The sequence below is a fragment of the Clostridiales bacterium genome (genome assembly GCA_017569285.1).
Taxonomy (GTDB): Bacteria; Bacillota; Clostridia; order Christensenellales; family Aristaeellaceae; genus Aristaeella.
The window spans coordinates 2593026-2704654 of sequence record CP069419.1; the positions used below are offsets into that span (position 1 = coordinate 2593026).

The 111629-nt window shown below is 59.6% G+C and carries 125 protein-coding genes, 2 tRNA genes, 2 riboswitches and 1 other annotated feature (2 of these 130 cut by a window edge); of the genes, 99 read left to right on the top strand and 28 right to left on the bottom strand.

Going from position 1 to position 111629, the window contains the following annotated elements:
* From JNO48_11285 to JNO48_11300, 4 genes are all read left to right on the top strand, one after another.
* A protein-coding gene (locus tag JNO48_11285) for a hypothetical protein (protein QTE67769.1) crosses the window boundary here: on the top strand, positions 1-230 show its final stretch. Its footprint begins 337 nt before the window's first position; only the last 230 of its 567 coding nucleotides appear in the window; the start codon falls outside the window, past its left edge; its stop codon occupies positions 228-230.
* Positions 231-403: 173 nt separating this feature from the next.
* Positions 404-874 carry a low molecular weight phosphotyrosine protein phosphatase gene (locus tag JNO48_11290; protein QTE67770.1) on the top strand — a complete coding sequence of 157 codons (471 nt, stop codon included), beginning with the start codon at positions 404-406 and terminating at the stop codon, positions 872-874.
* Positions 871-1695 (top strand): tetratricopeptide repeat protein, encoded by an 825-nt coding sequence (locus tag JNO48_11295; protein ID QTE67771.1) that lies wholly within the window; start codon positions 871-873, stop codon positions 1693-1695. Before JNO48_11290 ends, JNO48_11295 begins: the two co-directional genes overlap by 4 nt.
* Entirely contained in the window at positions 1682-2620 is a 939-nt protein-coding gene (locus JNO48_11300; GenBank protein QTE67772.1) for a DUF4037 domain-containing protein, read from the top strand. Before JNO48_11295 ends, JNO48_11300 begins: the two co-directional genes overlap by 14 nt.
* Here JNO48_11300 and JNO48_11305 read toward each other — a convergent pair.
* Positions 2617-3252 carry an HAD family hydrolase gene (locus JNO48_11305; GenBank protein ID QTE69757.1) on the bottom strand — a complete coding sequence of 212 codons (636 nt, stop codon included), beginning with the start codon at positions 3250-3252 and terminating at the stop codon, positions 2617-2619. The genes JNO48_11300 and JNO48_11305 overlap by 4 nt on opposite strands.
* Before the next feature lie 192 nt (positions 3253-3444).
* Between JNO48_11305 and JNO48_11310 the strand changes: the two genes are divergently transcribed.
* From JNO48_11310 to gdhA, 5 genes are all read left to right on the top strand, one after another.
* A complete protein-coding gene (locus tag JNO48_11310) occupies positions 3445-4302 on the top strand; it encodes an NAD(P)/FAD-dependent oxidoreductase (protein QTE67773.1) in 858 nt (285 codons plus the stop codon).
* Positions 4303-4318: 16 nt separating this feature from the next.
* The gene (trxA, locus tag JNO48_11315; protein ID QTE67774.1) at positions 4319-4633 is read left to right on the top strand and encodes a thioredoxin; all 315 of its coding nucleotides are present in this window, start codon (positions 4319-4321) and stop codon (positions 4631-4633) included.
* A gap of 25 nt (positions 4634-4658) precedes the next feature.
* A complete protein-coding gene (locus tag JNO48_11320; protein QTE67775.1) occupies positions 4659-5117 on the top strand; it encodes a MarR family transcriptional regulator in 459 nt (152 codons plus the stop codon).
* Positions 5118-5139: 22 nt separating this feature from the next.
* Positions 5140-6831, top strand: coding sequence for a CotH kinase family protein (locus tag JNO48_11325; protein QTE67776.1), 1692 nt, complete (start codon positions 5140-5142; stop codon positions 6829-6831).
* A 139-nt stretch (positions 6832-6970) separates the two neighbouring features.
* Complete coding sequence (gene gdhA, locus JNO48_11330) at positions 6971-8305, top strand: NADP-specific glutamate dehydrogenase (GenBank protein QTE67777.1); 1335 nt, start codon at positions 6971-6973, stop codon at positions 8303-8305.
* A gap of 109 nt (positions 8306-8414) precedes the next feature.
* Here gdhA and JNO48_11335 read toward each other — a convergent pair whose 3' ends face one another.
* Positions 8415-8642, bottom strand: coding sequence for a hypothetical protein (locus JNO48_11335; GenBank protein QTE67778.1), 228 nt, complete (start codon positions 8640-8642; stop codon positions 8415-8417).
* A 199-nt stretch (positions 8643-8841) separates the two neighbouring features.
* Here JNO48_11335 and JNO48_11340 point away from each other — a divergent pair, with 199 nt between their 5' ends.
* Positions 8842-9060, top strand: a complete 219-nt coding sequence (locus JNO48_11340) for a hypothetical protein (GenBank protein ID QTE67779.1) — start codon at positions 8842-8844, stop codon at positions 9058-9060.
* A 10-nt stretch (positions 9061-9070) separates the two neighbouring features.
* On the opposite strand, the gene JNO48_11345 is transcribed toward JNO48_11340, so the two are convergent.
* Entirely contained in the window at positions 9071-9496 is a 426-nt protein-coding gene (locus tag JNO48_11345) for a hypothetical protein (protein QTE67780.1), read from the bottom strand.
* Between the two features lie 40 nt (positions 9497-9536).
* Positions 9537-10844 (bottom strand): phenylacetate--CoA ligase, encoded by a 1308-nt coding sequence (locus JNO48_11350; protein ID QTE67781.1) that lies wholly within the window; start codon positions 10842-10844, stop codon positions 9537-9539.
* 365 nt (positions 10845-11209) lie between these two features.
* On the opposite strand from JNO48_11350, the gene JNO48_11355 reads away from it, so the two are divergent.
* Entirely contained in the window at positions 11210-12328 is a 1119-nt protein-coding gene (locus JNO48_11355; GenBank protein QTE67782.1) for an aldo/keto reductase, read from the top strand.
* A 167-nt stretch (positions 12329-12495) separates the two neighbouring features.
* Positions 12496-12568 (top strand) — tRNA-Ala (locus JNO48_11360).
* A 447-nt stretch (positions 12569-13015) separates the two neighbouring features.
* Here JNO48_11360 and JNO48_11365 read toward each other — a convergent pair.
* The 6 genes from JNO48_11365 to JNO48_11390 all read right to left on the bottom strand — a co-directional run bounded on the left by JNO48_11365 (position 13016) and on the right by JNO48_11390 (position 18844).
* Complete coding sequence (locus JNO48_11365; protein ID QTE67783.1) at positions 13016-15091, bottom strand: CotH kinase family protein; 2076 nt, start codon at positions 15089-15091, stop codon at positions 13016-13018.
* 137 nt (positions 15092-15228) lie between these two features.
* Entirely contained in the window at positions 15229-16119 is an 891-nt protein-coding gene (locus JNO48_11370; protein ID QTE67784.1) for an alpha/beta hydrolase, read from the bottom strand.
* The gene (locus JNO48_11375; GenBank protein QTE67785.1) at positions 16116-16709 is read right to left on the bottom strand and encodes a TetR/AcrR family transcriptional regulator; all 594 of its coding nucleotides are present in this window, start codon (positions 16707-16709) and stop codon (positions 16116-16118) included. The genes JNO48_11370 and JNO48_11375 overlap by 4 nt, the downstream gene beginning before the upstream one ends.
* Before the next feature lie 191 nt (positions 16710-16900).
* Positions 16901-17452, bottom strand: coding sequence for a biotin transporter BioY (locus JNO48_11380; GenBank protein QTE67786.1), 552 nt, complete (start codon positions 17450-17452; stop codon positions 16901-16903).
* Positions 17436-17837 (bottom strand): DUF1284 domain-containing protein, encoded by a 402-nt coding sequence (locus JNO48_11385; GenBank protein ID QTE67787.1) that lies wholly within the window; start codon positions 17835-17837, stop codon positions 17436-17438. Before JNO48_11385 ends, JNO48_11380 begins: the two co-directional genes overlap by 17 nt.
* Complete coding sequence (locus JNO48_11390) at positions 17834-18844, bottom strand: biotin--[acetyl-CoA-carboxylase] ligase (GenBank protein ID QTE67788.1); 1011 nt, start codon at positions 18842-18844, stop codon at positions 17834-17836. The genes JNO48_11385 and JNO48_11390 overlap by 4 nt, the downstream gene beginning before the upstream one ends.
* Before the next feature lie 214 nt (positions 18845-19058).
* Here JNO48_11390 and JNO48_11395 point away from each other — a divergent pair, with 214 nt between their 5' ends.
* The 4 genes from JNO48_11395 to JNO48_11410 all read left to right on the top strand — a co-directional run bounded on the left by JNO48_11395 (position 19059) and on the right by JNO48_11410 (position 21069).
* Entirely contained in the window at positions 19059-19301 is a 243-nt protein-coding gene (locus JNO48_11395; GenBank protein QTE67789.1) for an AbrB/MazE/SpoVT family DNA-binding domain-containing protein, read from the top strand.
* The gene (locus tag JNO48_11400) at positions 19302-19616 is read left to right on the top strand and encodes a type II toxin-antitoxin system PemK/MazF family toxin (protein ID QTE67790.1); all 315 of its coding nucleotides are present in this window, start codon (positions 19302-19304) and stop codon (positions 19614-19616) included.
* A gap of 53 nt (positions 19617-19669) precedes the next feature.
* Positions 19670-20155, top strand: coding sequence for a GNAT family N-acetyltransferase (locus JNO48_11405; protein QTE67791.1), 486 nt, complete (start codon positions 19670-19672; stop codon positions 20153-20155).
* A gap of 125 nt (positions 20156-20280) precedes the next feature.
* Positions 20281-21069 carry a mechanosensitive ion channel gene (locus JNO48_11410; protein QTE67792.1) on the top strand — a complete coding sequence of 263 codons (789 nt, stop codon included), beginning with the start codon at positions 20281-20283 and terminating at the stop codon, positions 21067-21069.
* Positions 21070-21123: 54 nt separating this feature from the next.
* On the opposite strand, the gene JNO48_11415 is transcribed toward JNO48_11410, so the two are convergent.
* The 3 genes from JNO48_11415 to JNO48_11425 all read right to left on the bottom strand — a co-directional run bounded on the left by JNO48_11415 (position 21124) and on the right by JNO48_11425 (position 25932).
* The gene (locus JNO48_11415) at positions 21124-21579 is read right to left on the bottom strand and encodes a GNAT family N-acetyltransferase (GenBank protein QTE69758.1); all 456 of its coding nucleotides are present in this window, start codon (positions 21577-21579) and stop codon (positions 21124-21126) included.
* A 922-nt stretch (positions 21580-22501) separates the two neighbouring features.
* Complete coding sequence (gene buk, locus JNO48_11420; protein QTE67793.1) at positions 22502-23608, bottom strand: butyrate kinase; 1107 nt, start codon at positions 23606-23608, stop codon at positions 22502-22504.
* Between the two features lie 104 nt (positions 23609-23712).
* Positions 23713-25932, bottom strand: a complete 2220-nt coding sequence (locus JNO48_11425; GenBank protein ID QTE67794.1) for a response regulator — start codon at positions 25930-25932, stop codon at positions 23713-23715.
* Between the two features lie 334 nt (positions 25933-26266).
* Between JNO48_11425 and JNO48_11430 the strand changes: the two genes are divergently transcribed.
* Positions 26267-30037 (top strand): response regulator, encoded by a 3771-nt coding sequence (locus tag JNO48_11430; protein ID QTE67795.1) that lies wholly within the window; start codon positions 26267-26269, stop codon positions 30035-30037.
* A gap of 63 nt (positions 30038-30100) precedes the next feature.
* Here JNO48_11430 and JNO48_11435 read toward each other — a convergent pair whose 3' ends face one another.
* The 6 genes from JNO48_11435 to JNO48_11460 form a co-directional block, all read right to left on the bottom strand.
* A complete protein-coding gene (locus JNO48_11435) occupies positions 30101-30886 on the bottom strand; it encodes a hypothetical protein (GenBank protein ID QTE67796.1) in 786 nt (261 codons plus the stop codon).
* 70 nt (positions 30887-30956) lie between these two features.
* Positions 30957-31367, bottom strand: coding sequence for a response regulator (locus JNO48_11440; protein QTE67797.1), 411 nt, complete (start codon positions 31365-31367; stop codon positions 30957-30959).
* 74 nt (positions 31368-31441) lie between these two features.
* Positions 31442-32038 carry a hypothetical protein gene (locus JNO48_11445; protein QTE67798.1) on the bottom strand — a complete coding sequence of 199 codons (597 nt, stop codon included), beginning with the start codon at positions 32036-32038 and terminating at the stop codon, positions 31442-31444.
* A 12-nt stretch (positions 32039-32050) separates the two neighbouring features.
* Positions 32051-32344 (bottom strand): STAS domain-containing protein, encoded by a 294-nt coding sequence (locus tag JNO48_11450; protein ID QTE67799.1) that lies wholly within the window; start codon positions 32342-32344, stop codon positions 32051-32053.
* 40 nt (positions 32345-32384) lie between these two features.
* Complete coding sequence (locus tag JNO48_11455; protein QTE67800.1) at positions 32385-32969, bottom strand: hypothetical protein; 585 nt, start codon at positions 32967-32969, stop codon at positions 32385-32387.
* A 241-nt stretch (positions 32970-33210) separates the two neighbouring features.
* Entirely contained in the window at positions 33211-33585 is a 375-nt protein-coding gene (locus tag JNO48_11460; GenBank protein QTE67801.1) for a hypothetical protein, read from the bottom strand.
* 250 nt (positions 33586-33835) lie between these two features.
* Here JNO48_11460 and JNO48_11465 point away from each other — a divergent pair, with 250 nt between their 5' ends.
* The 3 genes from JNO48_11465 (at position 33836) to JNO48_11475 (ending at position 35489) form a co-directional block, all read left to right on the top strand.
* Positions 33836-34507: a helix-turn-helix domain-containing protein gene (locus JNO48_11465; GenBank protein ID QTE67802.1), complete on the top strand. Its 672-nt coding sequence runs from the start codon at positions 33836-33838 to the stop codon at positions 34505-34507.
* 108 nt (positions 34508-34615) lie between these two features.
* A complete protein-coding gene (locus JNO48_11470) occupies positions 34616-34987 on the top strand; it encodes an ACT domain-containing protein (protein ID QTE67803.1) in 372 nt (123 codons plus the stop codon).
* 16 nt (positions 34988-35003) lie between these two features.
* Complete coding sequence (locus JNO48_11475; protein QTE67804.1) at positions 35004-35489, top strand: NUDIX domain-containing protein; 486 nt, start codon at positions 35004-35006, stop codon at positions 35487-35489.
* 76 nt (positions 35490-35565) lie between these two features.
* Here the strand turns inward: JNO48_11475 and JNO48_11480 are convergent, their stop codons facing one another.
* Positions 35566-36447, bottom strand: coding sequence for a nucleoside hydrolase (locus tag JNO48_11480; protein ID QTE67805.1), 882 nt, complete (start codon positions 36445-36447; stop codon positions 35566-35568).
* A 164-nt stretch (positions 36448-36611) separates the two neighbouring features.
* On the opposite strand from JNO48_11480, the gene JNO48_11485 reads away from it, so the two are divergent.
* On the top strand, positions 36612-37391 hold the full coding sequence (locus tag JNO48_11485; protein QTE67806.1) for a GNAT family N-acetyltransferase: 780 nt from the start codon (positions 36612-36614) through the stop codon (positions 37389-37391).
* Positions 37392-37471: 80 nt separating this feature from the next.
* On the opposite strand, the gene JNO48_11490 is transcribed toward JNO48_11485, so the two are convergent.
* Complete coding sequence (locus JNO48_11490; GenBank protein ID QTE67807.1) at positions 37472-37666, bottom strand: hypothetical protein; 195 nt, start codon at positions 37664-37666, stop codon at positions 37472-37474.
* A gap of 104 nt (positions 37667-37770) precedes the next feature.
* Entirely contained in the window at positions 37771-38607 is an 837-nt protein-coding gene (locus tag JNO48_11495; GenBank protein QTE67808.1) for a helix-turn-helix transcriptional regulator, read from the bottom strand.
* A 158-nt stretch (positions 38608-38765) separates the two neighbouring features.
* On the opposite strand from JNO48_11495, the gene JNO48_11500 reads away from it, so the two are divergent.
* The 10 genes from JNO48_11500 (at position 38766) to JNO48_11545 (ending at position 50904) form a co-directional block, all read left to right on the top strand.
* Complete coding sequence (locus tag JNO48_11500; protein QTE67809.1) at positions 38766-40556, top strand: ABC transporter ATP-binding protein; 1791 nt, start codon at positions 38766-38768, stop codon at positions 40554-40556.
* Positions 40543-42354: an ABC transporter ATP-binding protein gene (locus tag JNO48_11505; GenBank protein QTE67810.1), complete on the top strand. Its 1812-nt coding sequence runs from the start codon at positions 40543-40545 to the stop codon at positions 42352-42354. The genes JNO48_11500 and JNO48_11505 overlap by 14 nt, the downstream gene beginning before the upstream one ends.
* A gap of 109 nt (positions 42355-42463) precedes the next feature.
* Positions 42464-42982, top strand: coding sequence for a helix-turn-helix domain-containing protein (locus JNO48_11510; GenBank protein QTE67811.1), 519 nt, complete (start codon positions 42464-42466; stop codon positions 42980-42982).
* Positions 42983-43187: 205 nt separating this feature from the next.
* Positions 43188-44153, top strand: coding sequence for an ATP-binding cassette domain-containing protein (locus JNO48_11515; protein QTE67812.1), 966 nt, complete (start codon positions 43188-43190; stop codon positions 44151-44153).
* The gene (locus JNO48_11520; protein QTE67813.1) at positions 44150-44941 is read left to right on the top strand and encodes an ABC-2 family transporter protein; all 792 of its coding nucleotides are present in this window, start codon (positions 44150-44152) and stop codon (positions 44939-44941) included. The genes JNO48_11515 and JNO48_11520 overlap by 4 nt, the downstream gene beginning before the upstream one ends.
* Positions 44942-44946: 5 nt before the next feature.
* The gene (locus JNO48_11525; protein ID QTE67814.1) at positions 44947-45747 is read left to right on the top strand and encodes an ABC-2 family transporter protein; all 801 of its coding nucleotides are present in this window, start codon (positions 44947-44949) and stop codon (positions 45745-45747) included.
* Positions 45748-45887: 140 nt separating this feature from the next.
* A complete protein-coding gene (locus tag JNO48_11530; GenBank protein ID QTE67815.1) occupies positions 45888-46877 on the top strand; it encodes a hypothetical protein in 990 nt (329 codons plus the stop codon).
* Positions 46878-47022: 145 nt separating this feature from the next.
* Positions 47023-48036, top strand: a complete 1014-nt coding sequence (locus JNO48_11535; GenBank protein ID QTE67816.1) for an SDR family oxidoreductase — start codon at positions 47023-47025, stop codon at positions 48034-48036.
* Between the two features lie 159 nt (positions 48037-48195).
* On the top strand, positions 48196-49485 hold the full coding sequence (locus JNO48_11540) for an adenylosuccinate synthase (GenBank protein ID QTE67817.1): 1290 nt from the start codon (positions 48196-48198) through the stop codon (positions 49483-49485).
* A 3-nt stretch (positions 49486-49488) separates the two neighbouring features.
* The gene (locus tag JNO48_11545) at positions 49489-50904 is read left to right on the top strand and encodes an adenylosuccinate lyase (GenBank protein ID QTE67818.1); all 1416 of its coding nucleotides are present in this window, start codon (positions 49489-49491) and stop codon (positions 50902-50904) included.
* Positions 50905-50921: 17 nt separating this feature from the next.
* Here the strand turns inward: JNO48_11545 and JNO48_11550 are convergent, their stop codons facing one another.
* Positions 50922-52109 carry a glycosyltransferase gene (locus JNO48_11550; protein QTE67819.1) on the bottom strand — a complete coding sequence of 396 codons (1188 nt, stop codon included), beginning with the start codon at positions 52107-52109 and terminating at the stop codon, positions 50922-50924.
* 132 nt (positions 52110-52241) lie between these two features.
* On the opposite strand from JNO48_11550, the gene pulA reads away from it, so the two are divergent.
* Positions 52242-54830: a type I pullulanase gene (gene pulA, locus JNO48_11555; GenBank protein ID QTE67820.1), complete on the top strand. Its 2589-nt coding sequence runs from the start codon at positions 52242-52244 to the stop codon at positions 54828-54830.
* Here the strand turns inward: pulA and JNO48_11560 are convergent, their stop codons facing one another.
* Both JNO48_11560 and JNO48_11565 read right to left on the bottom strand, forming a co-directional pair.
* A complete protein-coding gene (locus JNO48_11560; protein ID QTE67821.1) occupies positions 54831-55922 on the bottom strand; it encodes a VanZ family protein in 1092 nt (363 codons plus the stop codon).
* Entirely contained in the window at positions 55919-56878 is a 960-nt protein-coding gene (locus tag JNO48_11565; protein QTE67822.1) for a zinc dependent phospholipase C family protein, read from the bottom strand. The genes JNO48_11560 and JNO48_11565 overlap by 4 nt, the downstream gene beginning before the upstream one ends.
* Positions 56879-57017: 139 nt before the next feature.
* Here JNO48_11565 and JNO48_11570 point away from each other — a divergent pair, with 139 nt between their 5' ends.
* From JNO48_11570 to JNO48_11580, 3 genes are read left to right on the top strand one after another with little or no spacing between them, the layout of a single operon-like run.
* Complete coding sequence (locus JNO48_11570; protein QTE67823.1) at positions 57018-58058, top strand: D-alanyl-D-alanine carboxypeptidase family protein; 1041 nt, start codon at positions 57018-57020, stop codon at positions 58056-58058.
* Entirely contained in the window at positions 58055-58504 is a 450-nt protein-coding gene (locus tag JNO48_11575; protein QTE67824.1) for a NusG domain II-containing protein, read from the top strand. The genes JNO48_11570 and JNO48_11575 overlap by 4 nt, the downstream gene beginning before the upstream one ends.
* 26 nt (positions 58505-58530) lie before the next feature.
* The gene (locus JNO48_11580; protein ID QTE67825.1) at positions 58531-59397 is read left to right on the top strand and encodes a YitT family protein; all 867 of its coding nucleotides are present in this window, start codon (positions 58531-58533) and stop codon (positions 59395-59397) included.
* Here the strand turns inward: JNO48_11580 and JNO48_11585 are convergent, their stop codons facing one another.
* The gene (locus JNO48_11585; GenBank protein QTE67826.1) at positions 59398-60468 is read right to left on the bottom strand and encodes a PLP-dependent aminotransferase family protein; all 1071 of its coding nucleotides are present in this window, start codon (positions 60466-60468) and stop codon (positions 59398-59400) included.
* Positions 60469-60561: 93 nt separating this feature from the next.
* Between JNO48_11585 and JNO48_11590 the strand changes: the two genes are divergently transcribed.
* The 12 genes from JNO48_11590 (at position 60562) to JNO48_11645 (ending at position 71437) form a co-directional block, all read left to right on the top strand.
* The gene (locus JNO48_11590; GenBank protein QTE67827.1) at positions 60562-61119 is read left to right on the top strand and encodes an ECF transporter S component; all 558 of its coding nucleotides are present in this window, start codon (positions 60562-60564) and stop codon (positions 61117-61119) included.
* A 52-nt stretch (positions 61120-61171) separates the two neighbouring features.
* Positions 61172-61272, top strand: a riboswitch (TPP riboswitch).
* Positions 61273-61368: 96 nt separating this feature from the next.
* Positions 61369-61665: a thiamine-binding protein gene (locus JNO48_11595; protein QTE67828.1), complete on the top strand. Its 297-nt coding sequence runs from the start codon at positions 61369-61371 to the stop codon at positions 61663-61665.
* Positions 61634-62419, top strand: a complete 786-nt coding sequence (locus JNO48_11600; protein ID QTE67829.1) for an ABC transporter permease — start codon at positions 61634-61636, stop codon at positions 62417-62419. Before JNO48_11595 ends, JNO48_11600 begins: the two co-directional genes overlap by 32 nt.
* A 29-nt stretch (positions 62420-62448) precedes the next feature.
* Entirely contained in the window at positions 62449-63441 is a 993-nt protein-coding gene (locus JNO48_11605) for an ABC transporter substrate-binding protein (GenBank protein QTE67830.1), read from the top strand.
* A 4-nt stretch (positions 63442-63445) separates the two neighbouring features.
* The gene (locus JNO48_11610; GenBank protein QTE67831.1) at positions 63446-64186 is read left to right on the top strand and encodes an ABC transporter ATP-binding protein; all 741 of its coding nucleotides are present in this window, start codon (positions 63446-63448) and stop codon (positions 64184-64186) included.
* 21 nt (positions 64187-64207) lie between these two features.
* Positions 64208-64846 carry a thiamine diphosphokinase gene (locus JNO48_11615; GenBank protein QTE67832.1) on the top strand — a complete coding sequence of 213 codons (639 nt, stop codon included), beginning with the start codon at positions 64208-64210 and terminating at the stop codon, positions 64844-64846.
* An 81-nt stretch (positions 64847-64927) separates the two neighbouring features.
* A tRNA-Ala gene (locus JNO48_11620) sits at positions 64928-65000 on the top strand.
* Positions 65001-65681: 681 nt separating this feature from the next.
* Positions 65682-67085, top strand: coding sequence for a L,D-transpeptidase (locus JNO48_11625; protein QTE67833.1), 1404 nt, complete (start codon positions 65682-65684; stop codon positions 67083-67085).
* A 25-nt stretch (positions 67086-67110) separates the two neighbouring features.
* Entirely contained in the window at positions 67111-67986 is an 876-nt protein-coding gene (gene metF / locus JNO48_11630) for a methylenetetrahydrofolate reductase [NAD(P)H] (GenBank protein QTE67834.1), read from the top strand.
* Positions 67983-68639: a methionine synthase gene (locus tag JNO48_11635; GenBank protein ID QTE67835.1), complete on the top strand. Its 657-nt coding sequence runs from the start codon at positions 67983-67985 to the stop codon at positions 68637-68639. The genes metF and JNO48_11635 overlap by 4 nt, the downstream gene beginning before the upstream one ends.
* Before the next feature lie 25 nt (positions 68640-68664).
* On the top strand, positions 68665-70995 hold the full coding sequence (locus JNO48_11640) for a homocysteine S-methyltransferase family protein (GenBank protein ID QTE69759.1): 2331 nt from the start codon (positions 68665-68667) through the stop codon (positions 70993-70995).
* 49 nt (positions 70996-71044) lie between these two features.
* Positions 71045-71437 carry a pyridoxamine 5'-phosphate oxidase family protein gene (locus JNO48_11645; GenBank protein QTE67836.1) on the top strand — a complete coding sequence of 131 codons (393 nt, stop codon included), beginning with the start codon at positions 71045-71047 and terminating at the stop codon, positions 71435-71437.
* A 60-nt stretch (positions 71438-71497) separates the two neighbouring features.
* On the opposite strand, the gene JNO48_11650 is transcribed toward JNO48_11645, so the two are convergent.
* Positions 71498-73132 carry a sodium:solute symporter gene (locus JNO48_11650; protein QTE69760.1) on the bottom strand — a complete coding sequence of 545 codons (1635 nt, stop codon included), beginning with the start codon at positions 73130-73132 and terminating at the stop codon, positions 71498-71500.
* A gap of 4 nt (positions 73133-73136) precedes the next feature.
* Positions 73137-73375 (bottom strand) — a binding site (T-box leader).
* A 130-nt stretch (positions 73376-73505) separates the two neighbouring features.
* A riboswitch (TPP riboswitch) is annotated at positions 73506-73608 on the top strand.
* 70 nt (positions 73609-73678) lie between these two features.
* On the opposite strand from JNO48_11650, the gene JNO48_11655 reads away from it, so the two are divergent.
* From JNO48_11655 to JNO48_11685, 7 genes are all read left to right on the top strand, one after another.
* Positions 73679-74266, top strand: a complete 588-nt coding sequence (locus JNO48_11655; GenBank protein ID QTE67837.1) for an energy-coupled thiamine transporter ThiT — start codon at positions 73679-73681, stop codon at positions 74264-74266.
* A gap of 149 nt (positions 74267-74415) precedes the next feature.
* Positions 74416-75678, top strand: a complete 1263-nt coding sequence (locus JNO48_11660; protein ID QTE67838.1) for a DUF3048 C-terminal domain-containing protein — start codon at positions 74416-74418, stop codon at positions 75676-75678.
* 182 nt (positions 75679-75860) lie between these two features.
* On the top strand, positions 75861-76553 hold the full coding sequence (locus tag JNO48_11665) for a response regulator transcription factor (GenBank protein ID QTE67839.1): 693 nt from the start codon (positions 75861-75863) through the stop codon (positions 76551-76553).
* Positions 76554-76629: 76 nt separating this feature from the next.
* Positions 76630-78006: a HAMP domain-containing protein gene (locus tag JNO48_11670; protein QTE67840.1), complete on the top strand. Its 1377-nt coding sequence runs from the start codon at positions 76630-76632 to the stop codon at positions 78004-78006.
* The gene (locus JNO48_11675; protein ID QTE67841.1) at positions 78003-79526 is read left to right on the top strand and encodes a GerMN domain-containing protein; all 1524 of its coding nucleotides are present in this window, start codon (positions 78003-78005) and stop codon (positions 79524-79526) included. The genes JNO48_11670 and JNO48_11675 overlap by 4 nt, the downstream gene beginning before the upstream one ends.
* 101 nt (positions 79527-79627) lie before the next feature.
* The gene (locus JNO48_11680; protein ID QTE67842.1) at positions 79628-80938 is read left to right on the top strand and encodes a trypsin-like peptidase domain-containing protein; all 1311 of its coding nucleotides are present in this window, start codon (positions 79628-79630) and stop codon (positions 80936-80938) included.
* A 207-nt stretch (positions 80939-81145) separates the two neighbouring features.
* Entirely contained in the window at positions 81146-82363 is a 1218-nt protein-coding gene (locus tag JNO48_11685) for a ribose-phosphate pyrophosphokinase (GenBank protein QTE67843.1), read from the top strand.
* A gap of 61 nt (positions 82364-82424) precedes the next feature.
* Here JNO48_11685 and rpiB read toward each other — a convergent pair whose 3' ends face one another.
* Positions 82425-82889, bottom strand: coding sequence for a ribose 5-phosphate isomerase B (gene rpiB / locus JNO48_11690; protein ID QTE67844.1), 465 nt, complete (start codon positions 82887-82889; stop codon positions 82425-82427).
* A gap of 99 nt (positions 82890-82988) precedes the next feature.
* On the opposite strand from rpiB, the gene JNO48_11695 reads away from it, so the two are divergent.
* From JNO48_11695 to JNO48_11915, 45 genes are all read left to right on the top strand, one after another.
* Positions 82989-83708, top strand: coding sequence for an AzlC family ABC transporter permease (locus JNO48_11695; protein QTE67845.1), 720 nt, complete (start codon positions 82989-82991; stop codon positions 83706-83708).
* The gene (locus JNO48_11700) at positions 83701-84018 is read left to right on the top strand and encodes an AzlD domain-containing protein (protein ID QTE67846.1); all 318 of its coding nucleotides are present in this window, start codon (positions 83701-83703) and stop codon (positions 84016-84018) included. The genes JNO48_11695 and JNO48_11700 overlap by 8 nt, the downstream gene beginning before the upstream one ends.
* A 122-nt stretch (positions 84019-84140) precedes the next feature.
* A complete protein-coding gene (locus tag JNO48_11705) occupies positions 84141-84911 on the top strand; it encodes a ParA family protein (protein QTE67847.1) in 771 nt (256 codons plus the stop codon).
* A 20-nt stretch (positions 84912-84931) separates the two neighbouring features.
* Positions 84932-85786: a ParB/RepB/Spo0J family partition protein gene (locus JNO48_11710; protein QTE67848.1), complete on the top strand. Its 855-nt coding sequence runs from the start codon at positions 84932-84934 to the stop codon at positions 85784-85786.
* A 6-nt stretch (positions 85787-85792) separates the two neighbouring features.
* On the top strand, positions 85793-86461 hold the full coding sequence (locus tag JNO48_11715; GenBank protein ID QTE67849.1) for a sugar transferase: 669 nt from the start codon (positions 85793-85795) through the stop codon (positions 86459-86461).
* Entirely contained in the window at positions 86454-87329 is an 876-nt protein-coding gene (locus JNO48_11720; protein ID QTE67850.1) for a transketolase, read from the top strand. Before JNO48_11715 ends, JNO48_11720 begins: the two co-directional genes overlap by 8 nt.
* Positions 87326-88252 carry a transketolase gene (locus JNO48_11725; GenBank protein ID QTE67851.1) on the top strand — a complete coding sequence of 309 codons (927 nt, stop codon included), beginning with the start codon at positions 87326-87328 and terminating at the stop codon, positions 88250-88252. The genes JNO48_11720 and JNO48_11725 overlap by 4 nt, the downstream gene beginning before the upstream one ends.
* Positions 88242-88985: a LicD family protein gene (locus tag JNO48_11730; GenBank protein ID QTE67852.1), complete on the top strand. Its 744-nt coding sequence runs from the start codon at positions 88242-88244 to the stop codon at positions 88983-88985. Before JNO48_11725 ends, JNO48_11730 begins: the two co-directional genes overlap by 11 nt.
* 37 nt (positions 88986-89022) lie before the next feature.
* Complete coding sequence (locus tag JNO48_11735; GenBank protein QTE69761.1) at positions 89023-89832, top strand: MBL fold metallo-hydrolase; 810 nt, start codon at positions 89023-89025, stop codon at positions 89830-89832.
* Positions 89829-91724, top strand: a complete 1896-nt coding sequence (locus JNO48_11740) for an ABC-F family ATP-binding cassette domain-containing protein (protein QTE67853.1) — start codon at positions 89829-89831, stop codon at positions 91722-91724. Before JNO48_11735 ends, JNO48_11740 begins: the two co-directional genes overlap by 4 nt.
* A gap of 17 nt (positions 91725-91741) precedes the next feature.
* Positions 91742-92530, top strand: coding sequence for a hypothetical protein (locus JNO48_11745; protein QTE67854.1), 789 nt, complete (start codon positions 91742-91744; stop codon positions 92528-92530).
* Positions 92527-92994 carry a DUF4358 domain-containing protein gene (locus JNO48_11750; protein QTE67855.1) on the top strand — a complete coding sequence of 156 codons (468 nt, stop codon included), beginning with the start codon at positions 92527-92529 and terminating at the stop codon, positions 92992-92994. Before JNO48_11745 ends, JNO48_11750 begins: the two co-directional genes overlap by 4 nt.
* A gap of 3 nt (positions 92995-92997) precedes the next feature.
* Positions 92998-94344, top strand: coding sequence for an MBOAT family protein (locus tag JNO48_11755; protein QTE67856.1), 1347 nt, complete (start codon positions 92998-93000; stop codon positions 94342-94344).
* A gap of 16 nt (positions 94345-94360) precedes the next feature.
* Positions 94361-95473, top strand: coding sequence for a hypothetical protein (locus JNO48_11760; protein ID QTE67857.1), 1113 nt, complete (start codon positions 94361-94363; stop codon positions 95471-95473).
* Between the two features lie 440 nt (positions 95474-95913).
* Complete coding sequence (rpsJ, locus tag JNO48_11765; protein QTE67858.1) at positions 95914-96222, top strand: 30S ribosomal protein S10; 309 nt, start codon at positions 95914-95916, stop codon at positions 96220-96222.
* Between the two features lie 19 nt (positions 96223-96241).
* Positions 96242-96883: a 50S ribosomal protein L3 gene (gene rplC, locus JNO48_11770; protein QTE67859.1), complete on the top strand. Its 642-nt coding sequence runs from the start codon at positions 96242-96244 to the stop codon at positions 96881-96883.
* A 25-nt stretch (positions 96884-96908) separates the two neighbouring features.
* Complete coding sequence (rplD, locus tag JNO48_11775) at positions 96909-97532, top strand: 50S ribosomal protein L4 (protein ID QTE67860.1); 624 nt, start codon at positions 96909-96911, stop codon at positions 97530-97532.
* Positions 97532-97837, top strand: a complete 306-nt coding sequence (gene rplW, locus JNO48_11780; protein QTE67861.1) for a 50S ribosomal protein L23 — start codon at positions 97532-97534, stop codon at positions 97835-97837. Before rplD ends, rplW begins: the two co-directional genes overlap by 1 nt.
* A 21-nt stretch (positions 97838-97858) precedes the next feature.
* The gene (rplB, locus tag JNO48_11785) at positions 97859-98692 is read left to right on the top strand and encodes a 50S ribosomal protein L2 (GenBank protein ID QTE67862.1); all 834 of its coding nucleotides are present in this window, start codon (positions 97859-97861) and stop codon (positions 98690-98692) included.
* Positions 98693-98742: 50 nt separating this feature from the next.
* Complete coding sequence (gene rpsS / locus JNO48_11790) at positions 98743-99021, top strand: 30S ribosomal protein S19 (protein QTE67863.1); 279 nt, start codon at positions 98743-98745, stop codon at positions 99019-99021.
* 18 nt (positions 99022-99039) lie between these two features.
* Positions 99040-99423 (top strand): 50S ribosomal protein L22, encoded by a 384-nt coding sequence (gene rplV / locus JNO48_11795; GenBank protein ID QTE67864.1) that lies wholly within the window; start codon positions 99040-99042, stop codon positions 99421-99423.
* An 18-nt stretch (positions 99424-99441) separates the two neighbouring features.
* Complete coding sequence (gene rpsC / locus JNO48_11800) at positions 99442-100110, top strand: 30S ribosomal protein S3 (GenBank protein ID QTE67865.1); 669 nt, start codon at positions 99442-99444, stop codon at positions 100108-100110.
* A gap of 3 nt (positions 100111-100113) precedes the next feature.
* Complete coding sequence (gene rplP / locus JNO48_11805) at positions 100114-100557, top strand: 50S ribosomal protein L16 (GenBank protein ID QTE67866.1); 444 nt, start codon at positions 100114-100116, stop codon at positions 100555-100557.
* On the top strand, positions 100554-100745 hold the full coding sequence (gene rpmC, locus JNO48_11810) for a 50S ribosomal protein L29 (GenBank protein ID QTE67867.1): 192 nt from the start codon (positions 100554-100556) through the stop codon (positions 100743-100745). Before rplP ends, rpmC begins: the two co-directional genes overlap by 4 nt.
* Positions 100746-100770: 25 nt before the next feature.
* Positions 100771-101028 (top strand): 30S ribosomal protein S17, encoded by a 258-nt coding sequence (rpsQ, locus tag JNO48_11815; GenBank protein ID QTE67868.1) that lies wholly within the window; start codon positions 100771-100773, stop codon positions 101026-101028.
* 15 nt (positions 101029-101043) lie between these two features.
* A complete protein-coding gene (gene rplN, locus JNO48_11820) occupies positions 101044-101412 on the top strand; it encodes a 50S ribosomal protein L14 (protein QTE67869.1) in 369 nt (122 codons plus the stop codon).
* A gap of 16 nt (positions 101413-101428) precedes the next feature.
* Entirely contained in the window at positions 101429-101764 is a 336-nt protein-coding gene (rplX, locus tag JNO48_11825; GenBank protein QTE67870.1) for a 50S ribosomal protein L24, read from the top strand.
* An 18-nt stretch (positions 101765-101782) separates the two neighbouring features.
* Entirely contained in the window at positions 101783-102328 is a 546-nt protein-coding gene (gene rplE / locus JNO48_11830; GenBank protein QTE67871.1) for a 50S ribosomal protein L5, read from the top strand.
* Between the two features lie 15 nt (positions 102329-102343).
* Positions 102344-102529: a type Z 30S ribosomal protein S14 gene (locus JNO48_11835; protein QTE67872.1), complete on the top strand. Its 186-nt coding sequence runs from the start codon at positions 102344-102346 to the stop codon at positions 102527-102529.
* A 31-nt stretch (positions 102530-102560) separates the two neighbouring features.
* Entirely contained in the window at positions 102561-102962 is a 402-nt protein-coding gene (gene rpsH, locus JNO48_11840) for a 30S ribosomal protein S8 (GenBank protein QTE67873.1), read from the top strand.
* A gap of 30 nt (positions 102963-102992) precedes the next feature.
* Positions 102993-103532 (top strand): 50S ribosomal protein L6, encoded by a 540-nt coding sequence (rplF, locus tag JNO48_11845; protein QTE67874.1) that lies wholly within the window; start codon positions 102993-102995, stop codon positions 103530-103532.
* Positions 103533-103551: 19 nt separating this feature from the next.
* The gene (gene rplR, locus JNO48_11850) at positions 103552-103920 is read left to right on the top strand and encodes a 50S ribosomal protein L18 (GenBank protein ID QTE67875.1); all 369 of its coding nucleotides are present in this window, start codon (positions 103552-103554) and stop codon (positions 103918-103920) included.
* A 19-nt stretch (positions 103921-103939) separates the two neighbouring features.
* The gene (gene rpsE / locus JNO48_11855) at positions 103940-104437 is read left to right on the top strand and encodes a 30S ribosomal protein S5 (GenBank protein QTE67876.1); all 498 of its coding nucleotides are present in this window, start codon (positions 103940-103942) and stop codon (positions 104435-104437) included.
* Positions 104438-104451: 14 nt separating this feature from the next.
* Complete coding sequence (rpmD, locus tag JNO48_11860) at positions 104452-104634, top strand: 50S ribosomal protein L30 (GenBank protein ID QTE67877.1); 183 nt, start codon at positions 104452-104454, stop codon at positions 104632-104634.
* Between the two features lie 15 nt (positions 104635-104649).
* Positions 104650-105090, top strand: a complete 441-nt coding sequence (rplO, locus tag JNO48_11865; GenBank protein QTE67878.1) for a 50S ribosomal protein L15 — start codon at positions 104650-104652, stop codon at positions 105088-105090.
* Between the two features lies 1 nt (position 105091).
* The gene (gene secY, locus JNO48_11870) at positions 105092-106378 is read left to right on the top strand and encodes a preprotein translocase subunit SecY (GenBank protein ID QTE67879.1); all 1287 of its coding nucleotides are present in this window, start codon (positions 105092-105094) and stop codon (positions 106376-106378) included.
* 158 nt (positions 106379-106536) lie between these two features.
* A complete protein-coding gene (locus JNO48_11875; GenBank protein QTE67880.1) occupies positions 106537-107160 on the top strand; it encodes an adenylate kinase in 624 nt (207 codons plus the stop codon).
* A gap of 2 nt (positions 107161-107162) precedes the next feature.
* Positions 107163-107939: a type I methionyl aminopeptidase gene (gene map, locus JNO48_11880; protein QTE67881.1), complete on the top strand. Its 777-nt coding sequence runs from the start codon at positions 107163-107165 to the stop codon at positions 107937-107939.
* Positions 107936-108238, top strand: a complete 303-nt coding sequence (locus JNO48_11885) for a KOW domain-containing RNA-binding protein (GenBank protein QTE67882.1) — start codon at positions 107936-107938, stop codon at positions 108236-108238. Before map ends, JNO48_11885 begins: the two co-directional genes overlap by 4 nt.
* Before the next feature lie 4 nt (positions 108239-108242).
* The gene (gene infA, locus JNO48_11890) at positions 108243-108464 is read left to right on the top strand and encodes a translation initiation factor IF-1 (protein ID QTE67883.1); all 222 of its coding nucleotides are present in this window, start codon (positions 108243-108245) and stop codon (positions 108462-108464) included.
* A 23-nt stretch (positions 108465-108487) separates the two neighbouring features.
* Positions 108488-108601, top strand: a complete 114-nt coding sequence (gene rpmJ / locus JNO48_11895) for a 50S ribosomal protein L36 (protein QTE67884.1) — start codon at positions 108488-108490, stop codon at positions 108599-108601.
* A 99-nt stretch (positions 108602-108700) separates the two neighbouring features.
* Positions 108701-109180 (top strand): hypothetical protein, encoded by a 480-nt coding sequence (locus tag JNO48_11900; GenBank protein ID QTE67885.1) that lies wholly within the window; start codon positions 108701-108703, stop codon positions 109178-109180.
* 2 nt (positions 109181-109182) lie between these two features.
* Positions 109183-111030, top strand: a complete 1848-nt coding sequence (uvrC, locus tag JNO48_11905) for an excinuclease ABC subunit UvrC (GenBank protein QTE67886.1) — start codon at positions 109183-109185, stop codon at positions 111028-111030.
* Positions 111031-111126: 96 nt separating this feature from the next.
* Positions 111127-111420: a hypothetical protein gene (locus JNO48_11910; protein ID QTE67887.1), complete on the top strand. Its 294-nt coding sequence runs from the start codon at positions 111127-111129 to the stop codon at positions 111418-111420.
* A gap of 11 nt (positions 111421-111431) precedes the next feature.
* Positions 111432-111629 carry the 5' end (the start) of a M20 family metallopeptidase gene (locus tag JNO48_11915; protein QTE67888.1) on the top strand. 1167 nt of this gene lie beyond the right edge of the window, so 198 of the gene's 1365 nt are visible here — the first part of the coding sequence; it begins with the start codon at positions 111432-111434; the stop codon falls past the right edge of the window.

The following is a 111629-nucleotide window of genomic DNA, read 5'->3' on the forward strand; positions in this document are numbered from 1 at the left end:
TGCAGAACCTGGGGCTGGAATTGAAGGGCAAGAATCCCCGGGAACGGGTTGAGAATGCCATTCTGATTTATGATCAGATAGAGATATGGTATAAAGACTATCTGTCCACGGAAGAGGCGCGGAAGAATATCGAGGAATTTGACAGATGGCTGCCATCATACAGTTGGATTCCGGAAATAAAGAAGATTGATTATCTACTTTGGAGCCGACGGGAAGAAGAATCCGAGTAGTAGAAAAATCCCGTTTTACTACTTTTCTACTACTTTTGGCGGCCTCGATTTGCCGCATTTTGCCGCGTTTTGCCGAGTGATGAATTTCATTTTGGAAAGTGCGGGACAGATTTGACCCGCAGGAAACTGCGCAAAACGCGGCATCCTGCGGCATAAGGGGGCATCTTGTTCAGGTGATCAGAATCTTATTTATCTGCCACGGCAATATCTGCCGGAGCGCCGCCGCGGAGATGGTGCTGCGGCAGATGATTGAGGAACGGCACCTTTCCGGGATCGCGGTATCATCCGCCGCGGCAACGCGGGAGGAGATCGGAAACGACGTGTATCCCCCGATGAAGAAGGCGCTGGCGGCGGCCGGATATGTGTGCCATCCGCACGCGGCGCGGCAGACCACGCGGGACGATTACCGGAAATACGACTACATCATCGGTATGGACGATGAGAACATGTGGGATATGAAATACCTGTACGGCGGGGACCCGGACGGAAAGCTGTCCATGCTGCTGGACTGGGCCGGGATGCCGGGAAGGGAGATTGACGACCCGTGGTATACCCGGGATTTCACCGGGGTGTTGCGGCAGATTGAGGACGGATGCAGGGGGCTGCTGGACCGGATTGCGGAAACGGGGGAAAACAGGAAATGAAGCTGGAACGGGAAGACTACATGGATCCCCAGTGCGTGCTGTGCGGAAAGCCCGGAGAGACCGAACCGGTGCAGCCTGTGCCGATCGGCCGGATTATGGACCGGCTGCGGGAATATGAGGACCGGAGCGACTGGCCTGCGGCGGAACGCCACCTGAAATACTGGCTGGCGGAGGCGGAAGCCGCCAACGACGGGCGGGGACAGCTGACACTGAATAACGAGCTGATGGGCTTCTACCGGAAACAGGGGAAGAAGGAAGAAGCCGTCCGGCACGCGGAAAAGGCCTGTGAACTGGTGGAAGCCCTGGACATGGCGGATACCACGGTGGCCGGGACCACCTGGGTGAACAGCGGCACCGTGATGGAAGCCTTCCGCGATCCGGTGGGCGGGCTGGTGTACTTTGAGAAAGCCCGGGAGAATTATGAAAAGAACCTTCCGGCAAACGATGCGCGGCTGGGCGGCCTGTACAACAACATGGCGCTGGCGCTGACCTCCTGCGGGCGATATAAGGAATGCCGGGAGATGTTCCGCAAGGCGCTGGACGTGATGGAAAAGCAACCGGGCGGGGAACTGGAGCAGGCGATTACCTGGCTGAACATGGCAGACGCGCTGGAAGCGGAGCTGGGGCCGGAAGGCGCGGCGGAATATACCGACGGATACCTGGACCGGGCAGCGGAACTGCTGGACACGGAAAACGTGCCGCGGGATGGGTATTACGCGTTTGTATGCGAGAAATGCGCGCCGGTATTCGGCCACTACGGATACTTCGCCCTGGAGGCGGAGCTGAACAGGAGGGCGGCGGAAATCCATGAAAGGACTTGAACTGGCCCGGAAATACTATGAAGCATACGGCGCCCCGATGATCCGGGAGGAGTTTCCGGAATATGAGGAAATGATCGCCGTGGGGCTGACCGGCAGCGGATCCGAATGCTACGGGTACGACGACGATATCTCCGGGGACCACGATTTTGAACCGGGATTCTGCATTTTTATTCCCGGGGAGGAAATCGTGGACCGGCGGACCGCCTTCCTGCTGGAGCGGGCGTACGCGAAGCTGCCGGCGGAGTTTGAGGGATACAAACGGCAGAAAATGGGCCCGGCGGGCGGGCAGCGGCACGGCGTTTTCCGGATTGATGAGTTCTTCGAACGGCGGATCGGCTGCCTGCCGGAGGATATGACGACGGAAAAATGGCTGAGCGTGCCGGAGTATGCCCTGGCCGAGGCGGTGAACGGGGAGATATTCCGCGACGACCTGGGACTGGTCGAGGACCAGCGAGCCATCCTGGGGAACATGCCGGAGGACGTGCGCAAAAAAAGACTGGCCGGGCATCTGCTGATGATGGCGCAGAGCGGCCAGTACAACTATACCCGGTGCCTGAAGCACGGGGAACCCGGCGCCGCCATTCTGGCGGCCGGTGAGTTTGTGAAGCACGCGATGGCGGCGGTATTCCTGCTGAACCGCCGGTATATGCCGTATTACAAGTGGAGCTTCCGGGCGCTGCGGGAGCTGCCGGACGGCGACGTATTCGCGGACACGCTGGAGTGGATCCTGTGCGCCGGCGGACCGGAAACGGCGGAGGAAAAGTATTACCGCATCGAGGATATCGCCGCACGGGTGATCGACATGCTGCAGGGGCAGGACCTGACCCGGGCGGTATGCGGGGACCTGGAAAAGCACGCGTATTCCGTGAACGACGGAATTACGGACGGGGATATCCGGAATATGAATATCCTGGCCTGCGTTTAAAGGGAAGCGGCCATTGCGTCGATGACGTCCGGCAGTTCCGCGAGGGACCGGATGACGGCATCGGGCGCCTGGACCTTGCCGAAACCGTAGGCAGCGTGGATGAACGGGATGCCGGCCAGACGGGCGGCATCCTGGTCTTTTTGGGTGTCGCCGACGTAGACGGCCTTCGATTCGTGGTTCCGCTCCATGACCAGGCGGATGTTCTCGCCCTTGACCAGGCCGGTACGCTCCCATTCCTCGTAATCAACGAAAAGGTCCGCGACCCCGATGGAAGACAGGAAGGCATCAATGTAGCCGCACTGGCAGTTGCTGACGATGGCGAGCTTATAGCCGCGGGAGATGAGCTCCTCCATGGTTTCGCGCAGCTGCGGATAGGGATCGCCGCCGTGCTCGCGGAGGTATTCCACCTCATACCGGCAGCATTCGTCAAAAAGCCTGCTGCGGCATTCCTCCGGCATGGAGGGATGGAGCTTTCCTTCGATTTCCTTCATGGTCAGGCCCATGACGGAATGGATATCTTCCTTTGTCAGATCCGGCAGGGAGGGATACTCCCGGCGGAAGACGATATTCCACGATACCGCCACATTGGCGGCGGAATCCCAAAGGGTACCGTCCAGGTCAAAAATCAGCATCGGTTTTCCACTCATGTTGCACACTCCTCATTCCGGAACAACCGGATGGGGGTATTATACATGGCCCGGGCAGGAATCACAAGTACGGAATAAAAAGTACAAATTGTCAATATCAGGCGATCAAAAAACTATTGACAAAACAATATTATTTGATAAAATATTATCGAAAGCCGAGATAATGGAGGTGACGGAATGGAACGGGCAGACATCGCGATTATCGGAACGGGGCCGGCGGGAATCTCCGCGGCGATTACAGCCACGATCCGGAACAAGAAGGTACTGCTGCTGGGCAGCCGGGACCTGAGCGAGAAGATGGCCAAGGCGCACGAGATCCGGAACTATCCCGGGTTTCCGGCGGTGAGCGGCGCGGAGCTCGTATCCGCATTCCGCCGCCACCTGGACGAGATGGGAATCGAGATCACGGAGAAGCGCGTGGCAGCCGTGTACGCGATGGGCGGTTATTTCGCCCTGCAGGCCGGGGAGGACATGATCGAGGCAAAGACCGTGATCCTGGCCGGTGGCGTGGTAGCTGGCAAGCCGCTTCCCGGCGAAGAGGAAATGCTCGGACGGGGCGTGAGCTACTGCGCGACATGCGACGCGCCGCTGTACCGGGGCAAAACGGTGGCCGTGGTCGGCTACAGCCCGCGGGAGGAAGCGGAAGCCGCGTTCCTCAGCGAGGTGTGCGCGAAGGTTTACTACTTCCCGGTATACAATGGAGAGACGGACCTGCCGGAAAGCGTGGAAGTGATCCGGGAAAAGGTGGCCGTCCTGACCCAGGAAGACGGGAAGCGCGTGGTGAACACGGAGCAGGGCAAGTATCCCGTGGACGGGATCTTCGTGCTGCGGGAAGCGGTGGCGCCGGGACAGCTGGTGCCCGGGCTGCAGACCGAGGGAGCCCATGTGGTGGTGAACCGGAAGATGGAAGCAAGTATCCACGGGGTGTTCGCCTGCGGCGACATCACCGGAACGCCGTATCAGTATGTGAAGGCGGCGGGAGAGGGGAATGTGGCGGCGCTGAGCGCGGTCGCATTCCTGGACAAAAACAAATAAGAAAGGGGACAAAGAAATGGTTAAGAAGGTTAACGGAGCAGAGTTTGAAAGTGAAGTACGGAAGAGCGCGGCCGCGCTGGTGGATTTTTCCGCGGTGTGGTGCGGCCCCTGCCGGATGATGGCGCCGGTGCTGGAAGGCATTTCGGATGAGATGGCCGGAAAGCTGGATTTCTACAATGTGGACGTGGATGAGGTGCCGGAACTGGCGCAGGAATTCCGTATCAGCTCGATTCCCTGCCTGGTGCTGCTGAAGGACGGCACTGCGGTGGACCAGCTGGTCGGCTTCCGTCCGGGAGACCAGATCAAGGCGTGGATTGAAGAAAACCTGTAATATCCGATGATAAGGGGGAAAAACCATGAGTGCACGGGCAGAAAAGGGACGCGCAGATGACTATCCGCAGCTGAAACTGGAAGGGCAGCTTTGCTTTCCGCTGTACGCAGCGGCCCGGAAGGTTGTGAATGTGTACAATCCGCTGCTGAAACCGCTGAAACTGACCTACACGCAGTACATTGTGCTGCTGGCCCTGTGGGAGTATGGAAAGACCACGGTGGGCGAGCTGTGCAGGGCGCTGTACCTGGACTGCGGAACGCTGACACCCCTGCTGAAGAAGATGGAAGAATACGGGTGGATTACCCGCACCCGCAGCAAGGGCGACGAGCGCGTAGTGAACGTGACCGTGACCGATGATGGCTGGAAACTGCGGGAGAAGGTGAAGGAACTCCCGGAACAGGTGGGCAGCTGCATCGCCATGCCGCGGGAAGACCTGTACACCCTGTATACTCTGCTGCGCCAGATGCTGGAAACCATGGAATGACCCCGGCGGAGGAAAAAAACGTATGAACAGGATCCTCAGGACGGTGATTGGAATCTCCGTACTGGGGATTCTGTCTGCTTTTTGGGCGGTGCCGGCCCGGGCAGAGAATACGGAAGTGTTCCGGGCCGGGTGCCCGTCCGTTTATTCGGGTACCGTGGAAACGCGGAAGGGACGCCTGGGGTATATCCTGAGCCTGCCCGGATGCTGGGATCCGGAGAAGATTACGCTGGAGCTGGACGGCGCGGAATGCCTGTACCTGGGCGCGGAGAAAACGGAAATCCGGCCGGGACAGGAAATCGACGTGCGGGAGTTCCTGGGCGCGAAGACGCCGGTGTACAACGCGAACGGGCGGCAGCTGGGCAGCCTGGCGATTTACCGGGGGTCCGCGGTTCCGGCGCTTTTTCTGGAGGTGGACAAGCTTCATCTCGGAAAGGCCAACGGGAACAAGGACTATGAGATTCCGGAAGGGCATGCGGTGTACTTCGAGGCAGACGGAACCGTATCCTATGACGGGAATATCACCCAGATGAAGGGACGCGGGAACAACACCTTCCGGTATGCCAAGAAGCCGTACCAGATCAAGCTTTCGGAAAAGGCATCCCTTTCCGGGATGAACAAGGCGAAGACCTGGGTGCTGCTGGCCAACTGGAGCGACGCCAGCCTGCTGCGCAACCAGATCGCGCTGGACATGAGCCGGGCGGCGGGACTGCGGAACGCAGTTTCCTGCGTGCCGGCGGACGTGTGGATCAACGGGCAGTACAACGGCCTGTACCTGATGACGGAAAAGATCCAGATCAAAAAGGGACGGCTGGAACTGCGGGACCTGGAGGAAGAGACGGAGAAGGTGAACAGCCAGCCGGTTTCCTCATTCTCCATGTATAAGGATAGCAGCCGGATGGTGCCGCTGTCCCGGGGATACCGGATTCCGGAAAACCCGGAGGATATCACCGGGGGATACATCCTGACGATTGAGAAATTTGCGCGGCTGCGGGACTATAAGGTGGCAGGCTTCCGCACACGGAAGGACCTTTCTTTCCAGATCAAGGAGCCAACCTATCCCTCCCGGGAACAGGTGGAATACCTGGCCGGCCGGATGAACGAAATGCACGACGCGGTGATCGCCGCGGACGGCGTGAATCCCGCGACCGGAAGGCATTATACGGACTATATTGATGCGGATTCCTTCGCGGTGAAGTTCCTGATTGAGGACTGGACCAAAGACTATGATTTTATCGGCGGGAGCCAGTTCCTGTACAAGGATTCGGACACGCGGGATCCCCTGATCTACGCCGGACCGGCCTGGGACTATGACCTGGCCTTCGGCGACATGGCGGACCGGGGAACGGGACCGCGCGGGAATTACATCACTGCGATCAGCCATAAGACCGGGAACATCTGGTGGCTGCTGTCCCTGCATGAAGACTTCATGAACCGGGTACGGGAAACCTGGGCGGAGGCATTCCGGCCGGCCGCGGCCGTCCTGCTCGGGGAAACGGAAGCCGGGGAAGGATGCCCGGTGAAGCCGCTGGAATCATATGTGGAAGCGATCCGGGATTCCGCACAGATGAATTTCGCCCGGTGGAGCGTGCCGAAGGAAATCCACAGGGATTCGGCACTGAGCTTTGAGAACGCGGTATCCTACCTGGAGAAATGGATCCGGGAGCGGACCGCGTATATGGACGGGGTATACGGAATAACAGAAAAACATGAATAGTGCAGTGAACGCATTGACAATGAAGGGATTGCGGCGGTAGAATACCGCGCGTAAAGGCAAGGGCGTCTTTAACAAACTTTGGTGTGTTAAAGGCGTTTTGTTCTATCAAGGAGAATAAAACGCAAGGAGGTTTCCCGGTATGTCTTACGTAGATGAGGTTATTGAACGGGTTATCAAAGAGAACGGAAGCGAACCTGAATTCATCCAGGCTGTAAAGGAAGTTCTGAACTCCCTCCGCCCTGTGGTGGATGCCAATGAAGAGAAATTCCGCCGCGACGCGGTGCTGGACCGGATCGTGAACCCGGAACGGCAGATCAAGTTCCGCGTGCCGTGGGTGGACGATAAGGGCCAGGTCCAGGTGAACACCGGCTACCGCGTACAGTTCAACAGCGCGATCGGACCGTACAAGGGAGGCATCCGGCTGCATCCCTCCGTTAACCTGGGCATCATCAAGTTCCTGGGTTTTGAGCAGATCTTCAAGAACAGCCTGACCGGCCTGCCCATCGGCGGCGGCAAGGGCGGTTCCGACTTCGACCCCAAGGGCAAGAGCGACCGTGAAGTGATGGCCTTCTGCCAGAGCTTCATGACCGAGCTGTGCAAGTACATCGGCGCGGATACCGACGTTCCCGCCGGCGACATCGGCACCGGCGCCCGTGAGATCGGTTATATGTTCGGCCAGTACAAGCGGATCCGCGGCGTATACGAAGGCGTCCTGACCGGCAAGGGCCTGTCCTATGGCGGCTCCCTGGCCCGGAAGGAAGCGACCGGTTACGGCCTGCTGTACATCGTGGCTGAAATGCTGAAGGACCACAACGACTCCCTGCAGGGCAAGACCGTGATCGTGTCCGGCGCCGGCAACGTCGCCACCTACGCGATTGAAAAGGCCTACCAGCTGGGTGGCAAGCCTGTGACCTGCTCCGACTCCACCGGCTGGGTGTACGATCCGGAAGGCATCGACCTGGCGGCCCTGAAGGAGATCAAGGAAGTCAAGCGCGCCCGCCTGAGCGAGTACAAGAACTACCGTCCCAACGCCGAATACCATGAAGGCCGCGGCGTGTGGTCCGTGAAGGCAGACATCGCGCTGCCCTGCGCCACCCAGAACGAACTGAACCTGGATGACGCCAAGGCCCTGGTTGCCAACGGCATCAAGGTGGTTGCGGAAGGCGCGAACATGCCCACCACCCAGGAAGCGACCGATTACCTGCAGGAGAACGGCATCATCTTCCTGCCCGGCAAGGCTGCCAATGCCGGCGGCGTGGCCACCTCCGCCCTGGAAATGAGCCAGAACAGCGAACGCCTGAGCTGGAGCTTCGAAGAAGTGGACCAGAAGCTGCAGGGCATCATGGCGAACATCTACCACAATATCGCGAATGCCGCCAAGAAGTACGGCTTCGAGGGCAACTACGTGGTCGGCGCCAACATCGCCGGTTTCGAAAAGGTTGTCGACGCGATGAACGCGCAGGGGATTGTGTAATCATCCCACCGGATATCACGGCGGCGCGGCTGGAAAGCCGTGCCGCTTTTCTGCGTTTTGGGCACAAAAAAAGCCCGCTCAGCTGAGCGGGAAAGGAACGGGGCTGGGATTACGCGTTCTGCCAGGCCTTGACCTTGTCAGCAGCCAGACGCTTGATGGTTTCCACCGTGTAGGGGGATTCGGGACCGCCGAAGCCATACAGGAAGAACTTTCCATCCGGAGTCTTGAACAGGCACTCTTCGTAGCCCTTGGGATCGCCGAATACGCCAAAGACCTTCTTCTGGATCAGTTCGGAAGCTTCGGTATCGTACTCGATCTTGCAGATAACCTTCTTCATACTCTTCTCCCTTTCGCGCATTGGTGCGCCCGGTAATTGTTCCGTGTGTTTCCCACACAGTTATATTTTATCATAAATATGCATAGACATCAATGTACAACTATGGTGCAAAACTTACCATTCCAGGCATGTTTTCGCCGGCAGACCGCAAAAACGGCAAACAACGCGCTTAAACCGGTACTTTACAAAAGCGGAAACAATGGAAAAAGACCACGATGCAGGCATCCGCGGTATTGATCACCTGCTGCCGGAGGACCGGAAGGGAACCGTCCCGCTTTTGCTGTCTGTCCAGCCGGAGCTCAGCATTACAAAAAGAAACGCAGGAAGCCCGACTGGCTTCCTGCATGGAATGACCATCTGTATTCTGCCTGATATCCTGCCAGACCTGACTGCCCGGCGGGTGAAGGAGTTCGTGTAATCCGGACGGATCAGAGCTTCAGGTTCTCATCCGACAGGGTGGGGATACCGGACGCGTTGAGCACTGCCTCGGCGGTCTGCACATCGTTGACGCGCAGGACCACATAGGCCTCATCCACGCCGGTGCCCGTAAAGGCATACATGTATTCAATGTTGATGTTGGCCTCGTTCAGCACCTTCAGGATCGGATACAGGGAGCCGGACTTGTCGCCCATACGGGCGGCGATGACCTCGGTTTTGGAAATCAGGTATTTTTCCTTCAGCAGGCTGACGGCAAGGTCGGTATCGGAAACGATGGCGCGGAGGATGCCGAAATCATTGGATTCGGCAATGCTCATGGCGCGGATATTGGCACCGCCTTCGGAGAGGATGCCCACGGCATCCACCAACTGGCCGGGCTGGTTCATCAGGAACAGGGAGAGCTGAGTAATTGCCATACTGTATCGCCTCCTATTAAGTTCTTTCTATATGTGTATTTTAATCGTGGAGCTTCCGCTTGTCAATGACGCGGACCGCCTTGCCCTCACTGCGCGTGATGGTCTTGGGCGCCACCAGGTGAACCTTGGGTCCGATACCGAGCATGGTGCGCAGGGCGGACTCGAGGTTCTTTTCCATGCGCTGGATCTGGCTCATCAGGTCGGAGAACTGGTCGGAGCTGACCTCGACATATACGTCGAAGGTATCGTTGTTCCGTTCGCGGTCGAGCACGATCTGGTAGTTCGGGGTATAACCCTCATTGAGCAGCACGGTTTCGATCTGGCTCGGGAAGACGTTGACGCCGCGGATGATCAGCATGTCATCGCTGCGGCCCATGGGCTTGCTCATGCGCACATGGGTGCGGCCGCAGGAGCAGGGACGGCGGGACAGGACGCAGATATCCCGGGTGCGGTAGCGCAGGAGCGGGAAGGCTTCCTTATCCAGGGAAGTGAAGACCAGCTCGCCCTTGGAGCCTTCCGGAAGGACTTCGCCCGTATCCGGATCGATGATCTCAGCGTAGAAATGGTCCTCGTTGATGTGCATGCCCGCCTGCTCTTCGCATTCGAAAGCCACCCCGGGACCGCTGGTTTCCGTGAGGCCGTAGATATCATAGGCCTTGATGCCCAGACTCGCTTCGATCTGGCGGCGCATTTCCTCCGTCCAGGGCTCGGCGCCGAAGATGCCGGCTTTGAGCTTGTTGTCTTCCGGCTTGTAGCCCTGCTCGGCGAGGGTTTCACCGATATAAGCGGCATAGGAAGGCGTGCAGCACAGGATGGTGGAACCCAGGTCCATCATGAACTGGATCTGCCGGTCCGTATTGCCGGAGGACATCGGCAGGGTGAGGCAGCCCACCTTGTGGGAACCGCCGTGGAGGCCGCTGCCGCCGGTGAACAGGCCGTAACCGTAGCAGACCTGCACCACGTCATCCTCGGTGCCGCCGGCTGCCACGATGGCGCGGGCGGTGCAGTCCTCCCACAGGTCCACGTCGTGCTGCGTGTAGAACGCGACGACACGCTTGCCGGTGGTGCCGGAGGTGGAATGGATGCGGACGCAGTTCTTCAGGTCTGTGCCGAGCAGACCGTAGGGATAGGCGTCCCGCAGGTCGGCCTTGCTGAGGAAGGGCAGCTTTTTGATGTCATCAATGGTTTTGATGTCATCCGGTGTGACGCCCTTTTCCTCCATCAGGTGGCGGTAGTAGGGGACATTGTCCCATACGTGGCGGACCTGCCTGACGATCTTCTCGTTCTGGATTTCAATGATTTTCTCACGGGGTGCGGTTTCGATTTCCGGCTGGTAATACCGTTTCATCGTATCCCTCCTTCTTTACTGGTCAACGCGGCATGACGGTGAAAAAAAACCACCGCCTTTTTTCATCACAAAAGGCGGTGGACTGAACGCTCGGGAGCGCTTATTCATCCATCGCTAAGCTTCTAAAGGCGAAGGCCGCGGTGTACAACATCGAAATTTCCTCCAAAGGTGTTTTGGGTTGCATGCATCATAACGCGAAGACAGGACGGTGTCAACCGTTTCGGGAAAAGGAACCTGTTTTTTTCGTGTTCTGCGGGGACCGCGAAAAAACAGGAGGGAAAAACCATTGGTAAAAAACAGGCAATTCATGTATAATCAAAGACAAGGAAGAACCGAACAGACAGGCCAGGAAAAGGAGCGTTTTTATGGCGGATGTTTTCAACAACCAGCTGAAGCTGGGATTCGGACTGATGCGCCTTCCGAAGAATCCGGACGGCAGCATAGATATTCCGCAGGTGTGCGAGATGACGGACCATTTCATCGCTGCCGGCGGCACCTATTTCGATACCGCCTATGTGTACGACAACGGCGGCAGCGAAGCCGCGTTCAAGGCCGCGGTGGCGGACCGGTATCCCCGGGAAGCGTATACTGTGGCGACCAAGCTGAACGCTTCCATGCAGTGCCATGACGAGGAAAGCGCGAAGCAGCAGTTCTACACCAGCTTGGAGCGCACCGGCGCCGGGTATTTCGACTATTACCTGCTGCACGCGCTGCAGGTGAACACATACCAGAAATACGATGAGTACCACATCTGGGACTTTGTAAAGGAACAGAAGGAAAAGGGCCTGATCAAACACTGGGGCTTCTCCTTCCACGCCTATCCCGAGCTGCTGGACCAGCTGCTGACGGATCATCCGGATGCGGAGTTCGTCCAGCTGCAGATCAACTACGCCGACTGGGAGAACCCGGGCGTGGCCTCCCGGCGGAACTGGGAAATCTGCCGGAAGCATGGAAAGCCCGTGATCGTAATGGAGCCCGTGAAGGGCGGCATCCTGGCGGATCCGATTCCCGAGGTGCGGAAGATCCTGGAAGGAATCCATCCGGATGCGTCCTGCGCAAGCTGGGCAATCCGCTTTGTCGCGGAAAAGGAAAACATCGGCGTTGTGCTCAGCGGTATGAGCAGCCTGGCGCAGATGGATGACAACCTGAGCTTCATGAAGGACTTCAAGCCCCTGGATGAACAGGAAGAGGAAGCCATCCGGAAGGTCCAGGAGGCGCTGAACTCCGACAAGTCCATTCCGTGCACCGGCTGCCGCTACTGCACGAAGGGCTGCCCGATGAACATCCCGATTCCGGATATCTTCACCGTGGCGAACCGCAAGAAGGGGAGCCCGCACTTCCGCACCGTGCGCGAATACAACATCGTGACGGTGGGCAAGGGAAGGGCCAGCGAGTGCATCCAGTGCGGCCAGTGCGAAGGCGCCTGCCCGCAGCGGCTGCCGATCATCTCCCTGCTGCAGGACTGCCTGGATATGGAAACCTGAGGCAAAAACCGCGCACGCCAAAAAAATCGCATATATAAGGAAAAATCGTCTTGCACTTTTTTCCGTCCTGTGCTATACTTTCGCCTGCGGCTGAAAACGCCGCGGCGTCCCAGACCTCCGGACGTTAAAGTCGAGGAAGCTTCCCCGGGCAACCGGGAAACATACATGGGGCATTAGCACAGTTGGTAGCGCGCGACATTCGCATTGTCGAGGTCAGGGGTTCGACTCCCCTATGCTCCACAAAGAAATCAGCCACCCATCACGGGTGGCTGATTTCTTTATGCGGACACGGGGTGTCCGCATCCCTGATTTCGATATTGCACTGAATGCATTGGAGAGGGAAAGCCGCCGACGACCTCCAGTGGAGGGAGTTTCGTCGGCGGCTTTCTCGCCCGAAACAAGCGATCTCCGCAGTACGGAGTCGCGCCGATTGAGGGCGCGGACCAGGGGTTCAACTCCCAAAATCGAACGAAAGGAACCGTCCCTGCGTTCGAAGTCAGCGCCGTCCATTAGGGCGGCGCTTTTATCATCAAGCTCTGAGATGATCATGTGGTTGCACGTCAAATATGAAACGGACCTGAACGGAAACGGCTGATCCTGAAGATGTTTTGAGGCTGTCCCCTGGGGGACAGCCTCTTTTATATTTTCCGGGCGCTCCGAAATCCCTGTGTCCGATGTCCGTCCGGATCAGATGGCTTCAGGCGGCATCGGCGGTTTCGGACCGAAGTATTTCTCCATTTCCTTATTGCTCAGTTTGAAGGCTTTTTTCGTGAAATCCCACAGCCGTGTCGGACGTTTCCGGATCACGTTCCGGAGACGTTCCACCCGCTTCTGCCAGAATTTGTATGCGGCTTCCGGCGTCTTCGGCGCTTCGGAAACGATGTGCCTGTCGTTTTCGGGCGCCCAGCGGGTCCAGTGCTGCTCCATCTCCGGTTCAATCAGCGCCACCAGTTCTTCCAGCACTTCCATCATCGTGTCCGTTGTCAGTTTCTGATAGATTTCGCCGTATATGGTGAGGTATCGGTCCTTGTACTCCGGAATGGTCAGCAGCTTCCGGAAGATCGTATTGTCGAAATTCAGCTGGCCCATGCCGCTCTTCTTGGTATAGCTCTTCGGACTGTCGAATCCGGAGTTCCACAGGCCGTAGTCCAGATCGTTGATCAGCCATTTCCATTTGCTGCCGGGAGTGTTCAGGCGGTACATGCGGAAATTGCCGATATCGCTGTTGCCGAAGAACATCTCGAAAGCCATAAACGTGAAATAATTGTCCACGTCAACGTTGTCCAGGATATACTGCAGATCCTCCTGTTTTTTGGCTGGGTTGCCGGCTTTGATCTTTTTGATCATGGCCTTGTATTCCGTATTGGATCCGCTCTTCACCGCGCCGTTTGCATGCAGCAGGTTCACCTGATCCGCTTCCTCCAGGTCCAGACCTTCGAACTGCGCGACCATATATTCGTCCACCCGCTCCCGCAGGTTCATATGGCCCCAGTACTGACCGTTCAGATAGACCGCATAGGGTTTCCATGCCTGATGGGCCACGCTGGTCCCGAACAGATCCATCAGCCGGCTCTGAAACCCGTCCTGAAGCCTGGTCCACATGCAGTCATTCCCGCTGTTCCGCAGCACAAAGCTTTTATATTCCACATAATCCCGGTCCGGGAACAGTTTTGCCTTGAACGTTTTTTCACCGTATTTGCTTTTTGCCTTGAATTTGAAACTCTTCTGGGGCATGTCCAGCGAATAGTCGCCGTTCAGGGAGATATCCGCGCCCTGGCAGACAATCCTTTGCCCGGCGTCGTCGTACATTTCCACATAGCTTTCATATTTGACCCCGGAGTTCTTCACTTTCCGGTAAACCGTGTTTTTGAAGGGCAGGCCCGCGTCTTTGTTGACGCCCTTTCCAACGGTCAGCATTCCCTGTTTGGGATCCCACAGGTCGTCCGGATCCACGGTGACGGATACCACCGGCAGGCTGTGATCCACGTGGATGAAGAACGTTCCGGTCAGCGTTTCGCCGGGCCGGATCATCCCCTCCGCGAAAGCTTTGGCCCGGATGACGGTGGTTGTGGTGATCTCCAGCGTTTCACCGCCATAAGGCGCGGATTCCCGGGTCGGCTCTGATCCGTCCAGGGTATAAAACACCTGTGTGTTTTCCGGGACGATGATCTGCAGATACTGGACCGAATCGTAGAAACCGGGCTCCGCCGAGAACGACGGAACCGCTGCATATCCCAGGAAGCCGTCGCGGTTTGCCGCAAAAGGCGTGGGCGGGTCATAACAGTACAGGCCGCCGTCCGCCGGATTCCGTCCGAAGGAGGTATCCGTCTTCATTTCGGGAAGCGTGATCCGGTCATGCACGGCGCCCGCCGCGTCAGTGAGGGTAATCACCTCTCCCTTCTTTTTACTGATCGAGAAAGACGCATGCAGCTCCGCATCCCCGATCTTTTCCGTGCCCTTGTCGCACAGAATGACCCTGTATTCTCCGGGACGAATGGTGGTTCCGTCAGGGAACAGCCATTTCCGCGGCTTTTCCGGATTGTCGCTGAGCCCCCATCCGCCCAGATCCACGGCAGTATCTCCGGTATTGAAAATCTCGACCCAGTCGGTATATCCCGCATTCGGATAAGTGGCGACTGAATCATTGCTGGCCATCACTTCGCTGATGATAATCACCGGATGAAGCGTTTCCTCCGCGATTGACTCATTCCAGGCCATCACCGCCAGAAGCAGAACCACTGCCATGATCATCAACCGTTTCATCCTTTTTTCCTCCGATCATCGGTTTTCTGCCTGGGGGATATCTTCCGGGACAGATTATACTATAATCCAGGAACCGCGGGCAACAAGCCTGGCTGTCAGCGAAACCGGAGGGGCCTGCTGCGGAAAAACCTGCATTGTTATGCTTCTTCCGCTCCCCGGAGAATGCTGATCATCTTCCGGTTGATCTCCTCCGCCCGCTCATGGTTCAGCCCGTGGCCGGCTTTTTCATAGAACACCGCGTTCATATGGTTCTGCTCCAGGACTTCTCTTCCGCCGATCTTCTCAAACGGATCTTCCGTTCCGACCAGGTACGTTACCTTGTCCCGGATCTGCCCTACCTCTTCCGGGGTGAAAGCGTGCAGCCTGTGATATCCCATGGCCATATTGTTGAAGCCCTTCAGCAGGCTTTTGTAATGGGCCATGATTTCCCTGTTTTCCGTGAATACGGTGTAGTTTTCCCCGCTCAGCTTCCGGAGCAGCCGGGTTACGTTTCTGTCCGTCGGGAACAGCGCCTCCGGCAGGAAGATCTTCATCATCGCTGACATGGAGTTTTTCTTTCCGCCCACCGGCACAGTGCCGGAAATGCTGATGGTTTTCAGCACGCGTTCCGGACGCATCAGGGTATAAATCTGCACCAGGTATCCGCCCATGGATACGCCCGCGAAAAAGGCCTTTTCAATGCCCAGCGCATCCAGAACGCCGTCCATCCAGCGGACGTTATCGAAGCCCTTGCCGTAGTTCCCGTTGGGCACACTCTTTCCCGGACCTCCCATAGTATCAACGGCGTAAAGGTGGAAATGCTTCCCCAGTTCCGGCGCGTTATAGATCCACATCAGAGCCGAGTCGTCTCCAACCCCGTGGAAAAGTACCAGCGGCGGGGCACTCTCTGCTCCGCATTCGATGACGTGGGTTGTTCCGTATTCCGTCTCCACATCTCTTTCCTTTTTCTCACACTGCCAGGAGGCGAGGAGCCGGTCGTAAGTTTCCAGGACTGCCTGTCCGCTCTTTTCACTTCTGTATTTTCTCATTTTTCGTCTTCTCCCTTTTCTGAGAATACCCTGTTATAAAAAACCGCCAGGTCCCGGGCCATTCTGCCCGTATCCCCGGTGAAATAGCCCAGCATGATGATTCCGTGATACTCACCGGCCAGCCGGCCGGCGTCCGTTTCCCGGATTTCCCCGCGGCCGGCCAGCAGCTCAAACACTTTCGCTTCATGCGCGATCGGGTCAGCAAACATCATCCGCTGCCAGGCTTCCTCCGCCGCAGGCTCATGGAAACGCTCGCTCTCCAGCATCCGGAGCAGGGGAGCAATCTGTTCATGCCGGAGATAAGCCGTGACATACATGACCCCGGCACGGACAAAGGGTTCACATTCCACCTTTTCCGTGCTGCCCAGTATCCGGAAAAAGGAGTCCCGTGCTTTTGCGGTCAGCTCATCTGCCCGGACAATCATGTCCCGGACCAGGGCCTGCTTGCTCTCGTAATAGTGGTAGATTGTACTGACACTGATACCGACGGATTTCGCCAGGTCCCGCATGGAGACAGCCGCAAAACCTTTTTCGGAAAAGAGCTTCAGCGCTTCCCGGATAATCAGTTCCTTCCTGTTCTCTTTCGGCATGGTATCCTCCTGTATATGCAAATAAATCGAACGTTCGTTCGATATCGTAACTTTTTTCTCTGAATCTGTCAAGCACATAAAAAACGCCGTTCCCTTTGAGGAAACAGCGTTTCGCAGGCATGATGGATGGGCACATATCACTGTTCCCATCGTTTCACTTGTCGCTGAACATTCTTTCCACTGGCCTGCGATCAGAGGTGCAGCGCTTTGCGGAGCCTGCCGGACAGCAGCAGGGCCAGGGCCAGCTTGACGAGATCCGGCAGGAGGAAGGGAACCACGCACCAGGCAAGCGCCGTACCCAGGGCGATGGCGCCGGTCTGCCGGGCATACACGAACATGAACCAGGCGGTCCCGAAGGCATAGCAAAGCAGGAGCCCCAGTACCATGGAGATGATCCGGATGATCCGGCTGTCCATGCTCAGCCGCTCCCCGAGCCAGTAGACGAGCCCCATGAGTATGAAACCCAGCAGATACCCTCCGGTGGTTCCGAAGAGGATGCCGATGCCGCCGCTGAAGCCCGCGAACACCGGGACGCCCAGGGCGCCCAGCAGAAGATAGACCAGGATGGCAGCGGTGCCCCGCCTGCCTCCCAGGAGCCCCAGGCTGCAGAAGACGGCGAAGGTCTGCAGCGTGAACGGCACCGTTGCCGGGATGCTGATCCACGAGCACACCGCCATCAGCGCGGCACATACCGCCACATAAGCCAGGTCGATTGCCTGGAATCCCTTAGTTTTCCTTTCCATATATCCATCCCTTCCGCGTGTTCCTGCACAGTTCGAACCACTCGCAGCATCCGCAAACCTTCTCAAATGTATTCTTTTCGAGCACCTGCTCCCTGGCAGTGCGGGCCAGGGCGCTCCAGCTGCGCGTTTCGCCCGCGGAGAAGCCGCAGGCCTCCAGCACACCCCTGTCCAGGCGGTTCACCTTTTCTTCGGAAGCGCACCTGCTGCCGGTCATATGCGGGCAGGCGGCACATATATCATCCCGTCCTTCGACGAGCGTGACGGCAGTGCCGGGACAGGCTGAAAGCCGGCGGATGAGTGCTTCCATGCCGGCGGCAAAAGCGTCATCGTACCCGCTGCCGATGTACTTCTGGATGCACAGCAGATGATGGGGCCGTAGCTTCATGAAACGGGCCTCACACTTACTTCGCCGGAAGAAAGGGCTTCCGCAGAGCCGTCCTCATAGCGGACCAGCAGGCGGCACTCGTCGTCAATGCCGTATGCGATGGCCGGCCGGGTCCCGCCGCCGCGGATGACGTTGACGGGCCGGCCGATCAGGAAGCTCCTCGCTTTATATTCCTCCGTAAAGCCTCCGGTTTCCAGGTCCGCGTACACTTCGCGGAAGCTCTTCAGGAAAGCAGCCGCGATCCGGCTCCGGAGGTCCCGACGGCGGGTCAGGGCGATGGGCCCGGCGATGGTCTGCAGTTCCCCGGGGAAGCCTCCCTCCGGTTCGTACACGTTGAACCCGATGCCCATGATGGCCCAGTCCATGCCTCCGCTTTCCAGATCGACGGACGCCTCCGTCAGGATGCCGCATGTCTTCCTGCCATCGATCAGGATGTCGTTGACCCATTTGATGCAGGGCTTCCGCTCCGGACTTTCCCCGGCAGTGCAGGCTTCTATCGCGCGGCAGGCTGCCACAGCCGCCGCCGTGGTGATCCGCACCGCCCGGCTGGCGGAAAGATGCGGTGTGAGAAACACGCTCAGATACACGCCGGTGCCCGCGGGGGAGACGAAGGTCCGGCCCATACGGCCCCGGCCGGCGCTCTGGCTCCCTGCGATGACCGTCCGCCAGGGCGCGGATTCACTGCTCCCGGCGGCCTTCAGTTCGGGGGCCATACGCTTGAGGCAGGTGTTGGTGGAATCCACCTCGCTGAGCACCTCCACGTCGAACAGCGGGGCCGCATCGCCCAGATACCGGAGGACAGCGTTTTTGCTGACTGCGTCGCTCTCTTCGCTGAGGCGGTATCCCTTCCGGGTTACCTCGACACGATAGCCGTCCTCTTCCATCTGGCGGATACATTTCCATACCGCTGCACGGGTGATGCCCAGTTCTTTCGCGATGGCGTTTCCCGACAGGTATTCCTGTCCGGCTTCCTCCAGAAGCGCGGAAACCTGCTGTCTGGCGTTCACGGACTGCATCTCCCTTCCTGCTGATCACTTTTTGCGTCCCGTAGGATAGCACATAAAACATATTACGTCAACTTTATGAACTATAAAAAGTTTACATAGAGCGATTTCATCCCCGGATCTGCAGATCGGGGAACGAAAGAATACATGTTCCATGGTTGACGCACCGAAATGGAATGGATATACTATGTATATACAAACAAAGAAGGGTGATAAAATGAAAGTCCAGGTAAAAGAATGGGGAAACAGCCAGGGAATTCGTTTTCCGAAATCTGTACTCCAGGAAGCAGGGATCGCTGTAAACGATACACTGACTGTGGAGGTGGAAGACGGAAAGATCATCCTGTACCCTTCATTCCGGCATAAAACACTGGAGGAGCGCATCAGGGAATCCGGGCATGAGCTGAGTGGAATCGGGGAAATTGACTGGGGCAAGCCTCAGGGAAATGAGGTTTGGTAAATGAATAAGGCAGAGCAAGGAGATATCCTGCGTATCAGCGGGATTAACTGGCCGGTGATTGTCGTCAGTAACAATCACTTTAATACGATCGGAGAGGCAATTGTTTGTCCGATCCTGAGCAATATCACCCCGAACGCAGTACATCTGCCGATCCGGGTTTCCACCACGGCGGGAAAAATACAGGGACATATTGCCTGTGAACATGTACGTCATGTGGATTTGAACACGAGGAGATACACGAAAGTCACATCCCTGAAACTGACTGATTACCTGGATATATCGGATACGCTGATTGCGCTTTTTGATTTCAGATAAGGCAGGCTGGTGAACTTCCTGAATACAGCCGACAGGAAAAGGAGAAAGGATAAATGATCCGTGAAATGCGCCGGGAGGAGATTCCCGAATGTGTCCGGGTGATCCGGCAGAGCCACCGGACGGTGGCGGACCAGTTCGGCTTTACACCCGAAAACGCGCCGAGGTATGTGGCGTTTGCTACTGATGAGAGAAGGCTGTTCTGGCATATGGAATACGAACACCGCCTGATGTTCGTGGACGAGGAGGACGGCGTGATCCGCGGGTATTATTCCCTGCTGCTGAAGCCGGACGGCGAATGCGAACTGGGGAACCTTTCCGTGCTGCCGGAATACCGGCACCGGGGCATCGGGACCGCCCTGCTGGAGCATTCCGTGGAGACCGCCCGGAAGCAGAACTGCACGGTGATGCGCCTGAGCATTGTGGAGGAGAACACGGTATTGCGGAAATGGTATGAACGGAATGGGGCGGTGCATACCGGAACGGAGAAGTATGACTTTTTTCCGTTCACCTGCGGGTATATGAAGATTCCGCTGGACTGATCCGGTACAGCGAAATCCGCGGAAAAGTTATCGCAAAATCCCCGCTTTCATGAAGGAAAAGAAAGCACCTGAAGAGAATAAGAAAAGAAGTTTATAACCACAGTTTCATATAAGGAGGTTTTTTCATGGAAAAGATCCAGGAAATGCTGACCGGCACAGCCGGAAGCATTGTCGGCGCCATTGTGACGCTGATTGTCGGAGTGATTGTGATCAAGCTCCTGATGAAGGCCCTGCGGAAGCTGAAGAGCTTTGAAAAGCTGGACCAGACGATGACGCGGTTCATCCTGAACTTCATAAAATGGGTGCTGTATGTACTGCTGATCATCGCCGTGATCGGAATGCTGGGCGTTCCCATGGCGGAAGTGATCGCAGTGCTGGCCTCTGCCGGCGTGGCGGTCGGCCTGGCCCTGCAGGGCGCGCTGAGCAACCTGGCCGGCGGCATCCTGCTGATGATCCTGCGGCCGTTCAAGGTTGGGGATTATGTGGAAGCGGGCGGCGCCAGCGGCTTCGTGCAGTCCATCAACCTGTTCTATACCGTGGTCCTGACCATTGACAACAAGCGCATCACCGTGCCGAACGGCAACCTGATGAATGCCAACGTGACGAACTATACGGCTGAAGACAAGCGCCGGGTGGACCTGGTGTTCTCCTGCGCCAAGAGCGAGAAGCCTGCTGAAATCCAACAGTGCATCCTGGACGCCGTAGCCGGCAGCAAATACGCCCTGGCAGAGCCGGCACCTTTCGCCCGCCTGAGCGGCGGCACCAACGAGGCGATGGAGTTCACCGTACGCGTATGGTGCAAGACGGAAGAGTACTGGGACCTGTATTTCGAGCTGAACCAGCTGATCGTGGAAGCCTTCGGGGAGAAGGGCGTCAAGGCGCCTGCGCTCCGCGTGCTGAACGAAAAGGCATAAGCGAAGGAAAACAAAAACGGAGGCGGGGAATGATTCCCCGCCTCCTTGCTTTTCTTATTTCAGATCCTTTACATACAGGTGGTCCGAAGAACCGCCGTAGTTTGTGATGTCCCGAACATAGGAATACCCGTACCGCTCATACAGGCCGGCGTATTCGGACGGGATATAGCTGCGGCTGAATCCCTGCGCCCGGAGGTAATCATTGGCACAGGCAATGAGCTTTTCACAGACCCGCAGCCCGCGGTATTCCTCCGATACAAACAAAGTGGAAACCCAGGGATAAATATCCGGCAGCGGATAATAATCCTCTTTCATCACGGAAGCCATCCCGATGATCCGCCCGCCTTCCGTGGCGGCGAACATGGTCTCCCAATCGGAAAATTCCCAGTTCCGGATCAGGCGGGCTGTGTGGTCCTTGACTTCCTCCCAGGAACAGTTTTCCACAAACGCGAGCAGCTGTTCCGCCAGGGGCGTTCCGCGGTCCACCTTCCGGACGGAAAAACCATCCAGCAGGCGCCAGCCGAAATGCTTTTCCACGAGGGATACCGTTTCATCCACGGTGCGGCGGTCATCCCGCTCCAGCCAGAAGAATTCGCTGCCGCGGATATAGTTCCAGCGGTCAATATTCAGCGAATACAGGGTTTCATTGCAGGTGGCCTTTGCCTTTTCATAGTTGGAGGCGCTGCGGAGGAAATCCCGGAAGGGCCGGTGATCCGGACGGCTGATGTAGGCATCCACCAGTTCCTTCGGCTCTTTGATCAGGAAGGCGATCCGGGAAGGATCGGTGATCTTCGCCGCGTCTTCCGCGATGAGGTGGATGTCGCACAGGATGATCCGGTCCTGTGAGAGACGGACCAGGTCCATGAGGACAAAATCCAGCTGCTCCCGGCTGTTGCCCAGGAGCCAGTTTTTATACTCCTCCACGGTCCGGCCGAAGAACTCATCCGCGTCCCGGAAGGACCGGTTCATGTTCGGCTGGTGCTCCGGATCGGATTTCAGCTGATGAATTGTAAACTGGTCATCGATCACGTAGACCGGGATACCGTACTTTTTGCCGAGGGCCCGGGTGATGGTGGTTTTGCCCGCGCAGGGCGTACCGGAAATGAAATAAACATTCTTTAGGTACTCTTTGATTACGTTGTCCTGGAATATCATGGTGGTTTTCTCCTTATTCAATAGTTTTCAGTTTCGAACGGGCTCGAAGCATGAAACTATCAATAAGTTTCATGCCGTCAGATATTCCGCAGCTTCCGGAACATTAACATTTTTGTGTTCCTCCTTCCATCGGGGATAAACCCCGGACTGCCCACATGGCATTTTTCATTATATAGGGACAGGCTGAAAAGCACAACAGGGGACTCGCAGAACAGGAAAAGCTGTACGAAAAAGGCACTCCGGACGGGAGTGCCTTCGGCATATGCAGTTTTCAGGATCAGAGATCCAGGCCTTCAAAGCCCTGCCAGACGTTCTTTCCGCTGTAGGTCATGGCTTTGGCTTCGCCGCGCAGGATCTTCAGCACGGAGAGCGCCAGGGTATCCTGCTCCAGCTCATGGGCGTAGACATGGACCGGTGCGATCCAGCCGCAGCGTTCGGTGATCTTTTCGGCAATATCATTGAAGCGCATGAGGCCGCCGGTGAGCACGATGGCATCCACCTTGCCGCTGAGAACGGCGCTCATGGCCCCGATGCTCTTGCAGACCTGGTAGATCATGGTGTTCCAGACCAGGACGGCCTTTTTGTCACCCTGCTCAACCAGCGCGTGGATTGTATCGGAATTGGAGGTGCCGAACAGGCTGACAAAGCCGCCGGAGCGGGAGCACATGCGCCGCACATCGTCGATGGAATGCGCCTCGATATAGTCCAGCAGCTGCAGGACGGGGACGCTGCCGATGCGGGTGGGGGCAAAGGGACCTTCGCCGTCGGCCCCCATGGTGCCGTCGATCATGCGGCCGCCGCTGTGCGCGCCGACGGTGACGCCGCCATCGATATGGGCGGTAATCAGGTTGGCCTGCTCATAGGGGATGCCCATGGCTTCGGCATCCGCCTGGGCGACAGCTTTGTGGTTGAGGAAATGGGAGTGGGAAACACGGTAGAGGCCGCGGATGCCCGTAAGGCGCGCATAGTCGCAGTACTCATCCACGTTGGTGGGGTTGAGCGTATAGGCGGGCTTGTGGTAGTTCTGTGAGAACTTCCAGGCCAGCATGACGCCCAGCTTGGCAGCATGCTCGCTGCCGCCGACCGCCGCTTCAGTATCATCGTACAGCTTCTGGTCGATGATGGTGACGCCGCTCGGCTGCGTGCACGCGCTGCCGCCGCGGCCGACGAACACGTCGATTTCAGACGGATCCATATTCTCTTCTTTCAGCATATCCAGGATGACCTGGTAGCGGAAGGGAACCTGGCCGTTGACATGGGGAAACTGCAGCAGGACCGGCGCGTCGTGGAACCGGCTTTTGCAGAAGACTTCCTTTTCGTTGACAAAGAGACTGATCTTGGTGGATGTGGAACCGGGATTGATGACCAGCAGCTTGTATTCCATCGTAAGTTTCCCAACCTCATAACACAAAAATCAAAAAGACCGCTCTTTATTTCGACATGAGCGGCCTGAACCCTTTGAATAAATAATGTTTTTTGGGGATGGGTTTATTCCCCAGGGGTGAATTCCATGACTTCCCCGGCTTCCGCATCATCCTCCGACGGGGGAAGGACTTTCCGGATCCTATCCGTGATGCGGCAGAACTGCTCCATGGCCAGGGGGTGCGCCTTCTCCACAAAAGATTCGCGTTCTTCCAGGGCCGCGGATTCCAGGTCGGCGGCCGCTTCCGAAAGGGACGAAGCCCCGATGGTGGCGGAGGCGCTCTTGAGGGAATGGATCATGATACCGTAATTTTTCCAGTCCTTCGCCCGGATGAATTCTCCCATTCTGGCCTGTTTCGCTTCCGCGCCGCGGACATATTCCCGCAGCAGGCTCCGGTACAGCGCTGCGTCCTGCTGGCAGTACCGCAGGCCGGTTTCCGGATCCAGGCCGTCGAAGGAGAGGCTTTCGCGCAGGCTGCGGCTTTCGCTGTCTTCCGCTGAAGCTTTTCCCTGGCTGATCCGGACGACCTTTTCAGCCGGCAGGTAACGGAGGAGTGTTTCCTCCAGCGCGTCGCCGGAAACCGGCTTGGACAGGTAATCCGTGAAGCCCTCGGCGGTGTAGCGTTCCTTTGCCCCGACGATGGCATCCGCCGTAAGGCAGATGACGGGGGTGAAAGCATTGAGCCCTCCCTCCGCGGAACGGATGCGGCGGAAGGCATCGGTGCCGCTCATGCCCGGCATACGCTGATCCATCAGGATGAGGTCATAGGCATTCTTCTCCGCCAGGTCCACGGCTTCCAGGCCGCTTTCGGCGGTATCAATCCGGATGCCGGTTTTCTGCAGCAGGCCGACGGCCACGGCGATGTTCATCCGGGTATCATCCACGATCAGGAGACGGGCGTCCGGCGCGCGGAAGGCTTCATGGCCGGATTCACGGCTGTCCTCCTCATTATCCGCACTGATCCGGAAATCGCCGATGGGCTCCGCGGAAACGATCCGCTGGGGAATGGTGACGGTAAAGGCGGAGCCTTCTCCATAGACGCTTTCCACGCGGATTCCGCCGCCCATCATCTCCAGGAGGCTCCGGCTGATGGCCAGGCCGAGGCCGGTGCCCTCGACGGTGCTGTTCCGCTCCATATCCACCCGTTCAAACTTCTGGAACAGCTTTTCCTGGTCTTCCTTCCGGATGCCGATGCCGGTATCCCGGACGGTGATCTCCAGCGTGAGGTATTCGCCGGCGGCAAAGGTATCCTCCAGGCTGCGGACGGTCATCCGGACGGAACCGTGCTCCGTATACTTGATGGCGTTGCTGACCAGGTTGATGATGACCTGGCGTATGCGGTAGACGTCGCCGTACAGGGAGTCCGGAATGGACTCATCCACTTCCACCTCCCAGCCCAGGCCTTTTTCCCGGGCCCGGAAGGCGAACATGTTGCTGATATCCCGGGCCAGGGAGCTCAGCTCATAGTTGTTTTCGGTAATCGTGAGCTTTCCCGCCTCGATGCGGGAGAAGTCCAGCACATCGTTAATGATATGCAGCAGGCTGCGGCCGGAGGAACGCATATCCATGCAGTATTCCCGGGTGCGCTTGCTGAGCCCCTTTTCCCGCAGGATCAGCTCGCAGAAACCGAGGATGGAGTTCATCGGCGTGCGGATTTCATGGCTCATGTTGGCCAGGAACTCGGACTTGGCGCGGTTGGCCTCTTCCGCAGCCTGCAGCGCCTGATCCTGTCGGGACTGGGCGCGCACCACGTCAATCTGCGCCAGGATACAGATGATGACTTCCGCCAGGAAGATGAAAGGCGCCCGCTGGAATACTAGATCCGGGAACTGGTATCCGAACGCGCGGAGGGGACTCCACATATAGACACAGGTAGCGATAGCCACCAGGGCGGAAAAGATGCCGCCGTAAAACATGTTGAAGCAGTAGAATGCCACCGGGGGAACCAGGAACAGGATGAAGAGGCTGGTGCCGCCGACGCCGCCGTAGACCACAAACACGGCGCAGTTGATTCCGTAGATGAGCATCAGCAGGATGACGGCCAGCGGAATCAGCCTGGCGTTCTTCCGCGGATCCCGGCGGCTGTAGAGCATGATGAGCATGCTGGCAGCCGCGCCGAGGGCTGTGAACAGGGAAAGGTATCCCATGAACTGGTTGGCACGGCTGAAGTTGTCATACGTCAGGTAGAAACCGAAGACCACGCAGAAAGCACAGGCCACGATGGCCCTGCGGAGGTTGACGTTTTTGTACTTCTGCCATTTGCCGGCTGCCTGGTTCTGAGACATGGAATTCATCCTCACACAAGCTGTTTCTTTTTCACGAACGGCATCCCGGGGAAACTGCAAAGGGGAGGAAACCGGGGAAAACCGGGGTTCCGTCCCGCTGGTAATATTCTATCACAGAAATATCGGAACAGGGAATGGTTATTTCGGAATAAACGGCTTTACGGCAAACGGAAAACAGAAAAAACGGACACGGCTGCCGTAAATGGATCAAGCGGGAAACGGAAAAGGAAATCAGTTGCAGGTATTGCAATTGATTGGTATAATAATAGAAATACAAGAAATTGCGCACATTTCGTTTTTCCCCGAAAGCCAATGACCGGATGGGAGCTGAAGCATGAGGAGTTTTCGCTTAAAGCTGGTAAGCGTGATCGTTTTTGTCGTGCTTGTGAGTACGGCAATGCTTTTCCTGATCAGTTACCAGCGCACCAGAAGCAGCATGTCCGTACAGGCGGAAGAGAATTACCGCGTGATCGTGGACAAGTATACCCAGGAACTGGAGGCCTGGGTGAATACCAATGCCACGATTGTGGATTCCCTTGCGGCGGAGCTTACCATCAACCAGAAATACAATGACAGCTATGACGCGTTCCGTGCATGGCTGAACGAAAACTACGGACGCCTGAACAAAGGCGGCTCCATCTATGATATCTATTTCACCTATCCGAACAACAGGATGACCTGTGCTTCGGGTTTTTACGCAGACGGAACGGTGGACTATGTCCATGACCGGGAGTGGTTTACGGAAGCGGCCCGGACAGGCGAAATGTACTATTCCACGGCATACCGGGATTCGGACACCGGGAAACCGATCGTGACGATTTCAAAGGGAATATACCGGAACAATACGCTGCAGGGCGTTCTGGCGGCGGATATCTTTGTGGACGTGCTGGAGGATATCATCCGGGGCGCGGACATCGCACCGGACAGCTACGCGTTCCTGGTGGACAGAAACCTGGGCATGATCGTGCATCCTGATGAAAACTACACATTTGAAGATACCCCGCACAGCGTGCTGGAAATTGCGGACGCACCCTACGGCGAAGTGGTTTCCAGGATCCGTTCCGGATCGGACGGGATGGTATACCTGAAGGATTATGACGGTGTGGAGCGGGGATTTACTGTTTCCCGGATGTCCAATACCGGCTGGTACGTCGGAATTGCCATCAGCGAGAGTGAGCTGAGCCGCGATTTCGGGGTGCTGGTGCGCGGATTCCTGATCGCCGGGCTGGTCGCGATCCTGATCGGCTGCGGAATCGCGGTGCTGCTGGCACACGTGCTGGACAAGATGAGCACCCAGCAGCAGGAATACGAGGTGAAGGTGCAGGAGCTGCGGAGCCAGGTGGTCGCCAACACCCCGGTGCGCATGCTGGAGCACCTGAATGAGAACGGGGAGGAGAACGCGGAAATCCCGATGGACCTTCACCGCCAGGCGAGGATCCGGCGGCTGATCCCGATGACGCTGATCCTGGTGCTGATGATCCTGATGGTGGTTTATTCCACCCGCGCGATCAACGAGGTTTCCGTTGCGAACATCCATGAGGTGGGACGTGATCGGATTTCCGCCGCTGCCGCGGAGCTGGAGAACTACCTGCGGGTCGGCAAGGCAACCCTGTGGGTAACCGCGGATACGGTGGACCATATGGCGAACAGCGGATCGACCGCCGATGAAATCCTGGACTACCTGATTGTGGAAACAGAGACCCAGAAGGAACAGTTTGACGTAAACATCAACGGCCTGTACGGCTATGTGATGGGTGAATACCTGGACGGGCTGCAGTGGGTGCCGCCGGACAACTATGACCCGATCCGCCGCGACTGGTATCAGGCCGCGCTGGAAGCCGGGGGCGAAGCCACCATTGTGGCGCCCTATGTGGACGCGCAGACGGGATCCGTGATCATCTCCATCAGCCGGATGCTTTCCAACGGGAAGGACGTGTTGTCCATCGACCTGATGATGGACTATATCCAGGAGATTGTCTCCGACCTGCAGATCAAGGACAAGGGCTACAGCTTCATCGTGGACGGAAACGGCATGATGATTGCCCACCGTGACCAGAAACAGGTTGGCGGGTACATGTCCGGGGATGCGGAGATGCTGGAGCTGTTTGACCGGATCCGGGAAGTGAAGGACGGGCATTTTGAAATTGCCGCGGGCCGGGAACAGAGCACGGTGTTTGTGAAGGAAATCATGGACCAGTGGTACCTGGCGATCGTGATCGGCAGCGAGGAACTGATGGGCGATGTCAACCGGCAGCTGATCGTGAACATCCTGATCTGTACGATTACCTTCGCGCTGATCGCAATCTTCTTCCTGATCAGCCGAAAGACGGAAAACAACTATTTCCGGCGCATTGAGGAGATGCGGGCGGAGGAACAGAAGCAGGCGTATGAGGCGAGGGCACTCAAACTGGGCAAGGAGGCCGCGGACCGGGCCAACCAGGCCAAGAGCGACTTCCTGGCGAACATGTCGCATGAGATCCGGACGCCCATCAATGCCGTGCTCGGCATGAACGAGATGATCCTGCGGGAGACCGACGCCGCACAGGGCGACCAGAGCACGGAGCGCTGGCTGGAATCCTTCGGGAATATCCGCAACTACGCGGGGAACATCGGCAGCGCCGGCAATAACCTGCTTTCCATCATCAACAGCGTGCTGGATTTCTCCAAGATTGAAGCGGGACGGATGGAGATTAAGGAAGAGGAATACAGCCTGACATCCCTGCTGAATGACGCGTGCAACCTGGTTTATTTCCGCGCGAGGAACAAGGGACTGGACTTCCTGACAGAGGTGGAGGAAACCATTCCGGACCGGCTGACCGGCGACAAGATCCATGCGCAGCAGATTATTACCAACCTGCTGAGCAACGCGGTGAAATATACCGAGCAGGGCGCCATCCGCCTGAGCGTGCGGGCGGAGACGGGAAACCGCAAAGGAGCGAAAGACATTACCCTAGTGATTGCGGTGAAGGATACGGGCATCGGAATCCACCAGGAGGATATTGAGCGGCTGTTTGAGAAATTCCAGCGGATGGACCTGGAAAAGACGGGCACGGTGGAAGGAACCGGCCTCGGCCTTGCGATTACGCAGAAGCTGCTTTCCATGATGAAGGGCGATATCCATGTGGAGAGCGCCTACGGGAAAGGCTCCGAATTTACGGTGCGGATTCCCCAGCGGATTGCCGGCACCGAGCCGGTGGGCGAGTTCCGCATGTCCTTTGTGAATGACTTTACCGCGTCGCAGCCGTACAGTGCGGCATTCCGCGCGCCGAAGGCGCAGATCCTGATTGTGGACGATACGCGCATGAACCTGACGGTGGCCATCGGCCTGCTGAGCAAGACACGGATGAAGATTGACACGGCCACCGGCGGGGCGGGCGCCCTGGAGATGACCCGGTCCACGGCGTATGACCTGATCCTGATGGACCAGCGGATGCCGGGAATGGACGGCCTGGAGACCATGCGCGGAATCCGGGCGCAGGAGAACGGGCTGAACCGGGAGACTCCCGTGATCTGCATGACGGCGGACGCCGTGCAGGGCGCACGGGAACGCTACCTGGCAGAAGGCTTTACGGACTATATTTCCAAGCCGATTGACAGCAAGGAGCTGGAGCTGATGCTGAAGAAGTACCTGCCGCCGGCCAAGGTGGAGGGCGGCGGGGAAGCCGCCCCGGCCGGCGGGGAAGCCGCCGGTGTGCCGGACAGCCTGGAATGGCTGCGGGAAGCCGGGGTGAAAACGGAGGACGGCTTGCGCTTCTGCCAGGGAGATGAGGCACTGTACCGGACCATCCTGGGCGAATACCTGCAAGGCGCGGAGGCACATATGGCGGACCTCCGGAAATACTTTGAAGCCGGGGACTGGAAGAACTACGGCATCCAGGTGCACACGCTGAAGGGCACATCCAGGACCATCGGCGCGGAATCGCTTTCCGACATAGCCGCGGAACTGGAAAAGGCCAGCAACCGGGAGGATGAGGAGGTCATCCGCCGGATGCACGGGATCATGATGCAGGAATACCTCGGGTTTACGGGAATCCTGGCAAGGCACATGCCGGCGGTCCGGAAGGAACCGGAAGCGGACGGCATCCTGGAATTCCTGCCGGAGTAACCGAAAGGGAAAACAAAAATGACACGCCCTTATGCAGGGCGTGTCATTTTATCATCCGGCTGATCAGCCGTTGTCGCTCTCATCCGGCAGGAGGTCGTAGTTGACCAGCTCCAGGGATTCGCTTTCCAGGAACAGGCTGCCGTTTTCCGTGAAGGACAGCGTTTCCGACAGGTCCGCGGCGGCTTCCGTATCCCCGTCAAAGCGGGCGGCATACGTCTCGGGATCCAGGCATTCGAGCTTTTTGGTTTCCGCGTCGTACAGGCCCTTCAGCACGATGTCGGGGGCAGCGTTCTCCGCTTCGGAGTGGATGAGCACGTCGTAGCCGTAGTCGTCTTCACTGTCGTTCCAGGAGATTTCCACCCAGAGGTTCTTTTCCTGGTTGACCCAGGTGCCGTCGAACCGGCCGATATCGGAGAAGACGAGGTCCGTGCCGTCCTGGCCGCGGCCATCCTGCCAGGTCAGCATTCCGTTTTCATCGATTGCGAATACCGTCACCTGGTTTTCCTCATCGAAATCGTCATATTCGAATTCTTCGACCGATTCCGCGCCTTCCTTGTCCGTGAAGCCGTACTTCAGGGACGCGATGGACTCCAGCACGTCCTTTTCCTCATTGTAGCAGCAGGCGTATTCCCACACGGTACCCTTCTGCTCCGCCGGATCGTACTCGCGGATATCCACGCGGTAGCCTTCCTCTTCGTAGACGATGCTGACAGTCATGCCGAAGATCGCCCAGTCGGAATCAAACTTCTTTCCGCCTTCCGGCTCGGGAATCTCATCCGCGAACGCGGCGCATGCCGGCAGGGCCAGCATCATCACAGCCAGGATCATGCCCAGGATCTTTTTCATCATAAAATAAAGCCTCCCTTTCATATTCCGGACAGAATGCCCCGGAAGTTATCGGCAGGCTTTATTATACCGCTTATCGGTCAATCGGTCCAGTGTACGTCATATCGCCGATATTCCGGCGCGCGCGGAGGCTGCGGACATAATCCACTTCCTCCTGCAGGGCGTCCCGGGAGACCGGCTTCAGGAGATACCCGGCCGGATGGACCGTCCAGGATTCCACCGCATACCGGGGATGGCCGGTGACGAAAACAATATCTGTCCTGGGACGCATCTCCCGGATCCTCTCGGACAGCCGGATTCCGTCCGTTTCCGGCATGCTGATATCCAGGAACACCAGGTCGCACGGGTTGTCACGAAGCCAGGACAGGACTTCAAGAGGTTTGTCCATGCCGTGCACTTCGCTGATTTCAGGGATATCCCGGCAAAGGGAAACAAGATACTGAAGTGTCAGCTTTTCATCATCCACGCACAGTACCCTCAGCATATTTTCCCCTCCTTTCCCATCCCGGCAGGATTGTTCAGCCGGGAAATGATGCGGCCTGCCCGGTCGGACAACCGTTACGCCAGCTTCTTCAGGATCACCAGTTCGACGATCCCGCTGCGGATATAGACCTTGACATCATCCGCGACATTCTTCACCACGGATTTTTCCAGTTCATCCCAGGCTTCCCGGGCACCCGGGGCATTCTGCGCCACCCGGCTGTACAGGGCGCTTTCATACCGGCGCAGGGACCATTCCCAGTCCAGCATCGGGGAGCTTTCCATCGCATCCGGAAGGAACAGGCCGGAAACGTCCGCGGCATCCTCATCGGATTCCCAGTCAAAGAACGCCCGCAGGCGGCCCATGATGCCTTTGGCAGATTCGTTTTTGCCGGTGCTGGAGACGGAGAGCAGGCGGGTGCGCTCCTCCTCGGACAGGGTGGTCTTCACCTGCAGGTGCAGTTCATATTCATCGTCCTGGTCCTCAATCCAGAAGAGGCCTTCGGTTTCGCCGGTAATGGAGCGCATCAGGCCCATCGCTTCCTCAGCCAGGAGCCGGAGATGCAGGGCTTTTTTGGCGGAAAGACCTTTATAAGCGGCGACTTTGTCCACCTGCAGCAGGGCGGATTCCATCCGGGCGCCCCGGCTGGAAACGGCAATCACATCTGTTCTCATGGCAGGCTCCTCTTACTCAATCGTCAGGATATCGGTAAAACCGGTGACTTCCAGCACTTCACTTACGATCTCGTTGATATGGGTGACCTTCATGCCGCCCTTGCAGTTCATGATCTTGTGGGCGGAAAGCAGCACGCGCAGACCAGCTGAAGAAATATACTCCAGCTTGCTGCAGTCCAGGACCAGGCTTTCCGCGCCGTCCAGGGAGGCGAGTTCCGCTTCCAGCTGCGGGGCGGTCATGGTATCCAGGCGGCCTTCCAGGGCAATCTCCAGGGTGCTTCCGTTCATTTTCTTGGTGATGTTCATGGGTTTTCCTCCTTTTTTATGGTCCATCATGTACGGCTGTTCAGCCATTCAGCTTTTTGTAAATCGCCATTTCCACGGTCCGGCCCCGGATGGCGACCTTCACATCGTCCGCCACATGCGCGACAACGGATTTTTCCAGCTCATCCCAGGCTTCCAGGGCGCCGGGATCCTTTTTTGCGTACTGCTCCAGCTGGCCCCGGTAGTCCACCATGGACCAGGTCATGCTCTCAGGTGCGATGGTGCTGCCGGGCATGAACAGCCCGTGCATCACCGGCGCGCCGCCGGACAGGTCGAAGAAGCTGCGGAGCTTGCCCATCAGGCCGCGGGCCGCCTCGTTCTTCCCCTCCGTGGATGCCGCGATCAGCTGCCGGCGCTGTTCCTCATCAATCAGCGTGCGGACCTTCAGGTGCAGTTCATACACATCATCACTGTCCTCAATCCAGAACTCGCCGTCCGCTTCACCGGCGATGGAACGCATCATTCCCAGCATTTCCTCGGCCAGCAGGCGGAGGTGGAGCGCGTTTTTGGCTGAAAGGCCTTTATAGGCAGCCACTTTGCTGACCTGGTTCAGGGCTTCCTCCATCCGGGCCCCGCTGTTGGAAACGATCATGACATCTGTTTTCATCTGACTTTCTCCTTTTCTGCGGCAGCTGCCGCGGTGGGCTCTCACTGGAACAAACCCATTATATCGTCCGATGTCCAACAGATGTCCAATAGAACGAATACATTTCTTGCTGGTTTTGAACGAAAAAAGATATTTTTCCGGAATATGTGCATGAAAACGCTTCCGCTTTGGGGAAAACCTGCTTTTCCGGGAAAAGAAAAACGGCCGGTCCAAAGACCGGCCGGATGCGGATCCGGGAGGATTATTCTTCCGCACCGTACGTGCACAGGGCGCCGATGTCGAAATCCGCGATATTCAGGATGGAAGCATTGCCTTCCAGGTCCCGGTAAATGTAGATGATCACGTAGGAGGGCGCCGCATCAGGATAAACCACAGCGGCCTGGCAGAGTACCGCATAGTTGGTGCCGGCCACTACCTGGGAGCCCAGGAAGGCAACCGGGGTATAGTTCACACCGACCAGCCCTTCGAGCGCCTGGTCCACGATGGCTTTGATTTCATCAGTTACCGCAGGATCGGCGGAGGGGGTCCAGCCACCGGCCAGGGGCGCTTCCGCAACGGCGGCGACGGAGGTAATCATCATCATGACTGCGAACAGGACTGCGATCAGCTTCTTCATTTTCTTAACTTCCTTTCCGGACCGTTTTGTTCGGTCTCACTCATTTGGACGGCAGACGCGGGGAAAAAGTTCCCGAAAAAACCAAAAAGTTTTTTGGAATATTTCTGATTTCGGGAAAGACTCCCGGAATTCCTCCGTTCGGGAAGGCGGATTCTACTTTCCGTAGGTAGTATTGCGGATCGTCCTGCGCTACAATGATGACAGCCGCCGGGAAAGGCGGCGGATCAAACCCGCAGGGAGGCAAAAAGCAATGAACCAGTATGTGACCGGTGCGGCTATCCGGGAGCTGCGCCTGCAGAAGAATATGACCCAGCTGCAGCTGGCGGAGAAGCTGAACGTGAGCGACAAGGCGGTTTCCAAATGGGAGACCGGAAAGGGATACCCGGACATTACCCTGCTGGAATCCATTGCGGACGCATTCGGGATCTCTGTGACGGAGCTGATTTCCGGCAACCGGGTTTCCAACCGGAATGTGGCGGCAAACATGATGAAGTCCGGGTTTTATATGTGCCCGGTATGCGGAAATGTAATCCACACGATGGGCGAAGCCGTGATCCAGTGCCACGGTGTCCAGCTGCTGCGGGAAGAGGCGGAGCAGACAGATGAAAGGCATATGGTCTTCATTGAGCGCGTGGAGGATGAATACTACGTCCGGATTGACCATGAGATGACGAAGCAGCATTTCATCTCCTTTATCGCGGCGGTGTCGCCGGACCGGCTGCAGCTGGTGAAGCTGTATCCGGAAGGAAACGCAGAGGCGCGGTTTCCGATGCGCGGGGTGAAGAAGATCGTTTTCCGGTGCAACCGGGACGGCCTGTTTGCCACGGACATCGTGAAGGGAATTGACGACCGGAAGAGCGGATATGACGACACGGCGGAACGCCGCGCACTGGAGGAAACGGCGAAAAAGCTTTTTGGATAAAGGAGCCTGGCTTGACACGGCTTCCGGCATGCGATATACCATAAATAAGGAAACCCCGCGTTTCATACGCGGGGTTTCTGACAGAAAACGAACGGGAGGGAAGCCCGTATGAAGCTGAAGGAACTTCCGTATGACCTGACCGTATGCAAAACCGCATCCCTGGCGGATATCCGCACGGATGCCGGATTCTTTTTTATCGGAAGAACCGATGAGGAAATCTCCCTGGTGTGCCGCACGGAGGATACGCCGGTTCATACCACGGACCGGGAAGACGGATGGCGGGGATTCCGGATTGAGGGGATCCTGGACTTCTCCCTGACGGGGATCCTGGCAAGGATTTCCGGGATTCTCGCAGAGGGAAAAATCGGCATCTTTGCTGTTTCCACTTACAACACCGATTACGTGCTGGTGAAAAAGGAAAACATGCGCCGGGCAATGGACGCCCTGGCGGCGGCCGGATACGAAACCGAAGACGAATGACACGGAGGACGGGACCATGAAGCTGCGGAACATGACGGGGATCTACCTTTCCTGCAACGGGCAGATGCTGCTGCTTTACCGGCAGGGTGGGCGTGTGGTCTCCAACCAGTGGATCGCATCCGCCGGCGGGCACTTTGAGCCGGAAGAACTGAACGACCCAAAGGCCTGTGTGCTGCGGGAGATGAAGGAAGAGCTGAACCTGGCGGAGGACGACCTGACGGGCATGCGGATGCGGTACATCGCCCTGCGGAACGTGAACGGCGAGATCCGGCAGAATTACTATTTCTTTGCGGATCTGAAGCCGGAACATTACGCCCTGTTTACGTCCAGCGAGGGGAAATGCCGCTGGGTGGATTATCCGGACATCATGAACTATGAGATGCCGCTGACGGCCAAGTATGTGATGGAACACTACCTCCGGGAAGGACAGTATACCGATGCGCTGTACAGTGCGGTGAATGACGGGAAGGATTACCACTTTACCGAAATTCGGGAAAGCTGAAAAACCGGATGGGGAAAAGCACAGGGGTACAGAAGAAGGCCGCCGGAGAATTCCGGCGGCCTTTTCCGTCTGTCGGTTATTGCTGTGCGGAGAAGCGCAGCTTGGCGAAGAAGTCCTCCAGCAGGTAGCGGCTGTCCATATCGCGGTAGACCAGGATCTCCCGGACACCGGGAATTTCGATGCCGTAGGACGTATCCTCCCGGACTTCGCGGACCCGTTGGAAGGAGGTCCTGCCGCAGCGGGGATTGAGCACGGCTGCCACGGAGGGGGAATCCCCCAGGGACCAGCTTTCGCCCATGTTCCAGTCGGCAGCGGGGGAAGCATTGTATTTGGCCAGCTGATCAAACAGGTACCGGCCGCCCGGGCCGCAGGGACGCACCCGCTCCTGCAGCTCCGCGATGCCGACGCGGATGCTGCCGTAGACATTTGAAGGGATCTGCCAGACCGGTGCGTCGGACTGCAGGACGAAATTGGCCGCAGCCGGATCATTGCCGAAGTTGAATTCCTTCCAGGGAATTTCTTCCTCCTCATAGGGATGGCCGCCGATGGTGACTACCGTCAGGCGGGAGGTGATTTCCGGCTGCTCCCGGATGGCCCGGGCCATATTGGTGAGGGCACTCATGCACAGGACGTACAGCGGATGCGGGTCATCGTTCAGCGCTTCCCGGATGATGAGGGAAACGCCTTCCGAGACAGAGGGATCATCCGGGCCGTCCTGCCCGGCGTGTACCGGCATATCCAGCCCCATGGCGGAGACCAGTTTCCGGGCGGCGGCCCGGCTCTTTTCCATGGAACCGGGCTGCGCGAAATGCTCGGCAACGATTCCCCGGACGATCAGCTTCGGGCTGAGCAGCGCATAGGCGATGGCAAACGGGTCATCGGCCTCACAGGCGGTATCCGAGTCGATGATGATTCGGCATTTTTTCTTTTCGGGAACCTCAAAATGATATGGAAGCACAGGATGATGCTCCTTTCATGCGGGATTGATGCGGTTCGTCTTTTGCCTCACTTTAGCAGACATCCCGCCCTTTTGCAAGCCCGGGACAGGACGGGATTTCACAGATGGCATATCGGTATGGTATAATGCCGCGGTAAGCAGAGAACCGACAGGGGGATCAGCAGATGACAGCACAGGAAATCCTGGCAATCGCCATGCGGCAGTCCGCGGCGGACTGCGCCTGTTCGGAAGAAGACTTCCGGCAGGACAGGAACGTTGTGGTTGAATCGAAGGAAACGGAGGGAACCAGCCGGTTCCTGAAGGTGCCGCATATCTGCGCGCTGTTTTCCTACGGCAGCAATATCGTGGCTTCCTGCCGAGCGGACCTGATTCCGGAAGTGACGGCATTTGTGAACGGGCAGGCGGCACCTTACCGGTGCTTTGACACCCCGGGACTGTATGAGCTGAACCGCATCCTGGAAAAGGCCGGCGCCCGGGTGGACTGGATGCATAACTTTTACCTGCCGGATCCGGAACGGATATACGGGACGGAGCTGCCCTGCGCGTATGAGACGCGGGAAATGCATCCGGAGGATTTCACGGAACTGTATGTGCCGGACTGGAGCCAGGGTGTACCCAAATGGAGCAACGCGCTGAGCCATGAGCGGAAGGAACTGGACGTGCTGGGCGTCGGCGCCTTTGACGGCGGGCAACTGATCGGCCTGGCAGCCTGCTCTGCGGACTGCCCGGAAATGTGGCAGATCGGGATTGACGTGCTGCCGGAATACCGGCGGCAGGGGATTGCCTCCGCACTGACCAACCGGCTGGCCCGGGCAATCCTGGAACGCGGAAAAGTGCCTTTCTACGCGGCGGCATGGGCGAACGTCCGGTCGGTGAAAAATGGGCTCCGGAGCGGATTCCGGCCGGCCTGGTCCGTGATTACGGCAGGAAAGAAAGAAGGATAAAAAAGCGGCAGTCCTGCGGGATCCTGCAGGACTGCCTTATGGATAACCCGGCTTTCCCGGTCCGGGATGGGGGGATCCGGTCAGGAAAGCTTCAGGTCATGCACGATGCTGTTCAGCTCCGGAATCGGCTTTTCCATGCAGAACATCCGCATGCGCCCGAAGCCGGAAAGACAGACACAACACTCCCCGGTAACCGTATCCCGGTGGAAATGCAGTCCGGGACGGCGGTATTGCATGCCGCGGCGACGGATGACATACAGACGGTGTTTCCGCATCAAAATCAGCCTCCTTACCTATTAGACGATTCAGGAGGCTGTTTTGTTACGTAAAAATGAAAAAATTTTAAAAAATGAAAATACGGACATCCTGATTCCGGAATTCAGGACATTTTCCGGTATGCGCGGGGCGTGATGCCGTATTTTTTCTTGAAGGAATCCTTGAAATAATTGCTGTCGGAAAAACCGCAGCGCAGCGCGATATCGGTGATGGAATCGGCGGTGGTAACCAGCTCCTGCGCGGCATGGTGCAGGCGGATGAAGACGATATACTCGTGCAGGCCGATGCCGGCGCTGAGGCGGAACCTGCGGGTGAGGTAATTGGGCGAGAAGCCGACCGCGGCGGCGACGTCATCGGTGGTGATGGGGTGCATATAGTTTTCACCGATATACCGGGCGGCTTCCAGGACCTGCCGGTCATTGGTGCGGATATCCGTCGCGGTTCCGGGGAGGAAGGCACATTCCCGGGCACAGTTGAGCAGCAGGATATGGAGCAGGCTGCGGCGGAAGAACGGGGAAAGGGAATCCCGGCTGGCATCCTCGGCGGCGAGGTGCCCGATGATCTGTTCCATCCCCGCTTTGGCGGGTTCCGGCACCCGGAAAATCCCGGCTTCGGAGAAAAACTGTTCCCGGCCGGGCATACAGGAGAGGACATCCTCCGATACGTCCTCCCGGCGGAACAGGATGACCGAGCGCAGGCAGGAGCCGTGAAGGTACCGGGTATAATGCAGCACCATCGGCGGGATGAGGATAAAATCCCCCGCGTGCAGGTCGCTGAAGCGTTCATCGATCAGGACGCGGCATTCCCCGCTGTGGACATAATACAGCTCGTAACAGCTGTGGCAGTGGTGGCCGGTCATGACAAAGCTGGGGTCGCGCATGTGGGTTTCCGCGTGAACCCCGTCGGTTCCGTGAACGGTGAAGGAAGCATTGTCCGCCATTTTTTTCTCTCCCGTCAGTGTTGGAAAATCTGTATTATATGGAAATCATAACGTTATTTCAGCAGAAATGCAACAAAAACAATGATAGAATACTCAGACGGTAAAGGATGATTTTGGCCGGGATGCCGGCTGACCGGGAACAGAGGAGTATCGGATTTATGCTGAAAAGACAGATCGGGTGGCTGTGGGAGAATATGGACCCGAAATACCGCCGGCGCCATATTATCGCCCTGTGCATCTGTGTTTTCTCGTGTATCCTGCTGCTGGTGAACCCCACCGTTTCGCAGCGGATTATCGACGAGGTGATCATGACCGGGAACAGGGATCCCCTGCTGGGGCTGCTGGCCATCATGCTGGCGGTGAAGCTGGGGCGGGAAGGTTCCCGGTACCTGATGGTGATCTTCCTGGAGACGGACTCCCAGAACGTGATTTACAACCTGCGGCGGAGCCTGTTTACGAAGATGCAGTACAACGACATGCGCTTTTTCGACCGGCACCGCACCGGCGACCTGATGACGCGCATGAGCTCCGACCTGGACTGGTGCCGGCATTTCCTGGCGTACATTGACTACCGGATCATCGACGCCGTCTGCACATATGTGTTCTCGACGCTGTACCTGCTGACAGTGAACTGGAAGCTGACGCTGCTGCTGATGATCATCACGCCGATCCTGATGGTGATCACCCGGTTCCTTTCGAAGTACATCCGGCCGCGGTTTGTGTTTATGCGCGAGAAACTGTCGGAAATGAATACTGCGGCGCAGGAAAACATTGCCGGCAACCGCGTGGTGAAGGCATTCGCCCGGGAAGACTACGAGCGGGAACGCTTTGAGGAGAAGAACTCCGCGTTTATGGGCGCGCACCTGCGGATCAACAAGCTGTGGCTGACGTTCTTCCCGATGATCGAGCTGCTGGTGAACGCGATCCAGCTGGTGACCGTGTTTGTAGGCGGCATCTTCGTGATTACCGGGGAACTGGAATCCGTCGGCCAGCTGGCGATTTTCACCGGCCTGAGCTGGGCGGTTTCCAACCCGATGCGGGAGCTGGGCAACCTGATCAACGACCTGTCGCGCTTCTCCACATCTGCCGCGAAGGTGATGGAACTGCAGTACGCGCAGTCCGAGATTGCCGACGCGGAAGACGCGGAGGACCATGACCGGGTGCGGGGACAGATTGAGTTTGACCACGTCTCCTTCGCGATTGACGGAAAGCCCATCCTGAAGGACGTGACCTTCCGGGTGGAAGCGGGACAGACCGTGGCGGTGATGGGCCCCACGGGAAGCGGCAAGACGACCCTGATCAGCCTGCTGGCGCGGTTCTACGACGTCAGCGATGGACAGGTACTGGTGGACGGCTGCAACGTGAAGCAGTGGAAGCTGCACCAGCTGCGCGCCGGCATCGGAACAGCCACGCAGGACGTGTTCCTGTTCTCTGATACGGTGGAGGGCAATATCGCGTTCGGCGCGCAGGACCTGACGCTGGACGAGGTGAAGGACTATGCCCGCCGGGCGGACGCGGCCGAGTTTGTGGACAAGTTGCCGGAAGGGTATGACACGATCATCGGCGAGCGCGGCGTGGGGCTTTCCGGCGGCCAGCGGCAGCGGATCGCGCTGGCGCGGGCCATGGCTGTGAAGCCGGGCATCCTGGTGCTGGACGATACCACGTCCGCCGTGGACAGCGAGACGGAGCAGTACATCCAGCAGCAGCTGCGGGAACTGCCCTTTGAATGCACGAAGTTCATCATTGCGCAGCGGATTTCCTCCATGCGGGACGCGGACCTGATCCTGGTGGTAGAGGACGGCACGGTGACCGAGCAGGGAACCCACCGGGAACTGCTGGAAAAGCGCGGGTACTACTGGCAGACCTACTGCCTGCAGTACGGAATTCCGATGGACGGAAGCGCGGCAGGGGCAACGGGAGAGGAGGCGCTGCAGCATGGCCAGGAATAAATTTGACGTGGACGAGCGGCTGGAATCACCGTTTCAGCTGAAGCACCTGAAGCGGGCCTCGAAGTATATCGTCCGGCATAAATACAAGATGCTGTTGGCGCTGCTGATGAGCGCGCTGGCCAGCGTGGCCACGCTGTACATTCCCCAGATCACCCGGTGGGTGATCGACGAGGCGATTCCCGCGGGGAACACGCCGGAGAACATGGCGCAGATCGGCCAGCGGGCGCTGATGTTTGTGGGCATCGTGGCGATGAGCATCGTGTTTTTCACGGTGCGGTCCCGGATGATGGCGCACGTGAGCCAGCAGATTATCCACGATATCCGGAGCGACCTGTTCGCACACCTGCAGAAGCTGCCGTTCAGCTACTACGACAGCCGGCCGGCCGGAAAGATCCTGGTGCGGGTGATCAACTACGTGAACTCCGTGTCGGACATCCTGTCCAACGGTATCGTCAATATGATCATTGAGATCATCACGCTGGTGTTCATCGTGGTGTACATGTTTGCCACGGACGCGACGCTGGCAACGGTGATCATCGCCGGGCTGCCGATCTTCATCGGGATCATCATCCTGATCAAGCCGCGGCAGCGCAAGGCATGGCAGAACCAGAGCAACAAGAACAGTAACTACAACGCGTACCTGGCCGAGTCCATCGACGGCGTGCGGGTGAGTCAGCTGTTTGAGCGGCAGCAGGTGAACATCTCCATCATGGAGAAGCTGGCCACGGCCTGCCGGCAGGCATGGCTGCGGGCGGTGCGGATCAGCAACACGGTATGGCTGAGCAGCGAAACGATGACGCAGCTGGTGCTGACGTTTGTGTATATCGCGGGGGCTTACTGGATCGGCGGTGGGAAGATGGCATCCGCCGGCGTGATCCTGGCGATGACCGGGTATGTAAGCCGCTTCTGGCAGCCGATCACGAACCTGGCGAACATCTACAACAACTTTGTGAACAACATCGCGTACCTGGAGCGCATCTTTGAGACGATGGACGAGCCGGTGGTGGTGGACGACGTGCCGGGCGCGGAGGAACTGCCGCCGATTACCGGCGAGGTGGACTATGAGGACGTGACCTTCGCCTATGAAGAGGGTATCAACGTGCTGGAGCATATGAACCTGCACGTGAAGCCCGGGGAGAGTATCGCCCTGGTGGGCCCCACCGGCGCGGGCAAGAGCACGATCATTAATATGCTGTGCCGCTTCTACAACCTGAACGGCGGGCGGATCCTGCTGCACGCGGAGGACGGAAAGACGCATGATATCAGCCAGGTGACGCTGCACTCCCTGCGGTCCCAGCTGGGCATCATGCTGCAGGACAGCTTCATCTTCTCCGGTACGCTGATGGACAACATCCGCTACGGCCGGCTGGACGCTACCGACGCCGAGGTGAGGGAAGCCGCGCGGCGGGTGCGGGCGGATGAGTTTATCCGGAAGCTGCCGGACGGATACAAAACCGAAATCCGCGAGCGCGGCGGCAACCTGAGCCAGGGTGAGAAACAGCTGGTGGCATTTGCCCGGACGCTGCTGAGCGACCCGGCGATCCTGATCCTCGACGAGGCAACCTCCTCCATCGATACGCAGACTGAGAAGCTGCTGCAGGAGGGCATCCAGGAAATGCTGAAGGGACGGACGAGCATCATCGTGGCGCACCGGCTGTCCACCATCAAGAACTGCGACCGGATCCTGTACATCAGCGACAAGGGAATCGCCGAAATGGGCAGCCACGACGAGCTGATGGCAAAGCATGGGCTGTATTACCAGCTGTACACCGCGCAGGTGCGCGAGGACGTGGCCTGAACCGAATGAAAAGCCCGGGAGAAATGTAAAGGAAGCTTGACAATTCTCCCGGGCTGTTTTATACTCAAACATGTAAAGGAACCTTTACAGAACAAAAGGAGATGAGCCGGTGAAAAACAGGGTGGAGGAGCTGCGCCGGGAGCGCGGCCTGAACCAGGGGGAGTTTGCCCGGGCAATCCATGTTTCCCGGCAGACGGTGAGCGCCATCGAGACGGGGAAGTACAACCCGGCGCTGGACCTGGCGTTTGTGATCGCGGGATATTTCGGAAAGACCATTGAGGACGTATTTGAATACAGGGGAGGGAAAACCATGTACTGCGAAAAATGCAGCCGTGTGTTTGACGGCGAGCGCTGCCCCGCCTGCGGCAGCCGGCGGGTGCGACAGCCCGCGGAGGGGGACCTGTGCTTCCTGGCGGAGCAGGATTACCTGACCACCTCCATGCTGGAGGACGTGCTGAAACAGGAAGGCATCCCGTTCCTGACCAAAGGTGTGATGGGCGCGGGGCTGGCCATCAAGACGGGGCCCACGCTGGAGCGGACCCGCTTCTATGTGCCGTTTGAGCACCTGCAGCAGGCGGAAGAGGTGCGGGACGAACTGATGGGCGGCGGAGAGGAAACAGATGAATAAGGAAGCGGACCGCGGAAACGCGGTCCGTTTTTGCGTGCATCCGGCTGTCTATTCCGAGCGACATGAAAAAAACAATCATTCTATATTGACAACACCCGGGGGCGTTTGATATGATACGCATCCACACGCTTGCGACGCCGAAGGGCCGTAAGCCTCTGCGAAAATTGAAAATGCGGGACCGGGAGGGGTTCCGCGGAGGTGTGAAATGAGCTACATTTCAGTACAGGGGCTCTGCAAGCATTTTGACGTCCGCCAGAAACGGGAGAAAGGCTCCCTGCTGCGGAAGAAGGAACGGGTGCAGGCCCTGCAGGACGTCTCGTTCGACGTGGAGCAGGGGGAACTGGTCGGGTACATCGGACCCAACGGCGCGGGCAAATCCACCACGGTGAAAATCCTGAGCGGCATAATGGTGCCGGATTCGGGGATTGTATCGGTGGGCGGGCTGACCCCGTGGGAGAACCGGAAGGAGCATGTGCGCCGGATCGGCGTGGTGTTCGGGCAGCGGATGCAGCTGTGGTGGGACGTGCCGATTGCCGACAGCTATGACCTGCTGAAGGACATCTACCGGATTCCGGACAGCGAATACCGGCAGCGGCTGGATGAGCTGACAGGGGCGCTGGACCTGGGCGGGATCATCCGCACGCCGCTGCGGCAGCTGAGCCTGGGACAGCGGATGCGGGCGGAGCTGTGCGGATCGCTGCTGCACCGGCCGGAACTGCTGTTCCTGGATGAGCCGACCATCGGCCTGGACGCGGTGAGCAAGCTGGCGCTGCGGGATTTCCTGAAGTGGGAAAACCGCGAGCACGGCACCACGATTATGCTGACCACCCACGACATGGAGGACATCGCCGCGCTGTGCAGCCGGGTGATGGTGCTGGGGCACGGCCGGAAGCTGTACGATGGGGACCTGGCGGAGCTGCTGGGCCGGTTTGACCGGCTGCGCACGCTGAGCGCCAGCTACGACCGGGCACCGGAAATCCCGGAGCTGCCGGGAGCGGAACGGGTGGAACTGGAAGGCGAAACCCTGAAGATTACCTACTCAACCGACAAAATGGAAATCGGGACGCTGCTCCCGCTGCTGCAGAAGGCCGGGGAAATCCGGGAGATGACCGTGCAGCCGCAGAACATCGACCACCTGATTGCCGCCATGTACCAGGAGATGGGATTATGAACGCATATTACGCCATATTCCGCCTGAGACGGCGGCTGGAGACCCAGTACCGCGGCGCGGCACTGGGCGGACTGATCTGCCAGGTGTTCTTCGGGCTGGTCCTGATTGCGCTGTACCGGGCGCTGTACGCCGGGAAACCGCAGGACATGCCGCTGGAGCATGTGGTGACCTATGTATGGATCAACCAGGCGTTTTTCCGGATGATTCTTTCGTCCGACCCGGAACTGATGGACAAGATCCGCACGGGCGGAATCGCCTATGACATGTGCCGGCCGATGAGTCTGTACGGGTTTTACTACGCCCGGATCATGGCCCAGAAGATGATGGGCACCTTCCTGCGGGGAGCACCGATGATCGTGATCGCGGCGCTGCTGCCGGAGGGCTGGGGAATCAGCCTGCCGGCATCCCTGCCCGGATTCCTGTGGGCGGTGGCCGCAATGCTCCTCGGCCTGCTGTGCGTATGCGCAATGGAGAACATCACGATGGGCTTTACCATGCGGACGCTGGACAGCCGGGGAATGCAGGCGATGCTGAACCTGCTGATGATGATCCTGACCGGCAACGTACTGCCGCTGACGCTGTATCCGGACAGCTGGCAGCCGGTGATTACCGCGCTGCCGTACGCACAGATGCTGGACGCGCCGATCCGCCTGTATACGGGGATGTACGCGCCGGAAGCCGCATGGCTGATCCTGCTGCGGCAGGCGGCATGGGTCGCGGTGCTGGTATGTGCGGGCAGCCTGATGTGGCGGGCCAACCAACGGCGGCTGGTGATCCAGGGAGGCTGATGAAGATGAACACACTGCGGTTATACCGAAAATCCATGGCCATGCTGATCCGGAGCCATATGCAGTACCCGGCGTCCTTCCTGATGCAGACGCTGGCGCAGCTGGTGATGGAGGGCGGCGAAATGCTGGCGGTAATCCTGCTGGTAAACCGGTTTGACCACCTGAACCAGTGGATGCCCGGAGACCTGTACTTCTTTTTCGGGGTAATGTCGGTTTCCTTCTATATTACGGAGTGCTTCGGCCGGGGAGTGACCGGCGCATTCCCGTACATGGTGCGGAGCGGGCAGCTGGATACGGTGATGCTGCGCCCGCGGGGCGTGCTGACCCAGGTGCTGTGCGCGGACGCGGATCCCCGGCGGATTGCCTGTATCGCCGTGGGCACGGTGAGCCTGGTGATCGGCAGCCGGATGAGCGGAATCGTGTGGACGGCGCCAAAGGTACTGATGCTGTTGGAAAGCATCTGCTGCGCGTTCTGGCTGATCCTGGGCCTGTTTATGATCGAAGCGATCCTGTGCGTGTACAGCGTGAAATCCGTGGAGCTGGCCAACGCGCTGACCTACGGCGGGCGGAGCGCCTGCCAGTATCCGATTGATACCTACCCCCGGCCGCTGCGCGTGCTGTTTACCGTGGTGGCGCCGTTCGCACTGGTGATGCATGTGCCGGCATCCCATATCCTGGGCAAGCCGCTGTTCGGCTGGCCGGAATGGACCGGATTCGTGACGCCGCTGGCGGGGCTGGCGCTGTTCGGCGTGATGTATACGCTTTTCCGCATGGCGATGCGGCACTACCGCTCCACCGGCAGCTGAGCCGGACCGGACGGAGAGTGCTTGCGCGGGGCTGAAAAGCGTGATATGATTAAATTTGCGACAGTGAAAGAACTATATATTCCGGACACTGTTCCGAACCTGACGAAGACTCAGACGATTGAGACGGGAGAGGACGGACCATGAAACTGAAATCCCTGCGGATGCTGATTATCTGCCTGCTCTGCATGTGTGTGGCAGCGGTATGCCTGGCCGAAGGCGCCGGCTCCGCGGCTTCCTCCAGCGAGGCGGAAAGCACCTCCAGCGAGCACAGCGAGACGAAGGTCTCCGTGGAAGTGACGAGCACGAGCGACCAGAGCTCCAGCTCTTCCTCCGACAGCACGGCGTCGGCTTCCGGCACCGGCGGTGAAGGCGGAGCCGGGGCGGGAGCGGCAGGCGCCTCCGCAGGCGCGGGAAGCGGCGGCGGAAGTACGACCAGCACCTCCGTAACCGTGACCACCACGACCACAACCGGCGGCGGAAGCAGCTCCGGCGCGGCCGGATCCGCGGCTGCAGCCGGCGGGGACGGAGCGGGAGCCGCGAGCAGCGCGGCAGCCGGAAGCGGTTCCTGGATTCCGCCGTACCCGGTATCCACGCCGAAGCCGGTGTACCACCGGGTGGACACCCTGGTGAGCAGTGTGCCGGTGAAGGGAAGCGGATATACCGTGATCGGCCAGGTGAATGTGCGGACGCTGCCGAGCGTATACGCGCCCCGGGCGACCACGATCCGGAGATCCGGTACGACGGTGAAGGTGCTGGAAGAGGCGCTGAACAGCGCCGGCCAGACCTGGTACGCGGTGAAGCTGCAGAGCGGTGTGCTGGGATACATCCGGGGCGACCTGCTGCGCGTGGACATCGTATATGTGAGCGAGGAAGACCCCGCACCGGCTCCTGTGATTACCCCCGCGCCGACCCCTGTGGCGGCAGTCACCCCGGAAGTGATCTACATGCTGGCCACCCCGGCACCGACGCCCACGCCGATTATCATCTACGTCCAGCCGGACATGCTGTCCACGCCGGCACCGGAAGTGACGCCGGAAGTGATTTACATCACCCCGGAACCGACCGCGGAACCGCCGGTTTCATCTCCCGCGAAGGTGACGAAGCAGCCGACCGCCGGAGCCAGTTTCTGACAAGTAAATCCCTGGCACGCCGCAGTGAAAGCGGCGTGCTTTTTTATACCGGAAAACGGTGGCCAAAGCGGCGGGACTGTGGTATGATGGGCATGAAATCTTGGACAAAATGAAAATATGAATACCGGAACGGGGAGGAATCGCGATGAAGGCGCTGTTAATCGGCGGCACAGGCCAGATCAGCATGGCAATCACGAAGAAACTGGTGAAGGACGGCTGGGAGGTATACCTGCTGAACCGGGGAAACCGGTCGGCGGAACTGCCGGAAGGCGTGCATTCCATTGTGGCGGACATCAATGACGAGGCCGCCGTGCTGGAAAAGACAAAGGGCATCATGTTCGACTCGGTATGCGAGTTCATCGGCTTTGTGCCCGCCCAGGTGGAACGGGACTGGCGGCTGTTCCGCGGGAAAACACGGCAGTATATCTACATCAGCTCGGCATCAGCCTACCACAAGCCGGTGGGCGACTATATGATCACCGAGGGAACGGCGCTGGCGAACCCGTACTGGGAGTATTCCCGGAACAAGATCGCCTGCGAGGATTTCCTGATGGGCAAATTCCGGGAGGAAGGCTTCCCGGTGACGATTGTGCGGCCCAGCCACACGTATGACGAGCGGAACCTCCCGCTGGGCGTGCACGGGGCCAAGGGCCCCTGGCAGGTGCTGAAACGGATGATGGAAGGGAAACCCGTGATTATCCAGGGCGATGGTACCAGCCTGTGGACGGTGACATTCAACAAGGACTTCGCCGTGGGCTTCACCGGCCTGATGGGCAATGTGCACGCGATCGGCGAGGCGTTCCAAATCACCTCGGACGAGACGCTGACGTGGAACCAGATTTACCAGACCATCGCGGATGCGCTGGGCGTGAAGCTGAACGCGTACCACGTTGCCTCCGACTTCCTGGCGGAAACGGGGAAACAGTATGACTTCAACGGCGCCCTGAACGGGGACAAGGCCCACTCCGTGGTGTTTGACAACACGAAGCTGAAGCGCCTGGTGCCGCAGATGACGACGACGATCCCGTTCCACGAGGGCGCCCGGATCTCCATCAGTTACATCCTGAGCCATCCGGAACTGCAGGTGGAAGACCCGGAATTCGACGCGTGGAGCGACCGGGTGATAGAAGCCCTGGAGGCGGCAAAAGCCCGGATCTGACGGTACGGACGGGCTCCGGGGCGAAATAATGTACAAACGTTGGATTTCCATTGACACCGCACGGGCGGGAGGGTAAAATACGATAGCAAAGGCAGGACGTCTTTGCCGGAACCGGTGAAGGCGTCTTTCTTTATGGAAATCGGGAGGAGTAGAAAGCAAATGGCTTGTACCGCGATTGTCGGAATCAACTGGGGCGACGAAGGCAAAGGCCGCATGGTGGACCTGCTGACGGAGGAGTATGATGTTGTCGTGCGCTTCCAGGGTGGCGGAAACGCCGGGCATACCGTAATCAACGAGTTCGGAAAGTTCGCGCTGCACCTGCTGCCGTCCGGCGTTTTCCGCAAGGGCGTCATGAACATCCTGGGCAACGGCGTGGCCGTGGACCCCGAAAACCTGCTGGCTGAGATCGGCCAGCTGGCGGAGAAGGGCGTGAAGGTGACCCCGGAAAACCTGATGATCAGTGACCGGGCATCGCTGCTGCTGCCGTGGCACCGGAAGCTGGACGAGCTGGAAGAGCTGCGCCTGAAGGACAAGAAGTTCGGTTCCACCAAGCAGGGAATCGCGCCGTTCTACTCCGATAAATACCAGAAAAAGACCGTGCTGGCGGGCGAGCTGTTCTATCCGGAAAAGCTGAAGGCCCACCTGCGCGACCTGCTGGAGTGGAAGAACCTGACGCTGACCGGCGTGTACGGCGCCGAGCCGGTGACCGAGGAAGAGATCGGGGCCTGGGTGGAAAGCTGCTGCAAGCCCCTGGTTCCCTATATTGCCGACACGCAGGAATACCTGTGGGACGCGCAGCAGGACGGAAAACGCATCCTGTTTGAGGCGCAGCTGGGCTCCCTGCGCGACCTGGACTACGGCATCCATCCCTACACGACGTCCTCCAACACGCTGGCGAGCTACGCGCCGGTCGGATCCGGCCTGCCCGCAGCAAAGCTGGAAAAGGTGGTCGGCGTGGTGAAGGCCTATTCCACCTGCGTGGGCGAAGGTCCGTTCGTCTGTGAAATGTTCGGCGAGGAAGCCGAGGCGCTGCGCCAGGCGGGCAATGAATACGGCGCCAAGACCGGCCGTCCGCGCCGGGTGGGCCCGATCGACCTGGTGGCCACACGCTACGGCGTGCGGGTGCAAGGCGCGACGGAACTGGCCCTGACCAAGCTGGACGTGCTGAGCGGCATGGACGAGATTCCCGTGTGCGTGCGGTACGAACTGGACGGCAAAGAGACCGACAAGTTCCCCTTCCCGGCGGTGCTAGGCGACTGCAAGCCCGTGATCACCAAGGTGAAGGGCTGGAAGCAGGATATCAGCGGCTGCCGGACCTGGGATGAGCTGCCGGAAGAGACCAAGGCCTATGTGAACATGGTGGAGAAGGCGATCGGCCGGCCGTTTGTGTACATTTCCGTCGGCCCGGAACGCGACAGCATTATCCGCAGAACCGGAAGCGAGGGATAAGAGATGACAGACCGTTACGAAACACCGCTGGGATCCCGCTATGCGTCCAATGAGATGCTGGCGCTGTTTTCCCAGGATACCCGATACCAGACCTGGCGGAAGCTGTGGGTCGCGCTGGCCCGCGCCGAGATGGAGCTGGGCCTGCCGGTGACGGCGGAACAGGTGGCTGAGCTGGAAGCGCATATCACGGACATCGACTACGAGGTGGTCCGCGTGCGCGAGAAGGAAGTCCGCCACGACGTGATGGCGCACGTGTATGCCTACGGCAAGGTGGCGCCAGGCGCGGCGGGAATTATCCACCTGGGCGCGACAAGCTGCTATGTGACGGACAACGCCGACCTGGTGATCTACCGCGACGCGCTGAAGCTGATCCGCAAGGGTCTGCTGGGCGTGATGAAGAACCTGTGCGATTTCGCCGAAAAAACCAAGGCAATCCCGACCCTGGGCTACACCCATTACCAGCCGGCGCAGCCGGTGACCGTGGGCAAGCGGGCGTCCCTGTGGCTGCAGGATTTCATGACCGACCTGGAAGAGATCGATTTCGTGATTGACCACCTGCCGTTCCTCGGCTGCCGCGGAACCACCGGCACCGAAGCCAGCTTTATGGAGCTGTTTGAGGGCGACACCGCGAAGATCGACGAGATGAACCGCAAAATCGCGGCGGAATTCGGATTTGAGAAGCGGTTTGACGTTTCCGGGCAGACCTATCCCCGGAAGGCGGACAGCCGCATCCTGAACGTGCTGAGCGCGATTGGCCAGAGCTGCTACCGCATGGCGAACGACATGCGCCTGCTGCAGCATGACCGGCAGCTCGAAGAACCCTTCGAGAGCACCCAGATCGGGTCCTCCGCGATGGCGTACAAGCGGAACCCCATGCGCAGCGAGCGCGTGTGCTCCCTGAGCCGCTACCTGATGACCCTGCCGCAGAACGCGGCGATGACGGCCTCCACCCAGTGGATGGAGCGCACCCTGGACGACTCCGCCAACCGGCGGATCTCCCTGCCGGAAGGTTTCCTGTGCGCCGACGCTGTGCTGCGCCTGGTGCGGAACATCTCCGACGGCATCCGGGTGAACGAAAAGATTATCGAAGCGACGCTGCGGGAGTATATGCCCTTTATCGCCACGGAGAACCTGCTGATGGAAGCGGTGAAGCGCGGCGGAAACCGGCAGGAGCTGCATGAAGTGATCCGCGAGAGCTCCATGGCTGCGACCGAGCGGATGAAGAACGGCGAAAGCTGCGACCTGCTGGAGCGGCTGGCGGCCGTACCGGCCTTCGGAATGACGGCGGACGAAATGCGCGAGGTGCTGGACCCGAAGAAATACACCGGCCGCTGCGCGGAGCAGACCGAGGCGCTGGTACAAAAAATCCGCCCGATGCTGGAAGAAGCACCGGCGGATGAAGTGAGCATTGAGGTGTAAGCAGATCGGAAGCCGTGTCAGACAATGCGCAGGCGCTTGTCCTTCAGGGCACCCTCTTTACCGAGGGCGATGAGGCGGGTGTACCGCTCCACGGCATTCTCCAGGATTTTATCCCAGGGCACGGGAATGGTTTCCCGTGCCTTTTCTCCTGCCTTCGCGAGGAGATCCGGCTGCGACAGGGCGCCGGTGAGCACGCGGGCAAGGTCCTTCGGGTCGTTCTCGCAGAGGAAACCGTTTTCCCCGTCCCGGATGTATTCTGCCGCGGTGCTGCCGCGGACCATGACCGACGGCGTGCCCATGACGGCCGCTTCCCGCACCACCATGGAGGTGGTGTCGTAGAGGGAGGGGAAGGCAAAGACCGAAGCCCGGGCGTACAGCGCGTCGAGCAGGGACGTATCGGAAATGTGGCCGAGCATCTGGGAGCGGTCCTGGATGTTGAGCTCGTGGATCTTGCGGTCGATATTGTTCATATCCACGCCCTGGCCGGCCAGCAGCAGGCGGAAGTTCGTGCCGGCCTGTTTCATTTCGGCGCAGGCTTCCAGGATGGTGAGGATGTTCTTTTTCCAGTCCATCTGGCCGACGAAGAGGATCACAGGATCATCGCCGAGGTTCCAGCGGCGGGAGACGCCCTCCACATCCGCGGGGGAAACGGTGCGCATGGTGGCGCCGTTGGGCATGACGATGACGTCGCCCTCATAGCCGTAATCCTTCAGCACGTCCGCCGCGTTTTTTCCGACGGCCCAGACCTCGTCGCAACGGTTATAGAAATTGACGACAAACTTGGTGCCCATCCGGGCGATGGACTCCGACTTGGTCGCCTTGAGGAAATCATCGTAGTACTTGGAGTGGAAGGTGGCCACGAGGGGCAGCTTCCGCAGGGTGGCGATGCGCAGCGCCTCCGACCCGGCGGTGAAGGGGCTGTGGGCGTGGATCAGGTCCAGCTGGATCATGCGTATGCGGCGGCGGTAGTGCGGATCCCAGACGGCTTCGCCGATCTGGTACTGCTTCATGCCGGGCAGGCCCGCGCCCATAAAATCGACCAGCTCAAAGGGGAAACCGCCCTGGAAGCCGGTATCGTACATCGGGGCGACCACGGTAACCTGGTGCCCCATTTTGCACAGCGTATCCGCATAGGCATAGACAACACGGCCCACCCCGTCGACAATGGGGAGGAACGTATCTGTAAACTGCCCGAGTCTCAGCATTTCAGTTTCACCTTCCGAGGGTCATTATCTCATAATTGCGGATAAAATGCAAACACGTACGCAACAATAGACGAAATGATTGAAATCAACAGTAAAAAGTGATATGCTGACGGTACGAAGGGAGAGAAGAATATGATGAAGCGGATGCTGTCTTTGCTGACCGCCCTGCTGATGCTGCTGGCGGTAATTCCCGTTTCCGCGGGCGCGGAAGAGTATACCCTCCCGATGGAGGAAGGCAAAAACCAGATTATTTTCTATTGGGACGCGGAGGACGCGAACCTGGACAACTGCGACATGTGGATCTGGTTCCCGAACGCCGACGGGCGCGGGTACCTGTTCCATCCGTGTGAATACGGCGCAAAGGTCGTGCTGAATGTTCCGGCGGACGTCGACAAGGTCGGGTTCATCGTGCGCCGCGACTGCTCCGAACCCGGCGGCACCAGCTGGGGATCCGCCGTCAAGGATTATGACGGCGACCGGTTTGCCAATATCACCGGGGAAGTGACGGAGGTTTACCTGAAGTCGGCGGACGGCCACCAGTACCTGAGCCGCGACGGCGGGAAGACCCTGTACGAGGAACTGACATTCACGCTGGCCGCCATCTCGGGAATGAATGAAATCCAGTATTTCATCAACCCGGCGGCGCGCCTCGAGTCCATGGACCAGGTCCGCGTGACCGAAGGGGACAGGAAGCTGGAGGTGACCGGTTTGTCCAGCCTGAACAACAGCGTGGTGACCGGCAAGATCACCCTGGGCGAGGAACTGGACCTTTCGAAGATCTACACGGTGGAGATCGAGGGCTACGGCGCGAAGGACGCCGTACCGACGAAGGTGTTTGACTCCCCGGCATTCAAGGAACGCTATACCTATGAAGGTGACGACCTTGGCGCGGTGCTGACTGAGACGGGCACCCGGTTCAAGGTATGGGCGCCGACCGCGAACCGCGTACGGCTGAAGCTGTACGAAGCCGGCAACGGCGGGGACGCGTTTGACACGATCGAAATGGAACGCGGGGAGCAGGGCGTGTGGAGCGCGGAAACCGCCACCGGCGCCGGCACTTACTACACCTACCTGGTGAACACCTCCGCGGGCGAACAGGAAGCGGTGGACCCGTATGCCCGGGCCGTTGGCGTGAACGGCGACCGCGGCATGGTGGCCGACCTGGACGCGACCGACCCGGAGGGCTTCGCGGAAGACCGGTACTACGACGGGATCAATGCCTACAACGAAGCGGTGATCTGGGAAGTGCACGTACGCGACTTCTCCAACAAGCTGGCTTCCTCGCAGTATCCCGGCAAGTATCTCGCGTTTACCGAGAAGGGGCTGAAAAACAGCAGCGGCGAAGCGGCCGGCATCGACTACCTGGCGGACCTGGGCGTGACCCATGTGCACCTGCAGCCGGTTTACGACTTCGCGACGGTGGATGAATCCAAAGAAGGCACCGGGTTCAACTGGGGCTATGACCCGAAGAACTACAACGCGCCGGAAGGCAGCTACTCCACCGACCCGTTCCACGGCGAAGTGCGGATCAGGGAGTTCAAGCAGATGGTGCAGGCCCTGCACGAAAACGGAATGGGCGTCGTGATGGACGTGGTGTACAACCACACCTATTCCGCCGATTCCTGCCTGAACCGGATCGTACCGTACTACTATTACCGGTACGACGGAATGGGCAAGCTTTCCAACGGCTCCGGATGCGGCAACGAAACGGCGTCCGAACGGCCGATGATGCGCAAGTATATCGTGGACTCCGTGCGCTACTGGGCGGAGGAGTACCACGTGGACGGCTTCCGGTTTGACCTGATGGCGCTGCATGATACCGACACGATGCAGGCGGTGGAACAGGCGGTGCACGCGGTGAACCCGAAGGCGATCATCTACGGTGAAGGCTGGACCGGCGGTACCACGCCGCTGATGGAGCCCCTGCGCGCAAGCCAGGCGAACATCCGGAAGGTGACGGCGTCCGAGGGCGCGATCGGCGCGGTGTCCGTGTTCAACGACAGCATCCGCGACGGCCTGAAGGGCAGCGTGTTTGACGCGAAGGAAAAGGGCTATGTGAGCGGCAACGTGTCCAAGGGCAATGCCGAGAACGTGATCTTCGGCCTGACCGGCGGCATCAAGAGCAAGGCGGTTTCCTGGCACGTGAAGGACAACGGCGTGATCAACTACATGTCCTGCCACGACAACCACACGCTGTTTGACCGGCTGCTTTCCTCCAACCCGGACGACAGCCTGGAAGCCCGGCTGCGGATGAACCGCTTCGGCATCTCCATCATCATGATCGGGAAGGGCACCCCGTTCTTCCTGGCCGGCGAGGAGTTGCTGCGCACCAAGAACGGCGACTCGAACAGCTACAACTCCGGCGATGAGGTGAACAATATCCGCTGGGACGAGCTGGCCGCGGGCAGCGACACGATGGCGATGCGCGACTTCTACCGCAGCCTGATCGCGATGCGGAAGGCAAACCCGTTCCTGACGAAGGCGGAGCTCACCTGCACCGTGGGACGCGAGAACGCAATTGAAGCAGTGTACACCGAAGGCGAAAAGACCGTGGCCTACGCGCTGGTCAATCCGTCCGGATCGACCTTCACGCAGACGCTGCCGGAAGGAAACTGGACCGTGCTGATGCAAAATGAAACGGTTTCCCCGGAAGGCGGGGAAACCGTGAGCGGCACTGTCCAGGTGGAAGGACGGAGCGTCCTGCTGGTAAAGGCCGAGTAATCAGTTGGCGTCGTAAATCGTGATCCGGGTCCCGTCCGGACCGGTGAGGAAGAATCCCCGCCGGCGGGAGCACGGATCCTCAAAATCAGGAGAACATTCAATCCCGTTCGTCTGCAGCCTTTCGCGGACGGACGGGATTTTTGCCGCGTAGAAGGAAAGCTCCTGGCCTTCCGGAACCGGGCGGGAAGGATCAAAGCGGAACTCCGCCTGGCAGCGGCCGAGCTGCAGGAGGATCACCTGCGTGCCGGCTTCCTTGTCCCGCAGGCGGGCGATCAAGCGGAAGCCCAGGCGCCCGGTGTAGAATTCCATGACTTTGTCCGGCTCCGCGGTGTACAGCACGGTGCGGGATACGGCAATGCCCCGGCGGAAGGAATAGAGCGTTTTCCGGAGGGCCTGGCGCCGCCAGGCCTGGTAGCCGTGCAGGGAGTCCTTCCAGGCCGGATGGGTGAGCATATACGCAAAGGAGATGTACAGGAATTCCCCGATGATGCCGCCGATGGTGTTGGCGATGATGTCATCCAGGTCATACAGGCCGCGCCGGCTCATCAGCTGGATGTTTTCCACCAGGAAGGACAGCAGGAAGCAGACCAGCGCCGGGCGCATCCGCACGCGCTGGCGGCACCAGCGGAACACATAGGGCAGCAGGTAGCCGAGGGGAATAAAGACCACGATGTTGAGGTAGAACTGGATTATGTCCTCCGGGCGGACCAGGCGGACATTGCGGAAGGCTTCCGTAAAGCCGTCCGAGAAGATCCGGCGGATGACATCGCTGAAGCCGTGGTCCGTGGTGAACGCGTCCCGCAGGTCCTGCAGGGGGGCAACGTGCACGGAGTAATGGGTCATGGCGGTGCGGGAGAAGAAGACCAGGTAGGCGAACACCACCATGTAAACGGCAAGTCCCAGGGTGAGGATGCGCTGGCGGATGCGCAGCAGGCGGTCCGCGTCCGGGTTGCTGCTGAGCCCGCCGTGCAGGTTCAGCCCGAGGCGGGAGGAGATTTTCCGGTCCAGCCAGGGGAGCATGAGCACCATCACGGCGACCATGGCGGTGACGCAGATGACGGTGGTGAGGTTGTTGATGTCATTCGCGCTCAAACCCGTCCACCTCCCGGAAGTTTCTCCGCGCTTTGCGGCGGGAGCAGGGAAGGAATCCGCAGGTTGCGCGGATCGTCCGCCGGCAGGCCGCTGAGGTAGGAGCGGCTGCCGATGATCCCGGCCAGTTCTTCCCGCGTAATGCCTTCGTGGTACACATAGCGGTATGCCGCGCCGATCATCTCCAGCGCCTTTTCCAGCGCCTGCTTCCGCAGGTCAGCAAAGGAAGCCGTGGAGACGATTGATTCATCGTGGCTGTGGTGCCACTGCGCGTGGGATTCGTTTTCCACGTCCGCATCGTTGAAGTGGGACAGGGTGTAGGTGAGGGATTTCAGGCGCGCGTTCCCGCTCAGACGTGCGAGGCGGGTGAACCACCCGTTCGGATTTTCGATGACCCGGTAGGTGAGCCGGAAGCGCTTCCAGGCCGCATTGAGGCCTTTCCAGCAGTTTTTCCAGCCGTAGACCTCCCGGAAGACTGCGTCGATATCGGGACGGACGGATTCCGGCAGGCGGCAGTGTGGAAGGAACGACGAGGTGACCGGATGGCGTCCGTTCCAGCGCGAGGTACGGAGCAGCTCCCGGTAATCCAGGCTGTGCTCAAAGCTCATATGGCCGCGGGGCAGTTTGGTTTCCCACTCCGTTTTGTAAACGACATAGGGATGGGCGGCGGCATCCAGCGCGTAATGGCAGAGGAAACCGGCCAGGTAGGAAAACAGCGCGTCCGGGGACGGCAGGGAGGCAGCCCGGTCTGCCAGCGCCATGAGGAAAGTGCCGGGACGCGTGGTATGCATCCGGCGGCCGCGGCCTTCCCGCCGCTTCCAGGGCTGGTACATGAACCAGACATCCGGCCCGAAAAGCGCGAACGTCCAGGGGGCATCCTCCAGCACGGAACGGACCGCATCCGGCAGCGCCTGCCGGACCTCCCGGCCGAATTCCGCGTGAATAACCACGTCCGGCATGGATGATTCCTCCCGTTTCATTCGTCTGATATACAGTGAGTATATCATCTTTCGCGGGGTGCAACAAGACAGGGCGGGCGGAATGTGATATAATCAAATAAATGGAGGATTCGGCCATCGGGCCGGGAAGGAGACAACGATGAAGCGGATTCGGAGAGCCGCGGCATTCGCGGCGGCACTGCTGCTCCTCTTTACGGGAGCGGCTGCGGAGGGTACGGAGCCGGCGGCGCCGGCGGCGCAGGCACAGGCGGCCGGCGGGAACCTGCGGAAGGGCTCCAAGGGCGACGAGGTGACGCGGCTGCAGGAACGCCTGCAGGAGCTGGGTTACCTGGACAGCAAACCGGACGGGATTTTCGGCAATGACACCGTGAGCGCGGTGAAGGCGTTCCAGCGCCGGAACGGACTGTCGGCAGACGGCCAGGCCGGCCCGCTGACGCAGGAACGGCTGTACGCGGAGGACGCGGTGGCCGCGCCGGAGATTGTCCTGACCGATACGCTGGAAGGGGAACTGCCGATGCTGGTGAACAAGAAGCATATGGTGGAAGAATACTTCCAGCCGGCAGACCTGGTGCTGCTGACGGAGGTCCTGGACAGCAAGCTGTGCAAGGTCAAGTACAAGGATACCCAGCTGGTCCGTGAAGCGGCCGAAGCCCTTGAGAAAATGCTGGAGGCCGCCAAAGAGGACGGCGTGAAGAAATGGCAGGTCAGCGCCGGATACCGCACCTGGGAAGAACAGAATGGCATGCTGAACACCAAGACCGAGAGCTACCTGAAAAAGCATAAGGACTGGAGCCGCCGGAATGCCCGGAACGCGGCGCTGAAAACCGTGGCGGAGCCCGGGGCCAGCGAGCATCACCTGGGGCTGGCGGTGGACATCAACGTGCCCGGCACCAGCGCGTTCAAAGGGACCAAACAGCAGAAATGGCTGCACAAGCACTGCTGGGAATACGGCTTCATTGTCCGCTACACAGCCGACAAGGAAAAGATTACCGGGTTTGCCGCGGAGGAGTGGCACATCCGGTACGTGGGTGTCGAGCACGCCCAGAAGATCAGAGAACTGGGGCTGTGCCTCGAGGAATACATCGAGTGGATGGAGTCCGGCTATATCCAGAGTGATGAAACTGAAATTACGGAAATCGTGCTGGATGACGAAGAAACAGCCGGAGAAAAGGCATCATGATGAAAAAACGGAAACCCGCCCTGTGGATTGCGTGCGGGCTGGCTGCCCTGGCACTGGTCACGGGCGGGATCCTTCTGCTGACCCGCGGAAACGGCGGGGAAGCGCATGAAGGCGGGATCCGGCTGCTGCTGGACGGCGCGGAGATGACGGAAACGGTCCGGGATCCGGAGGGCGGAGACGGCCTGCGGGTGATTGTGACCGTGGACGGAAATGAGGCAGCGAACCTGCCCTTCGGCATGGAGCACACGCTGCAGGTGATCCAGGACAGCGGAAGGAACACGGTGCGGATTACAAAGGACGCCGTGTACATGGAAGAAGCGGACTGCCACGGGCAGGACTGCGTGAAAATGGAACCGGTCACGAGAGACAACCTGGAGATGCGGGTGATGGGCGGATTTATCATCTGCCTGCCGCACCGGGTGTCGGTGGAGGTTCGGGGCAAGTAAAAGGCAAAGATCCGAGAGGCACAGACATGAGAAAATACCTGAGAACCCATAAGCGGGAAATCCTGATGGCATACGCGCAGATCTTCATCGGCAGCGTGATCGGGGCGGCGGCATATCCCACATTCCTGATTCCGAACAACATCGCCCCGGGCGGGCTGACCGGCGTGGCCACGATCCTGAATTACCTGGCCGGATGGCCGGTCGGTATCACGGCCCTGGTGCTGAACATCCCGCTGTTCCTGATCGGATACCGGACGATGGGCAAGGTGTTCGCCTTCCGGAGCCTGGTGGCAACGGCGCTGTTCACCATCCTGATCGATATCCTGCCCCTGAAGCCCGTGAGCGAGGATCCGCTGCTCGGAACGCTGTTCGGCGGCGTGGTGCTGGGCATCGGGCTCGGCCTGATCCTGCGCGGCGGCGCGACGACGGGCGGATCGGACATGATTGCCCGGATGGTGCACCGGCGGTTCAGCTTCATTACGGTGGGCATGTTCCTGTTTGCGCTGGACTTCCTGGTCGTGCTGGCGGCCGCGATTTTCATCGGCGGAACCCAGGCGCTCTACGCGATGATCGACATTTACGTATGCAGCCGCGTGATCGACGCGGTGATGGTCGGCTTCGGCGGCAACAAGGCCTGCTTTGTGATGACCGATGCATGGCAGAAAGTAACAGGCCGCGTCCTGAATGAAATCGAACGCGGTTGTACACTGCTGGAAGCCAAGGGTGCCTATTCCGGCACAAGCCGGCCGGTGGTGATGTGCGTGATGTCCCGGCAGGAAATGACTGCCCTCAAGCGCATCGTGCAGGAGGAGGACGAGAAGGCCTTCATGTTCATCACAGACGCGCACGAGGCGCTGGGAGAAGGCTTCTCCCGGCTGGACGGAAAGGACTGATCAGCCGGATACCCGCCGGCGCTCATTGCGGCGGATGCGGTTGATGTGGCGTTCAAAATCCCCGCTGTTGATGAGTTCCGCGAGCACATACTGCTCGAAGGCGGGCACGGAACAGGAGTAGAAACCGAGCCTTTGGGTGAACTCCGGAACCAGGCGGAGCGGAAGCACCATGTAGCCCACACGGACGGAGGGCGAAACGGTGCGCGTAAACGTATTGAGGTAAATGACATTCTGCGACGGGGCGGCGGCAAACACGGTTTCCTCCACCTTGCGGAGGAGGGAGAACTCGGATTCGTAATCGTCCTCGACGATGTACCGGTCCGGGCCGGAGGCCCAGCGCAGGTATTCCCGCCGCTTGGAGGCGGAGGCGGTGACGCCGCTGGGGAAGCTGCGGAACGGCGTGATATGCAGGACGGATGCCTGCGTGGACGCCAGCGCTTCCGACCGGATCCCGTCACTGCCCAGCGGCAGGAGATCACAGGCAACCCCTTTCGAGCGGTAAATCCGCTCGATTTTTTCGTAGGAAGGGGATTCGATGCCGTACAGCCGGCCGCTGCCGAGCAGCTCCACCACCAGGCCGTAGAGGTATTCCGCACCGGAACCGATGACGATCTGTTCCGGGGATACCCGGATGCCCCGGTTCCGCGCCAGGTAGCGGCTGACCGCGTCGCGCAGCTCCAGGCAGCCGGTGTTCGGCGGCTTCACCAGGATGGCTTCCCCGTAATCCGAAAGAACGCGGCGCATGACCCGGGCCAGGGCCGGGAACGGGAAGGAATCATGGCTGCCGGTTTCGGAAGGCGGAAGGGCACGGAATGCCGGGCGGACGGGCAGGGAGAAGCCGTCCGACTCCCGGTAGATGACATAATAGCCGCTCTTCGGCCGGGATTCGGCATATCCCTCCTCGCACAGCAGCTCATAGCAGTGGTCCACGGTGACCGGGCTGATGCCCCGGTCCTGGGCGAGGGAACGGCGGGAGGGAAGCCGGCTGCCGCAGGCGCGGGTGCCGGACAGGATCTCCTCCCGCAGGGTCTCATACAGCGCCAGGTAGGCGGGTTTTCTCTTCTCTTCCATCTGGTATTATAAAAAACTCCTTTTCTGGTACTTTTCATATAGCCAAGCAGAGTCTATACTACACGGCAAGCAAAGTCAAGGAGTTGGTTGGAGATGTCGAAGTCCAAGGTTCAGCTGATCAGGATTGTTTTCGGGGCCGTGCTGGCGGCCATGGTTTTTGTCGTGACGATGTTCCGGTTCCCGCTGCTGGGATCCAAGGTGCATTTTGCCAACGCGGTGTGCCTGCTGAGCGGCCTGCTGCTGGGACCGGTGTGGGGCGGATTTGCCGCCGGCATGGGATCCATGCTGTATGACCTGTTCCTGTACAACGAGGGAATTATCAACCTGCTGATTACCTTCGTGTCCAAGTTCGCAATGGCCTGGGTGACCGCGATGCTGTTCCGGGCATTCGGCGAAAAGCGCCGCAAGCCGGTGAACCTGGTGATCGTGTGCGCGGCCGGCGCGCTGACCTATGTGGCACTGTACATGGTGAAATCGGCCATCTACGGCGCGATCGCGGGCAATGCCTGGGCGGCGGTGGCCAGCAAGTTCCCGGCGTCCATCATCAACGCGGCGGTGGCGACCATCGCGGCACCGATCTTCTACGGTGCGGTCCTGCCGGCCCTGAAGAGCGCCGGAATCCTGCAGGAACTGGAAGCCGCAAAAGGGTAAAAAACAGACAGCAAAATTGTCTTGACATCTTTGCGTTTCGGGATTAAGATACTCCCCGAGCTAGGGGAGCGAAACGCTGAGATTGTAAGTAATTACAGACCCTCATTACCTGATCCGGTTAATGCCGGCGTAGGGAAGCGAGTTTTAACAGCTGTGCAATTCTGACATGACAGAACTCCCCCGTGGAGTTCTGTTTTTTTGCGTTTTCCGCCCCGGGCACCCCGGGAAAAAAGAAAGGAGAAAAGAAAAATGGAATCCAGTGTTGCCATCCAGGTTTTGCCGAAGGTACAGGATACAAAGGAAGTGTGCCGGATCGTGGACGAGGTGATCGCCTACATTGCGGGCACGGGGTACAACTATTTTGTGGGGCCGTTTGAAACCACGATTGAGGGGCCGTACGATGCGCTGATGGACATCGTGAAGGAATGCCAGCATGTGGCCGTCCGGGCCGGCGCGCCGGGCGTTTCCGCGTACATCAAGGTGGCCTATAAACCGGAAGGTGAGGTCCTCTCCATTGATCAGAAAATCGGAAAGTATCAGAAATAAGCTGCTGCCGGCCGGGGCACTGTGCCTGCTGGTGCTGGTGTGGTGGGGACTGGCTGCATCCGGGTTGATTCCCAATTATATGCTGCCCTCCCCGGCAGACGTTTTCAGCGCCTTTGTGCGGGACTTCCCGGTCCTGCTCAGCCATGCGGGCGTCTCCCTGACGGAGGCAGCGTACGGGCTGGGAATCGGAACGCTGCTGGCATTTGCGCTGGCATGCGCCATGGACCGGTTTGAGCTGCTGGAAAAGGCCGGGCTTCCTCTGCTGGTGATCACCCAGACAATTCCGACGGTGGCCATCGCGCCGCTGCTGGTGCTGTGGATGGGCTTCGGCATGGAGCCCAAGATCACCCTGGTGGTGATCACCACGTTTTTCCCGATCGCGATCGGCCTGCTGGACGGATTCAAGCGAGCGGACCCGGATGCCATCGCTCTGCTGAAGTCCATGAACGCTACCCGCGGGCAGATCTTCCGGCATGTGAAGCTGCCGGCGGCCCTGCCGCATTTCTTCTCGGGCCTCCGCGTCTCCGCCTCCTATGCGGTGGTGGGCGCGGTGATTGCCGAATGGCTGGGCGGGTTTGAAGGGCTCGGCGTCTACATGACCCGCGTCCGGAAGGCTTATGCCTTTGACAAGATGTTCGCGGTGATCATCCTGGTAGTAATTGTAAGCCTCCTGCTGATGAAGCTGGTCAGCATCATCCGGAACGCGGCCATGCCGTGGCTCCGGTACCGGCAGGAGGGAACCGGCAGCAACTGAGGCCGGAAAAATGAAAGGACTGTATTGAAATGAAAAGGATTCTGACTGTACTGCTTGCTGTGATGCTTCTTCCCGTGATTTCCACCGCAGCGGCGGATGACGCCCTGGTTCCCGTGACGTTCTGCCTGGACTGGACCCCCAACACAAACCATACCGGCGTGTATGCCGCGCAGGCACTTGGATACTACCGGGAAGCCGGCCTGGACGTGAAAATCGTGCAGCCGCCGGAAGACGGCGCGACCCTGATGTGCGCCGCCGGACAGGCGCAGTTCTCCGTGACCGCGCAGGACAGCATGGCGGCCGCCCTGGACCGGGATGATCCGCTGTGCGTGACCGCGGTGGCCGCGGTGCTGCAGCACAACACCTCCGGCATCATCTCCCGGAAGGGCGACGGGATTACCTCCCCGAAGGGAATGGAAGGCAAGGTCTACTCCACCTGGGAAAGCCCCGTGGAGCTGGCAATGCTGCGCTGGTGCATGGAGAAGGACGGCGCCGATTTCGACAAGGTTCGCCTGATCCCGAACAACATCACGGATGAACCCGGCGCCCTGCAGGCGCACCAGACGGATTCCATCTGGGTGTTCTACGGATGGGGCGCGATCGGCGCCGGGCTGCGAAACATCGAATGCGACTACTGGGACTTCGCTTCCCTGGGCAAAGAACTGGACTATTACACCCCGGTGATCCTGGGGAACAACGACTTCCTGCAGAATTCCCCGGAGACCGCCCGGGCATTCCTGGAAGCGACCGCCAAAGGCTACCGCTACGCGGCGGAGCATCCGCAGGAAGCCGCGGATATGCTGATCGCCGGGGACAATACCCGGTCGCTGGAGGACTCCCGGGAGCTGGTTTACGCCAGCCAGGAATGGATTTCCGCGCAGTATATCGCGGACGCGGCCGACTGGGGCGTGTTTGACCCGGAAAGATGGGATGCCTTCTACGGCTGGCTGTTTGAGAACAACCTGACCGCCCATGACCTGCGCGGCATCGGATACAGCAACGACTACCTGCCGAAGGACTGATACGATGGAACTGCTGGAAACAAGCGGGATTTCCAAATCATTTGATTCCCGGGAAGTGATCCGCGACATCTCCGTCCGGCTTTCGGAAGGGGAGATCGTGTCCCTGCTGGGATTGAGCGGATCCGGGAAAACCACGCTGCTGAACATCATTTCCGGGCTGGTCCGGCCCGATGCCGGAAAGGTTTTCCTTTCCGGCACGGATATCACCGGCCGGCCCGGCCAGGTGAGCTATATGCTGCAGAAGGACCTGCTGCTGGAGCACAAGCGCGTGATTGACAATGTGACGCTGCCGCTGGTGATCCGCGGAATGAAGAAGGAAGAAGCCGCGAAACAGGCGAATGTTTATTTTGAACAGTTCGGGCTGGCCGGAACGGAGAAGATGTATCCCGCACAGCTGTCCGGCGGCATGCGCCAGCGCGCGGCTCTGCTGCGGACCTACCTGGCATCCCATGGCGTGGTGTTGCTGGACGAGCCGTTTTCAGCGCTGGATATGATCACCAAAGGCCAGATGCACCGGTGGTACCTGGAGGTCGCCCGGAAGATCGGACTGTCCACCCTGCTGATTACCCATGACGTGGACGAAGCGATTATGCTGTCCGACCGGATTTACCTGCTGACGGGAACGCCCGGGGAGATCCGGCATGAAATCCGGGTTCCCGCGGAACGGGACGACCGGAAGGACTTTGACCTGAAACCGGCATTCCTGAAATGCAAGCAGGAAATCCGGGAGATCCTGGGAGCCTGAAAAAAGGGGAGGGAACCTGCCATGAAGCGATGCGTGATTATCGGCGGCGCCGGAATCACCCGGTATGACCGGATCAACCGTTTCCTGCGGGAGGATGATTTCGGCATATTCTGCGACTGCGGGCTGCGGCATCTTACCCTCCTGCAGGTGAAGCCGGGCCTGATCGTCGGGGATTTTGACTCCCATGAGAAACCGGATACGGACGTGGAAACCATCGTGCTGCCCCGCGAGAAGGATGATACGGATACCTTCTTTGCGGTGAAGGAAGCGGTGCGGCGGGGATATGACGACTTCCTCCTGATCGGCGTGATCGGCGAACGACTGGATCACACCCTGGCAAACCTCTCCATCCTGCAGTACCTGGACGCGGCGGGGAAAACCGCCTGCATTCTGGACGACTGGTCCGAGACGCGCATCATCTCCCGCGGTGAGGCGGAAGTCAGCGATGACTGCGCGTATTTCTCCCTCCTGGCCGTCGGCGGCCTCGCGGCGGGAATCCGGATCACCGGGGCGAAATACCCCCTGGAGGACGGAACGATCACCGGGGAATTCCAGTACGGCGTGAGCAACGAGGTCCTGCCCGGGCAAACCGCCCGCATCTCCCTGCGGGAAGGCCGGCTCCTGCTGGTAAAGGTTTTCCAGGATGAATTCCCGTCGTAACCCAAAGCACAACGCCAAACGAAAAAATCCGAAAAAACCGCTTTACAAACTGCGCCGGATATGATAATATATCCGCTGTTCGGGGCATTAGCGCAGTTGGTAGCGCACAACACTGGCAGTGTTGGGGTCAGGAGTTCGAATCTCCTATGCTCCACAAAAAACCAGACATCCCTTGTGGATGTCTGATTTTTTTGTTTTGGAGCACAGTCGATTCGCCCTCCTGCCTCCCAACACTCGCGCCAGTGCAGTGGAGGGGGAAAAGCTCTGTCGACCGCCGGTGGCGGAAATTTCGACAGAGCTTTTCTCGCCCGAAACAAGCGATCTGCCCAGTGGGCAGTTGCGCCGATTGAGGGCGCGGACAGGAGTTCGAATTTAGTTCAACCGACCGCCTGCGGCGGGAATCTCATCGAATCTTTTCTCAACCGAAAGGGAGCAGTCTCCCCAGTGGGGAGCTGCGACCATTGAGGTTGCGGACAGGAGTTCGAATCTCCTATGCAATTAGCCACCCAATGGACTGTCGGCGAAGCCGAAATGAAGTGAGTTCGTCAGCCGAAACGAGCAGTGCGACCGTTCCAAGGGAGTAATGCGACGATTGAGGTTGCGGACAGGAGTTCGAATCTCCAGGTGATTACTTGGGCAACTACATCGATTGAGAGCATAAACGAAGATAAAATCTCAGAATTGGCAGCAGACGGGCGGGCACAAAAGGACCGTCCCCATGTGTTGAAACCCCTGCCACCCTGCACACGAATAATACAGTTTTCCTATCCTTTTTCAGGCCTATCTATGATATAATTATTTGAATAAAGGCTTTTCCTGAAAGGAGCGGTGCCGCGTGCGGATCCGGAAGCGGATGATCCTGCCGGCTATACTGGCTGCAGTGCTGCTTCTTTTTGCGTGCGCAGCGGGGGAAGAAACACTGCTGAAGGTGAAAATGCCGGAAAAGGTGAAGGGTTATACCACCAGCCAGATCCGGATCCAGTCGCCCGTGGCCGGGAAAGCCGTGCTCCGCCTGGTGGACATGAAAAAGTACGTGTGGCGGACAATGGAAGCCGACCTTTCGGAAGGGGAGAACAGCATCCCCTGGAACGGGCTGGGCGAAAACCTGGAGCGGATGTTTGCCGGACCGTACCGGATTGAGGTGACGCTGGCGGGGGACGACGGACAGGAACGGACGGCGTCCGCCCAGTTTACGATCAGCGGAACCACCCCGACGCTGGTATATGCGCTGCCATCCTCGGAAACGCTGTACCTGGACGGAAGCGAACGCTGGTTTGCGGAATACTACGTCAGTGCCATGTGCAACGTGGATATGGACGTGCTGCGGGACGGGAAGAAGATCTGGACCAAGACGGACTGGATTACCGCGGAGGACGGGGACAGCCTTTTCTGGAACGGGAGCATCGGGCGGGGAAAAACGCTGGAGCCCGGGGACTATACGCTGTTCTTCCGCTCCAGGGCAAATCCGGATTATTCATTCACGTATCCCCTGCGTGTGGAGCAGACACGGGAAAGCATGCCGGAGATCGGGGTGACCGGTCCGGTGATTCCCGAGCGCGGGATGACGGACGAGGAAATCTGGGAAATCATGATGAAGCCGTCCGTGGTGATTGAAGGCAAAAGCGTTTACACCCGGTACGACCTGTACCAGCAGCCGAGCCGGCGCAGCAAGGTGGTCGGATCCCTGCGGTGCGCGACCCAGGGACTGGAAGTGCTGGAAGAAGACGGGGACTGGGTATGCGTAAGCGCCTGGACCCATACGGACGGAAGCCGGGTGACCGGGTACCTGCGGAAGGATATGCTGACGGTGTATATGCCCGGAAAGCATTACGGGGTACTGGTGGACAAGCGGGACCAGACGATGGCCGTATACGAGGACGGGAAGAAGATCGCGACCCTGCCGGTATCCACCGGGAAGGTGAGCGGAATCTATACCTATCGGGAAACCCCGGCCGGCGCGTTCCTGACGAACCTGCGGATGGGCGCCAGCTTCGCGCAGGAGGGATTCCGGTATGAGTACCCGATCCGGTACGACGCCGGGAACATCATCCACGGGGTCGGCTTTACCCGGAGCGGCCGGATGCGGGATTACAGCGAGACGCTGCCGATGCTGGGGCAGAAGGCATCCCACGGATGCGTGCGGGTCGGCCCGTTCGTGACGGAAGACTGCAAAATCAACATCTACTGGCTGTGGACGCACCTGCCGTACCACACCCGGGTGATTATCCTGGATAACTGAAAGAAACCTGGAGGAGGACAGACCGATGCGGATCAGTGAACTGCTGAAGCGGGAAGGCGTGACATTCTCACTGGAGGTATTCCCGCCGAAAACATCGGAGAAATATACCGAGACCGCGGAAAAGGCCATGGAGATTGCCCGGCTGAACCCGGATTTCATGAGCGTGACCTACGGCGCCGGCGGCGGAACGGGCGAATTTACCGCGGGGATCGCCGAGGAGATCCAGAACCGGTTCGGCGTGCCGACCCTGGCCCACCTGACCTGCGTTTCCTCCGGACGGGAACACGTGATGAAAATGCTGGAGGTATACCGGGAGAAGGGGATCGAGAACATCCTGGCGCTGCGCGGCGATATCCCGGCGGACGGGAAGGTATCCACGGATTACCGGTACGCGGTGGAGCTGATCCGCGATATCCGGGAGAATGGGGATTTCTGCATCGGCGGCGCGTGCTATCCGGAAGGACATGTGGAAAGTGAGAACAAGCGCGAGGACCTGCGGCACCTGAAGGAGAAGGCGGACGCGGGACTGGACTTCCTGACCACACAGATGTTCTTCAACAACGACATTTTCTACAACTTCCTGTACCGGGCGCGGGAAGCGGGAATCGATATTCCGGTGATCGCCGGTATCATGCCGATTACCAGTGCGAAGATGCTCAAGCGCAGTATCGCCATGTCCGGAACAGACGTGCCGCAGAGGTTCCGGGCGATTGTGGACTGTTTCGGAACGGATCCGGAGGCGATGACACAGGCGGGAATTGTGTACGCGTCCGAACAGATTATTGACCTGATCGCGAACGGGATCCGCCATATTCACGTATATACGATGAACAAACCGGACGTGGCCGGACGGATTATGAAGAACCTGTCGAAAATCCTGTGGGACGGAGATCACGCATGAAGCTGAACGTGGATGACGCCGTCCGTTACATGGGCGCCGGGAAGGGAAACGCCGAAATCCGGGAGATGACCGCGGAGATCGCGGAGGAGCTGGAAAAGGCAGTGAAGCCCCGGTTTACCTGGCGGACGTTCCATATTGAGATGCAGGAGGGCGGCGTGCTGTTCCGGGAGGCGGGGGAAATCCTGCCCGGGAAGCTGGCCGTGAACATGCTGCAGGAATGCGAAACCGCCGTGCTGATGGTATGCACGCTGGGCGCGGAGTTTGACGCAATGCAGCGGGCCTGGTCGGCCCGGGACATGGCGCGGGCGGTGGTGCTGGACGCGTGCGGAAGCGCCCTGGTCGAAGCCGGATGCGACGCGGCGGAGGAAGAGCTGGCCGGGCGTTTTCCCGGCATGTACCGGACGGACCGGTTCAGCTCCGGATACGGGGATATCCCGCTGGAAACGCAGGACTGGATCCTGCGGGCGGTGGATGCCGGAAGGCGGCTGGGCGTGACCGTGACCGCCAGCTGCCTGATGATTCCGTCCAAATCGGTGACCGCGGTGATCGGCCTGTCGGACAAACCGCAGGGCGCGAAGATCCGCGGATGCGCGTACTGCACACTCCGGGAGGAGTGCGCGTACCGGAAAAGGGGGACTGTATGTGGAGCTTAAATGCCCGCTGATCCTGGACGGCGGCATGGGAACCATGCTGCAGCGGAACGGACTGAAGCCGGGAGAGATTCCGGAACTGCTGAATATTACCGACCCGGACAGAATCCGGGCGGTTCACCGCGCGTATGTGCAGGCGGGAAGCCGGGTGGTGTATTCGAATACCTTCGGCGCCAACCGGATGAAGATGGAAAAGACCGGGTATACGGTGGAGGAGATCGTGGCCGCGGGCGTCCGCATCGCGAAGGAATGCGCGGCGGAAACCGGGGCGATGGCGGCGCTGGACATCGGGCCGCTGGGCGTGATGCTTGCTCCGCTGGGCACCCTGAAATTTGAGGAAGCCTACGACATGTTCGCGCAGATCGCACGGGCGGGCGCGGAAGCCGGCGCGGACCTGGTTGTGATTGAAACGATGAGCGACCTGTACGAGGCGAAGGCCGCCCTGCTGGCCGCGAAGGAAAACACCGGCCTGCCGGTGTTCGTGACGATGAGCTTTGACGCGACGGGACGGACGTTTACCGGATGCACGCCGGCCTCGATGGCCCGGACCATGGAAGGCCTGGGCGCGGACGCCGTGGGCGTCAACTGTTCCCTGGGACCGGCGGAGATGGCGGGCATCGTAAAGGAAATCCGGATGAACACCTCCCTGCCGGTGATTGCCAAGCCGAACGCGGGCCTGCCGGATCCGGTGACGGGCGCGTACAACGTGGGCCCGGAGGAATTCGGCGGGCTGATGGTGTCCCTGGCGGAAGCCGGCGCCGATATCCTGGGCGGCTGCTGCGGAACGGATCCGGACTTCATCCGGGAGACGGTGAAGACCGCCGCGGACCGGACACCGCGGACTTTCCGTCCGGCGCGCGGCGCGGTCTGCACGCCGCCGGTATGCAAGGAAACCGGGCGGGTGATGGTGATCGGCGAGCGGATCAACCCCACGGGCAAGAAACGCCTGCAGCAGGCGCTGCTGGAGGAGGACCTGGATTACCTGGTGGAGCTGGCTGTGAACCAGATGGACGCCGGAGCGGATATCCTGGACGTGAACGTGGGCTATCCCGGCGTCGACGAGGTATCGCTGCTGCCGCGGGCGGTGCAGGCGATCCAGGCGGCGGTGGATCTGCCGCTGCAGCTGGACACGACGAACCCGAAGGCCCTGGAGGCTGCCCTGCGGATCTACAACGGCAAAGCGGCCGTCAACTCCGTGAACGGCAAGGAAGAAAGCATGGAGACGGTGCTGCCGCTGGTGAAGAAATATGGCGCGGCAGTCGTCGGGCTGACCCTGGACGAGAAGGGCATTCCGCAGACGGCGGAGGGCCGTTTTGAGATCGCGAAGCGGATTATGGACCGGGCGCTGGCCATTGGGATTCCGAAGGAGGACATCTGGATTGACTGCCTGACGCTGACGGTATCCGCGCAGCAGGAGCAGGCGATGGAAACGCTGAAGGCGGTACGGCGCGTGACGGAAGAGCTCGGGCTGAACACCGTGCTGGGTGTGAGCAATATCTCCTTCGGCCTGCCGAATCGGATGCTGGTGACCCAGGCGTTCCTGATGAGCGCGTTTGAGGCGGGACTGAAGCTGCCGATTATCAACCCGAACCAGAAGGAAATGATGGACATGGTCGCCGCACGGCGGGTACTGAGCGGCGAGGATGAAAGCTGCCGGGCCTATGTGGACCGGTTTGCCGAGGCGGCGGCGGAGGTGAAGGCCGCGCCGGCGGCCGCCGGGAAGGAACTGACGCTGCAGGACGCGATCCGGCGGGGAATGAAGAAGGAAGCCGCGCGGATCACGGCGGATGCGCTGAAGGCCGGCAGCGGGATGGAAATCGTGGAGCAGGAGCTGATTCCGGCCCTGGAAAAGACCGGGGAAGCCTATGAAAAGGGATCGGTGTTCCTGCCGCAGCTGCTGAGTGCCGCGCAGGCCGCGCAGGCTGCGTTCGAGCAGATCAAGGAAGCGGTGCTGAAGCAGGGCGGCAAGACCCAGGACCGGGGCACGCTGATTATGGCGACGGTACAGGGCGACATCCACGATATCGGAAAGAACATCGTGGTGACGGTGCTGGAAAACTACGGCTGGCGGGTGATTGACCTCGGGCGGGACGTGCCGCCGGAGGTGATTGTGCGCGAGACCGTGGAGAAGAACATCCGCCTGGTCGGGCTCAGCGCGCTGATGACGACCACGTTGCCGGCTATGGAGGAAACCGTGCGGCAGCTGAAGGCACTGGATAATCCGCCCCGCGTGATGGTGGGCGGTGCCGTGGTGACGGCCGACTATGCCGCGCGGATCGGCGCGGATGATTACGCAAAGGACGTGCGGGATTCCGTGAAGATCGCGATGGACGCATTCGGGGATAAACCGGCCGGCTGACATACCGCCGGAATGCATATTCCAACCAACGACAAAGGAGGCATTATCGATGCAGGAAGTCTATGAATTTCTGAAGAACTGCGGAACCTACTACCTGGCGACCGTGGACGGGGACCAGCCCCGGGTGCGGCCGTTCGGCACAATCGACATCTTCGAGGGAAAGCTGTACATCCAGACCGGCAAGGTGAAGGACGTATCCAAACAGCTGCTGAAGAACCCGAAGGCGGAGATCTGCGCGTTCGCGAACGGGACGTGGGTCCGCGTGGCGGGCGAGCTGATCCCGGACGAGCGGATTGAAGCGAAGCAGCATATGCTGGACGCCTATCCCTCCCTGCAGGGCATGTACAAGGCGGACGATGACAACACCGAGGTGCTGTACTTCCGCAACGCGACGGCGACGTTCTCCAGTTTCGGCGGAGTGCCGAAGACCGTGACCTTCTGAGTACGGAGACATAAGAAAACCGGCACGGGAGCAATTCCCGTGCCGGTTGTGTTTTTGGGATCAGGCGTCTTCGGCCACTTCGATGGAATCCTTGGCGCTGACCAGGACCTTGCGGTCGTAGCAGGCAAAGATTGCATCGACCTGGTCCTTCGAGGGAGCTTTGGTGATCAGGCTGACGAGGGGCACCAGCACCAGGCCGGCGATCATGCAGAAGGCGCCGGCGTTGATCGGCGATTGCAGGAGGCCGAGGTTGACGTTGATGACCTTCAGGTTGCCCAGCATGTCGATGATCATGAAGACAGTGGAGAAGACCATGGAAGCCCAGCAGCCGGCCTTGGTGGTGCGCTTCCAGTACAGGCCGTAGAGGAAGGGCGCGAGGAACGCGCCGGCCATGGCGCCCCAGCTGACGCCCATCGCCTGGGCGATGAAGGCCACGCTGGACTTGGCCTGGACGATAGCCAGGGCCGCGGAGATCACGATGAAGACCACGATCAGGATCCGCATGACCAGGAGCTGCTTCTTCTCATCCATCTTCTTCATGAGCTTTCCCTTCAGCAGGTCCAGCGTGACGGTGGAGGAGGAGGTGAGCACCAGGGAGGACAGCGTGGACATGGACGCGGAGAGCACCAGGATGATGACCACCGCGATCAGGAACGGGGAGAGGGATTCCAGCATTGTGGGGATGATGGAGTCATAGCCGTTGGCGGCAATGTCGATCTTATCGGAGAACAGGCGCCCGAAGCCGCCCAGGAAGTAGCAGCCGCCGGCCACCACGATGGCAAAGAAGGTGGAAATGATGGTTCCCTTGTGGATGGCGCCCTCACTGCGGATGGCGTAGAACTTGCCGACCATCTGCGGCAGGCCCCAGGTACCCAGGGAGGTGAGCAGGACAACGCCGAGCAGGCTCAGCGGATCCGGACCGAAGAAGGAGTTGAAGATGCCGGGAACATCGCCGTTGGCGATCGAGGGATCCTGCGCGGCAGCCAGACCGTTCAGGGAGGCGATGAAGCCGCCGTTGTTTCCGAGGACCGCGCCGATGACGGCCACGATACCGAACAGCATGATGATGCCCTGGATGAAGTCGTTGACCGCGGTGGCCATGTAGCCGCCGACGATGACGTAGACCGCGGTGAGCACCGCCATGACGATGACGCAGACGGAGTAGTCAATCCCGAACGCCATCCGGAACAGGCGGCTCAGGCCGTTGTACAGGGAGGCGGTGTAGGGGATCATAAAGATGAAGATAATGATGGAGGCGGCAATCTTCAGCGAGGTGGCGGAGAAGCGCTTCTCGAAGAAGTCCGGCATGGTGGCGCTGGAAAGATGCTGCGTCATGACGCGGGTGCGCCGGCCGAGGATAACCCAGGCCAGGAGCGAACCGATCAGGGCGTTGCCGATACCGACCCAGGTGGAGGCAATACCGAACTTCCAGCCGAACTGGCCGGCATAGCCGACGAAGATGACGGCGGAGAAATAGGAAGTGCCGTAGGCAAAGGCCGTGAGCCAGGGGCCGACGTTCCGGCCGCCGAGCACGAAGCCGTTGACATCGGTGGAGTGCTTGCGACAGTAGAAGCCGACATAGATCATGACACCGAAGAAGACCAGGAGCATGCCGAGTTTGAGCGCGAGTTCACCGAAAGACACAGACAACCCTTCTTTCCGGGTCCGCGTATGAAAAAAGCCCCTGTGTTCCATGAACACAGAGGGCGAATTTCTCGCGGTACCACCTCAGTTTTACTGCCGTGAAGGCAGCCTCAGGATACAAACATATCCGTAACGCGGTAACGGGCGAACCCGGCGTTCCTACTACCCGCGGGGCGGGATTGGGATTGCAGCTCCGGAGGGTAATTCGGCAAGACGGCCCGGCCGCCTTGCACCCACCGGCGGCTCTCTGAACAGGCTGATATCTTCCTACTGGGACTCCTTCATCGCACCGCAATGATAAACCAGCGGGTTTTCGGCGTCAATAGCCTGAACAATGAAAAAACAGAGGCCGGCCGGACGCGGCTGGGGGAAGGAATATTGACAGGATTTCCGGACGTGATATAATAACCGCGTTCCGTCGGAACAAAGACGCTGGGGGCGCCCCGCAAGGGGCTGAGAGGGGCTGGAGCCCGACCCTTGGAACCTGTGTAGGTCATCCTACCGTAGGGAAGCGGCTTGCGTCGTTTCCCCACGTGCGAAAGCATGTGGGTTTTTTGTATGGCGGAAACGACCGGATATAAAAGGAGAGGAAACAAAATGCAGAACAAAACAGTACGGAAACTTGTGGAGAGCGCCCTGTTCATTGCGATCGCAACGGTGCTGAGCATGCTGAAGATCGACCTGCCCTTCGGCGGCGGTGTCACCATCGTGAGCATGCTGCCCCTGGTACTGGTCAGCCACCGCTGGGGATGGAAGTGGGGCGTGCTGACCGCTTTCGCCTACAGCCTGATCCAGCTGCTGCTGGGCCTGGACAACGTCGGCTACGCAACCACTTTCGCGACGGCACTGGGTGTCATTTTCCTGGATTATGTGATTGCCTATACCGTGATCGGCTTCTCCGGCGCGCTGGAGAAGCCTTTCGGCAAGACCCTGAAGGCCGTGCTGATCGGAATTGCGGTGGTGTTTGTGGGACGGTTCCTGTGCCACTTCATCACGGGCGTATGGATCTGGGGCGGCTGGATGCCCGAATCCTTCATGAACATGACGATGACCAGCCCCTGGATGTATTCCCTGCTGTACAACGGCTGGTACATGCTGGCGGAGCTTGTGGTTACCGAGGTGGCGGCTGCACTGCTCTACAAGCCCCTGAAACGGTACATTCACCGGGAAGACATCGCCGCCTGACAACAGAGGGAAGCTCCGGTCCGGATTCATTCCGGACCGGACTTTTTGCGCCTGTATTCAGGGCTGCACAGCGAATTTGACAAAGTATTTTGGCTGTGATAGGATACGAACGGCTATGCGGGTATGCAGGCCGGAAAGGAGTGTATGACTTGAAGAAAGCAGTAAGCATCCTGCTGACAATCGTGATGGTATTCGCGTTAACGGCTGCGATGGCAGAACCAACGAAGATCGATGGACTGGCGCAGAGAAATATTACAATCAACAAAGCGGGGGAGAACACGGTACCTGCCGGTATCAGCCCCACGACCGGACGCGACCTTGCTGAAGCCGGCAAGGACGTGAAGGATGGTTTTGTGGGAATGGCTGTGACCGGCCAGTATATGCCCCTGATGGTGCAGGTGACGAACAGCGGTTCCGGGATCGGCAACCGCGCTCCCCTTTTCGCGAGCTATGCGGACGTGATTTATGAAGCTCCCAAGGACTACAAGGGTGTTACCCGGCTGACAATGGTATATTCCGATACCATCCCCGAGTGGGTCGGATGCACGCGCAGCATGCGGGTGATGCATGTGTGGCTCCGTGAGGAGTGGAATGCTCCGATCGTATACCACGGACACCAGGCTGCCGGCGGCGGCGATACGGATGTTTCCACGGCAATCCGCGCGCTGGGATGGCATGTGCCGGAAGCGCCGGGTTCCCCCGGAGCCAGCGTGTTCTATGACGGTATGTACCCGAAGGAATGGGGTGCGCACCACTACCGCGTGAAGACCATGGGCGATATCGCTGACAACGTGGTGTACTACGCGCCGGGCATCATGACGGACGTGGTGGCCAAGGAGGATATCCAGCCCCGCAACCATACCTACCTGTTCACGGATACCGCGCCGGAAGGCGGCGACGACGCGACGAACGTCTACGTATCCTGGAACAACACGGCCAACAAGACCAGCGAGGAGAAATTCCCCTTCTACTTCAACTCCATGTTTGAGTATGACGAGGCAGAGGGAATCTATTACCGGTACATCCTGAAGGATGCTGCGAACATCAACGCGGGCACCGCGGTGCTGTATGACGAGCTGGCGCCTGTGAGCGTGAAGAAGGCCGGCAATGCTGAGGTGACGATCGACTTCACCCACGGCAACCCGATCACCTTCAGCAATGTGATTATCCAGAGCGTCAACATCGACTGGAGCCAGGGCGCCGAGATGCCGGTGATCACCGAGCTCGGAACCGGAAATGCCGATATCTTCATGGGCGGAAAACACTATGCCGGCGTGTGGAACCGGGACACCCTGACGGACCGCACCGTGTTCTACGATGAGAACGGCAATGAGATGCCCCTGATGCGCGGCAAGACGATGATCATCCTGATGGATTACAACAAGGAAATCCGCCAGGTCACCTACGAATAATCCGGACGTATCAATCCAAAGGACAGCCTGCGGGCTGTCCTTTTTTTGCGTCAACGGGAACAAAAAATGCGATAAATATGAACCTTTTGCCCAAAAACGTACTATTTTTGTAACAAATACTTGCATTTCCGGAAAAAATAGTTTAAGATTTAGAAGATATTGGGTACGAAAGGGTGTTTTCAGTGGGCAAACGGATCCTGTTGGTCGACGACGAGCCTCTGATCCTGAAAGGTCTGAAATACACGCTGGAACAGGAAGGATACGAAACGGAGAGCGCCATGGACGGCGAGGAAGCGCTGGCCATGTTCGAATCCGGCGGATTTGACCTGATCCTGCTGGACGTGATGCTGCCGAAGCTGGACGGGATCGCTGTATGCCAGCGGATCCGGGAGCGCAGCGACGTTCCGATCATCATGCTGACGGCCAAGGGAGACGACATGGACAAGATCCTGGGCCTGGAATACGGCGCGGATGATTATATGACCAAGCCCTTCAACATCCTGGAAGTCAAAGCCAGGATCAAGACGATCCTGCGCCGGGTTTCCGGCAGCGTACAGCAGCAGGAGCACCGCCTGATCCGGGTTCATGACATGGAAATCAACCTGGTCAAGCGCAGCGTGACCCTGGGCGGGAAGGACATCAAGCTGACCGCCAAGGAATTTGACCTGCTGCAGATGTTTGTGACGAACCGCGGCATGGTGTTCAGCCGGGAGCAGATGCTGGAGACCGTGTGGAAGTATGACTACGCCGGGGACGCACGCACTGTGGACGTTCATATCCGCCGCCTGCGGGAAAAGATTGAACGGGATACGACAAAGCCTGAATTCATCTTTACCAAGTGGGGGGTTGGTTACTATTTCACGGATCAGGACTAAAAAGTACGGATTCGGAGCCAGCATCAGGTGGAAAATCCTGCTGGCTTTTTTTGTCATTGTCGGACTTTCATTCGGCGTGGCAGCCACCAACCTGACCGGCATGGTCAGCGGATATATGTTCGACCAGCGGGAACGGGAGGACAGCCTGCTGACGGAAAAGGCCGCGGCCTCCGCGGCGGACCTGTTTGAGAACGGCATGCCGGAGGAGCTGAACCGGGTGCTGGCGGAGAACGCCCAGTCCATGAACGGGCGGCTGATGGTGATTGATAACGACGGCAAGGTCCAGTTTGATACGTTCGGCGCGATGTGCGGCCGGCGGATCCAGCTGGAGGAAGTGCTGCAGGTGCTGACGGCGGGGGAGACTGCGGCCTACGGCCGGTATACGCCCGGCCGGGATACCGTGCGGGAGATGAGCGGCGAGGAAAACGCCGAATATGTGGCATACAGCGTGCATGAGATGACCGGCGGGAACGGACGGATCGGCGCGCTGCTTTTTGTGAGCCGGATCCAGAGCCTGATGGACTCGCTGGGGACGGTGCAGCTGCAGCTGATCCGCGTGTTTGCGGTGATTGTGCTGGCGGCCCTGCTGCTGGCGCTGTTCCTGAGCCAGGTGCTGACCAAGCCGATTACCGACCTGAGCCGGACGATGAGAAAGATGGGGAAGGGCGACCTGAGCGTCCGCGCCCCGGTGCGCGGCAGCGGCGAGCTGCGGGAACTGGCCGAAAACTACAACACCATGGCGGAACAGCTGGAACGGCTGGACCAGTCCAGGAGCCAGTTCGTTTCCAATGCCAGCCATGAGCTGCGGACACCGCTGACGACCATGAAGATCATGCTGGAAACGGTGATGTATGAGCCGGACATGCCGCAGGACCTGCGCACGGAGTTCATGCAGGACATGAACCACGAGATTGACCGGCTGACCGGCATCGTGAACGACCTGCTGACCCTGTCGCGGATCGACAGCGAAAGCATGGAAATGAAGACCGAACCGGTGGACATGAGCGCGCTGACATGGGAGACTATCCGGATGCTGACACCGGCGGCCGAGAAGCGGCAGCAGCACCTGATCGGCAATGTGCAGCCGGACCTGACCATGCAGGGCGACCGGCTGAAGCTGAACCAGATCCTGTACAACCTGACGGACAACGCGATCAAGTATACGCCGGAAGGCGGGCATATCGGCATCATGCTGACCGAGGAGAACGGAAGCCTGGTCTGGCGGGTGCGGGATGACGGCATCGGCATTCCGGAGGAAGACCAGAAGCATATCTTCGAACGGTTCTACCGGGTGGACAAGGCCCGGAGCCGGGAAACGGGCGGAACCGGCCTGGGCCTGAGCATCGTGAAACAGCTGGTGGCCGCGCACGGCGGAACGATCTCCGTATACAGCGAAACAGGGAAAGGCACTGAGTTCACGGTGGTCCTGCCCCGGGAAGGAGTGCCGCAATGAACAGAGGAATCGGAAAACGGATGCTGTGCCTGGCACTGGCCCTCTGCGCGGGACTCGTGATGAGCGGATGCGCCGGGAGAAGCGGCGAGGAGAAGGCACCGAGTCCGACGCTGGCTCCCGCGGTGGTGGACCTGAAGGCGCCGGACGGGGACCGGGCCGTGCGCAAGGCCGGGGACTACACGATTTACATGGCCGGCCCGAACGAACTGCAGCTGCGGACGCAGACCGTCCACCTGGAGGAAACCAACCTGAAGGATACGGCGGAAACGCTGGTCCGCATGCTGCTGGAATCCGAAAGCGAAAGTACCATGATGGGACAGCCGCTGGCACTGTACCGAGGACAGCCGCCGGAAATCAGCGGCGGTATCTGCACGGTGAACCTGGAGCCTTCCGCACTCCGGATGGATTACAGCAATTACTACAAGCTGAGCGTGGCGCTGGCGACCACACTGTGCGCGCTGGATGAGATCAGCGGCGTGAACGTGCTGACAGCCAGCCAGAGCGTGGCGCTGGACGTGAATGGCAGCCTGCCGATGGGCACGCTTTCCGGGCATCCGGGTGAGAACCTGCCGGTGCTGTGGGAGCAGATGGGCTCGAAACGGACGCCGGTGGGCGCCGACAGCGGCAAGACCCCGCTGAGCGCGGCGGCAACGGTATACTACCCGCTGAAGGACGGGCGGGGAATCGGCTGTGAAAGCCGGATGATGAATTTCCCCGGGCAGAAGCCGGACCAGCTGGCTGCCGTACTGGTGGAAGCGGTGAATGAGGCAGTGCACCGGAAGGACGGAAACACCGGGCTGCCGAACCTGACGGATTACATGCTGCATATGCCGGTGACCAGCGTGCTGGATGACGGCGGGAAGCTGATCACCGTGAGCTTCCGGGACAATATCCGGGAGCTGGCGGAGGAGTGGAACACAGACCGGTCCTGCCTGATCGCCGCGGTGGCGTGCACCCTGTCGACCTTTGTGCCGGGGGTGACGGCCGTGTGCGTGCGGGTCGGGGATACGCTGATGACGGAGCTGGACAGTACCCGGTACAGCGTCGGAACGATCCTGGGCGGCCTGGTCCGCCGCGAAACGTCGGAAATGTTCCTGACCGGAAGCGCAAATGTTTTCTATGAAAAGAACGGCCGGCTGGCCATGTGCGAAAAGCCGGTGGAACGGGACATGACCGACAGCCCGCGGGCGGTGCTGGAGGCCATCCTGGAAGGACCGGACCGGCGGGAGCGGGAAGCCGGCATCCTGCCGACCATTCCGGACGGGGTCAGCGGGGATGATATCCTGGGAATCGCCGCGGAAGGCGATATGCTGCTGGTGAACCTGAGCGAGGCGTTCCGCAGGGCAATTGAGAACGCGGGACCGGATAAGGAAACGCTGCTGTGCTACAGCATTGTGAATTCGCTGTGCCTGAATTCCGGCATGAAGCGGGTATGCTTCTTCTTTGAGGGGAAACAGGCTGAAACGATTGCCGGCAGCCTCTACTGGGGCGGCGAATTCATGTACAACCCGGGCATGTGACAAAAAAAGCGGGATCCGGCGAAATGTTCATATTCCGTTCATATTCCGGACAAAAAGACCGGATATAATGACACCGAAAACCGGAAAGGAGGTTTCCACCCATGAAGAAAATGATGAGTAAGAAAGTACTGGGCGTCATCGCCCTTGCGCTGGTCTGCGTGATGGCCGGCACCGTGCTCGGGATGAACCGGCCGGCGGCCCAGGCGGAGACCGTTGTACTGACCTCCCCCTTTACCGCGGCGATTGCCCAGGTGCGGGACAGTGTGGTCGGCGTGAACAATTACCAGATCGTGAACAACTACAGCAACGGCTACGGTAACGGCGGCTACGGCAACGGCGGCAGCTACGGGTTCCCGTGGGACTACTTCTTCGGCTACGGCAACGGCGGCTACGGAAACGGCTACGGCAACGGCGGCGGCTACCAGCAGCCGGAAGCCCGCGAGGAAAAGTACGGCAGCGGCAGCGGCGTGGTGATTGAGAAGGAATACGTGCTGACCAACTACCACGTGATTGACGGGGCGCACAGCCTGAAGATTTCCGTCGGCGACAACGATGAGAAACTGTATGACGCGACTGTGGCCGCGAGCGACGAGAACAAGGACGTCGCGGTGCTGTATGTGCCCGGCCTGGAGCTGGAGCCCGTGAAGCTGGGCGACAGCGACAGCCTGATGGTCGGCGACTGGGCCATCGCTATCGGCAACCCGATCGGATTTACCCGGACGGCTACCGCGGGCATCATTTCCGCCCTGGACCGTGAGATCGAAAGCGACACGACCACGACCGACCGTTTCGGCCGGAAGCAGGCGGTTACCAACACGATGATCCAGACGGACGCGGCCATCAACAGCGGCAACAGCGGCGGCGGCCTGTTCAACACCGCCGGCGAACTGATCGGCATCCCGACGCTGAAGTACAGCGGCACCCGGTATTCCGGCGCGGCGGTGGAAAGCATCGGCATGTGCATCCCGATCAATGAGGCGAAGCCCGTGATCGAGCAGGCGCTGAGCGCGGATAAGCCTGAAGTGAAAACGGGCGAAGCGACCGTGAACAATGACCGGCTGGGCAAGCCCCGCCTGGGCGTGACCATCCGGACCCTGCGCGGCGCAGAACTGACTGACGGCCAGATCCCGAACGGCGCGTATATCGTGGAAGTGGATGAGAACGGCCCGGCGGCCAAGGCCGGACTGCAGCCCGGGGACATCCTGGTGGAGGTCAACGGCAATGTGATCGGCTCCAATGAGGACCTGATGGCGCAGCTGGAAGGCACCAAGGCCGGCGACGTGATGAAGGTGACCGTATGGCGGCCGGACACGGTGGAAGACGTCGAGAAGATCCAGATCAGCTATGACGGCGACTACATCGAGAACATCGAAGTGACGCTGGAAGTGCTTGAGGAAGCGAACAATACCTGACCGGAAAACATCCGGAGGTCCCGGGGAGAAATCCCCGGGACCTTTTTCCGTAAAAGGGGTTGCCGCTCCGGAAGACTTTCCGGAAACATGGCAAAAAATGGACAGGAAAAGACCAGATAATAACTTTTCAGAGCAAACGAACCGGAGTATAATACGTAATGTGAGGTAGTATCCCTGAGTAGCCCTGATGTGGAGTGGAGGATCGCCATGACTGATTTTGTCAGTGACTGGAACACGGATTCTTTTCTGACTTATCCTGTTGGGCCGCTGGGACTGATCGCGATGCCGGGCACGGAGGAGCTCGGCGCCAAGATCAACGCCTGGCTGAAGAAGTGGCGTGACCATGCGGAGGAAACCGAGCCCGGCGATATGCGGACTACGCCCGGCGCAGAACGGCAGGACTTCCTGATCAGTGTGACCTGTCCCCGTTTCGGAAACGGAGAGGCCAAGGGCATGATCAAGGAGAGCATCCGCGGATACGACATGTACATCCTGTCGGATCCGGGTGCCTACAACGTAACCTATGATATGTTCGGCCAGAAGGTTCCCATGAGCCCGGACGAGCATTTCGCCAACCTGAAGCGGATTATCGCCGCGATGGGCGGCAAAGCAAAGCGCGTGACGGTGATTATGCCGATGCTGTACGAAGGCCGGCAGCACCGCCGCGCTTCCCGCGAGAGCCTGGACTGCGCCATGGCGCTGCAGGAACTCGAAAACATGGGTGTCAGCAACATCGTGACGTTTGACGCGCATGACCCGCGCGTGCAGAACGCGATTCCGACCACCGGATTCGAGAGCGTGATGCCCAGCTACCAGATTTTCAAAGCCCTGCTGAAACGGGACAAGACCCTGCGCATTGACCGGGAACACATGATGATCGTCTCCCCGGATGAAGGCGCGATCGACCGGAACATCTTCTACGCCTCCGTGCTCGGGCTGGACCTGGGCCTGTTCTACAAGCGGCGGGACTACACCCGCATCGTGAACGGCCGCAACCCGATCGTGGCCCATGAATACCTGGGCGACAGCGTGGAAGGCAAGGACATCTTCGTGGCGGACGATATGATCTCCAGCGGCGAGAGCATCATCGACCTGGCCCGCGAGCTGAAAAAGCGCAAGGCCAACCGCATTTTCGCGGGCGCGACCTTCGCCCTGTTCACCAACGGCCTGGAGAATTACGAAAAAGCCTACCGCGACGGCCTGATCGACCGCGTGATCTCCACCAACCTGACCTACCGGAATCCCGAGCTGGCGAAGACGGAATGGTTTGTGGAAGCGGACATGAGCAAGTATATCTCCTACATCATCGCAACGCTGAACCATGACCGCAGCCTCAGCAAGCTGCTGAATCCCTACGACCGGATCCACGGACTGCTCAAGCGCTACAACGCCGAGCAGAAGGAAGCCGGACTGCGCCTGGTGTAATCCCGGCGCACGCAAAAACCGGAGCCCGCGGGCTCCGGTTTTTTTCTCTGCTTTTTTCGGATCAGGCTTCCGGGTCAAGCCCGTTTTCGATCCGTTCGATCATATCGATGCGGCGCTGGTGCCGGCCGCCCTCGAACTCGGCGGTCAGCCAGTGGCGGGCGATCATCTTGGCCAGCTCGGTGCCGACCACGCGGGCCCCCATCGTGAGGATGTTGCTGTTGTTGTGGCGCTTGCTCAGCTCGGCGCTGTAGACGTCGCTGCAGGTGCAGACGCGGATGCCCTTCACCTTGCCGGCGGCGATGCCGATGCCGATGCCGGTGCCGCAGATCAGGATGCCGCGGTCGCACTCGCCGGAGGCAACTGCCTTCGCGGCACGGTAACCGAAGACGGGATAGTCATCATCCCGGTTTGCGGCGTCGTAATTGCCGAAATCCTTCCATTCGAGCCCCATTTCATCGAGCATTTTGGCGAGCTCACCCTTCAGGGCAACCCCGGTATGGTCACAGGCTAGAGCGATCATAGACATTACCTCCCTTTTTTGCTATAATACGCCAATGTGCGGGGTTTGGCAAGGACCGGCCCCGCGGAAAAACGCCGGCGGCGGGAGAGAAAGAGGGGAGTGCGGATGCGCAGGCTGATCCTTCGGGGACTGCGGGACGGGCTTCCCATCGGCGTGGGCTACTTCGCGGTGGCGTTCTCCCTGGGAATCGTCGCGCGGCAGACGGGGCTGACCCCGCTGCAGGGTTTTGTGGCCAGCCTGCTGAACCACGCCTCGGCGGGCGAGTACGCCCTCTATTCCCTGATCGCCGCGCGCGCGGCTTTCTGGGAAATCGCGCTGGTGATCATGATCACCAATATGCGGTACCTGCTGATGAGCACCGCGCTCAGCCAGCGGATTCCGACGGAGACGGGCATGGCCGGGCGCATTGCCACCGGCTTCTGCATTACGGATGAAATTTTTGCGCTGGTCATCGGCTATGCCGGGAAGCTTTCCCTGGCGTACCTGGGCAGCGCGTTTATCCTGGCGGACCTGATGTGGTCGGCCGGGACCATGGCGGGTATCATTGCCGGGAATATCCTGCCGGCCAACGTCGTGAGCGCGCTGAGCGTGGCGATCTACGGCATGTTCCTGGCGATCATCATGCCGCCGGCCCGGGAAAACAAGGTGATCGCCGGACTGGTCGCGGCGGCCTTCGCGTGCAGCTTCGCGCTGAACCGGCTGGTTTCCCCGGAAACCATGTCGGACGGCATGAAGGTGATCGTGCTGACGGTGGCGCTTTCCGCGATTGCGGCGGTGCTGTTCCCTGTGCCCGAGGAGAAGGAAGGGGGGACGGCGCATGAGTAACGGACAGATCTGGATCGCGATTCTGGTCGCGGCGGGTGTGAGCCTGCTGGTGCGCGTGCTTCCGCTGACCCTGATCCGGAGGAAAATCACCAACCGCTTCCTGCGGTCGTTCCTGTACTATGTGCCCTACGCCACACTGGCGGTGATGACGTTCCCGGCGATCATTGACGCGGCCGGAAATCCCGTGGCAGGCATTGCGGCGCTGGCGGTGGGCGGGGTCCTCGCATGGCTCCGGGCTGGGCTGTTCCCGGTGGCGCTGGCCAGCTGCGTGACCGTGTTCCTGACCGAATGGCTGATGCGGATCGGCTGATCCGTTTTTCCCCGTTCCGGACCTCGTTCCGGGCGGGGCTTTTTCTTTACAATGAACGGATTTACGGGTATAATAGATTGGTTTTATATGAACCGATATCGGGCACGGGAAGTGAACGGAATATGGGCAAAATCATTGCAATTGCGAATCAGAAGGGCGGTGTCGGGAAAACCACAACCGCCGTGAATTTATCCGCCTGCCTGGCGGAAGCCGGCAAAAAGGTGCTGATGGTGGACCTGGACCCGCAGGGGAATACGACCAGCGGCCTCGGGTGCACCGTGAACGAACGGAATACCGTGTATGACGCGATGATGGGCCGCGCGAAGCTGGATGACTGCATCCAGCCGACCGCCCAGAAGAAGCTGAAGCTGGCGGGCAGCGATATCCGGCTGGCCGCGGCCGAGGTGGAGCTGGTTTCGGTGAACGAGCGGGAGTTCTACATGAAAAAGCTGCTGGCGCCGTGCCGGAGTGATTTCGACTTCGTGATCATCGACTGCCCGCCGAGCCTGAGCCTGCTGACGCTGAACGCGCTGGCTGCGGCGGATACGGTGCTGATTCCGATCCAGTGCGAATACTACGCGCTGGAGGGCGTCCGCAGCCTGATGGACACCGTGAACCGGGTGAAGCGGACATTCAACCCGCACCTGGAGATCGAGGGCATCCTGCTGACCATGCTGGACGGGCGGACAAACCTCGGCCTGCAGGTGGTGGACCAGGTGAAGAAGCACTTCAAGAAGACGGTGTTTGCCACGATGATCCCGCGGAATGTGCGGCTGGGTGAGGCGCCCAGCCACGGGGAACCGATCAATATCTACGATCCGAGAAGCACAGGCGCGATTGCCTACCGCGCGCTGGCGAAGGAAGTCATCTCCCGGAACCGGGGCAAGAAGTAAGAGACAGGAGCGCTGACAAAATGGCCAAGAAATCTCACGGACTCGGACGGGGACTGGATTCCCTGTTCCCCGGCGCGGAAGAGTGGGGAACCAGTATCCAGGAAATTCCCGTGGGCGAACTGGATCCGAACCCGGACCAGCCCCGGCAGTCATTTGACCAGGAAAGCATCGGACAGCTGGCGGACAGCATCCGCGACCAGGGCGTGCTGCAGCCGCTGCTGGTGGTTCCCGCCAGCGGCGGGCGCTACCGGATTATCGCCGGTGAGCGCCGGTACCGTGCGTCCCGCATCGCGGGGCTGGAGACGGTGCCGTGCATTGTGAAGGATATTGACGTGATCCGGCAGATGGAAATCGCGCTGATCGAGAACCTGCAGCGCGAGGACCTGAACCCGATGGAAGCGGCGCGCGGTATCCAGGCGCTGATGAAGCAGTGCGGCTATACGCAGGAGAAGGTCAGCACACGGCTGGGCAAGAGCCGGCCGGCGGTGGCGAACCTGCTGCGCCTGCTTTCCCTGCCGGAGGAAGTGACCGAGATGGTGCGCGACGGACTGATCAGCGCGGGCCATGCCCGGGTGCTGGCCGGAATCAGGGACCCGGAGGAGCAGATCCGCCTGGCGCACCGCGCGGCAGATGAAGGCATGAGCGTGCGCCGGCTGGAGCAGCTGGCCTCCGCAGCGAAGGAAAAACCTGCGAAGAAGCGCCGCCCGGCGCCGATGCCGGCGGAGCTCGGCGAGCTGCAGGAGAAGATCCGGCTGAAGACCGGTCTGAAGAGCGCGCTGACCGGCAGCATTACCAAGGGACGGATTGTGCTGCAGTACAGCTCGCGGGATGAGCTGGAACGGCTGAACGAACTGCTGGACCAGATTCAGGAGTAACGAAGCATGAGCAAGAAAGAACTGCCGGAGATGCCTTACTGGGACGGTCCGCTTTCGCACCCGTTCTACAGCAAGGTGGTCAAGCGGCTGCTGGACCTGGTGCTGGCGCTGATCCTGCTGGTGCCCGGCCTGATCCTGATGATCCCGCTGGCCGTGTGGGTGAAGCTGGACTCGGAAGGCCCGGTGATCTACAAGGCGGTGCGGGGCGGGTACCATAACCAGCCCTTCATGATCTACAAGTTCCGCAGCATGGTGGTGGACGCGGACAAGTCCGGCGGGTGCACGGCGAAGAACGACGACCGGGTGACCCGGGCCGGGCGCGTGATGCGCCGGCTGAAGATGGACGAGCTGCCCCAGCTGTTCAACATCATCAAAGGGGACATGAGCTTTGTCGGCCCGCGGCCGGAGCTGCTGCTGTACACGACGCAGTATACGGAGGAGCAGCAGTGCATCATGTGGGTGCGCCCGGGTGTGACCGACCGGAGCAGCATCGTATACATCGCCCAGGATGAGATCGTCGGGGAAGAAGACCCGGTGGCGAACTTTGAGCGGCTGATCCTGCCGGAGAAAAACCGGCTGCGGGTGGAATACGCGAAAACCCAGAGCTTCGGACTGGATGCCCGGCTGATGCTGGAAACCATCCGGGGCGTGTTCGGAAAGGTGAAGCATGGATAATTATGAGGCGCTTGTTCACAGCGCGTTCGGGGGACAGAAGCCGGATACATCGGATCCGGAAGTGCTGGCATGGCTGATCCGCCGGAACGGGCTGGAAATGAGCCACATCAGCCGCGGAAGCCATATCGGCAGCGTGTTCAGCGTTGCGGAGATCATCGCCGTGCTGTATACGGGCGTGCTGAATGTGGATCCCTCGGACCCGAAGAAGCCGGACCGTGACCGCATGATCCTGAGCAAGGGGCACGCGGGCAGCGCGGTTTACGCCGCCCTGGCGGAGACGGGCTTCTTCCCGGTGGAACAGCTGAAGACGCACTATGGCAACGGGTCGATCCTGAGCGGGCATGTGAGCCACAAGGGTATTCCCGGCGTGGAGGTATCCACCGGATCCCTCGGCCACGGGCTGGGCATCGGGACGGGCATGGCGCTGGGCGCGAAGATGGACGGGGAAACCTGGCGGACCTGGGTGGTGCTCGGCGACGGGGAATGCGACGAAGGCTCCGTGTGGGAAGCGGCGCTGCAGGCGGCGCAGTTCGGCCTGGACCGGCTGTGCGCCATCGTGGACTACAACCATATGCAGAGCCTTTTCACGGTGGAGGAAACGCTGCGGCTGGAACCATTTGAACAGAAGTGGAAGGACTTCGGATGGAACGCTGAGAGCGTGGACGGCCACGACGTGCGCGCCCTGCGCGCCGCGTGTGAGCGGGCGAAGGCCAACGCGGGCAGTGGAAAGCCCAGCGTGATCCTGGCCCATACCGTGAAGGGCAAGGGCGTATCCTTTATGGAGAACGACATCCTGTGGCATTACCGGACGCCGCAGGGAGAGGAATATGAGGCAGCGCTGAAGGAACTGGAGGCGCATCGGCCATGAGAGACGCTTTCGTACGGGCCCTGCTGGAGGAAATGGAAGCCGACAGCCGGATTGTGCTGATTACGGGCGACCTGGGATTTGGCGTGCTGAAACCTATGTGGGAACGGTTCCCGGACCGGATCATCGACGCGGGCATCGCGGAACAGGGCATGGTGAGCATGGCCGCCGGGCTTGCGGCGACCGGCCGGACGGTTTTTGTGTATTCGATCGGGAATTTCCCGACGCTGCGGCCGCTGGAGCAGATCCGGAATGACTGCGCGTACCCGGGCGCGAACGTGAAAATCGTCTGCGTCGGGGGCGGCTTCGTATACGGAAGCCTCGGCATGAGCCACCACGCGACGGAGGACATCGCGGCCCTGCGGGCTTTGCCGGGAGTGACGTGCTTTACCCCCGGGGATCCGGCGGAGGCCGAGGCGGTGACGCACCGGGCGGTGCGGACCCCGGGCACCTGCTACCTGCGGCTGGGCCGCGGCAATGAGCCGAAAATCCATCCCGGCCCGGTGACCGGCTGGGAAATGCCCGCGCCGCTGACGCTGCGGGAGGGAACGGACACCGCGCTGCTGAGCGCGGGCGGCATCCTGACCCAGACGGTGGAAGCCGCGAAGCTGCTGGAAGCGAAAGGCATCTCCGCGGAGGTGGTGAGCTTCCCGTGCATCAAACCGATGGACGGAGAGGCTGTGCGGAAGCTGACGGAACGGTTCCGGCACATTGTGACGGTGGAAGAGCACAACATTATGGGCGGATTCGGAAGCGCGGTGTGCGAAATCGCCGCGGAAACCGGGAACGGATGCCGGATCCACCGGATCGGCCTGCAGGACTGCTACACATCCGTGGTGGGCAGCCAGCAGTACCTGCGGGAAATCTACGGGATGGATGCGAAAGCGATCGCGGAAAAGACGGAGGCCTGGCTGAATGAAGCATGAACTGACGCTGGAGGAAATCCACGAGGAGCTGCTGGAGCAGCTGCGGGATATCACCGCCATCTGCGACCGGTACGGAATTGAGTATAACCTGATGTGCGGGACGCTGCTGGGCTGCGTGCGCCACCACGGCTTTATCCCGTGGGATGACGACGTGGACCTGCTGATGACCCGGGCGGAATTCAGCCGGTTCCGCACGGTGTATCCCAAGGAATGCGACGCGCGGTTTGAGCTGACCTACCTGGATACCTGGACACCCCGCGTGATGAACCGGGACCCGGAAAAGGCCGCCGCATTCACGGACTTCTTCATCCTCGACGCGCTGCCGCCGGAGGGCATCCGCCGGAAGCTGCACCTGCTGCACCTGCACCTGCTGCAGGGTATGATGAAAAAGAACGTCGACTACAGCCGGTTCGGGCTGAAAAACCGGATCCTGCTGCGGGCGACCCACCTGCTGGGACTTCCGTTCAGCTACGCCTGGAAGGCGAAACGGTACGAGAAGGTATCCACGAAATACCGGGAAGGGAACGACCTGCACATGTCCAACGGCGCGTTTGAGCTGATGACGCATGTGTGGCACCCGGAACAGTTTGAGAAGAAAATCCGGGGGCAGTTCGAGGACCTCGAGTGCCTGATTCCGGAGAAGTATGACGAGGTGCTGATTGTCCTGTTCGGGCCGGACTACATGACGCCGCCGCCGGTGGAGGAGCGCGTTGCCAAGCACCTGGACCTGTAGGAAAAATCTCACCTGGAGCGACTGACTTTCGATGGAAATGTATTTCTGCCCGCTGTATTCCGGATCGAGCGGGAACGCCCTGTTTGTGCAGTACGGAAACACCCGGCTGCTGGTGGATGCCGGGAAGCCCGGCAAGGCGATCGCGGACGCGCTGGCGAAGATCGGCGTGGGAATGGAGACGATCAGCGGTGTGCTGATTACGCACGAGCATTCAGACCATATTGCCGGCGCCGGCGTGCTGGCACGGCGGTACCACCTGCCGATGTACGCGACGGCGGGCACCTGGCAGGGAATCGGCAGCAAGATCGGGGAGATCCCGCCGGGACTGACCCGGGTGATCGGGACGGACCGGGAGTTTTACCTGGGGGATATCGGCGTGTCGCCGTTCTCCATTCCGCATGACGCGGCAGACCCGGTGGGGTTCCGGCTGTGGGGCGGAAACCTGAGCATTTCCACTGCGACCGACCTCGGACATTTTTCCGCCGACGTTTACCGGCGGATTGCCGGCAGCGACCTGGTGCTGCTGGAAAGCAACCATGATCCGGATATGCTGCGGGCGAACCCGAAGTACGCGCCCGCGCTGAAAAAGCGGATCCTGGGGGATTACGGCCACCTGAGCAATGAAGCATGCGCGTCGGCGCTGCTGAAGCTGATTGCCGGGGGTACCGGCACGGTGATCCTGGGCCACCTGAGCGGGGAGAACAATACCCCGGGACTGGCCCGGCGCGTGTCGGAAAAAACGCTCGCACAGGAGGGCATCCGGCCGGGCACGGACGTGCAGCTGCAGATTGCCCTGCGGGATGAGACGGGCGAAGTTTACTGTATTCAGGAGAATTCAAAGGCATGATTATACTGGCCGTGCAGGATATACAGAAAAGCTTCGGCACGCATGAGGTGCTGAAGGGCGTTTCGTTTACCCTGCAGGAGCAGGAACGCATGGGCCTGGTGGGTGTGAACGGCAGCGGCAAGAGCACGCTGATGAAGATCATCGCCGGGATCGAAACCGCGGACAGCGGAACGGTCAGCATCCAGAAGGGGCTGCGGATGGGCTACCTGGCGCAGCAGGGTGAATTCCGGGAAGGGGAGACCGTCCGGGAAACGCTGGAAAGCGTATTTGAGCCGCTGGTGCAGATGGAAGCCGAAATGCGGGACCTGGAGCAGAAAATGGCCGAGCAGGGGGATGATCCCGAAGCACTGCGCCGCCTGGGGGGCCGCTATGACGCCCTGATGCATGAGTTTGAGCGGCGGAACGGATACGGATGGCGCAGCCAGGTATCCGGCGTCCTGAAGGGACTGGACCTGCGGGACCATGCGGATATGCCGGTGAACCGCCTGAGCGGCGGGGAGCGGACACGCCTGTGCCTGGGCCGGATGCTGCTGTCGGAGCCGGACCTGCTGCTGCTGGACGAGCCGACCAACCACCTGGACCTGAAGAGCATCGCCTGGCTGGAGGAATACCTCCAGGGCTACCGCGGCGCCGTGCTGGTGATCAGCCATGACCGCTATTTTATGGACCATGTGTGCGGGCGGATGGCGGAACTGCTCATGGGCGGCCTGGAGACCTATACCGGCAACTATACGCAGTACCTGGAGAAACGGACGGAAGTATACGAAATCCGGATGAAGGCCTGGGAACTGCAGCAGAAGGAAATCGCGCGGCAGGAAGCCGTGATCGCGATGTACCGGCGCTTCAACCGGGAGAAGAGCATCCGACTGGCGGAGAGCCGGGAAAAGCGGCTGGAGAAGATCGAGCGCCTGGAGCGCCCCCAGGAGGAAGGAACCGTCCATTTCCGGTTTGAAACGCGGCGGCGCACCGGCGACGACGTGCTGCAGACGGACCGGCTGAAGAAAAGCTACGGGGACCGCGTGCTGTTTTCGGACCTGGACATCCATGTGAAAGCCGGGGACCGGATTGCCCTGATCGGCGACAACGGCACGGGCAAGTCCACCCTGCTGAAGTGCCTGACCGGCGAGGAAAAGCCGGACGCGGGTGTGATCCGCTGGGGCACCGGCGTGGACATCGGGTATTACGACCAGCACCAGGCCGGGCTGCACGAGAACAAGACGGTGCTCGACGAGGTGTGGGACCGCTTTCCGCGGATGGAGCAGTATGAGGTGCGCGGCGCGCTGGGCATGTTCCTGTTTACCGGGGACGACGTGTTCGCACCGGTCAGCACGCTGAGCGGCGGCGAGAAGGGCCGGGTGGCCCTGACTGAGCTGATGCTGCGGAAGGACAACGTGCTGCTGCTGGACGAACCGACCAACCACCTGGACATGGACAGCCGCGAGGTGCTGGAAAACGCGCTGGCGGATTTCCCGGGAACGATCATCGCGGTGAGCCATGACCGGTATTTCATCAACCGGTTTGCGGAGAAGGTATGCGTGCTGGAGAACGGCGCGCTGAAGGAATACCTGGGCAACTACGACAGCTACTTTGAAAAGGTTTCGCGCGCGGAAGAACCGGACGGGGAATACGCCGGAATGACCCGCACCGCGATTGACAAGGAAAAGAAGAAGAGCCGCGAGGAACAGCAGCGGATCAAGGCGGAGAAGGAACGCATGGCGGCGCTGGAAGCCCGGATCGCCGTGGCGGAACGGGAAGCCGCGGTGCTGGAGAACGCGCTGGCGGATCCGGAAACGTGGAAGGACGCCGGAAGCGCGGCCGAAAAAACGCGGAAATACAACGCGCTGAAGGATGAAATTGAGCAGCTGTACGAGGAGTACGCGGAGCTCGGGTAAGAAGGGATGGTTCAGTGATGGGAAACAGAAGGTGGATGGCCAGGCTGCTCTGCCTGCTGCTGAGCCTGTTGTTCTGCCTTGAATGGAACGCCTGCGCAGATACACCTGAACGGCTGCCGGACAAGGTGCTGATGTCGTTTTATGACCAGTCACTGATCATCGGGGATTCCCAGATGCGCAACCTGGGGAACTATATGCGCAGGATGCGGAACAAGGATCCGGAATTTTTCCCCGGCGTGAAGTGCTACGGGGAATACAGCCTGCAGATGCGCAGGCTGGCCCAGAAAAACCCGGATTCGGATCCGGACGCGATCCAGCTGACCTATAAGGGACGGGCAGCTACGCTGACCGGGATTGCCATGAAGGAAAAACCGCGGAACGTGTTTATCCTGATCGGCCTGAACGACCGGATTTACCAGCATACAGACCGGGCAGACGGATATATCGACCGGATTACCGCACTGCGGGATGAGTATTTTCCGGAGACCAGGCTGGTTTTTATGGCGCTGACCCCGGTGACAGCGAAATGGAAACAGTCCACAAGGGAAGCGATTGCCGCCTACAATGAATGGCTGGAAGACAAATGCAGACAGACCGGCGCGGATTACCTGGATGCCAATGCCGGACTGACCGATGAAACCGGGTGCCTGCGGCGGGAAATTACAACCGATAATGAAAGCCACCTGAATGCGGACGGATTTGATATTTTTGTGAGGAACCTGCTGGATTACGCACAGGCCCGGTATGAACAGGGCCTGTGGGTGCCCGATCCGGCGCTGATGAAGGAAGGAGAGACTCCGCAATGAAAAGGATAATGCTGCTCCTGCTGGCCGCAATGCTCCTGGTGCTGGACGCCTGCAGCGCACCGGAAAAAGGCGCGCCGGCAAGCGATGCGCCGGCCTCCCTGGCAGAGAAAGTAAATATGATTGCCGAGGACGCCGGGAACCTGGCGGCCCTGACTGCGGAGGACCTTGAAGACGTGCTGGGCGCGGTGCCCGCGGATTACACGGAGTTTGTGTTTCTCCAGAGCGAGGGAATGGACGGACGGGAGCTTCTGGCAGTCCGGGCCGCTGACCGGGATGCGGCCGGGCGGGTGGCCGGAATGGCGGAAGCATACCTGGAACGCCGCCTGAAGGAGACCCGGAATTATGCCCCGGAGGCATACAAACTGCTTTCGGAGGCCAAAGTCCGGACGAAAAACCTGACGGTTGTCCTGGCCGTCGGGCCGAATGGCACTCAAGAGGCGGATTTTATCCTGGCAGGAGAATAAGCCATGGTTTTCTGTTCATTTACATTTCTGCTGTTTTTCATGCCGTTGGTTTTGCTCGGATACCGGTTCCTGCCGCACCGGGCAAAGCAGCCTTTCCTGCTGTGCGCTTCCCTGGTGTTTTACGGATGGGGAATGCCGGCATGGCTGATCCTGCTGCTGTATGTGATGATCCTGGATTATGCCGGCGCCCTGCTGATGGACCGGTTCCATGCCCAAAAGAAAATAATCCTGGCGGTGCTGATCGTGCTCAACCTGCTGCCGCTGGGCTGGTTCAAGTATGCCGCGTTTCTGAATGACACGCTGGCGGCGGTGACCGGAGTCAGCCTGATGAAGGACTCACCGCTGCTTCCGGCCGGCATTTCTTTTTTTACATTCCAGGGAATGTCCTACCTGATTGATGTGTACCGGGGAAATGCCAGGGTACAGCGGAGCTTTGTGCGGTTCGGTGTATACCTGAGCATGTTTCCACAGCTGGTTGCCGGCCCGATTGTACGGTATATCGACCTGGAAGCCCAGCTGGAAAACCCGGCGGAGATCAGTACGGCAGCGATGCGGGACGGGCTGAACCGGTTTGCGGTAGGCCTGGCCAAGAAGGTGCTGCTTGCGGATGCCATGGGCCGGTTCTGGGGCCGGATCAGCGGAGGACTTCCGGAGGCCGGGCTGGTCGGCGCGTGGATGGGACTGATGGCTTTTTCCTTCCAGATATTCTTCGATTTCTCCGGTTATTCGGATATGGCGCTGGGCCTGGGCAAAGCGATGGGCTTCACATTCCCGGAAAACTTTGACCGGCCGTACCGCGCGAAAAGCCTGACGGAATTCTGGCGGAAATGGCATATGAGCCTGACCACCTGGTTCCGTGAATATGTGTATATTCCGCTGGGCGGAAACCGGAAGGGAAGGACACGGAGGAACCTGAACATCCTGATCGTCTGGGCACTGACCGGACTCTGGCACGGAGCAGGATGGAATTTTGTGCTGTGGGGGCTCTGGTTCGGTGTGCTGCTGATCGCGGAAAAGAAATGGGTGCTTGGGCGTGAATGGGCAGAGCGGATGCCGGGATGGCTTCGGCGGATCCTGACCTACCTGCCCGTACTGCTGGGATGGGGAATGTTTACCGGAAAATGGCAGGTATTCCCTGCTATGGCCGGGGTTTACGGACTGGCGCCGGCAGCCGGGCCGGCGCTGGAGTGCGCGGCGTTCCTGCCGGTGCTGCTGGTGTGCATGGCGGTTTCCTTCCTGCCGGAAGTGAAGATGCCAAAGCTGAAAAAAGCCGCGCCGCTGCTGCTGGTCCTGTGCCTGGCGGCGCTGGCCGCGCAGGGATATGCGCCGTTTGTATATTTCCAGTTCTGAGAAAGGAGGGGGACCGATGGACGGAAAAAACAGAATCTCGGACCGGATTGCGGTTTACGGCATCCTGATCCTGCTGCTGGCCGGCGGGATTGCCGCGTTTGTTTTCTCCCGGGATTTCTCCGGAACGGAAAAACGATACCTGGCGGAGGCGCCTTCCCGGTTCTCCCTGACCGAATGGACGCTGAATAATGACCTGGAAACCTATCTGTCTGACCAGATTCCCTTCAGGGAACAACTGGTCGGGCTGGATTCCCGGATGCAGGTCTGGACCGGGAGGGCGACCCAGCTGGAAGCGTGGCCGACCGGGGACGCGATTGTGGAACAGCCGGTGAAGGCGGATATCAGGCTCCTGACAGACCGGACTGGCCGGATGCGGGAGATTGCCGGCATGATTCCCTGCAGGTTCCTGGTACCGCCGACCGCCGGAATGCTCCGGATGGATGAGATGACACCGCTGCGGAAGGCCCTGTACGAGGAAGAGGCGACGGTATATGACAAACTGACCGGGGAGGAAGGCTTTATCCCGCTGCGGGAAGCGTTTGCGGCCGCCGGGACGGAAGTGTTCTACCGGACCGACCATCACTGGAATGACAGCGGAGTACAGCTGGCTTACCGGGCTTTCTGCGGGGCTGCGGGCCTGGAACCGGCCGACCCGGCCATGTTTACGCGGACGGAATATACACCGTTCAGCGGGACAACCCAGGCGCGCGCGGGACTTCCGGCAGCCCGGGCGGACACGCTGGTATGCATGGAGCCCGTTTTCCCGGTGACGATGGACGTGCAGGGGGAGAGCGAAACATATGACCACCTGGTGTTCCCTGAGAAAGCGGATACCTGGGACGGATATGAGGTTTACCTGAACGGGAACCACGGAATGCTGATGGTCCGGCATCCGGGGGCTGAAGGCGGGAAACTGCTGGTGTTCCGGGACTCCTTTGCCAGCAGCATCATTCCGTATCTTTCCGCGAATTACGGGGAAATCACAGCAGTGGATGTGCGCTATTATCCCGGGACCTTCCGGGACGCGCTGGAAGAGGCGGGAGAACCGGATGAAATCCTGTTCCTGTATTCGCTGGACAGCCTGGCAAATGACACATCGATTGCCCGAAAGCTTCGGGGAAAGGAATAGATACACACGAACACGTGTGACAAAATCAGCGGGTTAAACCGCGTGGCGAGTGGGTTTTCAGGGGCGGTTTTCCGAAAGTCGGAAGATGAAAAACGGAAAATCGCCTTTTTTCGGGCAAAAGAGGACACACCAGATAGCGTGTTAAATAGTTTTGACGGGAAGGCGCGGAAAATCAAGCTTAAAAAGTCTGTATCGGGTCAAAAATATCAAAAAAAATATCAAAAAATCGTGTTTACCCTATTGAAATCAAAAAAAGGATCATGTATAATTCGAGTGTTGTCTGTTCAGGGATGAAGTGGTAAGTTGCCGTCAGGCCAGACGGGTAATTATCATGGACCAGCCCGCTAATCGGGCGACGGACTCGAAGGCGCCGAGAGGATCTGCACCTGCAGTGGATTCCGGGAGCGCACAAGAGAACGAAATTGAGGAGGTTACAAGGAATGGCCAACCAGAAAATCCGTATCAAGCTGAAGAGCTACGAGCACAAACTGATCGACCAGAGCGCAGAGCGGATCGTTGAAACCGCAAAGCGCACCGGCGCTCGTGTCTCCGGACCGATCCCGCTCCCCACGGAGAGAGAGATCGTCACCATCCTTCGCGCTGTGCATAAGTACAAGGACAGCCGCGAACAGTTCGAACGCCGCACCCACAAGCGGTTGATCGACATCAACAATCCGAACCCGAAGACGGTGGACGCCATGATGAAGCTCGATCTTCCTGCTGGTGTCGAAATCGAAATGAAACTGTAAGGCAGGAGGAACGAAGAACATGAAGAAAGCGATCGTTGGTAAAAAGATCGGCATGACGCAGGTCTTCACCGAAGACGGCCGTCTCGTTCCGGTCACCGTGATTGAAGCGGGCCCCTGCACGGTAGTGCAGACCAAAACCAAGGAATCCGACGGTTACGAAGCCGTTCAGGTCGGTTTCGGCGACCTGGCCGAGAACCGCGCCAAGAAGCTGCTGACCAAGCCGGAACTCGGACATTTCAAGAAGGCCGGTGTGGAAGCGAAGCGGACCCTGCGGGAGTTCCGGTTCGATGACTGCAGCGGATACAAAGTCGGCGACGTTCTCAAGTGCGATCAGTTCGCCAGCGGCGACAAGATCGACATCACCGGCACCAGCAAGGGTCACGGCTATACCGGCGCCATCCAGCGCTGGAATCAGCACACCGGCCCCATGGCCCATGGTTCCAAGTATCACCGCGGCGTGGGTTCCCTGAGCGCGAACTCCGACCCCTCCCGCGTGTTCAAGAACAAGCATATGGCGGGCCATTACGGTGTGGACCGGGTGACGGTTCAGAATCTGGAAGTCGTCCAGGTGGACGCGGAACGCAACCTGCTGCTGGTCAAGGGCGCTGTGCCCGGCCCCAACGAAGGTCTGCTGATCATCCGTGACACCTGCAAGGCCTGAAGCTGAGTAAGGGGGATAATGAAAGATGCCTAAGACTGCATTATATAATATGGAAGGAAAGGCCATCGGAGAGATCGAGCTGAGCGAGGAAATCTTCGCCGCGCCGATCAACGAAGCTGCGATGCACCTGATGGTCCGTTCCTACCTGGCCGCGCAGCGGCAGGGAACCCAGAGCGCCCTCTCCCGCGGCGAAGTCCGCGGAGGCGGCCGGAAGATCTACCGCCAGAAGGGCACCGGCAATGCCCGGCACCATGGCAACCGCGCACCCCAGTTCCGCCACGGCGGCGTGGTGTTCGCGCCGAAGCCCCGTGATTACGACCTGGCCGTGAACAAGAAGGTTCGCCGCCTGGCCTTCAAGAGCGCCCTGACCTCCAAGCTGAACGCCGGTGAGATCGTGGTGGTCGACAGCCTGGAGCTGAAGGAAGCCAAGACGAAGCTGATGGCCGGTGTGCTGAAGGCACTGGATGCCGAGAAGAAGGCGCTGGTGGTCCTGCCGGAGCGGGATGAAACCGTGATCCGCGCGACCAACAACCTGCCCGAGGCGAAGATCAGCTACGTGAACACCCTGAATGTGTATGACATCCTGAACGCGGGCAAGGTCGTGCTGACCAAGGCCGCCAAGGAGTCCGTCGAGGAGGTGTACGCATAATGAAGGATCCTCATGATATCATCAAGCGCCCCGTACTGACGGAAAAGGCGTATGAAGGCATCGAAGACAAGCGTTACGTCTTCGAAGTGGACATCCGGGCCAACAAGGCCGAGATCAAGAGCGCCATTGAAGCGGTTTTCGCGGATGACGGCGTGAAGGTGGCCAAGGTGAACACCGTCCGGACCATCGGTAAGATGAAGCGGCAGGGCCGCACCCAGGGTATGACCCCGGAGACCAAGAAGGCTTACGTGATCCTGAAGAAGGATTCCAAGCCGATCAAGTTCTTCGAAGGCATGGCCCAGTAACGATAGGGAGGAGACGAAAACATGGCTATTCGAGTTTACAAGCCGACTTCGCCCGCCCGCCGGTTCATGTCGGTTCTGACTTATGAGGAGATCACCAAGAAGACTCCTGAAAAGAGCCTGGTGGAGAACCTGAAGAAGCACTCCGGCCGGAACAAGCAGGGCAAGATCACGGTTCGCCATCAGGGCGGCGGCAACAAGCAGAAGTACCGCATTATTGATTTCAAGCGTGACAAGGTGGACATCCCCGCGAAGGTGAATGCCATCGAGTACGATCCCAACCGCAGCGCCTTCATCGCCCTGCTGTTCTACGCGGACGGCGAGAAGCGCTACATCCTGGCTCCTCTGGGGCTGAAAGTCGGGGACACCGTGATCTCCAGCGAGAACGCGGACATCAAGCCGGGCAATGCGCTGCCCATCGCGAACATCCCCGTCGGTACCCTGATCCACAACCTGGAGCTGAAGCCCGGCCGCGGCGGCCAGCTGGTCCGTTCCGCCGGCAACAGCGCCCAGCTGATGGCGAAGGAAAACGGTTACGCGCAGGTGCGTCTTCCCAGCGGTGAAATGCGGAAGCTGCCGCTGAACGCCAAGGCGACCATCGGAACCGTAGGCAACACGGACCATGAGAACGTTCGGATCGGTAAGGCCGGCCGGACGCGCCACATGGGTATCCGCCCGACCGTCCGCGGCGTGGTCATGAATCCCTGTGATCACCCCCATGGCGGCGGCGAAGGCAAGAGCCCCGTCGGTATGCCTGCTCCTGTGACTCCCTGGGGTAAGCCCGCGCTGGGCCTGAAGACCCGGAAGCACAAGAAGTATTCCAACAAGATGATCGTCAAGCGGGCCGGAAGCAAGTAAGCGCTGAGGCTTCCGGAACAGGAGTTACAGAAAGGAGGACGCTCTGAACAATGAGTCGTTCCATTAAAAAGGGCCCTTATGTAGAGGGCGCGCTGATGAAGCGCATTCAGGACATGAACGCGAGCGGCAAGAAAGCGGTCGTCAAGACCTGGAGCCGTTCCAGCACGATTTTCCCCGAGTTTGTGGGTCACACCGTGGCCGTTCATGACGGGCGCAAGCATGTGCCGGTCTATGTGACGGAAGATATGGTGGGCCACAAGCTGGGTGAGTTTGCCCCGACCCGGACCTTCCGTGGACACGCGGGCGACAAGAACAGCAACCGCAAGTAAGAGAGAGGAGTGAACCAAATGGCTACCCGTACCAAGGAAAAAGCGGCGGCCCGTAAGGCGAATGCCGACAAGCGGCCCCAGGCCCATGCCAAATACGTTCGCATCTCTCCCCGGAAGGTGAAGATCGTGATCGATCTGATCCGCGGAAAGAACGTGGACGAAGCCCTGGCGATCCTGCAGTACACCCCCAAGGCCGCGAGCCCCGTGGTGTCCAAGGTCCTGGAAAGCGCGATCGCAAACGCGGTGAACAACCAGGAACTGAACCGCCAGAATCTCTATGTCGCCGAGGTTTACGCGAACCCCGGTCCCACGCTGAAGCGCTATGTAGCCCGCAGCCGCGGCAGCGCGTCCCCGATGCTCAAGCGCACCAGCCACATCAGCGTGGTGCTGGACCAGAAGTAAGGCGAAGGAGGAGAACACATGGGTCAGAAAGTTAATCCCCATGGCGCCCGGGTCGGAGTGATCTACGACTGGAGCACCCGCTGGTACGCCGGGAAAAAGGATTTTGCGAGCAACCTGGTGGAAGATTTCAAACTCCGGAAGATGCTGAAGGAGAAGTACTACTCCACCGGTATCAGCCACATCGATATCGAGCGCACGGCTCAGACCATGACGGTGAACATCTTCACTGCGAAGCCCGGCATGATCATCGGCCGCGGCGGTGCCGGCATCGAAGAGCTGAAGAAGAACATTACGGAGTTCCTGGGCCGTCCCTGCCACATCAACGTGATGGAGATCAAGCAGCCCGACGCGGACGCCCAGCTGGTGGCCGAGAACATCGCCCAGCAGCTCGAGAAGCGCATCAGCTTCCGCCGCGCGATGAAGCAGGCACAGCAGCGCTCCATGAAGATTCCCGGCGTGAAGGGAATCAAGACCTCGGTCAGCGGCCGCCTCGGCGGCGCGGATATCGCCCGCAGTGAGCACTATCACGAAGGCTCCATTCCGCTGCAGACCCTGAGAGCCAACATCGACTACGGTTTCGCGGAAGCGAAAACCACCTACGGCCGGCTGGGCATCAAGGTCTGGATCTACAAGGGACAGATCCTGCCCCGGGCCAAGAAAGCCCCTGCCCAGAAGGAGGTAAAGTAAGCTATGTTGATGCCCAAGAGAGTGAAGCACCGGAAGCAGTTCCGCGGCCGCATGAAGGGCAAAGCCCATCGCGGTAACTTCCTTGCTTACGGTGAGTACGGCCTGCAGGCTATGGAGCCCCACTGGGTGACCAGCCAGCAGATTGAAGCCGCCCGTATCGCCCTGACCCGTTACACCAAGCGTGGCGGTCAGGTGTGGATCAAGATTTTCCCCGACAAGCCGGTAACGGCGAAGCCCGCTGAAACCCGCATGGGTTCCGGTAAGGGTGCTCCCGAATACTGGGTAGCGGTGGTCAAGCCCGGCCGCGTGCTGTTTGAAATCGCCGGCGTCTCCGAAGAGATCGCCCGTGAAGCACTCCGTCTGGCGAGCCACAAGCTCCCCCTGAAGACCAAGTTCATCATGAAACAGGATGAACCGACAACTGAAGCGGGTGGTGAAGAAGCATGAAGGCTAGCGAATTGAACGCCATGAACAAGGAACAGCTGGAGGCCAAAGTGAAGGAACTGAAAAGCGAGCTGTTCGGCCTTCGCTTCCAGCTCGCCACAGGCCAGCTGCAGAACACCATGCGCCTGGGAGAAGTCCGGAAGGACATCGCCCGGTGCAAGACGATCCTTCGCCAGAAGGAAGAGGCCTGAGTAAGGAAAGGAGGCAGCTGGAAACATGGAAGAAAGAGGACTTAGAAAGACAAGGATCGGCGTTGTGGTCAGCGACAAGATGGACAAGACCTGTGTCATCCAGATCAAGACCCGCGTCCGTCATCCCCTGTACGGCAAAATCATGAACCAGACCAGCAAGCTGAAGGTTCATGACGAAAACAACGAATGCGGAGTCGGCGACACCATCAAGGTGATGGAAACCCGTCCGCTGAGCAAAGACAAGCGCTGGCGTCTCGTCGAGATTATCGAGAAAGCCAAGTAATAGGAGGAAATCGCTATGATTCAGCCGCAAACCCGGCTTAAGGTAGCCGACAATTCCGGCGCCAAAGAAATCATGTGCATCCGTGTGCTGGGCGGTTCGTTCCGGCGGGATGGCAGCATCGGCGATGTAATCGTCGCCAGCGTCAAGACCGCGACCCCCGGCGGCACCGTGAAGAAGGGCGAAGTGGTGAAGGCCGTTATCGTCCGGATGCGCAAGAACAAGCGCCGCCCCGATGGCAGCTACATCAAGTTCGATGATAACGCCGCCGTCATCATAAACGACCAGAAAATGCCCCGCGGCACCCGTATCTTTGGGCCCGTGGCTCGCGAGCTGCGTGAGAAGGACTTCATGAAGATCGTCTCCCTGGCTCCGGAAGTACTGTAAGGAGGGCGACGGTAAGATGCACGTTAAGACAAAGGATACCGTGATCGTCATCAGCGGCAAGGACAAGGGCAAGAAGGGCAAGATCGTTGCCGCTTTCCCGAAGATGAACCGCGTGACTGTTGAAGGCGTAAATACGGTTACCAAGCACCAGAAGGCGCGGAGTGCCGCGCAGCCCGGTGGAATCATCCACAAGGATATGCCCATTGACGCGAGCAACGTCATGCTGGTCTGCCCCAAGTGCGGCAAGGCGACCCGGGTGACCCGCAAGGTCGAAAAGGTTGCCGGCGAAGACGGCAAGATGAACCGCAGCATGATCCGCGTTTGCAAGAAGTGCGGCGCCGAAATTGACTGATAAAGGAGGAAGAGCCACATGGCAACCCGTATTAAGGAAAAATACCTGGCCGAGGCGATTCCTGCTTTGAAGCAGAAGTTCGGCTACAAGAACGTAATGGAAATCCCGAAACTGAGCAAGATCGTGATCAACATGGGTCTGGGCGACTGCAAGGACAACGCCAAGGCCATGGAGATGGCTGTGAACGAGCTCACCACGATTGCGGGCCAGAAGCCCCTGGTCACCAAGGCCAAGAAGTCCATCGCGAACTTCAAGGTCCGTGAAGGCATGAACGTCGGCGCGAAGGTCACCCTGCGCGGTGCCCGGATGGAAGAGTTCATGGACAAGCTGGTTTCTGTCGCCCTGCCCCGCGTGCGCGACTTCCGCGGCGTGAGCGCCAAGGCCTTCGACGGCCGCGGCAACTACGCCCTGGGAATCCGTGAACAGCTGCTGTTCCCGGAAATCGAGTACGACAAGGTCGAAAAGATCCGCGGCATGGAAATCATTTTCGTGACGACGGCCAAGACGGACGAAGAATGCAAAGAGCTCCTGAGCGCTCTGGGCATGCCCTTCGAACAGGCATAAGGAGGAGGAAGAAAAATGGCGAAACTGAGCATGAAACTCAAGCAGCAGAGAGCCCCGAAGTTCTCCACCCGTGCCTACACCCGGTGCCGCATCTGCGGCCGGCCGCACAGCGTGCTGCGGAAGTACGGCGTTTGCCGTATCTGTTTCAGAGAGCTGGCCTACAAGGGACAAATCCCCGGCGTCCGCAAGGCCAGCTGGTAAGCGGGGGAACAATGGAAGGAGGTTTACAACCATGGTAGTGAACGATCCCATCGCCGATATGCTCACCCGCATCCGTAACGGACAGGTTGCGCGGCACGACGCCGTGACCATGCCCGCCAGCAATACCAAGAAGGCCATCGCCAAGATCCTGCTGAACGAAGGATACGTCAAAGCGGTGGACTACATTGACGACGGACTGCAGGGAGAGATCAAAATCACCCTGAAATATCTGGACGGGAAGCAGACGCCGGTTATCGCCGGACTGAAGCGGATCTCCAAGCCCGGACTGCGTGTGTATGCCCGCAGCGAGGAACTCCCCAAGGTGCTGGGCGGTCTTGGCATCGCCATCATCTCCACCAGCAAGGGGCTTATGACCGATAAGGAAGCGCGGAAGAACGCCATCGGCGGCGAAGTGCTGGCCTATATCTGGTAATCACCGACACGTTAGAGGAGGAATGAGAAAATGTCTCGAATCGGAAAGCTTCCGATCACAGTACCCGCAGGCGTGACGGTGACGGTGGACGAGAACAACCTGGTGACCGTGAAGGGCCCCAAGGGCACCCTGACCCAGCAGGTGAATCCCGATATCACCATCAAGCAGGAAGGCAATGTCCTGACCCTGGAACGTCCTACGGACAACAAGAACCATCGGGCCATGCACGGTCTGTACCGCGCGCTGGTGCACAACATGGTCGTCGGCGTGACTGACGGCTTCACCAAGACCCTCGAGATGGTTGGTACCGGTTACCGGGCGAACGCGGAAGGCAAGACGCTGACGATCAACATCGGCTTCTCCCATCCCGTGATCCTGGAAGCGCCGGAAGGAATCACCTATGAGACCCCGAACCAGACCACCATTCTGGTAAAGGGCAGCAACAAGCAGCAGGTTGGCAGCCTTGCCGCGGACATTCGCGCGATCCGGAAGCCGGAACCCTACCTGGGCAAGGGCATCAAGTATCAGAACGAACATATCCGCCGCAAGGAAGGCAAGACCGGCAAGTAATGAGAGGGAGTGACTGCAAATGTTCAAAAAACGTGACCGGAATGAAATTCGCGTGATTCGTCACGAACGGGTACGGAAAAAGATCAGCGGCACCCCCGAGGTACCGCGCCTGAGCGTCTACCGTTCCAACAAGCACATCCAGGCCCAGATTATCGATGATACGAAGGGCATTACGCTGGTGAGCGCCTCCACGATGGATCCCGCGCTGAAGGGCCAGCTGGAGGAAGTGGACAAGAAGGGTGCCGCGAAGCTCGTTGGCAAGCTGATCGCGGAACGCGCCGCCGAAAAGGGCGTGAAGACCGTGGTCTTTGACCGGGGCGGTTACATGTATACCGGCCGTGTGGCGAGTGTCGCCGACGGCGCCCGGGAAGCCGGACTCGAATTCTGATTGAGGAGGAAAGCGCAAGATGCAACGGTTTGAACAGGCGAGCGAATTCAAAGAACGGCTGGTTGCCGTCAACCGTGTCAGCAAGACCGTTAAGGGCGGCCGCAACATGCGGTTCAGCGCGCTGGTCGTCGTTGGCGACGAGAACGGCCGTGTCGGCGCCGGTATGGGCAAGGCTGCGGAAATTCCGGAAGCCATCCGTAAGGCGAACGAAGACGCGAAAAAGCACCTGGTAAATGTGCCGCTCGACGGCACCACGATTCCCCATGAAATGACCGGATACTACTCCACGGCCAAGTCCGTGCTGATCCCCGCGCCGGAAGGCACGGGCGTGATCGCCGGCGGTGCCGCCCGTGCCGTACTGGAACTGGCGGGCGTGAAGGACATCCGGACGAAGAGCTTCGGAACTAACAATCCCATCAACATGGTCAAGGCCACGCTGGAAGCCCTGAAGCAGGTGCGCAGCGCCGAGCAGGTCGCCAAGATGCGCGGCAAGACCGTGGAAGAGATTCTTGGATAAGGAGGAGCGACGAGATGAGCCTGAAGATTACCCTGATTAAGTCTCCTATCGCCAGCCTCCCGAAGCATAAGGCGACGGTTGCGGCCCTGGGCCTGCGCAAGGTTGGCCAGAGCGTAACGCAGCCGGACAACCCCGCCACGCGGGGACAGATCTTTGCCGTGAAGCACATGGTGAAGGTCGAGGAAGTCGACGAATAAAGGAGGGAATCCCCTATGAAACTCCATGAACTGCATCCCGCTGAAGGGTCCACCGCCGCTCAGAAGCGGCTGGGCCGCGGCAACGGGTCCGGTCTGGGCAAGACCTCCGGTAAAGGTCACAAGGGCGCCAAGGCCCGCAGCGGCGGCGGCAAGCGGCCCGGATTTGAAGGCGGCCAGATGCCTCTGTACCGCCGGGTTCCGAAGCGCGGTTTCAACAACGTGTTCGGAACGGAATATGCTGAAGTGAATGTGGAACGGCTCGAAGTGTTCAATGACGGCGACGTCGTGAACGCCCAGGCGCTCCTCGAGAAGAAGATCATCCGCAAGGAACTGGACGGCATCAAGGTACTGGGCGGCGGCGAGCTGACCAAGAAACTGACGGTCCAGGCGGCGAAGTTCTCCGGCTCCGCGAAGGAAAAGATCGAGGCGGTCGGCGGAAAGGCCGAGGTGATCTGACATGATCGAAAGTATCCGGAAAATGTGGAAGATCCCCGAGCTCAGAAGGAAAATCGTCTACACCTTCCTGATGCTGCTTCTGTTCCGGCTGGTCAGTGTGGTTCCGGCGCCCGGTGTTGACCTGGCTGCTGTGAAGGAACTGATTGCAAAGGGAACGGCCAGTACCGGCGTATTCGGCCTGTTCAGCATGATGACCGGTAACGCTTTCGAACAGATGTCCATCATGGCGATGGGTATTACACCCTACATCAACGCCAGCATTATCATGCAGCTGCTGACCATCGCGATTCCCGCGCTGGAGCGGCTGAGCAAGGAAGAGGACGGCCGCCAGAAGATCAACCGGATCACCCGGTATGTGACGGTTGTCCTGGCTGCGCTGCAGGCCATCGGCCTGGTCCGTGCCCTGGAGGTTCTGGACCGCAGCAGCTGGCTGAACTACGCGCTGGTCGGCATCACGATGGCAGGCGGTACCGCCCTGGCCATGTGGATCGGCGAGCGGATTACCGAGAAGGGAATCGGCAACGGTATCTCCCTGCTGATTTTCGTTGGTATCATTTCCAACATCACCAACGGCCTGTACCGCGCATTCATGAACGGTATTCTGAACGGCGGTCTGAGCGGATGGGTTGAACTCGTTGTGATCATCATCACCTGCATCCTGATGACAGTTGTGGTGACGTTCGTTGAGCTGGGCGAGCGCAGGATTCCCCTGCAGATTGCCAAGCAGGTGAAGGGCCGCCGCGTATACGGCGGACAGAACACCCACATGAGCCTGAAAGTGGTTGCTGTCGGTGTGCTGCCCCTGATCTTCGCTTACAGCTTCATGTCCTTCCCGGGCACGATCGCGAACATGATCAACAGCAAGAGCGGTTTTGCCATGTGGTGGGAAGCCAACATGACCCGCGGAACCCAGCCCATGTACCTGATTGTTTCCGCACTGCTGATCATCGCCTTTACGTTCTTCTACTCCTCCATCAGCTTCGATCCGAAGCAGCAGGCGGAGCAGCTGCAGCAGCAGGGCGCGGTGATCCCCGGACAGCGGGGCAAGAATATCCGGCAGTACCTGCAGACCACAGTGACCCGGCTGAACCTGTTCGCCGCACTGTTCCTGGCAGTCCTGTCCGTGATTCCGTCCCTGCTCCTGGCCTGGGCCGGCGTGCAGATCCCCTTCGCGGCCAGCTCCATCCTGATCGCTGTGAGCGTATCGCTTGAAACCATCCGGACCATCCAGGGCGAGATGGGCGTACGCGGCATCGACATGGATATGGACAACGTTGGGTTTATGTAATGAGGAAGCATCCGCGCTTCAGCGCGGCGAATGCTTCCCATGCTACAGCTGTCCATTACCGCGAGCTGAAAGCGAAGCGGGAATGGGTAACAGCGATCGCATGAGGATATGCAAATATCTTCTACAGACTGTATGAGACTTCAAGAGGAGGAAATCCTATGAATATCATCTTTCTGGGACCTCCCGGAGCGGGCAAGGGAACCCAGGCGCAGCGCATCTGCGACGCGCTGAAGATCCCCCAGATCTCCACGGGAGATATTCTCCGCCGCGCCATGAAGGAAGGCACGGAAACCGGACTGAAGGCGAAGAGATTCATCGACGCCGGACAGCTGGTTCCCGATGACGTCATCATCGACATTGTCAAGGAACGCCTCCAGATGGATGACTGCAAAAACGGCTACATCCTGGACGGCTTCCCGCGGACGGTTCCCCAGGCGGAAGCCCTGGACACCTTCGCGACGATTGACAGCGTGATCGACCTGGACGTGGCCGACCAGGTGCTGGTGGACCGGCTGAGCGGACGGCGCGTCTGCCTGAAGTGCGGCGCGACCTACCATATCAGCATGCTGAACGGTGAGACCAAGTGCGCCAAATGCGGCGACGATCTCGTCCAGCGGAATGATGACAAGGCAGAAACCGTGCTGAACCGGCTGAAGGTATACCACGCCCAGACAGCGCCCCTGATCGGATATTACGAGCAGAAGGGCCTGCTGAAGAAGGTAGACGGAGCCCAGGGCCTGGAAAACACTTTTTCCGCGATTATGAAGGAACTGGGAGCTTAAGCATGATCAGTCTGAAAAACCCGGGGCAGATTGCCAAAATGCGGGAAGCCGGAAAGATCCTGCGGGAAGTGGAAGACGAGGTGCGGGAACATATCCGCCCCGGCGTATCCACGGCCGAGCTGGACATCCTGGCGGAAAAGCTGATCCGGAAGAACGGTGCGATTCCGTCCTCCCTGCACTATGAGGGTTATCCGTGCTCCAACTGCGCCAGCATCAATGACGAGGTGGTGCACGGGATCCCCAGTGAACGGCGGATCCTGAAGGACGGCGACGTAGTCAGCATCGACTGCACGCTGGTGAAGGACGGCTGGCAGGCAGACTCCGCGTTTACCGCTGGGGTCGGTCCGATCAGCGAGGAAGCACAGAAGCTGATCCGGGTAACCGAGGAATGCTTCTGGGAAGGCATCCGGCAGTGCATTGCCGGAAACCGGCTGGGAGACGTCGGGCACGCGATTGACGCGCACGCCCGGAAAAACGGATTCAGCGTAATCCGGGAGTTTACCGGCCACGGAATCGGCAGGGAAATGCACGAAGACCCATCGGTATTCAACTTCGGGGACCCCGGCAGGGGACTCCGGCTCAGGCGCGGCATGACGATCGCGGTGGAGCCGATGATTGCGATGGGCGACTGGCACCTGAGCATTGACGATGACGGATGGTGCGCCAGAACCGTGGACCACAGCATCTGTGCCCATTACGAGCACACGATCGCGATCACGGAAGACGGCCTCCCCGAAATCCTGACGCTGCCCGGATTCAGCTGGGAGGCGGAAGCATGAAAGAACCGCTGAGCTTTGAAAAGGGCCGGGTGGTTCAGAGCACTCAGGGCCGCGACCGGGGAAACTTTTTCCTGGTAACGGAAGAAGCCGGAGAAGGACTGGTGATGATTGCCGACGGGGATTTACACCGCCTGGATCATCCAAAGAGGAAGAAGACGAAACATCTTCGCGCGAAACCCGTTCTGATTGATTTCGGAACGATCCGCCCGGAAGGCGGAAAGGTGCAGGACAGCGATATCCGAAAGGCGCTGGAAGCACACGGATTCACGCGGGAACGCTCGCTGCGCAAGGAGGGCTGATCTTTTGTCAAAGAGCGACGTAATTGAAATGGAAGGTAAGGTCGTTGAGGCTTTGCCGAACGCCATGTTTCAGGTGGAACTGCAGAACGGACACCAGATTCTGGCTCATATTTCCGGTAAAATGCGGATGAACTTCATCCGGATCTATCCCGGAGACAAGGTCACCATTGAACTTTCGCCCTATGATCTGACCAGAGGCCGGATCACCTGGCGCAGCAAAAACTGATCCTGATAAGGAGGGGAAAGACGATGAAGGTTCGTCCGTCCGTAAAGCCCATTTGCGAAAAGTGCAAGATCATCAAGCGGAAAGGCCGTGTTATGGTCATCTGCGAGAATCCGAAGCACAAGCAGAAGCAGGGCTGAGCAACACTGTACGGAAAGCGCCGGGACTTTGATCCCGGCGCTTTGCTTTACGAAAAAGCGGGTGTGTGGTAAAATATGTCCTGAACGGAGGTACAGGAGATGTACAGGCGATACTCCCAGCGGAACGGCGACGGCCTTTCCCTGACGCAGATGAAACGGAACCGGATCAAGGATATTGTGATCCTGCTCCTGGCCGCAGCGGTGATCGCAATGGCGGTATTTATGATCCCCACCATCAAGGGGCAGAACGAGGAACGGGAAACCTACATCCACCGGTTCCAGATGGAAGCGGAGGAGGCCTCCCGGCAGACGAACAGCCTCAGCCGTACGGCCGGTGCGGATTCCGCATCGATCCTGGCGAAAATCCGGAGCAACATATACGCGGTCAAAAAGCTGAACGAGCATTACGGCAGCCAGCACGGAGCCCCGCTGCTGGCCGAAGCGGACCTCCAGGAAATGGTCAACATGATCGACCGGTACCTGGCCGCCCTGACGACCGGGACGACCACGGGTACCTACCAGACCGACCTGCAGGCCACGATTGACCAGATGATCGAAGTACTGGGCACGCTGGAATAAGCATGAAAAACTGGGGAGAAAAGCTGGAAGAAAAAATACGGATGCTGCCGGATTCACCGGGCTGCTACCTGATGAAAAACCGGGAAGGCACCATCATATACGTCGGAAAAGCTGTGAACCTGAAGAACCGGGTCCGCAGTTATTTTCGTGATACCGTCCATACGCCGAAGGTGGATGCGATGATCGCCCACATCGACGATTTTGACATCCTGCTGTGCGAAACCAACCTCGAGGCGCTGATCCTCGAGTGCAACCTGATCAAACTGCATAAGCCCTACTACAACATCCTGCTGAAGGACGACAAGCATTATCCGTACCTGAAGGTGGATATGCGCCAGCCTTTTCCGCGGCTGGAGCTGTGCCGGAAGCTGGAACAGGACGGGGCGCGGTATTTCGGGCCGTACATCGGCGCCGGCGCGGTGCTCCAGGTGCTGGAGGCGGTCCGTGACGTTTTTCCGCTGCGATCCTGCCGGCAGGTTCTTCCGCCGAAGACGGAGAAGCGCCCCTGCGTGAACTATGATATCGGCCGTTGCATGGCGCCCTGCGCCGGGAAGTGCACGGAGGAACAGTACCGCACAATGATGGAGGGCGTGCTCCGCTTCCTGAACGGCGATTACGAGAGCGTGATCCGCAGCCTGCGGAAGGACATGGAAGGGGCGGCGGCCGCAATGCGCTATGAAAAGGCCGCGCGGATCCGCGACAAGATCAAAGACGTCGAAGGCATGATGGAACGCCAGATTGCCCTGCGGACCGACCGGAGCGAGCAGGACCTGATCGCGATTGCCCAGGACGGGCTGGATGCGATGATCCAGATCCTGTATATCCGGGGCGGGCGGATGATCGGCGGCGACCATTTTGCCCTGCCAAGGGAAGGCGGCGAAAAACCCGGCGACGTGATCGCATCCTTCATGACGCAGTATTATGAAGCCGCGGGCCTGATCCCGCGGAACGTGCTGTGCCAGGAGCTTCCGGAGGACGCCGCGGAACAGCTGGAACAGTGGCTGCGGCAGAAGAAGGGCAGCGCCGTGACGGTGGCCACCCCGCAGCGCGGGGAAAAGCACGAGCTGGTGCTGCTGGCCGCCAAGAACGCGAAGGACGCCCTGGAAAAGCGCAACGCGCGCCGGACGATCCGCGAGGAGCGGACGGTGGGAGCGGCGGAAAACCTTGGGAAGATCCTGGGGATGGACCGGTTCCCGCGGCGGATCGAGGGCTACGATATTTCCAACACCCAGGGCGAGCAGAGCGTTGCCGCCATGGTGGTGTTTATCGACGGCGAACCGGCGAAGAAGGAATACCGCCATTTCCGCATCAAAACCGTGGAAGGCGCGAACGACTTTGAATCCCTGTACGAAACGCTGAGCCGCCGCTACGCGCACGCCGCGAAGGAGGTGCGGGAAGGAACGGAGGACGGGAAGTTTACCGACCTGCCGGACCTGATCCTGATCGACGGCGGCCCGCAGCAGCTGCGGTTTGCACGGCAGGCCATCCTGGACCAGGGACTGGAGCCGCCGGCCATGTTCGGCCTGGCGGAAAAGCGCGAGGAAATCTGGCTGCCGGACGCGCAGGAACCGATCCTGCTGGACCATCGGACACCGGAGCTGCAGCTGGTGCAGCGGGTGCGCGACGAGGCGCACCGGTTCGGCATCATCCACCACCGGACGCTGCGCGGCAAGGCCTCCATCCACTCCCAGCTGGAGGACATTCCGGGCATCGGCCCGGCCCGGCGGAAGGCGCTGCTGAAGGCCTTCGGCAGCCTGAAGGCCATCCGGCAGGCGAGCCGGGAGGAACTGCTGGCGGTGAAGGGAATGAACGCGGCGGCCGCGGACGCGGTGCTGAATGCCGGGAAGTGAAAAACTCAGGCTTGCCACCGCTTCCTGTTCATGCGATAATATATTGTTGGCCCGGATTCAGCAGGAAACCGGGCGGACAGGAAGGACGGAGAACGTATGGCGACCGCGCTTTGGGTGAAGACCATCCGGCACCACCGGACCGACAGGCAGGCGACCGTTCCGTGCACCCGGGGCGACGCGCACGGGGCGCTGCGGGAGGCCTGCCACGAACTGGACCTGCCGGAACCGATCTGGCTGGACAAGAACGAGCGGGAATGGGAAGAATTCGGCATGACGCGGTTCCTGCCGGACGCCTTCTTTGAGACCGTACCGTTTGAGCGCATCGAGATTGAGTTTATCGATCCGGACGCGCCGAAAAAGAAGAACCGCGACCCGAGAAACGCATTCTGAGGGAGATACGTATGAATGAGACTGTGAGCCGCCTGCTGGACGCGTACCGGGCGGAATTTACCGAAAAGCTGCGGGAATGGGTCCGGATCCCGTCGGTACAGGGAGAGGCAGAGGACGGAGCGCCCTTCGGGAAGGAAGTCCGCCATATGCTGGACGCCGCCGAGGCGGACGCGAAGGCGATGGGCTTCCCGGTGCGGGATTTTGACGGA

Excerpts from the sequence above, each read along its gene's own strand:
- JNO48_11300 (QTE67772.1), top strand. The coding sequence starts at position 1,682 with ATGAAAGGACTTGAACTGGCCCGGAAATACTATGAAGCATACGGCGCC.
- JNO48_11610 (QTE67831.1), top strand. The coding sequence starts at position 63,446 with ATGGAACTGCTGGAAACAAGCGGGATTTCCAAATCATTTGATTCCCGG.
- trxA (QTE67774.1), top strand. The coding sequence starts at position 4,319 with ATGGTTAAGAAGGTTAACGGAGCAGAGTTTGAAAGTGAAGTACGGAAG.
- JNO48_11490 (QTE67807.1), bottom strand. The coding sequence starts at position 37,666 with ATGCGGAAACACCGTCTGTATGTCATCCGTCGCCGCGGCATGCAATAC.
- rplO (QTE67878.1), top strand. The coding sequence starts at position 104,650 with ATGAAACTCCATGAACTGCATCCCGCTGAAGGGTCCACCGCCGCTCAG.
- JNO48_11450 (QTE67799.1), bottom strand. The coding sequence starts at position 32,344 with ATGAACATCACCAAGAAAATGAACGGAAGCACCCTGGAGATTGCCCTG.
- JNO48_11410 (QTE67792.1), top strand. The coding sequence starts at position 20,281 with ATGGAAAAGATCCAGGAAATGCTGACCGGCACAGCCGGAAGCATTGTC.
- JNO48_11835 (QTE67872.1), top strand. The coding sequence starts at position 102,344 with ATGGCGAAACTGAGCATGAAACTCAAGCAGCAGAGAGCCCCGAAGTTC.
- JNO48_11750 (QTE67855.1), top strand. The coding sequence starts at position 92,527 with ATGAAAAGGATAATGCTGCTCCTGCTGGCCGCAATGCTCCTGGTGCTG.
- JNO48_11530 (QTE67815.1), top strand. The coding sequence starts at position 45,888 with ATGAAACTGAAATCCCTGCGGATGCTGATTATCTGCCTGCTCTGCATG.
- pulA (QTE67820.1), top strand. The coding sequence starts at position 52,242 with ATGATGAAGCGGATGCTGTCTTTGCTGACCGCCCTGCTGATGCTGCTG.
- JNO48_11580 (QTE67825.1), top strand. The coding sequence starts at position 58,531 with ATGAGAAAATACCTGAGAACCCATAAGCGGGAAATCCTGATGGCATAC.
- secY (QTE67879.1), top strand. The coding sequence starts at position 105,092 with ATGATCGAAAGTATCCGGAAAATGTGGAAGATCCCCGAGCTCAGAAGG.
- rpsC (QTE67865.1), top strand. The coding sequence starts at position 99,442 with ATGGGTCAGAAAGTTAATCCCCATGGCGCCCGGGTCGGAGTGATCTAC.
- rplP (QTE67866.1), top strand. The coding sequence starts at position 100,114 with ATGTTGATGCCCAAGAGAGTGAAGCACCGGAAGCAGTTCCGCGGCCGC.
- JNO48_11295 (QTE67771.1), top strand. The coding sequence starts at position 871 with ATGAAGCTGGAACGGGAAGACTACATGGATCCCCAGTGCGTGCTGTGC.
- JNO48_11405 (QTE67791.1), top strand. The coding sequence starts at position 19,670 with ATGATCCGTGAAATGCGCCGGGAGGAGATTCCCGAATGTGTCCGGGTG.
- JNO48_11445 (QTE67798.1), bottom strand. The coding sequence starts at position 32,038 with ATGAGAACAGATGTGATTGCCGTTTCCAGCCGGGGCGCCCGGATGGAA.
- JNO48_11485 (QTE67806.1), top strand. The coding sequence starts at position 36,612 with ATGACAGCACAGGAAATCCTGGCAATCGCCATGCGGCAGTCCGCGGCG.
- JNO48_11900 (QTE67885.1), top strand. The coding sequence starts at position 108,701 with ATGTACAGGCGATACTCCCAGCGGAACGGCGACGGCCTTTCCCTGACG.
- JNO48_11460 (QTE67801.1), bottom strand. The coding sequence starts at position 33,585 with ATGAAGAAGCTGATCGCAGTCCTGTTCGCAGTCATGATGATGATTACC.
- JNO48_11885 (QTE67882.1), top strand. The coding sequence starts at position 107,936 with ATGAAAGAACCGCTGAGCTTTGAAAAGGGCCGGGTGGTTCAGAGCACT.
- rpsE (QTE67876.1), top strand. The coding sequence starts at position 103,940 with ATGCAACGGTTTGAACAGGCGAGCGAATTCAAAGAACGGCTGGTTGCC.
- JNO48_11395 (QTE67789.1), top strand. The coding sequence starts at position 19,059 with ATGAAAGTCCAGGTAAAAGAATGGGGAAACAGCCAGGGAATTCGTTTT.
- JNO48_11380 (QTE67786.1), bottom strand. The coding sequence starts at position 17,452 with ATGGAAAGGAAAACTAAGGGATTCCAGGCAATCGACCTGGCTTATGTG.
- rplD (QTE67860.1), top strand. The coding sequence starts at position 96,909 with ATGCCTAAGACTGCATTATATAATATGGAAGGAAAGGCCATCGGAGAG.
- JNO48_11605 (QTE67830.1), top strand. The coding sequence starts at position 62,449 with ATGAAAAGGATTCTGACTGTACTGCTTGCTGTGATGCTTCTTCCCGTG.
- rpsH (QTE67873.1), top strand. The coding sequence starts at position 102,561 with ATGGTAGTGAACGATCCCATCGCCGATATGCTCACCCGCATCCGTAAC.
- JNO48_11400 (QTE67790.1), top strand. The coding sequence starts at position 19,302 with ATGAATAAGGCAGAGCAAGGAGATATCCTGCGTATCAGCGGGATTAAC.
- JNO48_11640 (QTE69759.1), top strand. The coding sequence starts at position 68,665 with ATGGGAACCATGCTGCAGCGGAACGGACTGAAGCCGGGAGAGATTCCG.
- JNO48_11340 (QTE67779.1), top strand. The coding sequence starts at position 8,842 with ATGGAAAAAGACCACGATGCAGGCATCCGCGGTATTGATCACCTGCTG.
- JNO48_11430 (QTE67795.1), top strand. The coding sequence starts at position 26,267 with ATGAGGAGTTTTCGCTTAAAGCTGGTAAGCGTGATCGTTTTTGTCGTG.
- JNO48_11735 (QTE69761.1), top strand. The coding sequence starts at position 89,023 with ATGTATTTCTGCCCGCTGTATTCCGGATCGAGCGGGAACGCCCTGTTT.
- JNO48_11730 (QTE67852.1), top strand. The coding sequence starts at position 88,242 with ATGAAGCATGAACTGACGCTGGAGGAAATCCACGAGGAGCTGCTGGAG.
- rplE (QTE67871.1), top strand. The coding sequence starts at position 101,783 with ATGGCAACCCGTATTAAGGAAAAATACCTGGCCGAGGCGATTCCTGCT.
- JNO48_11565 (QTE67822.1), bottom strand. The coding sequence starts at position 56,878 with ATGCCGGACGTGGTTATTCACGCGGAATTCGGCCGGGAGGTCCGGCAG.
- rplC (QTE67859.1), top strand. The coding sequence starts at position 96,242 with ATGAAGAAAGCGATCGTTGGTAAAAAGATCGGCATGACGCAGGTCTTC.
- JNO48_11875 (QTE67880.1), top strand. The coding sequence starts at position 106,537 with ATGAATATCATCTTTCTGGGACCTCCCGGAGCGGGCAAGGGAACCCAG.
- JNO48_11505 (QTE67810.1), top strand. The coding sequence starts at position 40,543 with ATGGCCAGGAATAAATTTGACGTGGACGAGCGGCTGGAATCACCGTTT.
- JNO48_11615 (QTE67832.1), top strand. The coding sequence starts at position 64,208 with ATGAAGCGATGCGTGATTATCGGCGGCGCCGGAATCACCCGGTATGAC.
- JNO48_11725 (QTE67851.1), top strand. The coding sequence starts at position 87,326 with ATGAGAGACGCTTTCGTACGGGCCCTGCTGGAGGAAATGGAAGCCGAC.
- rplW (QTE67861.1), top strand. The coding sequence starts at position 97,532 with ATGAAGGATCCTCATGATATCATCAAGCGCCCCGTACTGACGGAAAAG.
- JNO48_11470 (QTE67803.1), top strand. The coding sequence starts at position 34,616 with ATGAAGCTGAAGGAACTTCCGTATGACCTGACCGTATGCAAAACCGCA.
- JNO48_11550 (QTE67819.1), bottom strand. The coding sequence starts at position 52,109 with ATGCTGAGACTCGGGCAGTTTACAGATACGTTCCTCCCCATTGTCGAC.
- JNO48_11535 (QTE67816.1), top strand. The coding sequence starts at position 47,023 with ATGAAGGCGCTGTTAATCGGCGGCACAGGCCAGATCAGCATGGCAATC.
- JNO48_11675 (QTE67841.1), top strand. The coding sequence starts at position 78,003 with ATGAACAGAGGAATCGGAAAACGGATGCTGTGCCTGGCACTGGCCCTC.
- JNO48_11355 (QTE67782.1), top strand. The coding sequence starts at position 11,210 with ATGGCGGATGTTTTCAACAACCAGCTGAAGCTGGGATTCGGACTGATG.
- rplN (QTE67869.1), top strand. The coding sequence starts at position 101,044 with ATGATTCAGCCGCAAACCCGGCTTAAGGTAGCCGACAATTCCGGCGCC.
- JNO48_11475 (QTE67804.1), top strand. The coding sequence starts at position 35,004 with ATGAAGCTGCGGAACATGACGGGGATCTACCTTTCCTGCAACGGGCAG.
- rpmD (QTE67877.1), top strand. The coding sequence starts at position 104,452 with ATGAGCCTGAAGATTACCCTGATTAAGTCTCCTATCGCCAGCCTCCCG.
- JNO48_11440 (QTE67797.1), bottom strand. The coding sequence starts at position 31,367 with ATGCTGAGGGTACTGTGCGTGGATGATGAAAAGCTGACACTTCAGTAT.
- JNO48_11500 (QTE67809.1), top strand. The coding sequence starts at position 38,766 with ATGCTGAAAAGACAGATCGGGTGGCTGTGGGAGAATATGGACCCGAAA.
- JNO48_11695 (QTE67845.1), top strand. The coding sequence starts at position 82,989 with ATGCGCAGGCTGATCCTTCGGGGACTGCGGGACGGGCTTCCCATCGGC.
- JNO48_11350 (QTE67781.1), bottom strand. The coding sequence starts at position 10,844 with ATGAAACGGTATTACCAGCCGGAAATCGAAACCGCACCCCGTGAGAAA.
- rpsJ (QTE67858.1), top strand. The coding sequence starts at position 95,914 with ATGGCCAACCAGAAAATCCGTATCAAGCTGAAGAGCTACGAGCACAAA.
- JNO48_11325 (QTE67776.1), top strand. The coding sequence starts at position 5,140 with ATGAACAGGATCCTCAGGACGGTGATTGGAATCTCCGTACTGGGGATT.
- JNO48_11465 (QTE67802.1), top strand. The coding sequence starts at position 33,836 with ATGAACCAGTATGTGACCGGTGCGGCTATCCGGGAGCTGCGCCTGCAG.
- JNO48_11495 (QTE67808.1), bottom strand. The coding sequence starts at position 38,607 with ATGGCGGACAATGCTTCCTTCACCGTTCACGGAACCGACGGGGTTCAC.
- rpiB (QTE67844.1), bottom strand. The coding sequence starts at position 82,889 with ATGTCTATGATCGCTCTAGCCTGTGACCATACCGGGGTTGCCCTGAAG.
- JNO48_11710 (QTE67848.1), top strand. The coding sequence starts at position 84,932 with ATGGCCAAGAAATCTCACGGACTCGGACGGGGACTGGATTCCCTGTTC.
- JNO48_11650 (QTE69760.1), bottom strand. The coding sequence starts at position 73,132 with ATGGAACACAGGGGCTTTTTTCATACGCGGACCCGGAAAGAAGGGTTG.
- JNO48_11455 (QTE67800.1), bottom strand. The coding sequence starts at position 32,969 with ATGAAAACAGATGTCATGATCGTTTCCAACAGCGGGGCCCGGATGGAG.
- rplF (QTE67874.1), top strand. The coding sequence starts at position 102,993 with ATGTCTCGAATCGGAAAGCTTCCGATCACAGTACCCGCAGGCGTGACG.
- JNO48_11680 (QTE67842.1), top strand. The coding sequence starts at position 79,628 with ATGAAGAAAATGATGAGTAAGAAAGTACTGGGCGTCATCGCCCTTGCG.
- uvrC (QTE67886.1), top strand. The coding sequence starts at position 109,183 with ATGAAAAACTGGGGAGAAAAGCTGGAAGAAAAAATACGGATGCTGCCG.
- rpsQ (QTE67868.1), top strand. The coding sequence starts at position 100,771 with ATGGAAGAAAGAGGACTTAGAAAGACAAGGATCGGCGTTGTGGTCAGC.
- metF (QTE67834.1), top strand. The coding sequence starts at position 67,111 with ATGCGGATCAGTGAACTGCTGAAGCGGGAAGGCGTGACATTCTCACTG.
- JNO48_11425 (QTE67794.1), bottom strand. The coding sequence starts at position 25,932 with ATGTCTCAGAACCAGGCAGCCGGCAAATGGCAGAAGTACAAAAACGTC.
- JNO48_11370 (QTE67784.1), bottom strand. The coding sequence starts at position 16,119 with ATGAGAAAATACAGAAGTGAAAAGAGCGGACAGGCAGTCCTGGAAACT.
- JNO48_11515 (QTE67812.1), top strand. The coding sequence starts at position 43,188 with ATGAGCTACATTTCAGTACAGGGGCTCTGCAAGCATTTTGACGTCCGC.
- JNO48_11335 (QTE67778.1), bottom strand. The coding sequence starts at position 8,642 with ATGAAGAAGGTTATCTGCAAGATCGAGTACGATACCGAAGCTTCCGAA.
- rplV (QTE67864.1), top strand. The coding sequence starts at position 99,040 with ATGGCTACCCGTACCAAGGAAAAAGCGGCGGCCCGTAAGGCGAATGCC.
- JNO48_11365 (QTE67783.1), bottom strand. The coding sequence starts at position 15,091 with ATGAAACGGTTGATGATCATGGCAGTGGTTCTGCTTCTGGCGGTGATG.
- JNO48_11635 (QTE67835.1), top strand. The coding sequence starts at position 67,983 with ATGAAGCTGAACGTGGATGACGCCGTCCGTTACATGGGCGCCGGGAAG.
- JNO48_11435 (QTE67796.1), bottom strand. The coding sequence starts at position 30,886 with ATGATGAAAAAGATCCTGGGCATGATCCTGGCTGTGATGATGCTGGCC.
- rplX (QTE67870.1), top strand. The coding sequence starts at position 101,429 with ATGCACGTTAAGACAAAGGATACCGTGATCGTCATCAGCGGCAAGGAC.
- JNO48_11700 (QTE67846.1), top strand. The coding sequence starts at position 83,701 with ATGAGTAACGGACAGATCTGGATCGCGATTCTGGTCGCGGCGGGTGTG.
- JNO48_11745 (QTE67854.1), top strand. The coding sequence starts at position 91,742 with ATGGGAAACAGAAGGTGGATGGCCAGGCTGCTCTGCCTGCTGCTGAGC.
- rpmJ (QTE67884.1), top strand. The coding sequence starts at position 108,488 with ATGAAGGTTCGTCCGTCCGTAAAGCCCATTTGCGAAAAGTGCAAGATC.
- JNO48_11590 (QTE67827.1), top strand. The coding sequence starts at position 60,562 with ATGTCGAAGTCCAAGGTTCAGCTGATCAGGATTGTTTTCGGGGCCGTG.
- JNO48_11545 (QTE67818.1), top strand. The coding sequence starts at position 49,489 with ATGACAGACCGTTACGAAACACCGCTGGGATCCCGCTATGCGTCCAAT.
- JNO48_11345 (QTE67780.1), bottom strand. The coding sequence starts at position 9,496 with ATGGCAATTACTCAGCTCTCCCTGTTCCTGATGAACCAGCCCGGCCAG.
- JNO48_11520 (QTE67813.1), top strand. The coding sequence starts at position 44,150 with ATGAACGCATATTACGCCATATTCCGCCTGAGACGGCGGCTGGAGACC.
- JNO48_11385 (QTE67787.1), bottom strand. The coding sequence starts at position 17,837 with ATGAAGCTACGGCCCCATCATCTGCTGTGCATCCAGAAGTACATCGGC.
- JNO48_11575 (QTE67824.1), top strand. The coding sequence starts at position 58,055 with ATGATGAAAAAACGGAAACCCGCCCTGTGGATTGCGTGCGGGCTGGCT.
- JNO48_11740 (QTE67853.1), top strand. The coding sequence starts at position 89,829 with ATGATTATACTGGCCGTGCAGGATATACAGAAAAGCTTCGGCACGCAT.
- JNO48_11570 (QTE67823.1), top strand. The coding sequence starts at position 57,018 with ATGAAGCGGATTCGGAGAGCCGCGGCATTCGCGGCGGCACTGCTGCTC.
- JNO48_11595 (QTE67828.1), top strand. The coding sequence starts at position 61,369 with ATGGAATCCAGTGTTGCCATCCAGGTTTTGCCGAAGGTACAGGATACA.
- JNO48_11715 (QTE67849.1), top strand. The coding sequence starts at position 85,793 with ATGAGCAAGAAAGAACTGCCGGAGATGCCTTACTGGGACGGTCCGCTT.
- JNO48_11525 (QTE67814.1), top strand. The coding sequence starts at position 44,947 with ATGAACACACTGCGGTTATACCGAAAATCCATGGCCATGCTGATCCGG.
- JNO48_11310 (QTE67773.1), top strand. The coding sequence starts at position 3,445 with ATGGAACGGGCAGACATCGCGATTATCGGAACGGGGCCGGCGGGAATC.
- rplB (QTE67862.1), top strand. The coding sequence starts at position 97,859 with ATGGCTATTCGAGTTTACAAGCCGACTTCGCCCGCCCGCCGGTTCATG.
- JNO48_11305 (QTE69757.1), bottom strand. The coding sequence starts at position 3,252 with ATGCTGATTTTTGACCTGGACGGTACCCTTTGGGATTCCGCCGCCAAT.
- JNO48_11910 (QTE67887.1), top strand. The coding sequence starts at position 111,127 with ATGGCGACCGCGCTTTGGGTGAAGACCATCCGGCACCACCGGACCGAC.
- JNO48_11585 (QTE67826.1), bottom strand. The coding sequence starts at position 60,468 with ATGGAAGAGAAGAGAAAACCCGCCTACCTGGCGCTGTATGAGACCCTG.
- JNO48_11705 (QTE67847.1), top strand. The coding sequence starts at position 84,141 with ATGGGCAAAATCATTGCAATTGCGAATCAGAAGGGCGGTGTCGGGAAA.
- JNO48_11655 (QTE67837.1), top strand. The coding sequence starts at position 73,679 with ATGCAGAACAAAACAGTACGGAAACTTGTGGAGAGCGCCCTGTTCATT.
- JNO48_11720 (QTE67850.1), top strand. The coding sequence starts at position 86,454 with ATGGATAATTATGAGGCGCTTGTTCACAGCGCGTTCGGGGGACAGAAG.
- gdhA (QTE67777.1), top strand. The coding sequence starts at position 6,971 with ATGTCTTACGTAGATGAGGTTATTGAACGGGTTATCAAAGAGAACGGA.
- JNO48_11755 (QTE67856.1), top strand. The coding sequence starts at position 92,998 with ATGGTTTTCTGTTCATTTACATTTCTGCTGTTTTTCATGCCGTTGGTT.
- buk (QTE67793.1), bottom strand. The coding sequence starts at position 23,608 with ATGGAATACAAGCTGCTGGTCATCAATCCCGGTTCCACATCCACCAAG.
- rpsS (QTE67863.1), top strand. The coding sequence starts at position 98,743 with ATGAGTCGTTCCATTAAAAAGGGCCCTTATGTAGAGGGCGCGCTGATG.
- JNO48_11375 (QTE67785.1), bottom strand. The coding sequence starts at position 16,709 with ATGCCGAAAGAGAACAGGAAGGAACTGATTATCCGGGAAGCGCTGAAG.
- rplR (QTE67875.1), top strand. The coding sequence starts at position 103,552 with ATGTTCAAAAAACGTGACCGGAATGAAATTCGCGTGATTCGTCACGAA.
- rpmC (QTE67867.1), top strand. The coding sequence starts at position 100,554 with ATGAAGGCTAGCGAATTGAACGCCATGAACAAGGAACAGCTGGAGGCC.
- map (QTE67881.1), top strand. The coding sequence starts at position 107,163 with ATGATCAGTCTGAAAAACCCGGGGCAGATTGCCAAAATGCGGGAAGCC.
- JNO48_11685 (QTE67843.1), top strand. The coding sequence starts at position 81,146 with ATGACTGATTTTGTCAGTGACTGGAACACGGATTCTTTTCTGACTTAT.
- JNO48_11645 (QTE67836.1), top strand. The coding sequence starts at position 71,045 with ATGCAGGAAGTCTATGAATTTCTGAAGAACTGCGGAACCTACTACCTG.
- JNO48_11320 (QTE67775.1), top strand. The coding sequence starts at position 4,659 with ATGAGTGCACGGGCAGAAAAGGGACGCGCAGATGACTATCCGCAGCTG.
- JNO48_11540 (QTE67817.1), top strand. The coding sequence starts at position 48,196 with ATGGCTTGTACCGCGATTGTCGGAATCAACTGGGGCGACGAAGGCAAA.
- JNO48_11760 (QTE67857.1), top strand. The coding sequence starts at position 94,361 with ATGGACGGAAAAAACAGAATCTCGGACCGGATTGCGGTTTACGGCATC.